Source organism: Paraniabella aurantiaca, assembly GCF_050309965.1.
In the GTDB taxonomy this organism is placed as follows: domain Bacteria; phylum Bacteroidota; class Bacteroidia; order Chitinophagales; family Chitinophagaceae; genus Niabella.
Genome location: NZ_JBLOSY010000001.1, coordinates 692,057 through 807,399, shown reverse-complemented (window position 1 = coordinate 807,399; position 115,343 = coordinate 692,057). Strand labels below are relative to the sequence as shown.

Here is a 115,343-nt window from a genome sequence, read left to right as displayed (position 1 = left end):
GCCAGCAAGAAAGTAAGCGGGCTCTTGGGTCCGATGATAGCGTTAAAACTTACAGAGTTTGGTACAAAGAACTTCGGCACCCTGGCCAATATGCACCTGGTTGCAGAGGCCAATTGGGGAACGAACCGGCAGCAAATGATCGGTGGCGGCCTGGGTTTTGAAATATTATCGCTGGCTCATGTGGGCATTACTGCACAACGGGATTATAAATTGAATAACTGGTGGCTGCAATCTTTTATTGCAATAAGATTAAATAAGCAAAAACAGGATACGGATAAATATGCCCGGTAGTACATTTTACATTTAAAATATACGCAATGAAAAATGCTCTTGTTATTAGTGGTGGCGGCTCAAAGGGTGCTTTTTCGGTGGGAGTGGTTAAAGATCTGATGAATATTTACGAGCTTGATTTTGATATATTAATAGGAACCAGTACAGGTGCCTTAATTGTGCCACTGGTAGCTTTGGGGGAGCTCGAAAAATTGGAGCACCTCTACACTTCAGTTACTGATGAGCAAATACTGGTAAAGTATAATATCGGCAAACGCCTGAATGCACATTCTATTTTTACTGCCGGCCCGTTGGGAGATAAGATCGATGCATTATATACGGACGACTATTTTAAAAGATTGCAACAATCAGGCAAAGAAGTTTATTTAACCACCACCTGCCTGCAAACCGAAGAACTGGTGGTTTTTACCACGGCGCAAAATCCTGTAGAAAGCAGCTATTATAAAATCAGAAAGATCGTAAGCGCGGATCAGTTCAGAAGAGCCGTACTGGCCTCCTCTAGTCAGCCTGTGTTTATGCCGCCTGTTAAAGTGAATAAAACCGTACCGGGAGAAGCATTTCCCGAACATCAGTTTGTAGATGGCGGCGTGCGGGAATATGCGGGGCTTGGTATTGCCACCGATGCGGGAGCTAATGAAATATTTACTATTATCCATTCGGCCAAAAATGTAAAGCAGGATCATGTTGAACAAACCAGCCTGTTTAGCATATTAGAAAAGGCTATTGCTATTTTTATTACCGATGTAGCGGCAAATGATTTATATGGACCTTTGCATTATAACCGTGGACTTTCTTATATCAGCAAAGTGAAGGAGAAGATGAAATCCCTAGGCGTAGCAGATGAGGATATTGAAGCATACTTTAATGTAGACCAGGTGCCGGGCGCTTATCAAAATAAAGAACCTTTAAAAATACACCTCCTACAACCCGAAGATGATCTGGGTGGTGGCCCGGGTGGGCTGGTGTTTAATCCCACCGAAATGAAAAGCATGGTATTAAAAGGACAGTTGGCATTACAGTCTTATGTGGCTCATTTAAATAAGGATGAAATAGACTGGGCCTGAATATAATAAAGGACAACATTTATTATTATTTTCTTTAAGCTACACCTATTTCTTTTGCTTTGTTTTTAAGAAACTCCAAAGCCGCTTCACGATTATTTTCTACGATTCCATCTAATATAGCATCTTTGAGACTGTCTTTTAAAATACCTACAGGCCTCGACGGAGAAAGTTTGAAGATTTGCATAATCTCTGATCCGTCAACCGGCGGCTGCCAGGTCCTGATCTGATCTTTTTCCTCTACCTCTTTGCAGCGTTCCCGAACCAATTTAAAATTTTCAATATAGCGTCTTACTTTCTGGCGGTTCTTGCTGGTGATATCCGCTTCGCAGAGTATCATCAAAGCATCAAAATCTTCCCCGGCATCGAATAATAGCCGGCGGATGGCAGAATCGGTGATATCTTCTTTAGTTAAACTGATAGGGCGCAAATGCAGTTCTACCAGTTTTTTAACGAAACGCATTTTTTCATTGGCGGGTAATTTTAATTCATTGAAGATCTTCGGCACCATGCGCCCGCCTACTACTTCATGCCCGTGAAAAGTCCACCCATGCCCCTCTTCAAATCTTTTGGTAGCCGGTTTGGCTATATCGTGTAATATGGCGGCCCATCTCAGCCAGAGGTCATCTGACTGTTTGGCTACATTATCAAGTACCTGTAATGTATGGTAGAAATTATCCTTATGCCCATGACCATCCACAATTTCTGCTCCGGCCAAAGCTACCATTTTGGGAAAGATGAGCTTTAAAAGTCCTGTTTTGTAAAGCAGGTCGAAGCCAATAGATGGCCTGGCGGCTTTAATAATTTTATTCAGTTCATCAGTAATGCGTTCCTGTGAAATGATCTTGATTCTATCTGCTTGCTCCGATATAGCCAGCAATGTTTCGCTGGCGATATTGAAATTAAGCTGCGTAGCAAACCGAATGGCGCGCATCATCCGCAGCGGATCATCACTGAAGGTTTGTTCGGGCTCTAAAGGCGTAACAATGGTTTTTTGTTCCAGATCTTTTATTCCTTCAAAAGGATCCACCAGTTTGCCATAATCAGCTTTGTTCAACGAAATTGCCAGGGCGTTGATAGTAAAATCCCTCCTTTTCTGATCATCGGCCAAAGTGCCGGGCTCCACCTGTGGTTTACGGCTATCGCGCCGGTAGCTTTCTTTACGGGCGCCTACAAATTCGATGTCGAAAGGCTCCCGGGTGTGTGGCAGGAGGATATTGATATGCGCTGTTCCAAAGTTTTTGAAAAAGCTCACGCGCGGAACAGGTTGAAATCTGGCCGCCACGGCATTAGCGAGTTCAATACCATCTCCTACACAAACAATATCCGCATCCTTCGTGGGACGACCTAAAAGTTTGTCGCGTACAAATCCACCCACCAGATAACTTTCGAGCTTCAATTCCTGGGCTGCTGCGGCAATCCGGGCAATAACTAACTGTTCCTGTTCGTTTAATTCAATATCCATGCGGCGACAAAGATAAATGAGTTTGCAGTTGTGGATATTGTTGTTTATCGTGTCTTATATAGAAGTACTTATGAAATATATAATTCTACCTTTTCTGCTGGTTTTACTGTTGGGCAGTGTCAGAGCGCAAAGTGATGTTTGGACCGCTTACTGGAATGCGGATACTACATTGTACGGATTTAAAAATAACAGTGGGCAAGTGACAATAGAGCCCCGTTTTTCTGGTGCAGGTGTTGCCCGCAAATTCGAGCACATTATGTCTGTAATAGAAGAATCTCCTGCAACGGGAAAATGGTCTACTTATTTTCTTACACGGGCCGGCAAAAAAACAGGTTTCGACAGTCTTTATTTTTTTGATAATGCGCCCGATTGTGAAAGTGAGGGGTTTATCCGGTTCAAAGATCGTAAGCTGGATAAGGTAGGACTGTTAAACCGAAATGGAGAAGTGGTTGTTCCTGCTATATATAACTACCTGGACAGGGTACAGAACGGCCTGTTGGCCGGCTTAACCGGCGCTCAAAAGAAACCGGATGGTGAGCATTATCGTTGGGAAGGTGGCGAAACTATGTTGCTGGATACAACCGGTAAAATACTGATCAGGTCTTTTGCCGCACCTTATGGTATCGATCTTTATTCTGTAAAAAGATCGGACCGGCTTGTTGACGATCCGGTTCGAATTAGTTATAAAGCTATTGATGGCCGTTATTATTCATTTATCGATTATGAGAAAGAGTTTGCCTACTGGTTAAAAAAGCTTGTAAGTACATTGGACGCTGATATTTTGAAGCAGCATGTTTTTAATAAAGTGTCTTATTACACGAAACACGATGGCTGGGTTTCCAAAGACGGAGCATCATTTATTGATGAAAATTATACTGTGCTAAAAGAAACCTTACAACAGTTGCAACAAGCCTCATGCGACTCTTTTATCACCCGTGGCGGTCTTAACCCTTTTATTTATGAGTCGGAGGAATATGAAAAGTATTTCGATAACTGCAACCAGGCAAAAGAGTGGAAATATCCACAGATGAGTATCTACATTAATCACTCTGGCAGCGGCAAAATAGATTACCAGGAGGGTCTCGATTTTCTACGAACCGACGAAGGGTACCGACTCATCAATGTAAATATAAAGAAGGCATCCTTCCAATAGCCGCTGATTAACGGATGATCTCTACATTACCATCTTTCCAGCGAATAATAGACGAAGGCTGTGTAGGCTCATTATCATCCTGCCGGTATTGAACGATATAATCGACCCCGGTTTTGATAGCATCGCTGATGGATGCAAAAAAAGGCGCTGCTGGCTCTCCTGAAATATTGGCTGAAGTAGATACAATGGGTTTGCCAAAACGTTTAATCAGCGCTTTGCAAAATGCTTCATCGCAAATACGTATTGCAATGCTGCCATCGGCAGCTACCAGGTTTTCTGCAAAACCTAGTCCATGTTCGTAAATTACCGTAGTGGGTCTCGTAGTGCTATCAAGGTAATCGAACAAGCTAAGATCAACAGCGGCTGTGTATTGCATCACGTCGCGTTCACCGGCTACCAATACGATCAGGGCTTTGCTATCATCCCTTTTCTTTAGCTCATACACTTTCTTTACCGCATCAGCGTTGGTAGCGTCGCAGCCAATACCCCACACCGTATCAGTAGGATAGAGAATGGTGCCGCCAGCCTGCAGTACTTCGATACATTTTTTGATGTCTTCTTCGAAATTCATGGTTTATAAAGCTGAATTATAAATATTCATAACTGACTGAACATATTTTTCAGGAGAAAAACGTTCTGCATTTTGAAACCCACGGGTTATTGCAGCCTCCCGGTAAGAGGCATCCCCATAAAATTTTCTAAAACCTTCCGCCATTTCTTCAGGTCTCTCAGGATCGGCCAGGAAAGCCGCGTCTCCGGCAATCTCCGGCATACAGGAAGTGGTGGAAGTAATTACCGGCACGCCGCCCGACATAGCTTCAATAATCGGCATACCAAAACCCTCGTAAAAAGAAGGATAGATCATGGCGGTTGATAGCTGGTATAATGCAGGGAAATCTTCTGTAGCAATAAATGGCTTTTTGCCCTGGGCTGCCAGCTCATCTGACAGAAAAATTACTTTTTCTTCCAGCTTGTGTTCAGCAAGATACTCTTTCACCTTCTCCTTGTAACCGGCTCCTTTTCCTACTACCACCAGCGGAATTTCAATATCCTTTTGAACCAGTTTCAATGCTTTACAAATGTTCAACAGGTTCTTTCGTTCTATGATAGTGCCCACATGTAAAAAAAACTGTTGAGGCAGACTATATTTTTCACGGATGGCTTCTTTTTTATTTTCGGGTTCTACTTTATTGAAAATGGGGTCGCAGCTTTGATAGGCGACATCGATCCGCGCAGGATCTGTACCATATTTCTCAACAATATGCCCTTTGGTTTCTTCGCTGATCGCCATGATCTTGTTGGCGTAGTTACAGGCATATCTTAGCTTGGCCCGGTATATTTTTACGTCGATGGGTTTAAAATCCTGGGGGTAGAGCTCAGGGAAAAGATCGTGAATGGTTACTACCGATGCGATGCCCGTTTGAGGGATTCCCCTGGGTATCTCCTGGCTTGGACCGTGGTAGAGATCAATCTTTAATTTTTGAAGATCTTTAGTGACCCATTTGCTACGCCAGGCGCTGCTGAATAGTTTGTGCAGGGATTGAGCAGGCAAAATCTCCTGAATATTAGCGGTCTCGGGTTGAAAAAGTGATCCCGGTTTGGGATTGAACAAATAATAGTTGTGTTGCGGATAATGGGTAGACATTAACTTAATCAGTACCCTGCTAAAAAAACCAAGTCCTGTCCCATTATGGTAAGCCCTTTTGGCATCAAAACCAATATTCATGCGGCAAATATAACTATAGACTATGGACCATTGTCTATTGGCGTTCCAAACTTATCTTTGCCGACACAAAATTTTATCATGCAAGATCTAATCATAGAAGCCTGGGGTAACAGGGACTTACTAAAAGACAAAAAGTACAGCGATGCCATACGTGAAGTAATTGAGGCATTGGACAAAGGACAATTGCGCGTTGCGGAAAAAAAGGAAACCAAATGGGAAGTGAATGAGTGGGTAAAACAAGCCATCCTGATGTATTTTGCTATTCAGCCAATGCAAACCTGGGATGTTGCTCCTTTTGAGTTCTATGATAAAATGTTGCTGAAGAGAGATTACGAAAAGCAAGGCGTTCGTGCGGTACCGCATGCCGTGGCACGTTATGGCGCATTCTTAGGTAGAAATGTTGTATTAATGCCTTCTTATACCAATATTGGTGCTTATGTTGACGAAGGTACTATGGTGGATACCTGGGCTACGGTGGGCAGCTGTGCGCAAATTGGTAAAGGCGTTCACCTGAGCGGTGGTGTGGGTATTGGTGGGGTATTAGAACCCCTACAAGCCAACCCGGTTATTATAGAAGATGGATGTTTCTTAGGAAGCCGTTCCATTGTGGTAGAAGGTGTAGTTGTTGAGAAGGAAGCGGTATTAGGAGCAAACGTGGTATTAACCAAAAGCACCCGTATTATAGATGTAAGTAAAGAAGTAGCGATCGAGACCAAAGGCCGCATCCCTGCACGCAGTGTTGTGATTCCTGGCACTTATACTAAAAAATTCCCTGCAGGCGAGTACCAGGTGCCCTGCGCGCTTATCATTGGCAAACGTAAAGCCAGCACTGATCTGAAGACCAGTTTAAATGATGCTTTGCGCGACTTTAATGTGGCGGTGTAGTTTTCGGGATAAAAGTGGTACATTCAATTTACTGTATACAATTAGTGTTGTAGTACAGCACAAAACTTTTAGTCCATGGTCGATAGTCCATCGGCCATGGACTTTTTTTAATTAAGAACAGGCAAAACGTCTAAATGATCAAAGCACTTGTATACAGGTCAACCGGTAGTTGGTATTCGGTAAAAGATGAACAGGGGAATTTTCATAATGCCCGCATGAAGGGTGTTTTTAAAATCGATGATATTACCAGTACCAATCCTATTGCAGTGGGAGATGAAGTGACAATAGAAGTAGAAAATGAGCTGGAAACCACTGCTATGATCATTCAAATCCTTCCGCGAAGAAACTATATCAACCGGCAGTCGCCACGGATGAAGCATCAACAGCATATCATTGCTGCCAATCTCGATCAGTCGTTGCTTGTAGCCACTTTGAAGGATCCCAAAACTTCCCAGGGCTTTATAGATCGCTTCCTGGTGGTTTGCGAAATGTACCATGTACCCGCTGTTATTGTCTTCAACAAAACAGATATTTATCGCGATAAAGAGTTCAGGAAGCTGGAAGAATTAAGTGCTATGTACCGTTCTTTAAACTACCAGGTGCATGCAGTGAGCGTGGAAGCCAACCAGGGCCTGGAAGCTTTACAGCACTTGTTACAGGATAAAACTACCCTGGTAAGCGGTCATAGTGGTGTGGGTAAATCGACTTTTGTTAATTACCTCCTGCCTGGCAAAGAAATAAAAACGCAGGATGTAAGCGGCTGGAGTGGGAAGGGAATGCATACCACTACTTTTGCCAATATGTACGATTTGCCTGCCGGAGGCAGGATTATCGACACCCCCGGTATCAGGGAGCTGGCTGTAACCGGACTAGAAAAGGAGGAACTTTCCCATTATTTTCCTGAAATGCGCGACCGGTTAAATAATTGCCGGTATAATAACTGTATGCATATCAACGAACCCGATTGTGCTATTAAACAGGCGGTAATCGATAAAGAGATACATGAAGATCGCTATGTAAGCTACGTAAATATTTTAGATAGTATGGAACAAATTAAATATTAATAAAGCATTGCGACCTAAGTTTTAAAACCAGTTTTACTTAGGCTATTTCTTGTTTTCGTTGACGAAATCTGGTAGTTGGGATGGCTTTTTTTGCAGTTGATGGGTTTTTTTGTTAAATGTAAAATATTATATTCGTAGCTAACCGGCATACTAGCTATGATGACTCTTGACCAAAAAAGGGCTTTTGATACTGTTTATTACGAGTACCACTCCGAAGTGTATGACTACGTCCAAAGAAAAATTCAATGTAGTTATACTGCCGAAGAAGTTGTGCAACTTACTTTTATTAAGTTTTGGAATAACAGGGAAACAATGCCTGAAAACATTGATACCCGCGTGCAGATCTTTCAAATAGCTAAAACTGTATTGATTGATCAGTTACGTAAAAAATACAGTAAGAAAAATTCAACACACCTGGCTATACCTGTAATGGCGACAATCGCAGAGCCTGTTAATCACGATGTAACTAATAGTGTTAATTATAAGGATACCCGTGCCAGAATTGAGAAGCTGCTTCAAATGCTTCCACCGGTCAGGAAAAAGGTTTTCGAGTTAAGTCGCTTCGATGAATGCTCTCATAAAGAGATCTCTCAAATATTAAATATTAGTACCAAAACAGTTGAAAATCATATTACACAGGCACTTAAATATATTAAGCTTTATTGGTGTGTAATTTTGTTATTAAGTTTGCCCGTGTATTATTTATAGAAGCTTTGTCGAATAAATGAAGATTGCGAATCATATAGTTGCAGATTTTTTTGCGGGGAAATGTTCTGCGGAGCAACAGGAGGAAGTATTACAATATTTTGAAAGTAACCCACGGGCGCTCGATGATTATCTGAAATACGATATATACGGATCTTCTTACAATATCCACGAAGCAGTACCAATTTCTGACGAAACTTCAAAAAGATTATTAAGCCAGATACATAGTCGTATCGAAAAAAGTTCCGGTCGTAAAACAATAGTCGGTCGAATAACAGCAGCAGCACTTTTTTTAGGGGTAATCATCAGCAGCCTGTATTTTTTTCAGAACAGGCAGGATGACAGCACAGTCAAACAGCTAGCTGTTGTTGCAGAGCCCAGGGTTATCCAGCGGGTTAACCATACGGGTAAAATTGAGAAAATCCAATTACCCGACCAATCAATAGTAACGCTCTACAACAATAGCTGTATTAGCTACGTAGAAAATTTTGAAGGTATTGAACGGAGAATCAGTATTGATGGGGAGGCAGACTTTAAAGTTGCTAAAGATGCTTCCAAACCTTTTATTGTTACGGCCAATAATATTGCTACCAAAGCTTTGGGCACCAGCTTCAAAGTAAGCGTAAAAAGCAAGGATATCACCGTTCAGCTATATGAAGGTAAAGTGGTGGTATGGAATAAAAATAATGATGAGCATAAATATTATTTAACCCCTAATCACCAGGTTGTTTATACCGTAGCAGGCAACAGCTTTGTTGCATCCTCATTTGGAATGAACAAACCTGCGCGATACATGGCTGTTAAATCCGCCAAAAATCCCGTTCGGAAATCCGATGTATTTTCCTTTGAAAATGTACCGCTTAAAGATGCTTTTGATAAATTGGCTAACGTATTTGATGTACAAATTGAATATTCAACGGCAGATCTTCAGGGTATCTTTTTAATTGCCAGCTACTCCAAAGATGAACCCGTAGAACGCTTATTACAACATATTGCAGAGATCAATAACCTTAAGCTGGTAAAAAACAGCGAAAAATACTATTCCATCTCTCACTAGACCAGCCTCTTCTATATGTCCCCGTCGGGTGACTTTTTCTGCATGAAAAAAATTGCTTTTTTAAGAAAATGTCAATTTTTTGTAAAAAAAATGTTAACTGGAGTAGGGGGTGCACCTATTTGAATGCGTATATACCTAATAGAGAGACGTAATTGTATTTAAAACTATTTTGTTTAATGAGAAGTAAATTGATCAAAATCTGCTTATCAGGTATTCTATTTTGTTTATTGATTCCGTTTGTTGGATTCAGTCAGACCCCAATATCTGTAAATGGTATGGTAACCGACTCAGAGGGAGAACCTCTGGACAGGGTAACCATCAGCGCGCGAAACACTGTGCATACCAAACTCGTTTATAATACGGTGACGGATAGTACCGGCGCTTTTTCATTTGCTAATGTCAATCCCGAGGGAAAGTACAGTTTTACTTTCACCCGTATTGGCTTTAAAGAGCATGCTATTACCGGTTATACGCTGAACGAGCAAGGCGTAACTTCCATCATTGTAAAGTTGATGCGTGATTCAACTTCTTTACAGGATGTGGTAGTTACCGGGTTTCAAAAAATTGATAAGTCTAAGTTTACCGGGTCGGTAGTTTCAGTAGATAAAGGGCTGATTAACCGGTCGGGTTATATGGATGTTTCCAAAATGCTGCAGGGAGCCGCAGCGGGGGTGAGCGTGCAAAGTCCTTCGGGTACTTTTGGAGCAACTCCCAAGATCCGTATCAGGGGAAACGCTTCCATTAGTGCCAACCAGGAACCATTGTATGTATTGAATGGTGTTCCCATTAACGCCCCGGCTAATCTAACAGTAAGTCAACTCTACTCAGGCGACCCTGCCAGCCTTTTAAGTTCTGTTATAGCAGGGTTGAATGCCAATGATATTGAAGATATCTCAGTCTTAAAAGATGGCTCCGCTACTGCATTGTATGGTACAAAGGCGGCCAATGGTATTATATCCATTACCACTAAAAAAGGTAAGAAAGGCGGCCTGGCTATAAATTTAAGCTCAGGACTCACCTTGGGCTTAAAACCAGATATCACCCGGTTTAACTTAATGAACTCAGCACAGCAGGTCGATTTGGCTAAAAGTCTTTTTGATTACGGGTATTTGTCTGTTCTGAATTATCCTTCCTCAACAGGAGCCTTTACAGATGCTTATTTCCGTTATGCAGAAAATAAAATAAACAGTACTCAATTTAACCGGGAAATCAATGATGCCCGTTTTGTAAATACTAACTGGTTTGATGTATTGTTCAGAAATAACCTGATGCAGGAGCATTCCTTGTCATTTTCCGGGGGTGGAGAAAAAGCTACTTATTACCTTTCGGGCAGCTACGCCGGTGATGACGGAGCTGCAGTAGGTTACAATACGAAGCGTTACACCATAGATATGCGTACGACTCTGAATTTAACCAGCCGGTTAGATCTGGATGTAGATATTAATGCCAATTTCAGAAACCAGCTCACACCGGGAACGTTTAACAGCACGATTTCTAATACTAACTCTGAAATAACCCGTCCATTTGAAAATAACCCAACCGTTTATGCAATAAGTACGAGCAGGGCTATGACCCCTTATAGTGCTGATGGGGGTTATAAATACTACAGGAGAAATTTTGCACCATTTAATATACTGGAAGAATTAAATGAAAATTTTTCAACCCTGAAGTCTCAAAGTATTGGAATTACTGTAAAGCCCTCTTACAAGTTTACCAAAGAACTTACTTTGGAAGTATTGTTATCAGCAAGAAAAAACAACTCCAATCTGGATCACGTAATGACAGAGTATTCCAACGTTGCAGCAGCATACCGTGCAGATTACCCGGATCCTGTGCGTAGTGCAAACCCTTATTTGTTTAAAGATCCCACAGACCCGTACTCCATTCCGGAAACAATTTTACCCAAAGGTGGTATGCTGGATAACTATCGTAGCGACGGAAGCGAACTATATGGCCGGGCAACACTGAATTATAAAAAAGAATTTAACAGAAATAATGTAATGACCCTGTTTGGCGGTTTTGACGTAAGGTCAAATAGTTATCTTACCAACACTACAAGGGCTTACGGCTATTTATATTATGGTGGAAAGATTATTTCCCCAAGCCTGCTGGCGATGAAGCGTTCTATTCTTAATGATGACAGGTATTACCGTGAGGGCGCTATCAACGAAAGGGCTATTGGCGGGTTTTTAAACGCACAGTACACTTTTATGAATCGTTATAACCTGGAGTTGATGGGCCGTTCAGATGGGAGTAATGTATTCGGAACCGGTGCCAGATCCCGCTTTTTACCGAATTATAATATAGGGGTGTCCTGGAACGTAGAGAGAGAGGGATTCTTCCAGCAAATCGATAAAAACAACAATATCGATTACCTGAAGCTAAGGGCCAGCTATGCCTTAAGAGGAAATGCGTTTCAAACCTCACCCATGTTAAACGGGCAGTTTTATAACGCTGTAAGAATTGATGATGTGAATAGCCAGATTGGCATCCGTATCACTTCTCCTGAATTGTACAACCTTGCATGGGAAAAGGATTACATAACCAATGTTGGTGTGGACTTTGCTTTTCTGAAAAGATTTACTGTAGTTGCAGAGTACTATACGCGTAAAAACAAAAACCTTATTGCGGCAAGTACCATGCCTTATGAAGAAGGATTTGCAAGCAAAACCATCAACTGGGCGTCTATGTCCAATAAAGGCTTTGACCTTACATTGAGTGCCAGCAACTGGCTGAATTCTAAAAAAATCCGTTGGGGAACCAGCTTTATCTACGGGTATGTAAAAAATACTATGATTGACGGAGTATTGCAGTCACCGCTGTTAACCAATGTTACCAATCCTTTAGGCTTTGGCAAAATCGGAAAACCGTTATATGGATTATATGCGTATAATTTTGGCGGATTGGATGCAAACGGGCAACCAACTTTTGAGATCGGCAATACCGGAAGAACGGTTAATGCTATCGTAAACTCATTAACTAACGACTCACTGGTTTCCTATATGGGGCCGAGAGACCCGACAACCACGGGTTCTCTTACTAATACCTTTGGATATGGCCCTTTTGAGTTAAGAATATTCTTTACTTATAGTTATGGTAATAAAGTGTTCAGGAATGCAATGGTGCAGCGTACTTACGCAGATAACCTTGCAGTAAACCAGGATATTGATGCCCGCTGGCGTACTTCGGGAGATGAGTTGATCACCAACATCCCCGGATTAGTATCCAGTATACAATCGGCCTACCTGACTTCAGGAGGTATTCAAAATGAGTTTGCATATAACAGGAGTACCGCTAATGTAGCCAAAGCAGATGTTTTAAGGCTTAGTGAAGTGATGTTGTCTTATGATTTCAGTCCCAGGTTACTACAGCGTTCAGGGTTTATTAAAAGCTTAAGGGTAATGGCTTCTGCAAACAATATCTACTATTGGGCAGATAAGCGGCTCCGGGGCGTAGATCCCGAAACCCTGTTAACGGGTGTCGCGCTTCCTAATCCTAAAAGTTATTCATTAAGATTTTTAGCCCAGTTCTAAAAATAACCAATCAAGAAATTATGAAACTTAAATATTGTCTTTCTATACTCGTATTGATTTTCGTTTCTTTAAGCTGTAAGCGGTTTCTCGACAAACCCTATGATAACCGGGTTACGCCTACGCTGACAGAGCAATTTGCGCAGGTATTAACGGATGCCTATCCATTGCGGCACGAAATGTTTACAGATATTCTTACAGATGATTACCAGTACTATGCTACCTTGGCGCAGGCTACCATTAATCAGCGCTTTCTGCCTATGTACCTGTACTCTGACGAGTATCCTCCTAATAATCCTTCCACCGGCCCGGAAAACGCCTATGGCGAATTCTATGCAAAAATTTACCGCGCCAATCTGGTGATTGAAGGGGTAATGAATTCAGAGCGCGGGTCGAACGAATATAAGAACGCAGTAATGGGAGAAGCCTTATTATTAAGAGCCTACTGCCATTTTATGCTGGTGAATTTGTTTGGGCAACATTATGATCCTGCAACCGCTGCCCAGGATCTTGGGGTTGGAATTGTTACGAAAGTGAGCCAGGAAAATAAAAGACTTGTGACCCGAAACACCGTGAAGGAAGTATATGACCAGATTGAAAAAGATGCTATAGAAGGAATTGACTATTTAAAAAAAGGAGTTGATTTTATTGCAAAAAATCCATACCATTTCACTTTAGCCAGCGCGAATGCCTTTATGTGCCGGGTAAAATTGTACAAAGGTGAGTGGGATCAGTCGGTAAAATATGCAGATGATGTGATTGCAGAAAAGGGACGAATTACGCGTAACCTGGCGGCAGACCTGGCGCTGGTAAGACAATATACCCGTGAATATCTTGCAACGATGTACATGGACGCGCCTTCGCATCCCAATATCCTTATGAGTTGCTATTCTTCTTCCTTAAGTTTTTTAACGCCCACCGGCTATACACTTTGTGGTTTTTTTGTTTCAGATTCTTTAAGGAGTAAATACAAAACAACAACAACAACCAAAGACCGGCGTGATAGTTTGCTGGTTTCGGTAGGAACGGTAATTGATAACCAGGTTGTTTGTGTAAAATACAATACCCAGCCCAACAACCCTAACAGCTTTGTGCGGGCGGCATATTTTACTACAGATGAAGTATTACTGAATCGGGCAGAAGCTGTATTAAGAAGTGGAGGCGGAACTGTTGATAATGCTTTGGTGGATATCAATGCCCTCAGAGCCGCGCGTTACAGTAATTACACACCGCTTATTGCATCCGATTTCACCAAAACAAGTCTTTTGGAATTAGTTCTGGAGGAGCGTAGAAAAGAGTTCTTGAATGAAGGGTTCCGTTGGTTTGATGTGAAGCGGTTAAAAGTTCCGGTAAGCCATGTGTTAGGAAGAGGGCTGCCGGTTGCAGCAAGTATAGCGGCAACAGACCTGCGTAAAGCCTTACAGATCCCGTTAAACGAGCAATTAGGTAACCCAGGAATACAGTTAAATCCTAGATAGACAGGCCAGTTATTTTAAGAGATTTTAATTTCATTAATATGAAAAAAACTAATTATTTATTTTCACTTGCAGCAGTAATCGTTGCCATAGTAGTCCTTTTCAGTTGTCAGAAAGAAGATAAGTTGATCAGGGAGGCAGATGCCGATTATTTGCAACCCATACAAAATGCCACAAAAAATCGTTTGGATTCTGTTATAGATACGGTACACCGCGATTATGGCGTTCAGGTATATTACCAGTTTAACCCAAGGGTGTTGGACCCCACCACATTCTTCACCCCAACCACCTATGACCGGGCCAACAGCTATACCGATCTGATTGTGCGCAAACTATGGCTGGGTCCCTTAAAGCAGCGTTTTCCAAAATTTTGGGCTAACGAAAAACCTGTAGAGTTTCTGATCGTAGGTAGCGCAATCAAGTTCAACAGTATTTCTTCCGGTGGTGCGGCAGGTGCGGGCCTGAATGGCCAGTTTTACCGTTTGGGTATGGGGGCTGTAGATAACATGAATTTCGCCAACAGGAATTCATTAAGAGAGCATATGTGCATTCTTTTTCATGAGCATGCGCACCAGATGGATCATAAGTATGGTCGTGGTTACGATTATGATCGTGTTTCCCGTGGAGATTATTATGGAACGCCCGGATACGCCTCAAGACATGATACAACTGCTCAAAAGGATGGTTTCTTCCGTAACTACGGAGGGTATGCTCCAGAGGAAGATTTCGCTACAACAGTAGAAGCCTGTTTAAGATTTTCAAAAGATTCGATCATGAAAATTGTTGCAAAAAGTGCAAAGTTGAAAACCAAGTATGAAATGGTTTACAATAAATATTTAAACCTGGGCATGGATCTGCACCAAATGAAGATCTACCTGGATTCAGCGGCAACCGCACTTTAACTCATTTATTAATCTATACTAATGCGAAAAAATATATATAATTACCTTTTATTGGTTGTTGTTGCGACTATGATATTAGGGTCATGCCAAAAGAATGACCTGCCTTTGGACGGGGCGCAGTCCAAGCAAAGAGCAACAGCATTACAAAAAGATATCCTGAGTGCTCTTCATGACACAAACGATGGTTGGGTATTGATGCTTCAGGGTTTAAATGCAAATATCAGGACAGCAATGCCTGTTCTTTTAAAATTTGATACTTTAACGGGTGATGTTAGAACGAGGACCTTGTTTTCTAAAGACGTCACCAGTTCTAAATTTTTGCTTTCAGCAAGTACAGGTGTACCATTATTATCATTTTCAACATTTTCTTTTATATCTCAGACCTATACTGCCGCGAATACCGCCATTACTGATTTTTTCTTTAAGGTGTTAGAGGTATCCAAAGACTCTATAACTATTCAGCCATTAAGGAAGGGAAATATTTACCAATCGGAAGGTGGGGCGTTGATCAAGTTGTATAAAGCCAGTTCTGCACGTATGAAATGGGCTTCAGATCTGCTCAATTCCACAGCTACTGGTCCAAATGTTTTTACTCAGGCTTCACTTTTTGGAAAAGACCTTGAAATTCGATTAAAGTCAACATTTGCAGCAGATTCCATTAGGAGCAGAACCTATTTTGATAGTTGGGGAACTTCTATAACTGTTGTAAAAAATAACCAGCCCATAACAAGAACCTATCCTGTGCTAAATCCCATTGTAATTGAATACTATGGAGCTTATCCTATTGCACCGACAGCTACACCTCTTAATGTAAATACCATAGTGGGTGAAGGGTTGATCTATTGGCAGCCAACAACGGCTTTGACTCCGGCAGAATATTTTATAACAGGACCTAATGCAATTATTAATTTTCTTAAAACAGACTACTTACTTGTTAAGTCTGTAACAGCTAATTCTGTTGAGGTTTATGCAGTAGATGCGAATGGTAATATTTGCATAAGCGGTACCATAGGGCTTTAGTCAGCAGAGACTGTGTCGGAAATAAATACTAAGTCAGATTATATTCCTTCGGAGGGAGTGGATTGAAATCTGACAATTAATACATACCTAAATGGAGTTTGGGCTTTGAAGATCAAACTCCATTTATAATTGTCTTACGAACGTAATAACATAGAACCTTATGAGTAACACGAAAACCTAATGATTTGTAATACTAAAAGCTAACAAATGCTAACGGTGGAATATTTCTGACACAGCACCTATTCTGAAGGTAGGAGTAATTTTAAAAAGCAAATTATGAGATCTTCAAAGAAAAAGGATTCTAATGTAAATTATTTAAACAAGGAGTTTCAGCACTTGTTTTCTTTTATTAGCGTTATTTAAACCATCCCGCATACTTCACATAATTATTAGCAATCCGGTTGATCTGTCCATTCACCAGCTCTTCAGAAATGTCCTTTACTTTTTTGGCAGGAACGCCGGCATAAATGCTGCCCGCTTCGCAGATGGTGTTTTCTAATACTACGGCGCCTGCGGCGATAATCGTATTGCTATGCACTACCGCATTGTCCATTACAATGGCGCCCATACCTATTAATACATTATCGTGTAAAGTGCAACCGTGCACAATGGCATGATGCCCTATGGAAACATTATTACCAATGGTGGTGCTGGCCCCCTCGTAGGTGCAATGAATGCAGGCCCCATCCTGCACATTTACCTTATTGCCCATTTTTATATAGTTTACATCTCCCCTCAATACCGCGTTAAACCAAACACTGCATTGGTCGCCCATTACCACATCACCCACAATGGTAGCATTGGGCGCAATAAAGCAGTCATTTCCAAATTGAGGCTCTTTTCCTTCTACGGGTAATATTACAGGCATATAGTATTGTTTGGGCTAAGATAGCAAAATCGCTCTTTGTGTATATAGGTTTCGAAGGGATTAATGCAGGATCGGGCTTTATAATAAGCCGGTCTGTACTTTCAAAAAAAGGGTAAAGAAATCTGTAAATCCTGTTTACATTTGCCCGATGCAGGAAAAAATTGAAGCCATACAGGATCTTTATAAAAGCTGGAGCGGGAATGAACCCGCTTCTATCGATGTATTACAACAGGCAGGTAGCGAGCGACGCTACTTTCGTATCTGGGACAAAGAGGGTGGTTCGGTGATCGGGACCTATGGCGCTAATGTGCCGGAGAACAATTCTTTTTTATATTTCTCAGAAAATTTTTCTCAGAAAAACTTACCGATCGCGAATATTTATGCCATAAGCGAAGACCGCCAGTTTTATTTACAGGAGGACTTTGGAGATGTTTCCCTGATCAATCGCCTGGAAAGCGAAGGCTACACACCGGCGATTTATGATCTTTTTAAAGAAAGCCTGCAACAGTTAGCCCGCTTGCAGGTAGAAGGCGATAAAGACCTGGATTATAGCAAATGTTTGACCAATAGCGAATTTGGCAAACAGGCTATTATGGCTGATTTGCTTTATTTTAAATATTATTTTCTGGATGCCTTGCGCAAGCCTTACGACAAGCAAAAGCTGATCGACGACTTTGAGGCGTTGAGTAATTACCTGACGCATACCGACCATAAGTTTTTTATGTTCCGCGATTTTCAAAGCCGGAATATCCAGGTAATGAAAGATAATTCAGTTCATTTCATCGATTACCAGGGAGGCATGAAGGGCGCTCCCCAGTACGATGTGGCATCCCTGCTTTGGCAGGCACGTGCTGCTCTACCCGATGACTGGAAGCGCAACCTGCTGCAGGACTATATGAATGCATTGGAACCTTTACTCGACAAGCCGCTGAATACATTGAATTTTATAAGCCAATATAATGGTTATGTATTGATAAGACTGTTACAGGTTTTAGGCGCTTATGGATTCAGGGGGCTGTTTGAAAGAAAAGCGCACTTCCTCACCAGTATTCCGTTAGCGCTTAGAAATTTAAAGTCTTTCCTCCAAACCCACCCCATGGGTATTGCTTTACCTGAGTTTGAAAAAGTATTGCAGCTATGCGTGGATGAAAGCATTATTCAACAGTTTACACCTGTTCAGGCTACTGATGATACACCCCTGGTAGTGAAAGTATGCAGCTTCTCTTTTAAAAAAGGATTGCCCATAGATGACGAAGAGAATGGTGGTGGTTTTGTTTTTGACTGCCGGGGCATTTTAAACCCGGGCCGCGTAGAAAGTATGAAATGCCAGACAGGGCGCGATAAAGAAGTAATTCAATACCTGGAACAGCAAACAAAAATGCCCGAATTTTTACACAGCGTTTTTGATGTAGTAGATATAAGTGTGGAAGATTATATTAAACGTGGATTTGACAGCCTTTACGTGAGTTTCGGATGTACCGGTGGCCAGCATCGAAGTGTATACGCAGCCGATGCGTTGGTAAGACATTTGAAGAATAAGTTCAAGGTGAAAATTGAACTATGCCATTATGTGCAGGATGCGAAGAATTGGATAAATGAGCCAGCGCAAGCCCCCAACCCCTAAGAGGGGAGATCCGCGCTGCTAAAACACTAAATCTATGAAACGAAAAATGCATGCCGGTGCCGGAAGGTTTTTATTTCAGCGGGCAAGGGAGCTACGCAATCAGTGCACTCATGCAGAAGAGATTTTGTGGGGTATTCAAAAAACAAAACCGTTTGGTATAAAGTTTAGAAGGCAACATCCCTACTCAATCTACATTCTTGATTTTTATTGCCATGCATTAAAACTAGCTATAGAAGTGGATGGTAGTATACATTTGAAAGAAGATGTGAGGGCCAATGATATCATTCGGCAAGAGTTATTAGAGGCAGACGGTCTACGGGTATTGAGGTTTACAAACAGCGAAGTTGAAAAGCATTTAGAAAGCGTAATTAAAAAAATCGAAGATTTTATTGTAATGAGTATAAGTACGAATAATCAATTACAGTCGGAAATTGCAGCTGAGCCCTCCCCTTCAGGGGCTGGGGGCGCGCGCGGAATGATCTTCTGCGCCGGCCTCGGCACCCGTTTTAAACCCTGGACGGACAACCACCCCAAGGCTTTGGCACCCGTTAATGGCAAACCCTTGCTGCAACGCAATATTGAGTATCTACAGCAGTATGGTATTAAAGATGTTGTTGTGAACGTGCATCACTTTGCTGATCAGATAGAAGAGGCCGTGCATGTAAATAATGGGTGGGGTTCCAATATTATTATTAGTGATGAACGCGATTATGTGTTGGAAACGGGTGGTGGATTACTCCATGCTAAAAAGCTCTTCAAACCCGGTGAGCGTTTTATTACCTGTAATGCGGACATCTTAACCGATCTTGATATTAACGAACTCTTGCGTTTTCACGAGCAGGAAAAGCCGTTAATTTCATTTGCAGTCAGTAATCGAAAAACATCACGTAACCTGCTTTTTGATGAACATAATGTTCTTTGCGGTTGGAGAAATAATGCAACGGGAGAAGAACGTATATCGGTGCCTAAAGACAATTTGGTGGCGAAAGCCTATGACTGTGTAGTGATATTTGAGTATGAAGTATTTGATCACATTCAATTCAACGGGAAGTTCTCTTTAATTGATCTATACCTGGATTTGGCAAAGACACATAAAATTGCCGGATTTGAACATAGCGGCGATCGCTGGGTAGATGTAGGTAAGCCGGAAAGTGTGGCCATTGCGGAAGCGATGTTTGGCTGATTTTTCGTATATTAGTGGAATAGCTATGATCACCTATTCTACAACACATAAATTTATTTTAGGAGTAGCCGCGCTAACCATCGCAAGTTTGGTTGCCGCCAAGTGTGCGAAAGATATGGATCAGCTGAGAATCGCGCTCATCATCATTGCAGCCGCCGGTATAGTATTCATGTTTATTTATGCTGTATGTTTCCCAACCAGTCTGGGTTATTTTATTAGAGTAACTGAAACAGATGCCGGGTTCAATTTGGAACGCCTGAATAAATACAACGAGGTTCGACGGACAGAGAAAATCGATCTGAAAGATCTTATTAGCTTCTCTTGCTTCGATCACTCCAGCCAGATTTTAACAAAAACCAGGTTTATTTTCAGATCATCTGGATCCGTGACTAAACTGACGCTGGTGCACAAAAAGAGGGTAAAGGGTGTTGAATTACAAACTACTGAAATTATTGATGGAGTACTGGGAAAAATAGCTGCTTTTAATCAACAGGGCCACTACAAATTCATCGAAAGAACCCCCAGCTTCTTCTCTAGTAAGCCGGGGTTTTACACCAGTATAGCATTCGCAACGTTGCTAGGATTTGCGGTTGTGTCTTCTCCGGCAAAGAAGGAAAAAGTTATACTTCTTCTGTTTTCTTTAGTGGCTATGATTTCTGTTCTGATGCTGCGTAGATGGAATGAATTACAACAGATAGCCAAAAGCAATAAAAGACCGTTGGATATTGCTTAGGCCAGCGTCATAATAAAAAAGGCTGATAAGCAAATAACTTATCAACCTTGCCTGCCGCCAGGCAGGCTTTAAACTTTTCATAACAAACCGGCATGAATTTATTGAAATGCATCCGACTGGTTTGTGAAACACAAACCTCAGCATAGCCCTGGCTAATGTCTCCACTGGCAGGAAGGGGAAGGTAAACTATATGGAATAATAATTTTTATACCTGTTTATTATCAACCCTGCCAATAGGCAACCAGTCAACTAAAAACCTACATCGCTGCCTGCATCGGGTTCTTGCCTACACTCTGGCCGCGGCGCGGACCTCCATCTGTCTTTTGCGAAAATGCTTTAAACCTGGTAGGGGCCGGCATGGTACCCCATACATTATTGGTTACATCAATATCAGCGGTTTCCTTGAGTGGGTCTAACTGTATTGATGCTACTTCTTTATTCTTTACAAAGAATTTTTTTACGCTCTGTTCATTGTAGCGCCATATCTGGGCCGGAATACGATCGATCTCTTTGCTGCCATCTTTATAAGTCCATTCAATAATAATGGGCATAACCAACCCACCCTTGTTGGAGAAACTCAATTCATAAAAATAACTGTTGGCAAATTTTTCTTTGGCTTGCGGCGTTAATGCGGTTACTGTCATCGGCATTTCTACTGTAAAGGTTTGTGCTGTATCTACTTTTACCTGTCCTCTTGCATATTGCCAGTAAAAATCTCTTGCTTCCGGATTCAGATCAGTATAGAACTTAATATTTTTATCTTCCCGGTTGCGGATCTTCGAAATGTCATCATAAGGGTTTTTATCGGGTGCTGCTACTTTGCGTTGGTCTGATCTCGCCCTTGGCAATTCGCTGTTTAAATCTGCTTTCGCATATTTTACCGTATCCAGTGAAATGTCTACGGGCTGAATACCATAAAACCACCCACGCCAGAACCAGTCGAGGTCCTCGCCACTCGCGTCTTCCATCGTTCGGAACAAATCGGCAGGAGTAGGATGCTTAAATGCCCAGCGGCGCGCGTATTCTTTAAAAGCAAAATCAAACAGTTCGCGTCCCATCACGGTTTCACGAAGAATGTTTAAGGCTGTAGCCGGTTTGGTATAAGCATTAGGACCAAAACCTATAATATTTTCTGAATTACTCATAACTGGCTCCAGCTGATCCTTAGGCAGCTTCATATAGTCCACAATGGCTCCGGCCCAGCCTTTCTTGGTAGGAAATTTATTGTCCCATAGTTCTTCCGTAAGGTATTCAACAAAGCTATTCAGTCCTTCATCCATCCATGTCCACTGGCGCTCATCACTGTTAACGATCATCGGGAAAAAGTTATGACCTACCTCGTGTATGACCACGCCCAACATGCCATTTTTCACACTCTCGCTGTAGGTGCCGTCTTTTTCTGTACGCCCGTAGTTAAAGCAGATCATTGGATATTCCATACCGTTTGCAGCCTCTACACTTTGTGCTACCGGGTAAGGATAAGGGAAGGTGAAATCAGAATATGTTTTGATGGTGTGTGCTACAGCACGGGTGGAGAATTTTCTATAAAGCGGATAAGCCTCCTTGCCGTAGAAGCTCATGCACATTATTTTTTTTCCGTTGATCAGTTGCGGCATGGCGTCCCATACAAATTTCCTGGATGCGGTCCAGGCAAAATCTCTCACATTATCGGCCTTGAAAGACCAGGTCTTTTTTTGAGCACTCTTGCTTTTTTCTGCTGCAGTGGCTTCGGCAAGGGTCACAATTTCTACAGGTTCTTTTGCATTGCGGGCCTGGTTATAACGCCCCAGCTGCGCGGCAGTCAGCACCTGTGCATAGTTCTGGCACTCACCGGTAGCGCCTACTATATGATCGGCAGGAACTGTAATTTGCACATCATAATTTCCAAAAGTCAGGGCAAATTCTCCACGTCCCGTAAATTGATGATTTTGCCAGCCCTGGAAGTCGCTGTACACACAAACCCTGGGAAACCATTGCGCCATGGTATACAGGTTATTACCATCTTCTGCAAAATGCTCATAGCCACCTCGACCGCCGTATTTCATCCGGTCACTAATTTTGTAAGACCAGTCAATTTTGATGATATATTTTTGACCTGGCTTTAGAGGAGTAGGCAGGTCTACCCGCATCATGGTTTTATTAATGGTATATTTTAGTGCCGCGCCATTCAGGTCGGTGAGCTTTTTTATTTTTACGCCGTAGCCATTATCTGTTTTTGCTGCATCTTCCTCCTGTGTTGCCAGCATCTTATCAGTCATCACCTGCGGCATACGAGAGGATGTTTGATAATTGGCATTGTTGATATTGCTATGCTCATTCTCGTCTAACTGGAACCAGATATAAGTGAGCTGATCAGGAGAGTTATTGAAATAATTCAGGGTTTCACTACCTGTCAGGATATTATTAGCCTCATCCAGCTCGCATTTTATGGTATAGTCGCAACGTTGCTGCCAGTATTTTGGACCTGGGGCGCCGCTTGCCGTTCGGTATTCGTTGGGAGTGGGTAAAATGGTGCCCAACTGCTCAAATTTATTGCCGTGATTACTGGTTGGATTGTTTTGAATATCCTGCGCAGCTGCGGTTATACAAAACGCGAGACCAGCGATGATACATGATAGCTTTGACATACTTTTTTATTACAGATCTTTTAAACCAACTTATGCGTCACAAGTTAATATGAGGTGCAGAAAATAGTTGCACGATATATTTTGATACAAAATCAAAAAGGAACTCTTTCTATAGCCATTTTGGCTGCAAATAATAAAACAGCCAGTGATACTACGAATATATAAATTCTTTGAGGAACTTTTACCAGCTCCAGTAAAACTTTGCCCAATAAAAGGATGATGAGCACTACCACCACCTGGCCCGCTTCCAGTCCAACATTAAAACCAAACAGACCCATGCCCAAAGACTGGTCGCTGGCCAACATCATACGTATGGAATTGGCAAATCCCAGCCCGTGTATCAAACCAAAACCCAGGGCCAGAAAATAATTGGTATTCACATTTTTAACCGGTTTGCCATTGAAAATGTTCCATGCAGCGGTTAATACAATGGTTACAGGAATTAAAAACTCTACCCAGGGCGATGAAACCCTGATCAGATCTAACACGCTTAGCGCCAAAGTTAATGAATGACCTATCGTAAATGCGGTTACCAGGATCAACACTTTCTTCCAGTCGCTGAAGGTATACACAACAGCTAATGCAAGAATAAATAGTTGATGGTCCAGCGCATCAGTACTAATGATATGCTTCCATCCCTCAATAAAATAAAAACTAAAATCGTTCATAAACCGTCCTTTCTCATGTGCCTGTACAACTTCTAAAGCTAAAGTTTTGTCTTAATACTATTTTCGCAAAATATGTCGGTGGTATTATTACTCAATAAATGGTTGTTGGGCTTTTTTTTGTTCAATGCAAATGTACATCCCTATCATGTAAGTGCTACTGAAATGGAGTACGATGTAAAAAGCAAAAGGGTGGAGATCAGCACAAAAATTTTTACTGACGATTTCGAGACTGTATTGGCGAAGGTATACAAACAAAAGACGGATCTTTCCAATCCTAAACTGAAAACACAGATGACGGTGTTGGTAAATAAGTATATTACTACGCACCTTACATTAAAGACGGGTGATAAGATATTGCCTCTCCAACTCTATGACTGGGAAATCGACCATGAGGCAGTGTATGTATATGCCATTGCTGAAGCCCCGGCGTTTAATATAAAAAGCATTATGGTAGAGAACAAAGTACTGTATGATCTGTTTGACGACCAGGTGAATATTGTGCATTTTATTTATAAAGGAAATCGTAAAAGCACCAAGCTGGTTTATCCTGAAACCAAACTGTCCCTGGCGTTTTAGGCAGTTGGCTAATCGCTGATCTTGATAATCTAAACTACCGTTTATCACATTTTACTTCTGTTAACGATCTGCACGCAAAAATTGTATTAAATTCAGCGTTTAAAATTTTTGCATGAGACATAAATTCCTTTATTCTTTTGTGTTGGCTTTGCTGGTTACCCCGGCTTTCTCTCAAACAACATCGGTATACAATGCTAAAGAAGCATTTAACCCACAGTTTTACCCTTATCCTGGAAATGAATACCGTAGCGCATCCGGCGAGCCGGGTGTGAAGTACTGGCAGAACAGGGCAGATTATAAAATCAATTGCTCTATTGACACCGCGAACCATACTGTTACAGGATCGCAGGAGTTGGTGTATACAAACAACAGTCCGGATAACCTTAAATTTTTATGGTTACAATTAGACCAGAATATTTACCGTAAAGATTCCCGTGGGTCGGCAACTACCACTGCTTCCGGCGGGAGATGGGCTAATACCGGGTTTACACAGGGCCAGGTGATTAAGTCAGTTGCCATTGAGGTAAACGGGAAGAAATACACCCCGAAGTTTACGATTACAGATACCCGTATGCAGGTATGGCTACAGGAATCGCTAAAAAATGCGGGCAAGGTTAAGCTGGTTATAGACTGGTCTTTTGAAGTTCCCATATATGGAACGGATCGCATGGGGCGCCTGCAAACAAAAAACGGCTGGGTATATGAAATAGCGCAATGGTTTCCACGTATGTGTGTATACGATGACCTTCAGGGATGGAATGTACTACCTTATGTAGGGCAGGGTGAGTTTTACCTGGAGTATGGGGATATCGACTTTGCAGTAACTGCTCCTACCGACATGATTATTGTTGGATCTGGCGAATTATTAAATCCGGCCGAATGTCTTTCTCCTGCTGAAGCTACCCGGTATGCGAACGCCAAAACCAGTGAAAAAACTGTAACGATACGGAGTGCTGATGAAGTGAATGCGGGTATCAAAACGGCTAAGAAAACGAATACCTGGAAATTTAAAATTCAGAATACAAGAGATGCAGCCTGGGCGGCTTCCAAAGCTTTTGTTTTTGACGGAGCCAAAATAAATTTACCCAGCGGCAAAAAATGTGTAGCATTAAGCGCTTATCCCGTAGAGTCGATCGGTACCAACGGGTGGCAGCGCAGTACCGAATTTACCAAAGCCTCTATAGAACATTACTCTCATAAGTGGTTTGAGTTTCCCTATCCGGCCGCAACCAACGTGGCGGGCATTGTGGGTGGCATGGAGTATCCGGGCATTGTATTTTGTGGATACCGGGCAAAAGGTGCCGGGCTTTGGGGTGTAACAGATCACGAATTCGGTCATAGCTGGTTTCCTATGATTGTAGGCAGCAATGAAAGAAAATACGCCTGGATGGATGAGGGATTCAATACTTTTATTAATGATTTCTCTACAGAGGCTTTTAATAAAGGAGAGTTTCATACGCCATCGAACGGTGATGAAGGCAGGGGCTCGTTTAGCGAAAACGTAGATGGATTATATACCATACCCGATGCGGTGCAACAGAGAAGCCTGGGTGTAACGGCTTACTACAAACCTTCGCAAATGCTGCATGCACTACGGGACAATGTTTTAGGTGCAGAGCGGTTTGATATAGCTTTTAAAGAATATATCAATCGCTGGGCGTTTAAACATCCGTCTCCCTGGGACTTTTTTCATACTATGGAAAATGTGGCAGGTGAAGATCTTTCCTGGTTTTGGAGAGGTTGGGTATTCAATACCTGGAAGATTGACCAGGCCGTTAAGGGTGTAACCTACCGGGATAATTTACCGGCTAATGGCGCTGCCATTACCATCGAAAACCTGGAGCAAATGCCTATGCCGGTTAAAATACTGGTTACAGAAACAAATGGCAAGCAACAAACAATAAAACTACCGGTTGAGATCTGGCAGCGCGGAAGTTCGTACACATTTACTGTACCTACTACCAGTGAATTGAAGGAAGTGAAAATAGACCCGGATAACCAGCTTCCCGATTGGAACCGCGTTAATAATACCTGGTTGAAAAAGTAGTTCTTTAGTATATAAAGGAGCTGATTCTAGCAATGATAGTGTACCTCGCAGGCAAAGCCTGCGAGGTTTTTTATTTGCCGGCTAACATCATTGAACTAAAAATGTTTATGGAAAAAATTACGATCTGTATCTTATTAACAAAAGCACAACTATGGCAAACATAGAAACAAACCAAAGCCAAAGCCGTGTACAGCGTGGCTTTGCCAGGAAACAAAAAAGACTATCATTAAGAATAGACATGACACCTATGGTGGACCTGGGATTTTTGCTCATTACCTTTTTCATCTTCACCTCATCGATGAATGAGCCCAAAGCCATGGACCTGTTTATGCCTGAAGATGGTCCTGAAACAACAACTGCTGAGTCGGGTGCATTTACTATACTCCTGGATAAGGATGCTGGTATTTATTATTACGAAGGCCAGCCAGACAACAGTAACGTAGAGATAAAAAAAAGCTCGCTTTCGGGAATACGCAAAGAGCTGATCCGTAAAAAGCAGGAAGTGATCAAAAACTATAAGCCGGATAAGGCTTGCGAAGAAAAGGCCGTTGCTAACCAAACTCCTATCGACGACTGCCGGCAAAAAGCGCTGACCGTTATGATCAAACCTACCAAAGACGCCAGCTACAGTGCAATTGTTGCCATGCTGGATGAGATGACGATTAACAAAATTGCCCGCTATGTTTTAACAGAACCTGACGTAAGAGATCTTACGCTACTTCAATCTACAAAGTAATTCAGGCGCTAAACTTTCTTAAAAAAGTAAACCCGGTCGGGTAATGGGAGAGGTATGCAAATAACGGCGCATGGACACGTTTCAAAACATTTTCAAATCACAATTTTAAATAAACAATTATGGAAACAGCAGCTATTTTACGGGCAGATATGCTCGACATCGTTTTTGATGGAAGAAACAAAAATTACGGAGCCTATGAGCTTCGCAGAAATTATCACCAGCGCATGACAAAGGCACTCTTAGTAACGGCCGGTATTTGTATTGCCATTGGGGGAGGAGCATGGCTGACCAATACATTTGCCAAAACTGTAGATGAGGGTATGGTAAAAATAAGTTCCGAACTTACGATATCAGCAATTGAGCCAATCGAAGAGGATATTCCGGAACCACCACCGCCGCCACCTGCACCTAAAGTAGAAGTGCCTAAAATACAGACGATTGCTTTTACTACACCGGTTATTACAGATAAAGATATTGTGGAACCTCCGCCAACACAGGAATCCCTGGCGGATACACGTATTAGTAATATATCCCAGGAAGGAGTGAAGGATTTGGGAATTATTGTAACTCCGCCGTCTGAAGGGGACGACAAAGGGCTAGTTATAAATACCGCAAAAATGGAGGAAACTAATCTTCCGTTTACCAAGGTAGAAATTCAGGCTTCTTATATGGGTAATTGGAAAAGCTTTTTGGAGCGAAATCTTGTGGGTGAAGTGCCGGTAGATAATGGTGCCGCTCCGGGTATCTATACCGTCATTATCCAGTTCGTGGTAGATATTGATGGCTCGCTAAGCGATATTAAGCCTCTTACAAGCATCGGCTTTGGCATGGAGCAGGAAGCAATAAGGGTAATTAAAAAATCAGGTAAATGGAAACCCGCCTTTCAAAACAGGCAGGAGGTAAAAGCTTATCGCAAACAACCCATCACTTTCCAGGTACTAGAGCAATAAAAAAATTACAACTTTTTCTTCTTCTTTCTAAAGGCTGCGGGTGTGCAATACTTTAATTTGTGCGCCTGTAGCCATCTTTTTAGGCAATAAGCTGTAATTTCGCAGCACAAAAAACAATCGTACATGACGCTTCATCGTGAGGGAAAAGGCTCTATTGCCATTGCAGTTATTTTATTTCTATTAATCAATTTTATTAGTTACAAATATCTTTTTCTTGCTTACCCGGCTATTTTCTACTTATTGTTATTGGTGACTTTTGTACTGCTGGTATTGGTGGTATCTTTTTTCAGGATACCCAACAGAAACTATACTTTAGGTACAGACACTGTTTTGGCGCCCTGCGATGGCAAGGTAGTAGTAATTGAAGAAGTAGAAGCTGATGAGTATTTTAAAGATAGAAGGATACAGGTGTCTATATTCATGAGCCCTTTAAATGTACACGTAAACCGTAATCCCGTAAGTGGTGAAGTGGTATATAATCAGTATCATAAAGGAAAGTACCTGGTGGCCTGGCATCCCAAATCTTCTACAGAGAATGAGCGACATTCTAATGTGTTTAGGGCTGCAAACGGAAAAGAAGTATTAACTAAGCAAATAGCGGGTGCATTAGCCAAACGTATTGTAAACTATCTGTCGGTGGGGAACAAGGTAGAACAGGCGGGAGAAATGGGATTCATTAAATTTGGTTCCCGGGTAGATTTATTGCTCCCCCTTGATGCAGATATAAAAGTAAAGATTGGCGATATTGCCGTAGGTGGTATCACGGAAGTTGCCCGTTGGTAACAGGGCACTGATTGAATCATTAAAATGAACAAAATGAAGCATATCTTTTTAGTAGCCGCATTGGCTTTTTGTATAACTGCCCAGGCACAGCGCAGCTACGAGGAACAGGTTCAGAAAACCGTAACCCAGTTTGTTAAAGCATTAGAAGATAGCGATCTTAAAACTCTTAGCAATCTCACCGTGCCCAAATTAACTTATGGGCACTCCAGCGGAAAAATAGAAACTAAAGAGCAGTTCCTTCAAACCTTTAAAACCGGCGCATCAGATTTTGTAAAGATCAATATTACAGATCAAACAATAGATATTGCCGGAACAACAGCAATTGTAAGACATATCTTTGATGCAGATACTAATGATAACAACAAACCTGGGCATGTTACTTTAAAAGTAATGACCGTTTGGCAAAAGCAGGGAACTAAATGGGTATTACTGGCCCGGCAGGCGGTTAAACCTCCCGTACAATAAGAGATTATTTTATATGAAGTAAAAAGAGTGCCTGCAAGCACTCTTTTTTGTTACCAGTCCTTTCCCACACTGCCTCCAAATTGTGTTTTTTTATTGGAGACCTTATTCTGTGTATTTTTTTCTTTTTGTTCCAGCCTGTCTAATTGTTGCTGCGCCTGGCTTTTGTTAAGTTTGGATGGGGACTGCTGGGGCTTTGGGTCGCTACCGCCGCCACCACCGCTTTTCTTCAATTCTGATAAAGCTTTTTGTAAATTTTCCCTGGCATTGTTGTCCTGGCTGTTTAAACGAAGCGCTTTTTTATAGGCTTCAATACTTTCTTCCACCTTATTTTGATTACTGTAAACTACTCCGGCATTATAGTGTGCGCCCGACTTTAATAAATTGGTGGCGTTGGGCGATACACTAACCTGGTTGTAAGCTTTTAATGCCTCATCCATCTTTTTCTGTTTATACAACGCAGTGCCTTTATTTAAAAGTGCAGTGTATTTGTACGGCTCTTCGGTTACTTTGTTGTAACTGGCTACAGCTTCTGCAAGCTGCCCTTTTTTAAAGAAATCGTTCCCCTTCTTAATAAAGCTTTGCTGGTTTTGAGCTTTGCACGACAAAACAACAATAAAAAATGATATAGATAAAATAGCTCTTCGCATGTTTATTTCTATTAATGCACCGGGCTGCAGCACTTACCTGGCCGCAGGCTTTCTTCCTTCCGGCAATAATTGTTCCCCAATCAACAATACAATCATCACAGCTACAAATACCCAGAAATAATAGGAGAAGCTCATAAGACTGGTGTCGCCGGTTACTTTTTTGTCTATCTGTGCAAGGTTCGCCGAAATCTGCTTAACAGCAGCATCGCTATTTTCCAAATGAACATACACGCCACTGGTATTTGCCGCAATCTGTTTTAACTCCTGTTCATTGAGCTTAGATACAATTTCAACGCCCGTTTCTTCATCAATTTTATGACCTTTGGTAGAGTCGTCAGGAATAAAACTACCCGTAGGGGAACCAATACCTACTGTATTAACCATTAAGCCGCGTTTGGATAGCTCTTTTGACAGATCAATGGCTTTTTCATCGTGATCTTCCCCATCAGAAATTAAAACAACAGCCCGGTATTTAGCATCTCTGTCGCCAAAGGCTTTCAGGCTTTCCTGCAAAGCATCGCTGATTACAGTGCCTTTCATGGGTACCGCATCAGGCGAGGCTTCGTTTACAAACATTTGAGCAGCTCCATGATCTGCACTAAGTGGCATTTGTACATAAGCCTTTCCTGCAAATAAAATCAGGCCTACCCGGCTGTCAGGCATCGCATCCATCATTTTGCTGATAAATTGCTTGGCACGTTCGAGCCTGTTGGGCTCAATGTCTTCAGCAAGCATGCTACGGCTTACATCCAGGGCAAAAACCACATCAATGCCTTTTCGGGTAACGCCATCGTTACCCCCTGGTTTGCGCAGGTTCATTACCGCCAGCACACCCATGGCAAAAGCCATGCAAACCAACAAGAATTTTAATGTAAAACGTTTCGGGCTGTACCGGTGTATTAACGACTTCACCAGCGATGGATTGCCTATATTTTTTATGATGCGTTTCTTCCACTTTTTTACACCCCAGAAAAGAAGCGCAAAAATGAGCAACACTGCAAACAGCCAAACAAAAATGGTATATTGAAATTGAAAGCCCAATATATTTGAGTTTATCCCAATGATTCAACTTTCCTGCCAATAACACAGGGTTCTACAAAATTAAGAAACAGGCTTTTACATCGCACCTTGAAAAAAGCCGTATTCTTTTAAAATATCCTTAAGAATTTTAAGCCGCACATCCTTCATATCATAGTTAGGGTCAGCAGATTCTACGTTTAATACAAAGAAGTAGGGATGTTTATTCTCCTCAATCCAGCCTACAATCCAGCCTAAGGCATGTCCTTTGTCAGTTGTGCCCCAACCGGTTTTATACCCCAGTCTGTAATTAGAGTTGTCTTCAAATAACATGGCATGCTTTACTTTTTGCTGGTATACCTTAAAAAAGGGCAGCTCATCAAAATATAGTTTTTTTACGATTCCCAAATTTTGATCGGGCGTTATCTTAACGGTATTATCAAGCCAGAAGCTATCTATTTTTGAAATTTTGTAAGTTTTCTTGTCCTTACCGGCACCATATTTCAAAGAATCCAGCCAGAATTGCATGGTGTCCTTTCCAATCCGGCGGGCTACCTCCTGGTAATAAGGCACTGCCGAAACTCTAAACGCCTGGTACATATTCAAATCTTTGTTCCAATCAGGTATATTGCGTGTAATGCCGTCCCACGGAATCACCATGCTATCGCTCGAGATCTTACCTGTTTGCAGGCCTATTAAAGAATTGATGATCTTAAAAGTAGAAGCGGGTAAATAAGTACTGTCCCGGTAGCGTTTCAGGTTGTAAACCGTAAATAGCCCCGTACCATTATTATATAGGGCAAAACAGCCGTTGAGCTGATGCGCATCAAAATACTTCTTAGGGGTATTGTCTTCCTTCACATTATTCTGGGTGCATGAAGCCTGCATCATTACCAGCGCTAACCCTATGAATAAGAATGAGAAGTGATTTCTCTTTAGACTACCTGTTTTATCCCGACCGTTGTAATTATTCATAATTGCTGCAAAAATAGGTTTAGCAACGGTTTGGCTTATGATTTTAGTATTTTTTTAATTGGCAGATGGCATAAGTATTGTTATATTACTATGTATAAATGATTATGCAGGAATTGATAACCACATATAATCCGTTAAATGATTACCGGTTAATTATTGATCCCAAGCCAGCAGTCAAGAAGAAAATTGCAGAGGCAAAGACACTGTTTGATGAACAGTATAAGGGAATGGTGATTGCAGGCGGACAGCCGTTTATTTATCTGGCTGAGTTTAGTGATTACGAATCCAACGAACAGGCCACCATTGATCAGGTGGACCGGATTGCTTTAGGATCAATGCCCTTTAAATTGCATCTTAAAAATTTTGGTGAACACGAGCAAAGGGAAATTTACATAGGAATCGAAAACCTAATACCGCTCCGGCTTTTATCAGATCAGATCGGGGCAGTGCTCTCTCAGGTACCCCAGGTTCGGATTAATAAAATACCTCGTCTGACTTTGGCTAAAGGCCTTCAGGCTTTTCAATTTATTAAAAGCTGGGAGGAGTATGAGAAAAAGAGCTTTTCCGCTACTTTCATAGCCAACGAAATGTTGCTGCTTAAACGCATGGAAGGGTTTACTAGCTGGCAGATATTAAAGAGAATGATATTTCAGAATCTTGTTATGACCTATTAGACTTTTATATAGATCTTCTTTTTATCCAGCCACCAGCAAATTGCCCACATAAAAAGAATAACTGTTAATGCATACATCAATGACCCAAATTTAGGATCACCCGGGATATTGATATAAATCTTCTTGTAAAGAAAATTCCAGAAATTAACGCCCTCATCCGAAGTAAAAAGACCAGCAGTTTTGGGTAAAAAGGCGCTCAGGGAAAAAATAAACAAGGCATTTTTGCCAAATACTTCAAAAAAACGGGTAGGAAAGCCTTTGTAGTTTTTCACTTCGATCAAATAGATCATAGTGCTTAAGGTAATAATTGCCAACCCAACCGTATACACGGTATAGGAACTGGTCCATATCTTTTTATTAATAGGAAAAACCATATCCCAGCAAAACCCGGTAAGCAACAATGCTACTCCTGCAACAAATAACCCGGTCAGCATTTTATAAATAGACGAAGGCTCTGTTGAACTCGCGGTATTCTTAATATACGACCCCACAAAAAAGCCAAAAATAACCTCGACAATAGCGGGTATGGTGCTTAATAACCCTTCGGGATCAAAGGGCACACCTTCTCCTTTATACATGTGCGAAATACCAAGAATAGCTTTGTCTATATTGGTGCCAAACCAACCTTCTAAGCTATAGGGATCTGTTGAATTGCCCAGCAGGCAAAAAGCCCAATATGCCAATAAAAGAATTATTGAGAAAAACCAGGCAGCTTTGGGTTTCAGATAAAAAGCGATAATTGATGCAAAAAGGTAACATACGGCAATACGTTGCAAAACGCCGAAAATGCGCACGCCTTTCTCACTGTTGTGTTGATTTACCCAGCCAATAAATTCCAGGCTACCCTCATGCCATCTTACAAATGGGTACCAGTTCAAAAAAAGACCTATAGCAAAAATGAGGATGGAACGTTTCATTACTTTTCGCCAGAATACACCGGGGCCTTGCTCTTTTAACCGGGGTAATACAAATGCCATAGCGTTGCCAACTGCAAAAAGAAAAAAGGGGAAAACCAGGTCGGTAGGTGTAAGACCATGCCAGGGTGCGTGTTTTAGCGGAGCAAAAATCTGTGACCAGCTGCCAGGGTTATTTACCAGAATCATGAGGCATACAGTGGCACCTCTGAAAATATCTAAAGAACGGTAGCGTGTCTTCATTATTTAATATGATAAGAGCTATAAATATACTATTTAAAGGGAGGAAATAGGATAAAACTACCAATCAACAGCGGAGAAACATGAATTTCATGGTAAACGACCATACTGTTATATTTGCACACTATTCGGTTTATATAAAAAAATATTAGAAATCTATGGCTAAAAAGACCATTGTTATTACTGGTGGAGCTGGTTTTATTGGCTCACATGTGGTGAGATTATTTGTAAATAAGTACCCTGACTATAAAATAGTGAACCTTGATGCCCTTACTTATGCGGGTAACCTTGAAAATCTGCAAGATATTCAGGACGAGCCAAACTATATTTTTGAAAAAGCCAATATTGTAGACGCTGAAGCAGTGAAAGCGGTTTTTCAAAAGCATAATCCCGATGGGGTTATTCACCTTGCTGCTGAAAGTCATGTAGACAGGTCAATCACCTCTCCATTAGATTTTGTATATACAAATGTAATCGGTACAGTAAACCTGCTGAACGCAGCCAAAGAGCTGTGGAAGGATAATTACGAGGGTAAAAGATTTCATCATGTATCAACCGATGAGGTGTACGGCGCTTTAGGAGATACCGGTTTTTTCGCCGAAGAAACTTCCTATGACCCTCATTCTCCTTATTCTGCATCTAAAGCTTCTTCAGATCATTTTGTGTATGCCTACGCTGATACTTACGGTCTGCCCGTGGTTTTAACCAACTGTTCCAATAACTATGGGCCCAATCATTTCCCTGAGAAGTTAATTCCGCTGATGATCCACAATATCATCAATAATAAGCCGCTTCCGGTTTATGGAGATGGTAAGTATACCCGCGACTGGTTGTATGTAATTGACCATGCAAGAGCAATTGATTTAGTTTTTCATGAAGGGAAAGACAGCGAAAAATACAACGTAGGTGGATTTAATGAATGGAAGAATATTGATTTGGTAAAGCTGCTTTGCAAGCAAATGGATGAGAAATTGGGTCGTGAATCTGGCACCAGTGAACAACTGATTACCTTCGTAAAAGATCGTCCCGGTCATGATTTACGATATGCGATCGACGCTACTAAAATCAATAAAGAATTGGGCTGGTCTCCTTCCGTAACTTTTGAAGAAGGTTTGTCCAAAACCATCGACTGGTTTTTAAGCAATAAAGAATGGCTTGAAAATGTAACCAGTGGTGATTACCAGAAATATTATGATAAACAGTATGCGGAATAAAATAAACATCAGTATTGTACTAGTGTTTTATTTGCTATGCGGATTGAATCTCCCCGCGCAAACCGTTGTTTATGGTATTCCAACCAGTAAGGCACAAGAGAAATTAATTGACGAGTTTATTGAAGTTAGTCAGTTTAAAAAAGCATTGTTGCAAGCTGCCAGTATTAAAGTATCTGTACTTGCGATGACTGCTAACCAAACGCGTAAGGACAGTATAACGCAAGAGGATGTTACTGGCATTTTGAAAGAAATTTATAATGATTATAATTATAAGGAAAAATATTACACTGAGTTTGCAACCGTGACAGAAAAACAACTGGCATCTTTAATAAAGTTTTATAAAGAAAACGCATCCCTCTCCAAAGAAGGCCAGTACATTTTTTGCCCGGTTAATCTTTTTCATAATCTGGATAACGATATTCAACACGCAACAAAAAGCGTATTGGAAAATAAAAACAAAAAATGAAAGGAATTATTCTCGCCGGCGGATCCGGCACCCGGTTGTACCCCATTACGAAGGCGATCAGCAAACAATTAATGCCTATTTACGATAAGCCGATGATCTATTATCCTTTGTCTGTATTAATGATGGCGGGTATCAACGAGGTATTGATTATCACCACACCGGAGGATAATGCAGGTTTTCAAAGACTATTGGGAGATGGGTCGCGCGTTGGCTGTAGATTTGAGTATGCAGTGCAGGAAGTACCCAACGGCCTGGCGCAAGCCTTTGTTATTGGTGCCGAATTTATTGGGAACGATAAAGTAGCGCTTGTTTTAGGTGATAATATTTTTTACGGCTCTGGTTTGGGAACCCAGTTGAAAAAATTAACGGATGTAGATGGAGGATATGTTTTTGCCTACCAGGTAAGTGATCCGGAGAGATACGGCGTAGTTGAGTTTGATGAAAATAGCAAAGCCATTTCCATAGAAGAAAAACCTCAACAGCCTAAATCTAATTTTGCAGTTCCGGGGCTTTATTTTTATGATAATTCTGTTGTAGATATCGCGCGGCAGTTAGAACCTTCAGCCCGTGGTGAGTATGAAATTACAGATGTCAACAAAATTTATTTGAAGGACGAAAAACTGCATGTAGCGGTTTTAGACAGGGGCACTGCCTGGCTGGATACGGGAACTTTCGACTCACTGACAGATGCTGCTGAATTTGTACGGGTGATTGAAAAGAGGCAGGGAACCAAAATAGGGTGTATCGAGGAAATCGCCTGGCGTAACGGGTTTATCAACAAAGAGCAGCTACATGTACTAGGTGATGAGTTGATTAAAAGTGGGTATGGAGAGTATCTGAAAAGGCTATAGCTATAAAGATTTGCCTGATTTAAGCACCCAAAGGTTATAAGTTCTTACTTTTAAGAATACATTTGCTGGTAACAAACCAAATTAATAAAAGCCTTCTAAAATGTCGATATAACAATAGCGGCAATATTTATCAATAAAATTTTAATATGAAAATAGCTGTAGTCGGAACAGGTTACGTCGGATTAGTAACAGGGACCTGTTTTGCCGAAACCGGAAACGTTGTAAACTGCGTAGATGTAAACAAAGCAAAAATAGAACAGTTAAAAAAGGGGAAATGCCCTATATATGAACCCGGTTTAGATGTACTGCTTCAACGAAATATTAAAGAGAAACGAATTCTGTTTACTACAGATCTGAAAGCTGCAGTAGATAAATCGGATATTATCTTTTTAGCACTTCCTACTCCTCCGGGGGAAGACGGTTCTGCTGATTTGAAATACATTTTGAATGTAGCTGAAGATCTGTCAAAGATCATAAAGGAATATAAAGTAATTGTTAATAAAAGCACGGTTCCTGTTGGTACTGCCGAAAAGGTAGCAGAAGTACTGGGAAGAAAGCTTTCACCTGAGCTTTTTGATGTGGTGTCTAACCCGGAGTTTTTACGGGAAGGTATTGCTGTTGACGACTTTTTAAAACCTGACAGAGTTGTAATAGGTACTTCTTCTGATCGTGCGCGGGACGTAATGAATGAGCTATACCAGCCATTTGTACGCCAGGGCAATCCTATTTACTTTATGGATGAACGCAGCTCCGAAATGACCAAATATGTAGCCAATTCTTACCTGGCTATGCGTATTTCTTATATGAATGAAGTCGCCAATCTATGCGAGTTAACGGGTGCCAATGTTGACCTGGTTCGTATTGGTATCGGAAGTGACAGCCGCATTGGTAAACGTTTCCTTTTCCCGGGTATCGGTTACGGTGGAAGCTGCTTCCCCAAAGATGTACTGGCATTGCACCATACTTCAAAACAGAATAAATACGAATTTAAACTGCTGGACACCGTAATGAAGGTGAATAAAAACCAGAAAAAAGTATTGTTTGGAAAAATAAAAAGGTTTTACAAAAATAGCCTGAAGGGCAAGAAGTTCGCCATGTGGGGCTTAGCCTTTAAGCCGGAAACGGATGATATCAGAGATGCTCCCGCTTTGGAACTAATTAATGAGCTTTTAAATGCCGGCGCTGAAGTTACTGTTTTCGATCCGGAAGCGATGGCAAATGTGAAAGCCTTGTTCGGTAATAAAATCAAGTATGCGAAAGATCAGTATGTTGGATTGAAAGAGGCAGACGCTTTGTTGATTGTTACAGAATGGAGTGAGTTCAGGAATCCTGATTTTGAGCGTATGGTAAAAAACCTGAAGTCTAAAGTTGTATTCGATGGAAGAAACGTGTACAGCCTGGAAAAAATGGAGGAGTTAGGATTTTATTACAATAGCATCGGGCGTAAAATTGTCAACGGTAAAAACTAAAACATGAAGAAGAGAGTATTAATTACAGGGGCAGCCGGTTTTTTGGGTTCTCACCTCTGTGATCGTTTTATTAAAGAAGGCTATCACGTAATAGCCATGGACAACCTGATCACCGGTGATTTGAAAAACCTGGAGCATCTTTTTCCCAATCCGGATTTTGAATTTTATCATCACGATGTTACCAAGTATATTCATGTTCCCGGTAGCCTGGATTATATTCTTCATTTTGCGTCTCCGGCCAGCCCTATAGACTATCTTAAAATCCCCATCCAAACCTTGAAAGTGGGTGCAATGGGTACACACAATTGCCTGGGCCTGGCTAAAGCAAAAGGTGCGCGTATACTGGTGGCCTCTACAAGCGAAGTTTATGGCGATCCGCTCATCCATCCTCAAACTGAGGAGTATTGGGGAAATGTAAACCCGGTTGGTCCAAGGGGTGTGTATGATGAGGCCAAGAGATATATGGAGTCGATTACCATGGCTTATCACACATTTCATAAGGTAGAAACACGCATCATTCGGATTTTTAACACGTATGGCCCCCGCATGAGGCTTAACGATGGTCGAGCACTTCCGGCATTCATTGGTCAGGCATTAAGAGGTGAAAATATTACTGTTTTTGGCGATGGATCGCAAACCCGCAGCTTTTGTTATGTAAGCGACCTGGTTGAAGGTATATATCGTTTGTTATTAAGTGATTATGTAAATCCTGTTAATATCGGTAATCCTGACGAGATCTCTCTTAAAGATTTTGCAGAAGAAGTATTGTCTTTAACGGGCAACACAGTGAAAATTATTTACAAGCCACTACCAGTAGATGATCCGAAGCAAAGAAAGCCGGATATAACCAAGGCAAAAGCTATTCTCAATTGGGAGCCTAAGGTAAACCGGGCGGAAGGACTGAAGGATACTTACAATTACTTCAAGTCGTTACCACCCGAAGAATGGTTTAAGCAGCCCAAAGAATTTGCATCAACCAAGTAACTTATCTGTTCATAATAAATATTTTACGAACGGGCGAACCTTTACAAAAGTCAAAGCGTCTACATTCCGACAGCCTTAATTTAACGGCTTGATGGCAGTTTAACAGTTTGGGACTGCCATTTGCGGAAGATTCTGAAAAGCTAAACTGTAGTATTGTCACGCAATCGTGTTCGGTAAAGTTTTTGTAATATTTTCCTCAAGCCAAAAAGGATTAATGTTTAAGCGTTAATTTTGGTCACATTTCTTCACAAGAATAAACCCCGGGCAGTATGGAAAAGGAAAAAGAGTTCAGCGATTTATTGGTTGACAATGCAGGGTTTTTAAAACCTTTCGCAGTTAACCTTACAAAAAATAACGAAACAGCAAATGACCTTTATCAGGAGACCCTGTATAAGGCGCTGGCAAATAAGGAAAAGTACAATTCGGGTACTAATATAAAGGCATGGTTATTTACGATCATGCGCAATATATTTATCAATGATTACCGTCGAAATGCAAAACGCAGAACGGTTTTCGATAATACACCCGAAGATTACCTGATCAACCTGAGGCAGGTATCTGTATCTAATTCTGCAGAAAGCAGTTTAAGGCAAAAAGAGATTGAAGCAGCGGTTGACGGGCTTCCTGAAACTTTTAAAGTGCCTTTTAAATTGTATTTCGAAGGATATAAATACCAGGAAATTTCTGAATACCTGGATGAACCACTGGGTACGATTAAGAGCCGTATTCACTTTGCACGTAAGTTATTAAAAGAGCAGATCAACAGATATTAAATAGAAAGTCCCGCCTGATGCGGGATTTTTTGTATTTGTTTTAGTTAGGAATATCCAGATAATGCTTCTCATTGTTAAATGAGTGATTGCCGTTTTCTAACCGATACCAAAATGCTACGTGCTGAATCAGACGCAATCAGTAAACCCGCAGCAAGCATAATAACATCCTTTAATACTAATCTTCCCGCCCCGCTTAAATAGGGAAATCCATATTGCGGGGTAGGGAAATCTCCTCCCAGGTTAGGTACATACACTTCGGGAGTAGTGATTAAAAAGGATAAGGTCACTACCGACATCCCGGCGGTTAAAATGCCACCCCAAAAACCAGCCCTGGCAAACCAGATTCCTGATAAAACCAAAACCCCTATTGCTACAATAGCAGCTCCTAATCCATAAGAGAATACATAAGTGCCGTTATCCTGGTGCCAGTTGATATTTTTACGCACGGTTTGACCCTCAGCGTTTTTGTGAAGTGTGTAAGCGGCAACCTGTTGGCCTTCGCTGTTGGTGACCATTTCTTTAGCATTTTTATAAAAGAAGCTCATAAAAGGGCTGTTGATAACAAAGGGTACAATCCCATCGGCTTCATATTGAAAAGCTTTAAGGCCACCAATCCATGCCATTACTATAAATACAGCCATTCTTAAACAATGAACGAACCGGTATTGCTGTGCTGCAAAAAACCTGAATACATATTGCATATACATGTGTTTTAAATCAGGTCGAAATTAGTTCGGGCTGTTGAAGAGAAAAATGGATGAATGCGGATAATGTATAGATTATTTTGCCGCAATGGATATGCCTACTTTTTCCCGGAAGGTTTTAGGCGGTACACCCGTTTCCTTTTTAAAAAAACGGCTGAAATAAAATCCGTCTTCAAATCCTAACTCCGTGGCGATCTCTTTAATGCTTTTAAAAGTTAAGTGAAGCAGTCTTTTTGATTCTAATATCAGGCGCTCCTGGATCAGTTGCGAAGGTGTTTTACTAAACTGCTTTTTAATTTGTTTGCTGAACGCGTTTACCGAAAGACCATAGTGAGCTGCATAAAAAGAAACAGACCGGCTGCTGATAAAGTGCTGCTCCAGCAAATTCTGGAAAGAAGCAAGACTGTTTTTCCCGTGACCGGCCACGCGATTTTCAGCCATGATGATTTGTTTTTCTTTGCTGCTTAATGCCAGGATCAGTTGCAGGTACGATCTCATGATAGAGAGATCCGCATGCTGTGATGAATTTTCCATAGCTTTTATTTTATAAAAGGCAGCCGTTATTTCTTGGAAAATCACCTCCGGCACCGAAATAAAAGGACGCTCATAGATGTTGTTGAAGAGAATGCCGTTACAGGCGACCTCCTCTTTATGGTACTCAATGCAGTAAAAATCTCCGTGAAAACGGAGCAGGTCTACAACAGGCGGGTTGTGAGCGTTCCATTGAAGTAATTGGTAAGGTGACAGAAAAAGCAGGCTTTTCCCGTTACAGGTATGCTCGATGAAATCTATAGAAAAACTGGCGGTCCCATCAAACAACAATATAAGATAGTAGGCCTCATTAAGTTCTTTCAGACTTTTGGGGTTGGTAATGTGCTCTGTTTTTATTACGTCATTCAAGCAGTTACTCCTTCGTTTTTTGTTGACTTAAAAATCAAAAATAAGTATAATGTTACGATACATCGGTTGGGTCCATTGCGGATACTTAATCTGCCGTTTTACATTGTTGTTATCGCAGAATCATTTACAAAGGCAGAACCGCTTTGCGCTTTTTATCAGGCATACCATTTAAATTCGCGGTCACAACTTTTTATATATCACGCCGCATTCGCAAATATTATCCAGTCCCATTGCTTACCTGAAAGGAGTAGGTCCTCAGCGTGCCGAATTGTTGCAGAAGGAGTTGGGCATATTCACCTTCAATGACCTGTTACAACATTTCCCGTTTAGGCATGTTGATAAAACAAAGTTCACCCCTATTGGCGATGCTACACCAGCAGATGAATACCTGCAGTTTGTAGGAATACTGGAACCCTTTCAGGTAATCGGGCAAAACAGGGCGCGCCGTCTGGTTTCCCAGATAAGAGATAAAACCGGGACCGTTGAAGTAGTATGGTTCAGCGCTATTAACCAGATTCAGAAAATGCTGCAACCTGGAAAAGCTTATATAGTTTATGGTAAGCTATCCTGGTTTATGAGCAAGCCTCAGTTAGTGCATCCTGAAATTGAAGCATGGACCCCCGAAAAACTGGAGGGCAAGGCTTTTTTGGAGCCGATCTATCCTTCCACCGAAAAGCTCAAGGCTAAAAACCTAGGCGGACGACAATTGGGTAAGCTCACGCAGTTGCTACTACCACATATAAAGCCGCAGGATATTCCCGAGAACTTTCCTCAAAAAATGATGGAAGAGTTGAAGCTCATGCCACGGTTTGATGCTTACCAGCAGATCCATTTTCCCCAAACACAAAAGCACTATGAAGCCGCGTTACGAAGGTTGAAATTCGAAGAGATTTTCCTGGCACAAATGCGTATGAACCTGCTGCGTTCCCAACGGCACCGGTTTTCAAAAGGTGTTGTTTTTGATGCGGTGGGCGATCATTTCAATACCTTTTATAACCGGTATCTGCCTTTTGAACTAACGGGGGCACAAAAAAGGGTACTCAAAGAAATAAGAAACGACACGGCCCGAGGAAAACAAATGAACCGTTTGCTGCAGGGAGATGTGGGCAGCGGAAAAACTATAGTGGCCCTGCTTTGTATGTTGCTGGCGGCAGACAATGGCTATCAGTCGGTATTGATGGCACCTACAGAAATCCTCGCCCGGCAGCATTTTCAGGGTATTTCATCGCTCTTAAAAGATATGAATATTGGTGTGGACTTGCTCACTGGTTCGGTAAAAGGCAAGGAGCGAAAACCAATCCTTAAGGGTGTGGCCGATGGGAGTATTCATTTATTAATAGGCACGCATGCGGTTATTGAAGACACGGTTCAGTTTCAAAACCTGGGACTCGTAATTGTAGATGAACAGCATCGTTTTGGCGTAGCGCAGAGGGCCCGGCTTTGGGAGAAAAACCATACTCCTCCGCATGTATTGGTGATGACAGCAACGCCTATACCGCGTACCCTGGCCATGACTGCCTATGGGGATTTGGATTATAGTGTTATTGACGAATTGCCGCCGGGCAGGCAGCCTATACAGACAGTACATAGGCTTGATAATGATAGAAGCAATGTAATGGACTTTTTAAAAGCAGAGATTGCTTTGGGAAGACAGGTATATGTGATCTTCCCGTTGATAGAAGAAAGTGATAAGCTTGATTATGAAAACCTGATGCGTGGCTATGATGAGATCAAGACTTATTTCCCTGAGCCGCAGTATTGGATCAGTATGGTGCATGGCAAACAGCCTGCTATTCAGAAAGAAGAGAACATGCGGCGCTTTGTAGAACATGACACGCAGATCATGGTATCTACCACGGTGATTGAAGTGGGGGTAAACGTCCCCAATGCATCCGTAATGGTGATTGAGAGTGCAGAAAAATTTGGCCTGTCACAATTGCATCAGCTACGCGGCAGGGTAGGGCGAGGCGCTGAGAAGAGTTACTGTATTTTGCTAACCGGCAAAAAATTGGGCAATGTGGCGCGTGAACGTATGAAGATCATGACTTCCACCAATAACGGTTTTGTAATAGCCGAAAAAGACCTGGAGTTACGTGGTCCTGGTGATATTGAAGGTACCCGCCAAAGCGGTGTGGTAGACTTTAAGCTGGCGAATATTGTAAATGACAGGGCGATGGTAGATGCCGCCAAAAAAGTAACCGAAGAAATATTAACGGATGATCCTGATCTGTCCAAGCCGGAAAACATCGCCTTAAAAGAGTTCCTGCAGTCGCAAAAAGGAAAGACGATCTGGAGTAAAATCTCCTAGTAGTAAATATGGAATGATATTGCTATTTGACCTTCCTAGAGTGATTACTATTTTCAGAGGAAATGTCCTCAACATTTTATTCACTGGTATGTTCCGTAGGAACAATTTATTGGTAACCTGATACCAATCATATACATAGCGTGTCGTAGGTACGCAACCTTTAATCAGCAATTTTCTTTTCTAATTCGGATAGCCTGTTCTTAATGGAGTCCAATTCTTCAAAAATACCTCCGCTTCCCTCCTGGCTTAAGGGCTGGTACCAGCCCAGGATCGTCTTTACAAAAGTAATATCACTCAAAGCAATTGCATGGTTACTTATGAGGAGCTTATCATTAGCGATCTTTTTAACCGAAACAACGAAAGTTGCATTGCCCGTATAAATGATTTGAGGCTGAAAAATGCTGATTTCATCCTCTTTTGCTAATATTATTTGATCTATGGTGAATCTATTGTCAATAATAGTAGCATTTTTTATGCTAACCCAATTGGCATTGCTGGGGAAAAGAGCTTCGCCTGGGTTGGTGGGGGTTGTTTTAGGAGCTATTTCAGGCACCTTAAAGTGGGTTACCTCGTTAACCGTTAGTTTCTTATTGATAAAATCATCTACACTGACGCCAAATATCTGGGATGCCCTTGTAAGTGTTTCTATTTTCGGTTCTGCTCTTCCTTCTTCATAAGAACTTACCGCAGCACGGGTTAGCCCTAAAATATCTGCCAGGTGCTGCTGCGTGTAATTCTTTAAGCTTCGTATCTTTTTAATATTAGAACCGAAATTCGACATGATTTATTCTGTTTTAGCAAATATAAGTAACATTGTTGCAAATTAAAATAACATTATCTAAAAATATTGCTAATAATATTTGCATATTTAAAAATTTCTTGGTAGATTTGATCTCAGGTTGCGCAATCTATTTGTAAAAAACTTAAAACGCATTGAATGGAGAGTTTTTTTGGTAAAGTAAAAAACTATGTTACCGAGCTTGACTATGAAGTTTTATATGAAAATGAAAACGATGGCATCATCGTCATAGACAAGCAGGAATATGGGATTAGGAATATGGTACTGGGCGTTGCTAACCCTATTTTAATTGTTGAGCAGTACCTGTTCAATTGTAACAGCGATTCGGTTTATCGTGAGCTGTTGATCAAGAACAGGGACATTGTACACGGAGCTTTTGTACTGGATGAAACCGGTGAAAAAGTGATCTTCCGTAATACGTTGCAGGTTGAATCGCTTGACAAGCTCGAACTGGAAACCACCATTAACTCGTTATCGCTGTTACTTTCAGAATATTCTAATGAAATAATGAAGTTCAGCAAATAATTAATCATCATTAAAAAAGAATGCCATGAATATTTTTCAGAGACTTTTTAAAATAGGACAGGCTGAAACCCATTCGGCCATTGATAAGCTGGAAGACCCCATCAAAATGATCGAACAGGGGCTGCGGGATCTGCATACCGAACTGGACCAGGCTAACAGGGCTTTGGCTGAGGTGAAAGCTATGCATATTCGCCGGGGAAATGAGTTGAGACAATATCGTGAAGAGCAGGAAACTATACACAACAAATCAGTATTATTGCTGAAGAAAGCACAGGAAGGGGCATTGCAAAATGAAAAGGCTGACCAGCTGGTAAAAGAAAACCTAAGGAAGAAAGCGGATATCACCCGTAGAATAACAGAGGCTGATCAACAGGTGGCATCCTTACAACTACAGGTAACTGCGTTGGAAGGCAATGTTACCAAGATTAAATTAAGCATTGCCCAATGGGAAAGCGAATTGAAGACACTGAAAGCCAGGGTTAAAGTAAGTAATGCTACGCAGCAGATCAACAAGCAGCTGATGAAAATGGACTCTAACAGTGTTGCTTCTATGCTGGAGCGTATGAAGGATAAAGTATTAGATGAAGAAGCGCTGGCGCAGGCTTATGGAGAAATGAATCAGAAAGAAGAAAGCAATGATGAAAAAGTAAACAAGATCATTGAAGAGATTTCTGTGGAAGATGAATTAGCTCAATTGAAAAGCCAATTGGGCATTGATAATGACAAAGGGCAAGAAGGTGCATCATCCTGATTACTGTTTCCTCAAAAGTTTAAACAATGAGACTACTTAACAATAAACCGGTTCAGACCTTTCTGGCTACAGGGCCGGTGATACTGTTTGCTCTTTGCTTTGTGGTTTATCTTTCATTTTTTATTTCGGCATTCAGCGGTACTTATAAATCGGAGGTTTTACAACCGTTATTGGCTGATCTGTTTAATGATGTCAGTGTACTTTTGGTTTTGTGCCTGGGGGCATCGGTATTTTTTATAGTAAGTACCATCTATTTTGTCTTGCACGCCGCTCAAAACCCACTGTTGCAAAATGGGAATATGCGGGTAGTGTGGATTTTGATCATCATCCTCATAAGCGGAGTTGGCAACTTTATTTATTGGCTACTTGAAATACGAAATAAAAGGCTCCAGCCAGTTATAGGCGATTCATTAGCTTATGCAGGAAAGAACGACTGGTCGCGTGGCTTGTATACGAAGAGCTAACCAACTATAATACTTACATCAAATCCAAACCAACATGCAGGAATTTTTTCATATCGCTTTCTCCAAGGTAAACTTTATTGCAACACTATTTGCCATATTATTTGCTATTTACTGGGTCATTACCATTTTTACAGGTCTTGATTTGGATGTGACTGATGCGGACGCTGATATAGATCATGATCACCCCGAAACTCAGCATAGCGGGGACAGCGCCTGGGACAGCGTGCTGAAATTCTTTTATATTGGAGAACTGCCAATTCTATTCATCCTGTCATTGGTAAGCATTTTTATGTGGCTGGTCATGGTAAATATTACGCCATTGTTGGGCTGGGAGGATAAGTGGATCGGCTTTGTTTTATACCTGCCGGCATTTATAGTAGGCCTTTTGCTGACCAAAGTAGTAGCCATGCCTTTCCTGAAACTGTATCGCATGTTCAATCATAAGGGAGAACAAAGTATTGACTTTATTGGCAAAGTGGGAACGGTAGTGGCTGGTATCCGTCAAAATAAGATCGGGCAAATTGAAATAAAACATGAAGGCGATGTGATCAGGGTATATGCTAAATCGATGACCGATGAAGAATATAAAACGGGAGAACAGGTGATTATCCTGGAAGCTTCCTCCGATGAAAAATTTTATTTAGTACAATCTTACAACCTATAACTATTAAACAACTCAATTTATGAATTACTCGTTCTACATTACTGCTGCTTTTTTAGTGCTCGTCGTTATCGGGCTCATTTTCTGGCTCATCTCGATGTATAAAAAAGTTAGCCAGGGAAAAATATTGATCCGTACCGGGCAAGGCGGCGTAAAAGTATTTTTCAATGCCGGCCTGGTTATTCCCATACTGCATAAGCAGGAGGTTATGGATATCTCTGTAAAAAAGCTGGATATTGAACGTATGGGCAGGGAAGGACTTATTTGCAAAGACAATATGCGCGCAGATATCAAAGTGGCCTTTTTCGTTCGCGTAAATAAATCAGTAGATGATATCATCAACGTAGCACAAACCATTGGTACGGACAGAGCATCTTCTCATGAAACGCTAACGGATTTGTTTGAGTCTAAATTCTCCGAAGCCTTAAAAACAGTTGGTAAGAAATTTGATTTCATTGAACTGTATGAAGCGCGTCGTGAGTTCAGGGAAGAGATCATCAATATTATTGGCACCGATTTGAACGGATATGTACTGGATGATTGTGCCATAGATTACCTCGAACAAACCCGTGTGGAGTTATTGGATAGAGAGAATATCCTGGATGCTGAGGGTATCAAAAAAATTACCGAGTTAACCGCGGTGCAAAACATAAAATCGAACCAGATCCGCAGAGATGAAGAGCGTACGATAAAGAAACAGGATGTTGAAACCAGGGAAGCAATATTGGAGCTGGAGCGCCAGCTGAAAGAAAAAGAAGAATCGCAGCGCAGGGAAATTGAAAATATAAAGTCACGTGAGCAGGCAGAAATTGATTCGGTGAAAGAAACCGAGCGGTTGCGTTCTGAAAGGATCAGGATACAAACGGAAGAACAGTTGTTGATCCAGGAAGAAAATAAATTAAGACAGGTGATTATTGCTGCTAAGAACAAAGAGCGTGCAGAAGCCGTAGAGACAGAACGTGTATTGAAAGATAAATACCTGGAGTTAACGGAGCGTGAGCGTGTAGTAGCATTGGCGGGTATCGAAAAAGATAAGGCCCTGGAGATCGAAAAGAAAAACATCCAGGATGCGATTCGCGAAAGGGTGGCCCTGGAAAAAACAGTTGTAGAAGAACAGGAAAAAATAAAGGATGTGCAGGTGTTAAAGGAAGCTAATCGTTTGAAAGATGCGGCAGTGATTAGAGCCAGTCAGGATGCTGAATCTAAGATGATTGAGGAAGTGAAGAGAGCGGAGTCGCAAGAAAAAGCAGCCACTCACGAGGCGCAGAAAGTATTGATTGAGGCCAATGCCCGCAAAGAAGCTGCCGGCAAAGAAGCGGAAGCACGCAAAGTAATAGCGGATGCTAAGGCAAAAGAAGAAGCCACAATAGGTTTGTCTGAAGCGCAGGTGATGCATGCTAAAGCTGAAGCAATGGAAAGACAGGGGTTGGTAGATGCGGCGGTGATTGAAAAGACGGCTATTGCGGAAGCTGCGGGTATAGAAGCCAGGGCGGAAGCCAAACGTAAAGAAGGGCTGGCAGAAGCTGAAGTGATACGTGAGAAAATTGTAGCGGAAGCAAAGGGTATGGACGAGAAATCTCTGGCTATTAAAAAACTGAATGATGCCGGTAAGGAGCATGAGGAGTTTCGCCTTACGTTACAGAAGGATAAGGAAATTGCATTGGCTGAAATCAGCATTCAGAAAGATATTGCAGAAGCGCAGGCCAGCGTGTTGGGTGATGCCTTCAGGAATGCGAAGATTGATATCGTAGGCGGTGACAATACATTCTTTGATAATGTAGTGCGCCAGGTGTCGAATGGTAAAGGGCTGGATAAGCTGATCGATAACTCTTATCATTTATCACAACTATCCGATAATCTGTTAGGCCAGGGTGACGGCGAAGAAAATATTATCAGTAAAATCCGTAACCTGGCTGATAAGTACGATGTAAGCAGCGAGGATATCAAGAATCTTTCTATAGCAGCATTGGTAGCCCGTATTCAAACATCAGCAACGGGATCTGACAAAGGCTTTTTAAACAACCTGCTCAGTTTTGCGAAAGGATTGGGTATTGAAAATAAAAAGATACAGCAGTTGAAGGGATAGATGTGAAATATAACGGATGTCATGGTTGGGCCTGGTGAACCATTGTTGAAATAATAAACCCTTCGTCAGGCTCAGGGTGACATCTGTTTAGGAATATTAACTCATGCAGGTGCTAATTGTAATCATCGGTTTAAGCTGTTCTTAAATAAGATTATAATTGTGAAATTACAATTGCGTTATCTCATCGTTTTCGAAGCAGAATATTATGTCAGAAAATACTACTGAAATACAAATGGATTCCGGCGCCTATGAAGTGATTCTTCAACGGCTGCAGGTTCAGAAAAATAAAATACTGGATAATGTTGCGTTGCTGAATAAGGAGCGTAAGGAAGTGTTCGGCGCAACGGCATTTGAGTTACTGGCAAATTTGCGTATCAACACCGCTAATAACTGCATAGCCAAAGATATAATGGCTATGGGTGGATTGTGCATTTTAGGATACAATGTACAATTTGGATTAAAGCAGGATATTAGCATTGCAGATGTGTTCAGCATTTACCGGTTTGATGGAAAAGAGTTTATTGCGCAAAATACTTCGATGTTAGAACAGGAGGAGTTTGTGACGGAGTTTAAGAACCTGTACAAATACTATCGCAATGCCTCTTTCTCTCGTTTTCATATAAAGGGCAATTTGCTGTATATGGTGTTTCAGCAAACAGCCAATGTGCAGGATATTAAAGCCTTTAAATGGCTGGTAGATGGAGAGCGCCTGCAGTTTATAGACGGTCGTAGTGCACATGAAGTTAAGTATCCTGCACAACACGATTTTGCCTGGGAGAAAGCCACACGCGATATGCAGCGCACGGGTAAAAACCCACATGTTTCTATACTCGATCGCGTTTTTGTGGAGACGATTAACGGTGACCTGTCTATTAAAATAGAAGATAATACGGATACCGGTAAAGGCATCTATCATGAAGACGTAGAGCAGAAAGATCAAACCCTGGACGACGGGGAGATCTGGTTTGCTGACCTGGGTAATATCATTCTGCTCAGAATAAAGCCCTATCTCGAAGACGATCGTTATTTTATTTTTAATGACAGGCTGAAGACGGTGATGCGTGTAGATACATTGGCAGATGCAGGGCTGCTGTTGCCGGAAGGGCAGGGCATACTTCTGTCGAATGGTTATTATCTTCAAAATGGAGAGCATAAAATCTTCGACCGGAAGCTGGAGCAGGTTAAATTTAGTGGCCGTATTGATGCGCCGAATGGAGAGGACTTTCTATACTTATTTTACCAGGAAAGTAGTCATAGCTATATCCTGCTTTCTTATAATGTAATTGAGCAGCAGGTTCAAACGCCTATTCTCTGCAATGGCTTTACCATTTTTGAGAATGGACAGTTATTGTATTTTATTTCCGAGAAAGATCCTACACGTCATCATTTGATACAGGTTTGGCAAACACCTTTTACCAAAGAAATGATGTTGAATGAAGCAGTAAGCCAGCATCATTTATACAAGATCGGTAACAAACCTATTGTGCAGGCGATGGCAGAAGTGCGGGAACTGCTGGTATTGCTGGATCAGCCGGATAACTATGAAGGCTTATACGATGATATATTGGATAAGAGCCGCGAGATCTACGACTCTTATTTCTGGATGCAGGATAGTACGCATTACCAGTTTGCCGCCGCGCTTACCGATCTGAAACAAATTGCCACCAACGCTATTGATGAGTTTCAAAAGGTAGTAGAAATGCGTGCCAATGCTGCCAAGCTCATGGCAGATGCTGAAGAAAAGGTTTCGAAGCTGGTATTCGATGTGCGCACTTCGAAAAAAGAAACCTTGCAGGATTATGTAAAGCTCTTGTCAGCGCTGCGATTATTGAAAGGCGAGCTGATCACGCTGAAAAAAGTAGCTTATACCAATGAAACGGTATTGGCCGCGCATGAGAAAGTGTTAACAGAGAAATCGGATGAACTATCTAAAGCCTGTGTAGAATTTCTGCTACGTGACGATGCCCTTCAGCCCTATCAGCTGCAGATACAGCAATTACAGGAAGCCTTACCAGAGGCCGCAAAAGTGGTGGAAGTAAAAGCACTGGAACAGCAAAGTACGGAGATTGCCGGTGCATTGGAAATGTTGATCGATATCATAAATCAACTAAAAATTGATGATGCTTCCCAGTCCGCAAAAATTATCGAAAATATATCGCAGCTATTTTCCAGTTTAAATCAGTTACGTACCCAAATACAAAACCGGCGTAATGAACTAAATAAAAAAGAATCGCAGGCCGAGTTCCAGGCGCAAATGACTTTGCTGGATCAGTCTATCATCAACTTTCTGGATATGGCTGATAGCCCTGAGAAAGTGAATGAATATTTGTCGAAGCTTACCATACAATTAGAAGAAATAGAAATGCGCTTTGCCGACTGGGATGAAGTACAGGTGCACACTTCGGAGAAGCGGCAGGTGTTATATGACAGTTTTGAAGCGAGAAAAGTGCAATTACTCGAACAAAAAAACAAAAGAGCAGGCCAGTTACAGCAGGCAGCAGAACGAATTATCACCGGTGTAAAAAATAAAGCTAAAAACTTTGAAACTGAATCGGAGATCAATGCCTTCTTTTCATCAGATCTGATGGTAGACCGGGCACGCCAGATGGCACAGGAGCTGATGGCTATGGAGGATGCTGCCAAAAGTGAAGAGATTCAGCAGCAATTGCTGGTGGTGCAGCAGGAAGCGATCCGCAACCTGAAGGATCGGAAAGAATTGTATGTAGATGGTGCGCAGATATTGGCCATGGGTAAATACCGATTTGCCATTCAATCGCAAAATGTAGCGTTAACGCTTACCAACAGGGAAGGCGTTTATAATTATCATATAACAGGCACTTCTTATTTTGAGCCCGTTCATCATCCGGAGATGGAGTCTCTGAAGGCTGTGATAGAGCAGGAATATGTATCTGAGAGCAAGGTTGTTCCAAGGGCTGTGTACCTGGCCTGGCGCATGATGCAGCAATATGCAGCAGATGATCATCCTGCTGCCGCCGAACTGGAGCAGCGGGTTAATGCTTATCTTACGGCTCATCCATCTGAGGGTTATGTAAAAGGGGTGCATGATAAAGATGCCCTGTTACTGGCAACGAATTGGCTGCAGTTAAGGACTGACCTCGGTGTACTGAGTTACCTGCCCGAAGAGCGCGCACTGGCACATATCTTCTGGCATTACCTGCCAGCTGCGGAGAAGGAAGATTTTACCCGCAAGATCACAGCGGTGAAATTCTTAAAAACACATTATAGTCAGCAAAAAGAGATTGAGCTTTTCATAAAAGAGGCTGCAAAAAAAATTAAGATATTTATACAGGAAGAGTTTCCTTATATCGAATTGGATACACAGGCTGCAGCGGCTTATTTATATGGCAGTCCGGCGGGTGTTACTATGGTTTCGCATGCCGATAATGATATATTCACTGCTTTTAAAAAGCACCTGAAAGCTGATTTTATAGACAAGAAGTACCAGGAGTACATGCAGGAGTTGAAAGATAAACCTGCCATGCTTTGGGCGCTGGTGGAAAGCTGGTTGTACCGTTTCTCTGTAAAAGAGCAGATTGAAATTCCAGGTGACCTGATGATGGAGCTCACTGCCATGCTGATCACGGAAGGCAGTACTCGGATTGAAACAGATGATGATCACCATGTCATAGAAGTAGCTGGTCTCCAATCGGTGCAACAGGATGGCAATGCATTTGTGCTGGATCATTATTATTGGGTGAGGTTATTGAAAGATCATGATACGCATATTGTTCCCCAGTTTTTGCGTTTGCAGCAATTAAAGAGAGAGCTGTTGTTGCAGAAGGGCAGGCAATTGAACCTGGAAAACTTCAAAACAGAAGTGCTGACTTCCTTTGTAAGAAACCAGTTAATTAACCAGGTGTATTTCCCGTTGATCGGCGCTAACTTTTCTAAGCAAATAGGAGAGTCGGGTGATGCCAAGCGAAGTGATAGAAGTGGCTTGTTACTGTTGGTATCGCCACCCGGTTATGGAAAAACAACGTTGATGGAGTATGTAGCCGACCGGCTGGGACTGGTATTTATTAAGATCAACGGTCCTTCCCTGGGGCATAGTATTACATCAGTAGATCCCAGTGAAGCGAAAGATGCAGCCGCCAAAAGCGAGCTGCGCAAGCTGAACCTGGCGTTGGAGATGGGCGACAACGTAATGTTGTATATCGATGATATCCAGCATTGTAATACCGAGTTCCTGCAGAAATTTATTTCGCTGGCAGATGGACAAAGAAGGATGGATGGAGTGTTTAATAGCGAGCCTAAAACCTACGATCTGCGGGGCAAACGTTTCGCATTGGTAATGGCAGGTAATCCCTACACCGAGTCTGGTGAAATATTTAAGATACCTGACATGCTCTCCAACAGGGCTGATATATACAACCTGGGTGATATGACTTCGGTAAGTAAAGCCCAGTTTGAAATGAGTATGCTGGAGAATGCTTTGATGGCCAACACGCATTTAAGAAAGCTATCACAAAATGGTATGGAGAACCTGTATAAATTGGTAGCCTATGTACAAGATCCTGAACGCAATCTTCCCAATTTGGATGGTAATTTTACAGCTTCTGAAATACAGGACTTTATACAGGTGGTGAAGCATGCATTGCAGGTAAGAGCTACGGTTTTGAAAGTAAACGAAACCTATATTCAATCGGCAGGCATTATGGATACCTTTAGAGAAGAACCGCCGTTTAAGTTGCAGGGATCTTATCGCAATATGAATAAGATGTTGTCTGCTATTATTCCTATTATGACAGCGGCAGAGGTAACAGAACTGGTGTCCAACCATTATAAAAATGAATCTCAAACGCTTACTAAAGATGCAGAAGCCAACCTTTTAAAACTAAAAGAGATTATGGGCTTACTTACGCCTGAAGAAGTCAGCAGATGGGAGGATATTAAGAAAGAGTTTAAAAAATATCGCATGTTGAAAGGCCTGGGCGATCAGGATAAGTTTTCGCAGATCATTGCACAGATGAACCAGTTTGTAGATGGACTGGAGGGAATTAAAGAAGTGCTGCGGGGAAGTAGTAAGAACTGAATTAGATTTCCCGGCCTTACATTGTAGGCATAGTATATATTTCGCATATTGATTAAATAGTTACGCTCGCGTACTGAAAACATGTGGAAGATGCTAAAATTTCAATTTGATTCGTTTCCCTATTGGGAAACCTGTATCTTTGTTATAAATTGCAATGAAGCCAACCTTTAATATTGAGTTATTACCCGAAGCGGTAGAATTCCTGGAAAACATTGATGACAAAGCCAGGGAAAAAATTTACTACAATATCAGGAAGGCGCAATTTGTAAATGATAATGAACTCTTTAAGAAACTTAATGATTTCATCTGGGAATTTCGAACTTTATACAACAGCAAAGCATACCGTCTTTTTGCATTTTGGGACAGAATAGAAGACAAAGAAGCGTTAGTTATCGCTACACATGGAATTTTGAAAAAGACACAAAAAACTCCAACGAGGGAAATAAAAAAAGCTGAAGAAATAAGGAAACAATATTTTCACAACAAAGCCAATAGGAGATAATTATGACTACAAATAAATTGAAAACTGTTTCGCTTGACACTATGATAGACAAGCATATTGGCAAGCGAGGTACTGACAAGAGAGAGGCATTTGAAAATGAGTTGAGAATAGACTTGTTAGGGCAGGCCATCAAACAGGCGAGGCAGGAGCGCAACTTAACGCAGGAGCAGCTGGGTAATCTTGTTGGGGTACAGAAGGCTCAAATTTCTAAAATTGAGAATAGTGTGAAAAATGCCAGGTTTGAAACTGTTTTGAAAGTGTTTGACGCATTGGGTGCGAAAGTGAATTTTAACGTGGAATTGAACAACAAGAAAATGGCCTATTAATTATTTATGTATAAATAATGAAATATTTACTATTCTTTTCCCTTTTTCTTTCTTTTAAAATAGGTCATTGCCAGGAGACAAAAAAGACGAGACTATACATCATTGGAACCGTTCACGAATCTTCTGCTATTCTAAATCCACAAATGCTATTTGAAATATTGGATCATATAAAACCCGATATTTTGTTGCAGGAGAATGACAGCGAACAAATTTCAAGCTACTTTAAAGATATCAGCCCTCAATCGAATGAACAGAACGCTTCTTTGATGTACTTAAAAAAGTATCCTGAAACATTAAATCTGCCCTTTGAATTTGAACGAAGAAATCAATATAGAAGAGATAACGGAATGGTTCCTACTGATAATCTCACAATAAATCTTATAGATAGCTTGTATAAAAAGAACTTACTTAGTCCGGCAAATACCAAAATTTTCGAGAAGTATAAAGAAGCAAATAGCGCATTGGTTGATTTTTCAAAAAAAGGTATCCAGGCATTGAATTCAAATGAGTTTGAAGCGGCTAACAGGAACAGGCAATTTATACAACATCATGAATTGCCTACAATAACCGGTTCAGAAGAAATCTTTTCCCAAAGGTTTGTGCTGAAGCCTGACGGAGAAAAGATTTCCTATAAAGAGGGCTACCAGCTTTGGTGTAATTTCTGGGATTTAAGAAATAATACTATGGCTATAAACATTATTAAAAAAGCAAATGAGCACAAGGGCAAAAAAATTGCCATTCTTACAGGCGTACAGCATAAATATTATCTAAAAGAATTACTTCATAAATATTATGACGGCAACTATGAAATGGTGGAGTACTTTAAATAAATTGCTTATAACAGGTACGCTTTGTGCGGCCTGGCAGTGAAGAGGTGATTCCCGCGGTTTTTTAAATTTTCAGCTAAACGTAATCCAAACCATTAATAGAAATTTTAAGACAAACCAACTCAACTATAACGATAAACGACATTTTTAAATGAGTCAAAAAGAACTGGCTGAATTAACAGATGAGAAATTACTACAGGCAGCTAAAAAAATGAAATCTGAGGCTATGATGAATGCCGGGTTCATTGGTTTCTTAATAGGCATTGTGTTTTACAGCTTGGTGAAAAACGGTTTTGGATTCTTTCTGCTGATCCCATTGTTTCTTATTTACAAGCTGGTCAATAGAAAGCCGAAATACAACAAACAAGAGCTAGAGCGTATTTTAAAAGAGCGGAATTTGAAATAAGGCAAGTCCCGTAGAGATAATAATCCGTTAAAGGCCTGCTGCTATGGGTACACACCAAAGCGGATATTTTCAGTCCCATAGGGACGACCTGTTGGTAGCCGATAATAGGATAAATGTTCTGCGTGCCGTAGGTACGCAACCTTACAATGTAGGTGTTGTGTTATTCAAGAAAACTTTGAAATGAATTGTGAGCATATACTGATTAGAAAAGCAACCGTAAATGATGTGCCTCTCATACATAAATTGTATGTAGCGGTTAGCAAAACTAAAGGCGGACTGGCTCGGACTGAAGATGAAGTAACAGAAGCCTATGTAAAATATTTTGTACAAAAGTCAGCACAAAACGGGGTACAATATGTTGCAGTTGATGAGCTTCGAAGCAATCAGGTTATTGCTGAAGTACATTGCTATAAACCGGAGCCTAAAGTATTTGAACATGTTTTGAGCGAGCTTACAATCGTTGTTGACCCGGAGTATCAGGGGCGAGGTATTGGGAAGGAACTTTTTCAAACATTGCTGAACCAGGTTGAAGAAAACAGGGAAGATATATGTAGGGTAGAACTGATAGCTAGAGAATCTAATATAAAAGCCATACAATTATATAAGAGCCTCGGCTTTGAAGTGGAAGGCAGGTTACAGGGTAGAATTAAAAATGAAGAAAACCACCTGGAGGCCGACATTCCAATGGCCTGGTTTAATCCCCGTTTCAAATCTTTTTGATATTATAGGGTTCTTCACAAAAGCATAATAGAATATTATCATAATGGTCATTTAGCATTCTGAGGGCTATAGCCCGGTTGACCCGTTATAGTCTGAGATAAAACCATATTGAGGCATGCAGCGGAGAAAGAAGTTGTATTTCCACTACTGCTAAGAATGGGGTTATTTATAGGTCTGTCGCGGTTATAAACCCCTCGCGCGCGGTTCTGAACTACTCCGTTGGGGTTAGTGAACCTGTAATTTGAGGTTGTATAACCCCAAAATCGGGGTTCGGAACCTTAAAAGCGCGGTTTTAGACCCCAAAATTGAGGTTGTATAACCTCGAGAGACCAGTAAAAGACCGGTCCGGACATATATTTTATAGATCGGAAGGTATAATAAACCCATTCAGACAGGTGTTGAATTCCATAGTCGCGGTTGTTTACCCGAAATAATTGGTGGTACAACTTTAACGATCTGGTGTTTTACCTCAGGGGAGCAGTTCTGCATAAACCCGCAGGTGTATTTTGTAGCTCCCGTTCTATAGCTAACTTCTGCGGATATTTACTTCATTGCTTTACCAGCTCACATAATAAGAAAGACTAGGTTCGAGCCTTGAAAGTGCGTTTGCATTACCTCAAAAAGTCTATAAAACATCTGTCAGAATATCAACAGCGGCTAATTGATAAGGATAACTTGGTAAGGAGATGAGTGGAATTTAAGATCGGAAGATTGTTGAAGAAACCTCGAATCGACAGCGCTACTTTTAAGTCCCGTTAGGGACGATTCTTTGGCAGCCGATATTGGCAAGGATATATATTGGTGCCGTAGGTACGCAACTCCCAGACTCAGGTAAAGGGCTGGTAAGCTAATTTCGCAATTAAAGGATACAGGCTAAATGTACTACTATGAAAGTTGCATGTAACAAATGTTTGTCAAAGGAAGAAATTGAAATTCCTGATTTTACTAAAGCTGAAAAGAACAGGCTATTGAAATTGATAGCTCAGTCCGCCCTGCTTTCGATAAAATACATCACAGGTAATTATGGCATTAGCTATCGTGACGCTAAATTTATGGTAACCCATATTAACAAAATCTATGACCATTGCAACTGTTGTAATTTTGAAAAACTTGAGGGCGAGTATATCGCATGCCCGAAATGCGGAGCATTGAATTTTAATTGGAAAAGAACATAGTCTGTATGAAATTTTTTTTAATATTGATAGTATTATCGCTATCCACTTTTAAAGTATTTGGACAAATCCCGATGCGTACAATTGAACAACTTATTGATATAACCGATCCCGGATGGCCATTGGTGAAGCAATGGATCGAAGCTGCAAAAAATAAGGTAGAAGTATTGCCCATGGACACAACAAGGGGCAAAGATGCTTTGTTCAAAACACAGGTAACAACCCGCTCTCCAATGGGTGCTATAATTTTTATGACAGGGGGATTGCTAATTGATAATGGATGGATAAGGATACTTGGGGCGGGAAGCAAAAGGTTGAGCAGGTCTTTACCGGAGTGGAATAAAGGGAAGACATTTAGAGAGTATCGAACGCAACCTCAATTTTTATTGATTGCTGATGATGTATTGGGCGGATTCTTCATACTCAACGGAGGTGCTTTTGGCAACGATCTCGGTAAAGTTTATTATTGGTCTCCCGATAATTTAGAATATGAACCGCTTGATATAACTTATACCGGATTTTTATATTTTTGTTTTAATAACGATCTGGATAAATTCTACGAAGGCTATCGATGGCGCAACTGGAGAACCGATGTTTCAAAACTTACCGGAGACCAGGTGTTCAATTTCTTTCCTTATTTGTGGACCAAAGAAGGAAAAGACCTTAATAAGGTTTCAAGAAAAGCTATTCCGGTAGAAGAGCAGTACAATTTAAATCTCGACTTTAGAAAACAACTGGGGCTTGAAAAAAATTAAAAGTTAGTTCCTAAATATAACCTCATGGATCAATACAAAGAAACATTCGAAACATGGAACAACGTAGCATCTGTTTACCAGGAGAAGTTTATGAACCTTGACCTGTATAATGAAACCTATGATTATATCTTCAATGCAGTAACCAGGCCTAAAGCAAAATTGTTAGAGATCGGATGCGGGCCGGGAAACATCACGAAGTATCTTTTATCTAAAAGGCCCGACTTTGATATTTTAGGAATCGACATCGCACCCAATATGATCGAGCTGGCAAAAGCCAATAATCCCACCGCCAGCTTTGCTGTTATGGACACCCGTGGTATTAAATCGCTTGACACAAAATACGATGCTATTATTGGTGGCTTTTGTTTACCCTATTTATCAAAAAGTGAAAGCGATGAATTGATATCGCAGTCTTATGAAATGTTGAACGCGGAGGGCTTGATCTACCTGAGTTTTGTGGAAGGCGAACCGGCTCAGTCTGGTTTTAAAACAGGCGGCTATGGCAGGGTGTACTTCCACTATCATAATTTGAATGACTTAAAAGCACAATTGACGAAAACAGGATTTGGAGCAATTGAAATATTTAAAGTGCCGTATAAAACATCGCAAACGGGTTTTGATATACATACTATTGTGATCGCAATAAAAAAGTAAAAAATGGGAACATCGAAATTTGATATAGCAGACTATTTGGAAAGCAGCGAAATGATTGCGGAGTATCTGAATACTGCTTTGGAAGAAGGAAATGATACTGAAATTGTAAGGGCGATCGGCAATGTGGCTAAGGCAATTGGTATGATTAAAATGGAAATTGCTGATACAGTTATTTCTGAGTCTTCAACTTAATACCTTCACATACGAACTCAAAAAGCTTACAAGGTTCTACATCAATAGCAAGCGCAATCAGGTATAGTTCATCAACTCGTAATTTGGCCGTTGGGTTAATGGTTAACTCACTTAACCGAGGTTTACTAAGTCCGGTTTTCCTTGAAACTTCGGATTTATTTACTGATTTAACCTGCAAATATTCACCCAACTTAGTCATAGCATTTTCGTCTTTCTGGATTTATATAATGATTCAATGTAAATAATTACAGAAAATCGAAAAAATATTTGGAAATAATATCCGACTTACTGTAAATCTGTACAGAAAGTCTTTAATTGTTTCTTTAAACTATCATGCATTATGAATAAATAAAAATCATTTCATTATCTATAAAAATACTTAGCGTATTTACTTTTCCTCGTGCTAAAAACTACGACCTTTTACGACAACGAGTAAGTAAGGTAAATCGCTCACGTTTTCTTATTATATTTAAGATTCAGCGTGGGCGTTCTTATTTCGTTGTCGGGGTGTCGTAGCCCTTTAGCACGGTAAGGACTAACCCACGCTTCTTTTATGGCGGGGTTCCAATTACTTTTTAAAACCACCTGTTATGAACGCCGTTACTACACCTACCACCCACCACCCGTTTAACGAAGCCCAATGGCTGCGTATTTTATTTCTCATCGCCGATACCGAACAATGGTTACAGCAATTGCATAAAGATATCTTTTACCAGCTCCCACTCAAGCAGCATAAAAAGCTATTGCGTAATAACTGGTACCTCAGCGCATCGGTATTGGCGCATATACTGGAGCGTCATTATGCGCCCATGTCCCGCCACCCCGGCGCTGGTAAGTTTACCATTGGCGTGGAGCGCATTGTTTTCATCATCAAAGAGGCTTTTGCAGCCACCCCACAGCCGGTGCCGCAAAGCTGCAACTACCAAAGGGTTTGGGATGCCAACAGCATCGTTGGTTATGATGTTTGTGGGAGTGTTACGCAGGTTGTTACCGTAATAGCCGATGCCGCAGGGCGGATTGTCACTGCGTTTCCGGGCATTATTGTTAATGTGATGCATGACGGTTCGGGCTCACCGTGACAGTGCCGGAGTGGCCACAAGGCTTTTGTAGAAGTTACGATAGCAGCTGCTGTCATCATAATCTGGCATTCATGATTAATTATTCTTTCTTCCACTTTTGTCTTGAAACAAAAGTGGAGCAAAAATTCAAGCCCGCCCGGATGACCAGTCGGACGGGGCTGTGATGCCTTCGCTAAAAATGACCTTCGTTTCGCTAAAATGCCTGAACTCGCTTCTTAGCGTGAAACAGTTATAAAGTTCGCGCGGGCTCGGACAGCAGGCATTTTTTAACGCTCCACTTCTGTCGTTTTCTTAACGCTCATGCATCAAGGCCGCTTGGCATCCGTTTGGCTTAAATGAGTTTTAGTTGCAAGTGCTGGTAGGGGCAAGCGTGCGTAAGCAAAATATTTGGAGATCATTTGCCAAGCACACCGCTTAATAGATATTCCCCGCCAATCGTCCGGGCAACCCCTGCCCGTTCGGTCAGGCGGGGATTGGCGGTGCCCTTTTTTACTCCACTTTTTTGGGTAAGCAAAAAACGTGGAAAAAAGATTTAAACTCTGTGTTCTTTGACGGAATATGGATATAGTTGATGTCTCTTACATCTTATAGTTAATAAAAACATTTTCCTATGAGCAAACACCAACACCTCGGTTGCTACCTCAACCGCATCGCCATCACCTATAAAGGCAATCCTTTAAAAGTATCATCGCTACAAGTACTAAAGGATTTCTTTACCTATGCCCAACCTGCCGAGCATTTAAAAGCCTTTGATGAATTTTGCCTGGCCGCCCTCCATGATCAATATCGATGGCGCAGAGGTAGTCCGGGCAACGCACTATACTATAGCGAACAGCTGGAGCTATTGATAGAAGCCGCTTACCTGTTGTACCGGCAACCTTCACCCAAAAAAGAGCATGATGAGTTGCTGATGAAAACACTGAATGACTTTTTCCTCCATGCATCCCTGCGCCAATGGAAAAATCGGCATCTTGCTTTTACGCATGCAGCGCTTTCTAAAAGTTCGGTAGCCGATGAGTTGCCCGCTACCGTTGTATATCGACATACAGCATATATCAAACAGCTCCTCATGTCAGCAGCTATTGTAGTGTCTGCTATCGGCAAATGAGCCGTTAATGAAAGAGGCCACCAGCAATGTACAGCGAAATTTGGCTTTGCTATTTTAAACATTCGATTTATTTTAACAGCAACCGCATTTAAACTTGCTAAAAACAATATTAAATTGGAATATGAAAAAACCATCCACCAGTCTACTGCTTTTGCTGGGCTTGCTTTTTTGTAAGCCCGGCAACACCCAAAATCAGGATTCGGCTATTGTATTAATTCTTGACAGCATTCCAACTCTGGTAAGAAGCATTTCTCCTTTCCCGAAGTTTACAATGGAGACCAAAAAATACCAGTTGACAATTTTCGACAACTTTAACGAGCATCGATTTAATCCCAGGCCCGGAGTATTAGACACAATTATTTTTTTACCTCAGAGCGATCATACTATTCTTTCATTTTATTATGAAATAACACGGCAACCTTTAGACTATGTAGTAAGGCGGGGAGATACGCTTGGGTTTCGCTTTGTGAATGGAATGCCTTACGTTACCGTTCACGATAAAAAAAAAGAAGCCGCTTTAAATTATGAGTATAACAAGATAGCAAAGCATGGATTTAGACACACGCCATTCGAATTGTATAAAGAACCTGTAACAGTTTCTAAAAGTGTGAATGAGCTATTGAGTTATAAGAGCGGATTGGAAAATCAATTTTATCTTCCGGCCCGGGGACTGCTTACCGGCGAGTTGTCCGTTCTTAACAGTTGGAAAGAGTTTAAGCAGGAATTTTTACACATGTATGAGTTTTACCATGACAAATTAACAAATCAAATTTACTCAATGGACCGGGCTCAGGCCCAACTTACTGCAGATACTATAAAAAATATACTTTACGCCAACAAAGCGAAGCCTGTCAGTTTATCTTACTCCTATTTTCTTCCTTTGCTTGAAACGATTGCGGATAGTGCCATTTTAAAAAAGGCTACTCTTTTAAGATATTCAAATGGCAGCGAATTAGATTATAGAGAGGTTTACGATAAAACCAATGAATGGGCTGATGTGAACGACTTTTACAAAAAGCAATTGCTGTTTAAGTACCTGCAAAAAATCGGAGACAAATTCTCTCTGTCAGATCTGGAAAAATACCTATCAAAGTTTGCCGAATTTTCAAAGGACACTCTGTTAGTGAAAAACATTAAGAGCAAATTTCTGGTTGCTGATAATAAAATGGCATTAAGCAAAGATTCTTTGTATATGTTGGACGCGCAAAACAGGCAGCTATCGCTTCAGCAGGTTTTAAATGCAAATAAGGGGAAGGTGGTTTATATAGATTTTTGGGCGAGCTGGTGCTTTCCTTGCCGACAACAAATGCCTCACGCCAAAGAACTTTGGAAGCAATTTGAGGATGTTGTTTTTGTATACCTTTCTGTTGATAAGAACAAAGAGGAATGGGCTGGGGCCGCTGCGGCGGAGGGCTTAAGTTCACGTGTACACAATTATGTTGTTCTCAACGCAGAGCAGTCCGCATTTTTGAAAAGCATTGATTTTGGCCCTATTCCCCGTTATTTATTGTATGATAAAGACGGTAAGCTGGTGCACAAAAATGCCCCCGGACCGGGTTCGGAAGAAATAAAAAAGGTAATTGAAACTTATTTGAAGAAGTAAATTTATGCGCTACTAAAAATTCTTAGAAACACCTATACTGGCAGTTTTTCCAAAAGAAAGGCCAAAAGAACTGGGCTTTTTATCGCTATCTTTTTGCCCATATTTTTGGTACTCTACACCACCAATGGATAAGTTTAAACCAAAGTTCTTTTTGATATTAACAAATACCGCGGGAAACAATCTAAACTGTACACCGTTAAAAGAGGTTTCTTCTCTTGTTAGTTGGGTAGCGCCTTCCGGGAAATTTTCGGGGTAGATGGTTTGTGTACCAAGATTTCTCTTCCCGCTCATATAAAGACCCTCCAGCTGACCGAATACGGAAAAAATATCTGATAGTTTTTCAGTGTATCTTAAAAAAGGTCCCATAACCCAATCTTTCCCTTTGGAGGTTGTTTCAAAAGTTATATATCCAACTCCCGGGTAGTAAACATCCCTTACATTTTCGTACTTGCTTGATATAACTGAAAGTGTAGCGCCCGCTGTTAGCTTTTCGCTAAACTGGTAACCGATGTATGGCGCTAATTCGCTTGAACGACTGGTGCCATTAGTTTCGGAAGTTAAAGCTAGTATCAATAGGTTGTCTGTTTTCTTAAACTCAACATTACCTCCTACTAAAACGGTTCCTTTTTGGGCAAAGCCAGTGCAGCTAATAATGATTCCAACGGTCAGTAGTAATTTTTTTTCATAATTTGTTAGTTTGATTTTGCTGCGCAAGATAAATAAATTGTCTTCTTTTTCAATCAACAACAGTATTCGTAAAAAATGTTTGCTGAAATTGCCGGTTTGGCATAAATTTAAATAGGAATACTATTGTTAAGCCATTTAAATTCAACTAAAAGCGAACACTATCGTTTCCTTATCTGGCAATTGAAAAACTATAAAAAATATATCGCATGAAATTATCTGAACTGAAAACCGGCGACTGGATATTACTAAACGACAATGGCGTTGAAAGGGAAGGCACTGTTTTACGTGTAAGCCACGAAGACAATAAAGTGTGTGTAGATAATGGCATACAGGAATTTTGGTATGAACTCGAATTTATCAAACCCCTTCCGCTCAACGAGCAGCAATTGATCAACCTGGGTTTTGAGAAGCTGGAAGTGGGAAATGGCGTAAAATATGGCAAAGGCGCCTTCAGAGTACACGTGCCCTCAGAGACTGATTTTTCGAAAGTAGAAGCCTGGTACCGCGAAGACAGGCGATTTTTTGATCATCCTATGTATGTGCATCAACTACAAAACATTCACCTGGATATGACCAAAGTGCAATTAGAAGCTTGATTATCAATAATTAATAATAGATTGGAGGAAGTGGAAAAGTAAATTTATTTCCTACTTGATCAACCTATCAACTTTTTTGCTACTTTGCGGTAGCAGATTGCCTGTTCTGAAATTTATCGGAACAGGTTTTTTTTATTAACAGAATCTCCGTATCTTTGCACCCCTAAAATTTTTATGGCTAAACAACCCTTAATAAAGCAAGACGGAGTCATTTTGGAAGCCTTGTCCAACGCAATGTTCAGGGTAAAACTGGACAATGGACATGAAATTTTAGCGACCATTTCAGGAAAGATGAGGATGCACTACATCCGCATTTTACCTGGTGACAAAGTAGGATTAGAAATGTCGCCTTACGATTTAACCCGCGGGCGTATCAATTTTAGGTATAAAAATTAAGCTTCAGATCTTAAAAACAAACAAGATGAGAGTAAGAGCATCAATAAAAAAACGCAGCGCGGATTGCAAAATTGTACGCCGTAAAGGAAAGCTGTACATCATTAACAAAAAGAATCCTCGTTACAAACAACGTCAGGGTTAATTTTTGATATTAGTATTTAAACTTAAGAATTTAATATTTATTTATGGCACGTATTGCCGGTGTTGATTTACCAAAAAATAAAAGGGGCGAAATAGGTTTGACCTATATCTACGGAATTGGCCCTTCTACGGCTAAATATATTCTGGATAAGAATAGCATTGACCGTAACAAAAAAGTAAATGATTGGAATGATGACGATTTGAACGCCATCCGTACCACCATTACTGAAGAGCTGAAAGTAGAAGGACAACTGCGTAGCGAAACTCAAATGAACATCAAACGTTTATTGGATATCGCTTGCTACCGTGGTCTTCGTCACAGAAAAGGTTTACCAGTTCGTGGTCAGCGCACAAAAACTAATAGCCGTACTCGTAAAGGTAAACGTAAGACAGTTGCCGGTAAGAAGAAAGCTGCTAAGAAATAATTAGTTAACAGGTTAATGAGTTGTCAGGTTGATGAGGTGGTTATACTTCCTTATCAACATATCAACTTGTTAACTTTTTTTACTATACAGGGCTTCTTATTACTCAACTTCTCCGGATAGCAATGAGGCCTGCAGGAGGGTAGGTTGGGGGTTCTGTTTCGAAGCTTCGGAACGGAATTTTATTATTTAATTTAAAGATTACCTCAGTTCTCATGGCAAAAGCACAATTAAGCGCGAAAGCCGCCGCAAAGAAAAGGATCGTAAAAGTAGATGCCTTCGGCGATGCACACATTTCCGCAACATTCAACAACATCATCATCAGCCTTACCAACAAAACAGGCCAGGTTATTTCTTGGAGCAGTGCTGGTAAAATGGGTTTCCGTGGTTCTAAAAAGAACACTCCATACGCGGCTCAGATGGCTGCTGCAGACGCTGCGAAAGTAGCGCTGGATGCAGGTTTGAAAAGAGTAGACGTTTTCGTTAAAGGTCCGGGTTCTGGTAGAGAAGGTGCTATCCGTTCTTTATCTCAGTCTGGAATCGAGATTGTTACTATTAAAGACGTAACGCCGCTTCCACACAACGGATGCCGTCCTCCTAAAAAGAGAAGAGTTTAATTTTATGTACGGTGTGAGATGTACGGTGTACGGTCCGTATATCCAACATCTCACATTGTACACCTTACATATTTTTGAGCCATTTCGGTTTCATTTTTAAAAAGGGTACGCAATTAATTTTTTACAAAGCTTTTTATCGATTGTAGTACCGGTTTCTAAAAAAGCTTAAATGAAAGTATATTATGGCACGTTACAATGGTCCTAAGACCAAAATCTCCCGTATTTTCGGAGAGCCTATTTTAGGTAATGGTAAATGGTTGGGAAAAAACAGTAACCCTCCCGGTCAGCACGGTGAAAAACGCAAACGTAAAACTTTGGGTGAATACGCTTTGCAGTTGCGCGAAAAACAAAAAGCTAAGTACACTTACGGTGTTTTAGAGAAACAATTCCGCAAAACTTACGAAGAAGCAAACCGTCGTAAAGGTGTTACCGGTGAAAACCTTATCAAATTACTTGAATCTCGTTTAGACAACACTGTATTCCGCATGGGTATTGCGCCTAGCCGCCCTGCAGCACGCCAGCTGGTGAGCCACAAGCACATCGAAGTAAACGGCGAAGTAGTGAACATCCCTAGCTATTTATTGAAAGCTGGTGATATCATCACTATTAAAGAAGGAAGCAGAAGCCGCACTTCTATTACAAGCGTGGTTACTCCTAAAAATCCTAAATACAGCTGGATAGATTTTAACGAGACTACTCTTACCGGTACTTTCATCACTTATCCTGAAAGGGAAAGCGTTCCTGAGAACATTAAGGAACAACTGATTGTTGAATTGTATAACAAGTAATTTGTGTGAATGGTCAATAGTGAATGGTCAATAACTAGTTTCACTATTCATTACTCACTACTCACTTTTAAAATCTAAAATAGGTATGGCAATTTTGAATTTTCAGCAGCCGGATAAAATCATCCTGCAAAAAGCTTCTGATTTTGAAGCCCAGTTTGAGTTTGCACCTTTGGAGCCTGGTTATGGCGTAACCATCGGTAATGCACTTCGCAGGGTTTTATTGAGCTCTTTGGAAGGATATGCTATCTCTGCTATTAAAATAGAAGGTGTTGACCACGAATTTGCTACCATCAAAGGTATCAGCGAAGACCTGGTTGAGATCATCCTTAACTTAAAACAAGTTCGTTTTAAGAAACTGGTTGATCATGAAGTAGCTAACGAGAAGATTTCATTGTCAGTTAAAAATCAGGCACAGTTTACTGCCGGTATGATCGCAGATGGCACTCAGTCATTCCAGATCATGAACCCCGAACTGTTGATCTGTACTTTAGATTCTTCTGCTAAACTGGACATCGAATTAACGATCGGTAAAGGTCGTGGTTATGTTCCTGCTGAAGAAAATGCAGTTAAAGATGCACCAGTTGGTTTAATTCCTATCGACTCTATTTACACTCCTATTAAGAATGTAAAATATAGTATCGAAAATACCCGTGTGGAGCAGCGTACTGACTATGAAAAATTAGTTATGGAAGTTGCTACAGATGGTACCATCCATCCTGAAGATGCGGTAAAGCAAGCAAGCCGTATTTTAATTCAGCACCTGATGATCATCACTGATGAGAACATCACTTTCGATAATAAAGAAGAGAAGAAAGAAGATTTAGTGGATGAGAATACATTGCAATTACGCAAAGTATTGAAAACTCCATTAGAAGACCTTGATCTTTCTGTACGTGCATTTAACTGCCTGAAAGCTGCTAAGATCAATTCTTTAAGCGAGCTGGTACAGTATGAGCAGGAAGACCTGATGAAGTTCAGAAACTTCGGTCAGAAATCTCTTTCTGAGATAGAGCAGGTATTAAACGAAAGAGGTCTTGGTTTTGGAATGGACCTTCAGAAGTTAGGTATCGATAAAGACGATTATTAACAATTGGCCAATGTGCTGATGAGCCAATTAGCTAATTAGCACATTATCACATTGGCATATTAAATAGTAGGCTATAATTCCTGACACGGTATAGCTGAATTCATTAACCGGTTTGGATTTGAAATCTTAAACTTCAAATCTCAAATCTTAAATTAAATGTCATGCGTCACGGAGACAAAATCAAAAATTTAAGCCGCACTAAAGCGCACAGAGAAGCATTATTAGCTAATCTTTCTAACCAGTTAATCGAGCATAAACGTATTGTAACTACTTTGGCTAAAGCTAAAGCATTACGTGTGTTTGTTGAGCCTTTGATCACTAAAAGTAAAGAGAACACTACACACCAACGTCGTATTGTTTTCGGTCACTTACAGGACAAAGAAACTGTAAAAGAATTGTTTGACAATATTGCTCCAAAAGTAGGCGGTCGTCCTGGTGGTTACACTCGTATCATTAAATTAGGCATTCGTCCTGGTGATGCTGCTGAAAAAGCAATGATAGAGTTAGTAGATTTCAACGAAATTTACGGAAACAACGTAGGCGAAGAAAAAGCTGCTGCTAAGAAAACACGTCGTCGTGGTGGTAGCGGTAAAAAAGCTACAGCAACTCCAGCTGAAAATGCTGAAGTAGTTGCAGAAGCTCCAGTAGCTGAAGAAACAAAAGCTGAAGAAGTGGTAGCTGCTGCACCTGCAGTAGAAGAAGCTCCGGCTCAGGAAACAAAAGAAGAAGGTAGCGAAGAAGCGAAAGCTTAATTGTAACCAGATTTATAAAGTTTAGTGCCCCGTTCTGATAACTATCGGAACGGGGCATTTTTTATTGCCGGAAGATAGGAGTCCTGAGATTGCTGCTAACAGCAATTATTGATCAAGATGTCAGCTAAGCTTTTGTAAGCTATATTGGTTAGGTAGAGTAACTTAGTGATAACATGATCAGATACTGGCTTGAGTTTGATTTTAATGATTACATGGGCTCTATCCCGGCAGGACTACATTTAGGTTGTGGTATAACTGCATTTAGTAGTGAGCATGCGTTAGCATTACTGAAAAGTAAAGTGTTTAAAGATGAAGTTTTACCAAGAATTTCTAAGTGTATAAGCAATGTCAATATAAAAACCCTGAACCAGGGGCATATTGTCTCCAATATGAAACCTCCTGTTTATATAGGCATTTGGTTCCCTCTTGGATATGATTAGAACCTAAACCGAAAGTGAACCGTACCGGCAGAATGGATAATATGAATATAAGGAAATTGAAGGCAGTATTGGAGTCTATGGCAGTACCCCATCGGTGGTACTCTATAAATGATGGGCTAAAAGTAGATGCATTAGTGCTCTATGAAAATTATAGGTATTGGGAATTTTTTTATTACAGCGAAAAAGGGGATAGGCTAGATCATAAGATATTTGAAACGGAACATGAAGCCTGTTTGTATTTTTTGGATAAGATTAGATTTCAGCTAGATCTTTTAAAAAGATAAAGATACGGCACATCACTATAAAAAAAGAGGAGTCTTGAGACCCCTCTTTTTTTATAGTGATTAATGGTTAAGATTACTAGAACCAGCTTCCAACAAAGGCTTCGTTAACCGTTGAATAATTTTTCAGCCTTTGTCTTCTTCTTCTTACCACCTTTTTATGAATATATGCTTCTCGGATCATTAATATCATAAACAAGAAAATCAATGGAGGTATGGACAGGAAGGAAATCCATTTGCCACCATACCTTTTCCTCATCGGGCGCCTTAACCTTTGATACATGAGGTACATACTAGGTACAATGATCAGGGTCATGAAAAATGCAAAGATCAAACCGAATATGATCGTCCATGAAAGCGGTTTCCAGAAGGTTACGTTATCGCCTCCAAAGAAAATTCTTGGATTCAATTCTGAGAATAGTGTAACAAAGTTGATATTAAATCCTATAGCCAAAGGAATCAAGGCCAGAATCGCAGCCATTGCAGTAAGTAATACCGGTATGATACGGGTTTTACCAGCCTCAACTACTGCATCATGAAGCTTGTAGCCCCTGCCATGCAATTCATCGGCAAATTCTATTACTAAAATTCCATTTTTAATTACAATGCCTGCTAAGCCTAAAATACCTACACCCGTCATTACTACAGATACATCCATTCCCGTAAAAACAAACCCTATTATTACCCCTATAATACTAAACACAATTTCTGTAAGGATAATTACAGATTTTCCAATTGAAAGGAACTGCCATACAAGGATCGTAAGAATTAGTAACAACGCAATTACCAGGGCTTTACCCAGGAACGCTCCAGTTTCAGCCTGTTGCTCGCCTTCTCCGGTTTGTTTGATCGTAACATCATCGGGGACCGCTTTGAATGCAGTAATGTAGTTTTTAAGTTTTGCATTTACCTCATTTGCGTTAGCGTCACTCAGTACATTGCTTATTAAAGAAATGGTGCGCTTTTGATTTTTACGTTTTACGCTTCCCAATGTATTGGTATAGTCTACGTTTACCAGGGAAATAATGGGTACACTTTTAACCTGACCGGTAGCCATATCCCTAAACGTAACGTTCATATTTAAGAGATCTCCCAGTTTTTTGCGTTGCACCTCATTGCTACGTACCTGGATTTTATACTCGTCTTCACCGTCTTTAATTTTGCTGGCTTCAAAACCAAATAGTGCTGTCCTTATCTGTTGGCCAATCTGGGCTGATGAAACACCTTCTATTAAAGCTCGTTCGCGATTTACTGTAAGTGCAATTTCAGGGCTTTTCAGGTCAACATCCATTTTGAGTTCTTCAACACCTTCAACATGTATACTGTCCAGGTAGTTTTTTAATGCTACCGCAGTAGGAATGAGGTTGTCAAAATTTTCACTGGCCACCTCAATATTAACAGGCGGATCGGTAGGTGGACCATTTTTTTCTTGTTCTACAGATATCTCGGCTCCGGGAATACCCTTGATATTTTTACGAATGCTATCTAGGTATGGCGCTGTACTTTTGCCGTGTCGTTTTTCATACTCCACAAATGAAACCTGTATACGACCTAGTTCACTTCTTGTGCTCCTGTCACCACTTGACGGATCTGCAGCACCTACGGCTACGTTTGAAATGACGCTCTCTACAATTGGATTGGTTTTCTTTTGTGCATGATCAATGCCTAAAGAGCTGTTTACTTTTGACTCCAGGTTACGGACAATTGAATCAGTGTATTCAACATCAGTTCCGGTAGGTAGTTTCAAATACACGTAAATGAAATTGGGCTCAGAGTTTGGAAAGAAAACTATTTTAGTATGGCCCGTACCCGCAGATATGCCAAATAAGAATATAGAAACTACAAACAAACCAACTGCTCCGAGTACCAACCATACTGGTCTCCATCCTTTTACCGCCCACTTCAAAAGATTCTCATAGTGGCTCATAATCCAGGGTAGTGCTCGGTTTTGAAAGCCGTGTATCCAGCCGTCCAATAAATATGCATTGAATATCATTAACAACGCCATAAAAAGGGACAGATTACCGAAGAAAAAGGCCATGTTTCCCTTGGGTAGGAAAAAGCCCCACAAGTCTAATAATACTCCGGCGATAACAAGTATTTTGAAAGTTGTTGTTCTAAATACGGCTGATTTTTTTGCCTTAAACTCGCCCTCTGTATGATTCATAAAGTCCACAGCAAATACAGGGTTCATTACAAAAGCAACAATCAATGAAGCTGACAAAGTAAAAATTAGCATCAGAGGCAGATAAACCATGAATTTACCGATAATGCCCGGCCAAAACAGCAATGGTATAAACGGTGCTAAAGTCGTCAAGGTTCCAGCCAATACTGGCACAAATACTTCTCCGGCAGCTTCTATAGCAGCATTTTCCGAGCTGATTTTACCTCCGCCTTCAACAAAAATCCGGTGCGTATTTTCAATTACCACAATTGCATCATCCACAATAATACCTAATCCGAATAGTAGGGCAAAAAGCACCATGAAGTTAAGTGTTATGCTTCCTCCAATAACAATTTCGCCTAATGGAAGAAATATAAACGCCACGAACATACTCAATGGTACACTTAGGGCCACGAAGAAGGCATTCGTAATACCCATAAAAAACATCAGGATAATTAGTACCAGTACAAAGCCGATAACAATAGAATTAATCAAATCGTTAAAGGACGTTTTGGTATTAATACTCTGATCACCCGTTATTACTACATTCAAGTCTTTTGGAAATTCGCTTGCTTTAAGTTCTTCGCTGATGGCTCTTACGGCATCGCTGGTTTCAATAAGATTTTCACCGCTACGCTTCACTATATTTAAGGTAATTACATTTTTACCATCTAAACGTGCATAACTATCAGTTTCCTTAACAGTGTCTTTGATTTGAGCAATATCCTTTAAATAAATAGGATGGCCTGACGTGTTCCTAAGAACAATGCGTTCGATATCCGCCACTGTTTTCAATTGACCCTTTAACTGCAGGTTCCGGCGCATATTTCCTACTTCCAGCTGACCACCACTAATATCCATATTCTCATAAGCAATAGCATTAGATATATCATTAAATGTAATGCCAGCAGCCTGGGCCAGATTGTTGTCAACATTTACCTGGAACTCTCTTTCAGGTGCCCCCACCAAATCAACACGGCTTATCTGTGAGAGTTCTTCAATCTTATCCTGTAGCCGATCGGCATAAGTTTTTAATCTTACCTTGTCGTAGTCGCCACTAAGATTCAAATACATAATCGGTTGCTCCGATAAGCTTACCTCCAACGCTGTAGGTTCCTGCGTCAAATCATTAGGCAAATCCTGCTTGGCCTTATCAATCGCATCCTTGACCTTTTGGAGGGCAACGTCAACTTTTACATCCGTTGCAAATTCAATCGAAATAGCTGAATAATCCTGGAAGGAGCTACTCGAAACTTTGGTGATCTTGGCCCCTGTAATGCCCTTTATTTGCTTTTCTATAGGTTGCGTAACCAGGTTCTCCATATCCTTGGGAGAGTTGCCCACATAAATGGTTGATATGTAGATCTGCGGAAATACAACATCAGGAAAGCTTTCTTTTGGAGTTGTAACAAATATCTGTACCCCCATTATAGAAACAACAAGTATTAACAAGTACACAAAGGTCTTGTTTTTTACAGCCCAGGTTGTAACAGGAAACCCCTGCATGTAACCCTTCAAATTTTTTATTAAGCTCATATAATTTTTTTATAGAGGAATTCATTGGTTTTTTGCTATCGTGTCGTGATCACCTGTCCATCATACAGGTTTTGGAAACCGTCGGTGATAATTTGATCACCGGCCGATAAGCCAGATTTTACTTCAAGTCTGTCCCCATATAATTCCCCTACGATTACAGTTTTTTTGCGTGCTACCAGTTTGTTACCTTCTTTTGTTGCCACTAAAACATATTTCCCGGTTTGGTCAGTTTGAAGCGTATTAACCGGCACCGTGATTGCGTCAGGACGACTATAGTCCTGAATTTGAACCTTGGCTATTTGGTTGGCCCGAATAGAAGGATCAGAAGGTACATTAGCCTCTACGTAAAAGCTCCGGGAGGCGGGGTCAATTAACTTACTAACAACTGAAGCTGTTGTTTTAATTGTTTTGTTTCCTGCATCAGGTAACGTAATAACTAATGGGCTTCCGGTTTTAACCCGATCGATATATGTTTCAGGAACATTTACATGAAGCTTTAATACCCCTGTGTTTACAATTGAGAGCTGTGGAGTAGAACCCATCATACCAATAAATGCCTCTCCAACTCTTATATTTACCTGGTCTAATGTTCCATTAATATCCGCAATAACATTTGTAAAACCCACTTGCTCTCTTGCGGCTCCTGCCTGAGCTTCAGCTGCACGTAATTGCGCGTTCAATTGGTCAACATTTGCTTTGGCCTGAATAACCTGCATTTCAGCTCCGATATTATTATCCCACAAATTCTTTTGGCGTTGATAAGTAGTTTTTGCAAGCTCCAATTGTGCTTTTACAGTTGAAACTTGTTGTAAAGCCGCTTCGAGTTGTTGACGGGGTATTGCATCATCTAGTTTAAGCAGCGTTTGTCCCTTTCTAACATTATCTCCTTGTTTCACATAGATGGCACGAACAATACCGCCTTGTCCGTTTCGGGGAGCTACATAGGCAGTATTTTTTGCATCAATTTTTCCTTGCAAGTCTATGAAGTGATTAAAATCGCTGCCATCTATCGACTCAACAGTAACCAGTTTAGCGGTAACTGCTGCGTTAGGATCTAGTTTGAGAATTTCTCCTTCAAGTGCTGCAACCTGATCGTTGATCTTTTTTTGCTCGCCTTTCAGTTTTTCCAGCTCCACTTTTTTATCGTTCAGGGCGCTGTTTTTCTCTTTTTTACCACCACCGCAGGATGCTAAGATGGCCGTAAAGGCTACTATCGATGTTAGTTTTAATATATACTGCATATAAATTGATTTATAGTTTGGGGTTTATGGTTTATAGTTTGCCGGATGCTTTCAGGAAATCGATTTTTGCACTAACTGCATTGTAGAGCGAGTTGAAGTAATTAGTCTGGGCGCTTTGCAATTGAACCCTAGCGTTCTCAATCTCCAACTGACTGCCTGTACCTACTTCAAATTTTTTCTTGGTTTGCTGGTAAACGCGCTCTGCTAAAGACATGTTCTGCTTTTGATAGTCCATATCTGTTATAGCGGTCCTGAACGTGTTTATTGAAGAATCCCTTTGTTGATCAATCTGCAACTTTAAAGCTTCCACCTGGTTTTCGGTTTGGCGCAGTTTAATTCTTGCCTGCTGTATACGGGAGTTAGTTGCAAAACCATTGAATATGGGGATGTTTAATTTAAGAGTCAACGCACTTACAGGAAACCAATAAGAACCCGAACCGAACATATTACCAAATTGATTGGCCTGGGTCATTTGGTTCCAGTAGCCGTTCAGGGTAAGGGTGGGCATCTTACTTCTTTTGTAGCGCTGCACATCATATTCGTTAAGCTTTAAGCCTAAAGAAGCTGCCTGGAAATCCCTGCGCTGAGCATAATCAAAATTTGCTGATTCCTCTAGTACTCCTTCTCTGATATTTTCATCTGTAAGGTCATCAGTTAAAACCAACTGATCCTTCAGCGGCATTCCCATTAATACTTTTAAGCCCAGGTAGCCATTATTAACGGCATTCAGTGCCTGAATTTTTTGCGATTTTACATTGGCTATCTGCACTTCCAGTTTGTCTATTTCCAGCTTTTCCACAAAACCATTATCATACATGATCTTAGTATCATGCTGGTTCTTTTGCAGCAGAGCTATATTAGAATCCAGTAAAGCTAATTGCACTTTACTTAATACGAGTTGATAATATATTTTAGCTACTACCGCCCGTATTTGTTCAGCTGTTACTTCAGCTGCCTTTTCTTTATAGTCAATAAGAGTGCGTCTGGCCTGCAAACCGGTAAATACCTGGCCGTCAAATAATATCTGGCTTAAAGAAACGCCGCCCATGCTGCTCCATTTAACTCCAAAGGCCAGCCGGGTGTCTTCAGTAGTGGGAGGTGTTCCCGGCATAAAAACGGTTCCGGCAGGAATAATGGAAATAGGCAGTTTGAAATTATCGGTGATATCACCGCTGGCGTTTATTTGAGGGAACGCACTGCCAGTTACTTCGCGGTTTACCTGCTGCTGAAGTTCAATGTCAAGCAAGGCATTTTTAACCTGCACATTGTTTTTTTGTGCATACGCTAAAGCCTGTTGAAGGGTAAATTGATGGGTTTGCTGGGAAAAGGTGGTTTGTGTAAAAGCGAAAAGCAGCAGGGCTACCGTCGCTATTTTAGTTCGTATCATCAGTAAGTGGTTTTATTGGTTCGGTTCTGTATTTATTGATCATCCGCGTTCCCTTTGGAGTTGCAATTCCATAAAGGAAAAGGATGAATATTTCTTTTTGTAACGTACCCAGGTCTGTCTTCATTGCATCGTAAAAATTGCGTTGAAAAGGCAAATTAATACTTTCAATTCGCAGGCGGCTCACCAGCGCCACATCCACATCTGCTCTGAATAATCCATCTTTAATACCCCATTCAATACTGTGGTAGATGAACTTATACAAGAAATCTTCCTTGAATTTTAAGAACTTCCGGTATGCTGCCGGGTAATACTTCTGCATATCAAACAGCAATATGGGATTTAACCGCCGCATCATTTCCGATACCGAAGCCGTAGCTAAAAAACCTTCATGAATTGCATTTTTAGCTTTCTCTCTACAGCTTTCGCAGTTAGCGTGATTCGTCTCCAGTATCACTCCAATAGTATCTGCAACCAGGGTTTCTTTATCGGTATAATACTGGTAAAGCGTTTTTTTACTCATCCCGGTTTCAGCCGCAATATCATCCATGCTCACCCGTCGCATGCCCAACTGCATAAACAGTTCTTTCGCTTTTTCTCTTATCCTTGTTTTATTGTCAACCACCATTGCCATTGCGTCGCGAAACTAAGGAAACTTTTCCGGGGTCTAAAGTTTCCAAACAGAATTATTTTTAAATGCACTGGTTTTGAAAACGGACTCAAAAGTAAAATACCTTAAAAGACGGGAAATATTTTTTAGGCGAATAGCAATAAAAAAGGGATGGACGGCGGAATAAGGTCAATCCGATATGAATGAAAGATATAGTATCTTGCGTCTCAAATGCCTAAATATCTTCCACATACTCCCAAAGACACAGTGCTGAAAACCCTGTTTCGTTATTTTGTTCAGGGGGTGATTATATTAGCTCCCGTAACCATTACAGCCTATATATTGTACGTAGTGTTTGATTGGATTGATAGCCTGTTAAGACCGATCTTTACCACGCCTGGGGTAGGGTTTGTACTTATTATCGCATTTATCATTTTTATAGGGTGGCTAAGTAGCTACTTTATCATGGAAAGCATGATTAATTTTTTTGACCACTGGCTGGAGCGAACGCCTGGCATTAAATTAATTTATAAATCAATAAAAGACTTTTTCCAGGCTTTTGCGGGCGATAAGAAAAAATTTACCAAGGCCGTATTGGCTAATGTGTTTAATAATGATGTGTGGATTGTGGGTTTTTTGACCGATGATGAAATGGAGAAGTTTAACATGGGGCATGAGATGGTAGGCGTTTATGTGCCCCAGGCTTATAATTTCGCCGGACAATTGTATATTTTACCCAAAGAGCGGGTGAAACCAATAGAAAACCTTACCGCTGGTGATGCCATGAAATATACGGTAACAGGCGGCGTTGTAGAAAGTTAGTTTGTAATTGTATGGGAAGAAAAATACTGATAGCAATAACAGGAGCAAGCGGATCTATATACCCTGCTCAAATGATTGATAAACTTTTGCAACTAAAAGATCAATGGGAGGCGCTTGCAGTAGTGGCTACAGATAATGCTATGGATGTATGGCAGGTTGAAATGCAGGAAGCCTTTAAAGAAAGAGAGGGAGTACACTACTTTGGCAAGAATGATTTCTCGGCACCCTTTGCATCAGGTAGTGGCCAGTATGATACCATGATCATTGCTCCCTGCTCTATGGGTACTTTAGGGCGTATTGCTAACGGTATTTCCAATGATCTTATTACACGTGCAGCCGATGTAATTTTAAAAGAACGGCGGAAATTAATATGTGTGGCAAGGGAAACACCTTATAATTTGATCCATATTCAAAATATGGAGAAGATCACTTTGGCCGGCGGTATTATTTGTCCGGCTACGCCTTCGTTCTATAGTTTACCTCAAACAATTGATGAACTCGCAGCAACAGTAACCGACCGGGTACTGGATCTGGCAGGATTTGATATTCAGAGTTTCAGATGGGGACAATAAAAAGCCGGTTCCATTCATGAACCGGTATAAAGATCTTTTATAACTTTTAGCTTAACCCAGATCTACTTTGAATGGAACCTTTTTAGGAGGCAAGCATTGTTTGTCATCGCATGTCTGGTAAGTAACAGTCCCCGAAATGTTGGTTTTAGCAGCAGCCTTTAACGTGATTTTTTGCACGAAATTTACTGTTTTAGAATACTGATTGGCACTGGCTCCTAAGGCTGCGTCGTGAAATTTTTCCATTTTACCTACTTCTTTAACAGCTCCTTCCAGTTTTACCAGGGGATTGCCTGTAAATGAAAACTTAGTTGGAATGCTAATCGCATCAGCCGGTTGTGTTTGAGAGTATAAATGCCATCCGTTATCCATTACAGCAGTCATATGTATTTCATAAACCTTTGCAGATATTTTTTTACTGGTAAATTTCCAGCTTACCGGATTTAACTGAGCCTGTGCTGCAGCAACTACTAATACGGCTGCCAAAAGGAAAACTAACTTTTTCATTTATTCTTTACGTTTTTATAAATCAATTAAAAATGCAATAATAGTTGTAGATGCATTTTCTACGTCACAGGTTGTGCGACACAGACATTAACAATTTCTACAGGTTTTTGTTTTTCAGATCTATTATAAGGTACCTGCCGAATTTATGTGTAAAGATAAGAGCCTGTTTCATATCAACAATACGCGAGTCTGAATATGCACTTACATAATTGTTGCTACCATACATTGCCGTATAATTGATTGGCAATTATAAAAGCAATAGTTAGCCAGAATGAGACCTTGGGGTACAGCTTTAGCTCCGCATTTAAATAGCCGTAGCCGTGAAAAGCGGCCACAGGCACCAGGACCGGCACGAGGTTTTCGGAGGTTTTTTCAATATCGAAAAGTGCCGCTATTATTGTTATCGCAAGATAGCCGAGAAACAGGTACCATCCTTTACGTATATGAACCAACATTTTGGCCGAATTGGCCTGCACATAATATATGCCTGCCAGCAAAGGGGCCAGTAAAAAAAATAAAGCGCCGGCATGCCAGAGCGAATACCGGATGTCAGAGCTTAGAAAAGAAAGGTGATAAAAATAGGAGGGAACTTCCAGTTTGTCATTTAAAAATAAATAAGTGCCATAAAAATAATAAGGGCTACCCAGTCCTAACAAAAGGAGAATCCAGTCAGACAGCCTGAAGGGTCTTAACACCAGTAAGGCTAAAAAAGCCCATGCTATAAAGAAAAGCGCCGGGAAAAAGAATAAGGAAGCAAGGCCAATAAGCAGCGACGCATTGAAAATGTGATTCTTAATATGGTGCGATTGGTAAAATAGTTTAAATGCCGTTAATAATAATACAGATGCCACCAGGTTGGACGACAGCAAATTAAAAGAAGGAAGAAAAGAGGTAATGAGTATATAAGCCATTCCTGCCAGGAAATTGGGCTTATTCATGAACCGGTCTGTATTGATAAAACTATTGAGTATAAATGCAATCAAAAGATTCAACGCAAAAGCGATTACAGCGAAAACAAAACTACTTCCGTTGGTGAACCGATCCAAAAAGGCGGTTAGATTGGTATAAAATATGCCATCGCTCTGTTTTACAATAAATCCTTTGGCATGAAAAAATGCAGGCAGTTTCATAAAAATGCCTAAAAGGATCAGTAAGATAATATTGCCCGGCGTTTTTTGTTTGAATATGCCCGTCATGAGCAGTTTTGTATTTCAAATACAAAGAAAGCCAATAAATCGGATTATGTGACAAACCATTTTAAATACTATGAATCCTGGTATATGCAGATCTATGCACCAGGCTTTGACTGCGCATCAAAAACTCCGACTGATTAGCCGGAGTTCCAATAACTTCATACAATATGTTTATTTTTTTACAGCTCTACTTTGGCAAAAGAGATATTTCTTTTGTAAGTGTATGGAACAATCAATTCTCCCGGACCTGTTTGCTTACCATATTTGGGCATGAAATCCAAACGTTTTTCGGGCGCTTTTATAGGCTGCCCTTTACGGATAGTTCCATCATTAGTGATCATTATATTTTCCAGATCAGATATTTTTCCTGAATTGTTCATCAGGAAAACAGTACCATTCGAGCCCGGAATCACCTGGTAAGAGATACTACCGTCGGTGTTGTTTTCACTTTGTGATTTTATAATAACATTATCCCAGGTTTTGTTGCCTTGTGCGTCAAATGAGAAAACAGCAATATTACCTGCATTGAACTGCTGCGAATTGCCCCATCCGGCTCCGCCACCCCAACCAGGTCCCCATCCGCCCCACCAGTAACTGCGGTAAAAGAAGGGGGAATAATAGGAGTAAGGCCACCAGCCACCCCAACGGCCCCATCCCCAGCCCCAGCCGGGTCCCCAACCGCCCCACATCCCCATGCCGCCGCCCCATCCCCAACCAGGTCCCCATCCGCCCCAGCGATCCCAATCGTTGGTGTTATACAAGGCTTCCGATGCTACTGTAAAGCTGCCGTCGCCATTTACAATAATATTGTTGATAAAAAAGTTATTAAAAGCATTTTTGCCTGACCTGCCTCTTGCTCTTTTTTTCAGATCTTCGTCAAATAAGGTCGTTTTTTCAAAAACCACTTTGCCCGTGCTTTTCTCCAGCCCAAAAACATAAAGACCTTCGATATCTCCACGTTTTTTAGTGCTGTAGAAAGAAGATAATAAGTAGCGGCCGCTGGCGTCATCTACCATCAGTTTGATATCGTCCAGGAAAAGATCGTTGACATTCAGACTGTGCTCTTCAAGCGCATCTTTATCTGCTGGTTTTTCAATTAAGGTAGCATCTACAATATTGCCATTGGTTTGCCGGTGATATTTAATAAAAGAATAGCTCCCGTCATTAGCTATACTATGCCCCGTTAAATAGTCGCCTTTATATTCCATTGGTAGTGAAAAGCGGCTCTCGCTTATCGGCTGTAATGCGGCGTTAAAAAGTTTTGTGGTGAAACGAAAAAGACTTTTATCTTTTTTATTGATTTTAAAAGCCATGAGTTTGCTGCCATCGTTGCTCGTTACGATACTGTATATTTTATTATCTGTTTTATAACTGATCATAGTAGTATCTAAAACGACAGGCTCGCTTAAGATACGGCCGTTGGCTTCGATAGCAACAGATTTCAGATATACCACATCACCTTCCTGGTGTTGAAAAAGCAGGTAACGATGGTTATCTACATTATAAAATGAAATATCCAGTATCTCATCCCTTTTAGGCAGAACGGTTAAAGGAACTTCCTCTCTGAGTTGCATATTGTGATCGTATACCGAAATACGATGATTGCCTTTCACTTCTTTATAAACCAGATAATTATCTGCTGCCTTGCCTAAAATCTCGAAATTCATACGTTCTACATCTTCTTTATTCACTGGTGCGTAACGTATAGATTGCGCATAAGTGTAGAGGGACAGAAGTGTAAATGCAAATACGGATAAAAATATGCGTTTCATTCCTAAACATTTTATGCCCTCCTGGCTGAATACCGTTCAGGCGGGTCTTTAACGGTTAAATCGTATCCTGGATGGTAAAGTTTTCACCACGTCGGTTTTTATTGTCTTTTTTTATTTTCGTTTGGCTGCATGTATATGCTATTTGATGTCATTTACGGCCAATACTTTCTCCGGAATATGCCTGATTAACCGGTTTTATACCATAAAGTTACGAATACCCTGAGTATCAATTTCCAGTAAAGCCGGCCATTGCAAATTATAACTTTTCTTTTCAAAATATAAGGGTAACAAATTAAAAATAAAGTTTTTTTCATTTGACACCTTTTATATAAACTTTGTATACTATTATTAAAAAATTAAGAGATCTTATCTGGTGAAAGCTCACACTAATAAAGCAACTGCGGCCGGCCTGCTCATTGCTTTAGGTATCATTTACGGTGATATCGGAACATCTCCACTATACGTATTTAACGCTATTATCGGTAACCGGCAAATCACCGAACAACTGATAGTGGGCACACTATCCTGTATTATCTGGACCCTGACACTTCAGACAACTATCAAATATGTTATTTTGATTTTGAGGGCAGATAATAAAGGTGAAGGCGGCACTTTTGCCCTCTATGCGCTGGTGAGGCGACGACGAAAATGGCTCGTAATTCCGGCTATGATAGGAGGTGCTGCACTAATAGCCGACGGCATTATCACTCCCCCCATGACCATTACTTCGGCAATTGAGGGTTTGAAGATTCTTCCTGCTCTGAAGGAGATGCCGACAACGACGATTGTATGGATAGTGTTAGGCATTTTAGCTGCTTTCTTTTTTTTACAACAGTTTGGAACTGCGTCTATTGGCAAAATTTTCGGACCCATTATGTTTATTTGGTTCACCATGCTTGCCGTGTTTGGCGCTTTACATATAGCTGATGACCTGACTATTTTTAAAGCCTTAAGTCCCTATTACGCCATTGAGTTTCTAATCAATTATCCCCATGGATTTTGGCTTTTAGGGGCGGTTTTCTTATGTACTACCGGTGCCGAAGCACTTTACAGCGACCTGGGGCATTGCGGCAGGGACAATATCCGTTATTCCTGGATTTATGTAAAAGCCTGTTTGCTGATCAATTATTTTGGACAGGGGGCGTTCTTGCTTGCGCACTATAATAAACTTACCGTAACAGATGATATCAGGCAGTCCGTTGGTATCAATGCCTTTTTTAATCTCATGCCCGAGTGGTTTATTCTTCCGGGGGTGGTTATAGCTACCACGGCAGCCATTATAGCGAGCCAGGCAATGCTTTCGGGGGCTTACACCCTTATCAGTGAAGCGATTCGTTTGAATCTATGGCCTAAGTTGAGGATTCGATATCCGTCGGAGGCTAAAGGCCAATTATTTATCCCTGCTGTAAATACCATTTTATTTAGTGGTTGCGTTTTTGTAGTACTTTATTTCCAAAAATCTTCTAAAATGGAAGCAGCCTATGGGTTGGCCATTATTGTGACGATGATCACCACAACCATTCTTTTTGCTAACTACATGGTATTAAGGAGGGTAAATAAGGTATACATATATATATTTTTAATAGGCTTTTTTATTGTAGAAACGGCTTATACCGTGGCCTTACTGGAGAAGTTCTCTCACGGAGGATACATTACACTTATGATTGGGGGACTTATGTTTATCGTAATGTATGTGTGGTTCAGGGCAAGAAAAATTAAAAACAGGTATGTGGAATTTGTACGGATGGAACATTATATATCGAAGATCCAGGAACTAAGCAACGATAAAGGCGTGGCAAAGTATGCCACCCATCTTATTTACCTCACCAGTGCCGATAATCCAAAGGAGATTGAGCATAAGATCATCTATTCGATATTAAATAAAAAACCCAAAAGGGCTGATATTTATTGGTTTGTACACGTGGATACGGTTGATGATCCCTATACATCGGAATATAAGGTTGAACATATCATACCTAATGATATCATTCGTGTCGATTTCAGGCTGGGATTTAGAATACAGCCACGAATCAATCTGCTGTTTAAAAAAGTGGTAGAAGACCTGGTGCAGAATAAGGAGGTGAATATTATGAGCCGTTACGAAAGTTTGGCCAGTAGCAACACTGTGGGCGATTTTCAGTTTATGGTGATGGAAAAATACCTGAGCCTAGATAATGATCTTCCATTTATTGAGAAAGTGATTATGAAACTTCACTTTTGGATTAAACATATCAGCTTGTCTGAAGAGAAGAATTTCGGGCTCGATTTGTCTAATGTTACGGTAGAGAAATTTCCATTAGTAGTATCTCCTGTAACTAATGTAAAACTGACCAGGGTAGAGTGACGGGTTAAGTTTCGGAGGCCCTGATATCTTCTATACGCAGTTGTAGTGTTTTTTGACCGTTCCATTCGTTTTCGTCAATTTTAAATACTACGTCAAAAGGCTGGCGGTCTTTAACCAGGTCGAACTTATCGGCCATGTTAAAACCGATGCCGGTGAAAGTCAGGCGGTCTTGTTTCACTACCAGGCGGAGATGATTTTCTTTTACAATTTTGCTGAAGCCGGTATCAACTACGCTACGGGCAATAAAAACCGGTGTCATATTTTCAGGTCCGAATGGTTCCATCTGGCGCAGTATATTGTAGAAGCTTGTAGTTATTTCTTTAAATGAAATCTCTGAATTTATAATGATTTCGGGAATCAGATGTTCTTCTTTGATGGTGGCTGATACTACTTCTTCAAATTTAGCTCTGAAAAGTTCAATGTTGTGCTTTTCAAGCGTGAGCCCCGCTGCGGCGAAATGCCCTCCATACGCGAGCAGGTGCTCCCTGCACGCATGAATGGCCTCATACAGGTTGAAGCCCGGAACACTTCTAGCGCTCCCGGCTGCGTAATCACCACTCTCGGTTAATACTACTGTAGGTTTGTAATGGTGTTCAATTAACCTGGAAGCTACGATGCCTACAACTCCTTTATGCCAATGAGGTTGGTAAACAACGGTAGATCTTCTTTCAACCCAAAGTTGATTTTCCGAAATAAGGGTTAATGCCTCCGCAGTAATATCTGTATCTGCTTCTTTCCTGTCCGTATTGTCACTGTGCAATTGCTCTGCATAGTATAAGGCATCCTCTTGTGTAGGGGCTATAAAGAGTCTTACTGCTTTGCTGGCATCATCCATCCGCCCGGCGGCATTAACCCTCGGCGCTATCATGAATACCAGGTCATTAATGTGAAGTGCTTGCTTTGCGCCGCCTAATGTTGCCAGGGCCTTTATACCCGGATTAGGATTTTCGTTAGCCTTTATTAACCCATAAAATGCCAGTACCCGGTTTTCTCCATTCATCGGCACAATGTCGGCGGCTATAGCGGTGGCTACCAGGTCGAGGTATTCAAATGCATTTTCTAACGGAATACCCATTTGCTCGCACAAGGCACACATCAGTTTAAATCCAACACCACAGCCACAAAGTTCTTTAAAGGGATAATCGCAGTCTTTTTGTTTAGGGTTTAATATGGCAACTGCATCAGGGACTACCTCGTCGGGAAGGTGATGATCACAGACAATAAAATCGATGCCGAGGGTATTGGCATAACTGATCAGGTCTACCGATTTTATGCCGCAATCCAGTGTAATGATAAGCGAAAAATTATGCTCTTTGGCGAAATCTATCCCTGCTTTGCTAACTCCATAGCCTTCTTTATACCGATGTGGGATATAAAAATCTACCTCGTTATGTAATTTCTTAATGAAGCTATACATGCTTGCGACCGAGGTGGTACCATCTACATCATAATCTCCAAACACCAGTATTTTTTCATTTCGGTCAAAGGCTTGCAGAATCCGGTTGACTGCCTTTGCCATATCTTTCATTTTCCACGGATTATGCAAGTGAGAAAGCTGTGGACGGAAATAATCTTTAGCTTTCCCGAAATTCTGTATACCGCGCTGCACCAGGATGCGGCAAAGGGTAGCATTTATTTTAAGCTCACCCTGTAAAAGTGATACATTATTTTTATCGGCTTCCAGTATATTCCAGCGTTTGGTCACAAATAGTTTGTATTGAAGTGGTTAACAAATTATATGGTGCCCATAGGTTTATAAAATACAGCTAAAAATGACTGTATCTGACACAAAGTTCTTATTTCTATCCAATATAGCAATGAGAAGCGTTTTATGACGCTAGTATTTTCTTTCTGTCACATAATCTACAAGGTCTTTTAAGCCCTGACGATATTCGTTATCAGGAAATTGCATTAAGATATCGAGCGCTTCCTTTTTATATTCATACATTTTTTCGGTGGCGTACTGTATACCGCCCGTGTTTTTCACCACTTCTAATACCCAAGCCACTTTTTGCTTGTCGTTATTATTGTTTTTTACAATGCTGATCACTTTCTGGCGGGTAGACTTATCCGTATTATTGAGGGTATAAATCAGCGGGAGGGTCATTTTCTTTTCTTTAATGTCATTACCGGTAGGCTTACCTACGTCTTCACTGGCATAGTCGAAAAGATCGTCTTTAATCTGGAATGCAATGCCGGTTTTTTCTCCAAATAGCCTCATATTTTCAGCATCCTGGTCGTTTTGAGTAGCAGACCAGGCGCCCGCGCTGCATGCCGAAGCCAGTAAAGAAGCTGTTTTATTTCTAATGATCTCATAGTAAATATCTTCTCTCAGGTTCAGGTTACGCGCTTTTTCCAGCTGAAGTAACTCTCCCTCGCTCATTTTTTTGACTGCATCAGTTAAAATATGAAGAATTCGATAGTCATGATTTTCAAGCGAAAGAATAAGCCCTTTCGCCAGAAGGTAATCTCCTACCAGCACGGATGCTTTATTCTTCCAAAGTGCATACACAGAGAAAAAACCTCTTCTTTCCAGCGAATCGTCTACCACATCGTCATGTACCAGTGTGGCTGTATGCAATATTTCGACGAGCGATGCTGCACGGTAAGTAGCCTCTGTGGGAGTTCCGAGCAATTTAGCGGACAAAAAAACAAACATAGGGCGCATTTGTTTTCCTTTTCTCTTTACAATATAACGTAGTATACTATTAAGGAGTGGAGTGGAGCTTTTAACAGCTGTTTTGAAACGCTCTTCAAAACTTTCCAATTCATTTTTTATTAAAGAAATGGGTAAATTCATAATAATAATTGAGCAAAATAAGGAATTTAAAGGGGCATTTTTGAATTTTTTGCATAGTATTTGCTGAGGTCAGGAGATAGCAGATTTAATTATTTTTTACGTTAAAATTTGTTTATTTAACAAATGGCTCTAAATTTGCTAAACTTATTAAGAAAAATCATTTTAAATCTTAATCCTTAGTTATGACAAGCAAAAAGTACCAATTACTAGCAGGCCTTAGTTGCCTGGTTGCGTCAACAGGCTTCGCCCAGGTGAGCCCGTCGCACCCTTATACCGCCCCACACCCGGTATATGGCACTTTCTCTGTGACAGATTCTAATTATTACAACAGCAAACAACTGGCTCAGCACAATGAGTTTATGGTTGGAAACTACGATTATCCTGCAAAACCCAAAGACATGTGGGAAATAGGTATCAAAGGTGGTTCCTTCTCTATTCCTGTAGCTGACGTTGACGCAAGATATTTAAACTCTTTCGGCTTCGGCGGTCATATCCGTAAATCTTTAGGACATGTAATGTCATTAAGATTGGAGTATGTTTATGGTGTTGCTCAGGGTTTAAACTGGAGACCATCTACGCAAAGCTACCTGGCTGAAGGAGCAAACACTCCCTGGGCTGGTTATGCAGGTAAGGAAGTTTACCATAACTACAAAACAAAAAGCCAGGACCTTTCATTACAGGCTTTATTTAATTTAGGAAACATCCGCTTCTATAAAAATCAAACAGGTGCAACTGTTTATGCTTTAGCTGGTGTAGGTGTTAATACCTTCAAAACAAGCGTTAATGCCTTAAATGGTAGCAGCCAGTATAACTTCCCAACTCAAGGACAAGTGTACGACAACCGTAAAGACCAGTTAGATGCGATCAAAGATCTTTTAGATGATTCTTATGAAAGCTCAGCTACTTTAGATCCTTCTAAAAAGTGGAGCAAAACTTTCGCTGGTTACATTACTCCTTCTGCAACAGTTGGTGCTGGTGTAGCTTTCCGTCTTTCTTCTCGCGTAAACTTAGCTCTTGAAGATCGCCTGATCTTTAACGGTTCTGATATGTTAGATGGTGTTCGTCGTGATGAGAGCGGAACATTAAGCCCTGATAAAGATTGGTTCAACTATCTTTCTTTAGGTCTTAACTTTAACCTGGGTAGCAAAGCAAAAAGAGTTGAGCCTCTTTACTGGTTAAACCCATTAAACTATGCTTACGGCGAGTTACGCAGAGTACCAGAAATCGTTCTTCCAGATGCTGATGGTGATGGTGTAACTGATCAGTTCGATCAAGAACAAACTCCTGCTGGTTGCCCAGTTGATACTCATGGTGTTAGCCGCGATACAGATGGTGATGGTGTACCTGATTGTAAAGATAAAGAACTGGTTACTCCAACTTATTGCCAGCCAGTTGATGCTGATGGTGTAGGTAAATGTCCTTGCCCAGAAGGCTGTGCTCCTGCTCAAAGTGATTGCGCTACTTCTTTAGGTGCTTTACCAAGCATTCACTTCGCAGCAAATTCTAACAAACTTTCTGATGATGCAGCTGGTACTTTAGCAACTGTAGCTTCTAAACTGAAAGCTAATCCAAACTGTAAAGTAGTAGTAGTAGGTTACTGCGCAGCTACTAAACGTCAGCAGCAATTAAGCTGGGATCACGTAAATAAAGTGATTTCTCACTTAGTTGAAAAAGAAGGCGTAAGCAGCGACAGATTTATCTTCAGCTCAGGCCAGGAAGGTGGTGATTGCGATGCAGTTGACATCCGTGCAGCTGCTCCTGGAGAAGATGGTCCAAACACTATCGCTCCTCCGCATCCAAACTTGCGTAAAAACTAATAAGTTTTTAGTTAAATAATAGAAAGGCCCTTCTCATTTGAGAAGGGCCTTTCTATTATTCTGATATATTAAGATTACGTGGGTCTTATAATTCCTTAAAGAAATAAAGCCCTATCCCAATTGGGAATAGGAGAATTGGGGCATCGCATAGGCTTAAATGTGATAAACCTTAATAAACCTTAGTTCAATCTATTGGTGAAAATCCTTTGAGAAAAGCCACCTATTTGTTCTAAATGGGGCCCAGGGGAAAGAAAAGAATGTTCAAATAGATTGTATAGAAGCAGTATATACTTATTATTAAGTGAATGATTCCATCTGCTAGTAAAGAAAAGTTGCATTGCAGCTACTACTAGCGTCCGTATTATTACTTTTTACACTGCTTGTTTCTGAGTTATGCTCAACGGCCATTTACTAAAAATGATTAGTTATAACTAGATTTTAAGTCAAACTTCTTTTGCAACACATAAAAAAACACCAGGCTTAAAATAACCTGATGTTCCTGATATTATTGATATAGAGATTGATGGATTAGTCTTCCATATCTTCTCTTATTTCTTCGCTAATCTTTACCAACACTTTATCGATCCTATGCCCATCCATATCCATTATTTCAAAGTCAAAACCATTCCAGTCCAGTTTGTCTGAAGCAATGGGAATACGTTTTAGTTTATGTAAAATAAAGCCTGCAATAGTGTCAAACTCCTGCTCTCCTTCGTTCATCCAATCAGTTTTGTCGAAGTAAGAGAGAAAATCGTAAAATGGAAGCTGACCATCTACTAAAAATGTACCATCATCTCTTTTGATTACTTCATATTCATCATCATCATGTTGTGGCATATCGCCGATAATAGCTTCCAGGATGTCTTTGAGTGTAATCATTCCCAATACGCTACCATACTCGTCAACTATAAAGCAGGAATGTAATTGCGACTCTTTGAACTTTTCCATCACCTTGAACGCCGTATTGTTGTCTGGTACAAAAAGCGCTGGCCGCATAAGGTTTTTGAAAGGTATATTATCGTTATTGGTATACAAATCTTTTAAAGAAATAACACCCTTTATGTTGTCTATTTCTCCTTCACAAATCGGATAAATTGAATGTGGCTCTTTTAATATTTTTTCCCTGATCGTTTCTTCCGTATCAGTTGTATTAAACCATACAATATCACTTCTGTGTGTCATCAAAGATGTAATATTCCGGTCACTCAAGTGAAATACCCGTTCGATGATCTCCTGCTCGGTCTCCTCTAAAGTACCCTGCTCAGTTCCTTCATTAATGATTGCTTTTATTTCCTCCTCCGTAACCTGAGAGTCGTCCGATTTAACATTAAATATCTTGGTAATTAACCGGGTAGATTGAGTGAGCAACCATATAAAAGGGAAGGTGATCCAGCTTACAACACGCATGGGGCCGGCTACAAATTTTGCAATCTTTTCAGGTGCTGACAGGCCGATCCTTTTAGGGATCAATTCTCCAAAAACTAGTGAGAAATAGGTAATCAAAATAACCACAACGGTGGTTGCAATTCCTTTACTGTAAGGCGCTAATGAAGGAAATTGCGCAACAAATACTTCAATATCCCCTGTTATTTTGTCGCCCGAGTAAATACCGGTTAAAATACCAATAAGTGTAATCCCTATTTGCACCGTGGAAAGAAAATGATCGGGATGATTGGCCAATGCCAGTGCGTCTTTGGCTTTTTTGTCGCCTTTGTTTGCTTGCGCTTCCAGCCTGGCCTTTCGGGCTGATACAAGAGCTATTTCAGCCATAGAAAAAACCCCGTTTAATAAAATAAGTAGGGCAATTATGAGTATTTCCATTAATTTAAAATTGATTGCTTATCGAATATGGGAAATCCGAATTTTTTGTTGAATAAATTACCAGATAGAGAGCCAATAAGAAGCCCCAGCAGCGCGCCGCATAATACATCGAAGGGATAGTGAACTCCAACATATATCTGAGCGAATCCAATAACACCTGCCCAAACAAAAAGGACCCAGGCATAACGGAAAAAGCTCTTGAAAGTTACAAAAAAGAAGGCAGCAATGCCAAAATGGTTAATTGCATGATTAGAAACAAAACTAAAGCCACCGCTGCACCTGCCTAGTAATGTACGTACATGGCCAATCATCTCAGGATCTGAACATGGCCTTAAACGCTCAAAACCCTCCTTGAATATTCGGGCACCCACAATATCAGTACAGGCGGCAGTAGCTAATGCCAGTGCCAGCCACCACCAACCGGTTCTTTTAAAATTAATTACTGTAAAAGCTACAATGAAAAGATAGAGGGGCCCCCAGGTAAATGCATTACGCATAACAGGCATGAAGCTATCGAAGAGGGAATTTGCCAATTTTATATTGATCCATTCAAATAACCAGCGGTCAGCACTTACAAACCAATCCGGTAAGGGAATATAACCAGGTATATCCATAAGATGCAAAAATAACGATACTGGTTAAATCTGGTGTTAAGTCTCCTAAATATATAATGCAATATCGAATAATTGTCTGATCAGAATTAACAACTTCCTATCTTAGCGTTTATGAAACGTAAAAAATTTATTGCCTCAGCTGCTGCAATGGCTACGGCACCTTTTTTACAGCTTAATGCCAGTACTGCCACCAGTAATAAGAGTACAATTCCTCCCTATCTGAAGCCGGGTGACATGATTGGTATTACTTCTCCTGCAGGGTATACCACACGCGAGGCAATTATCCCCGCGGCAACATTGCTTCAACAATGGGGGTACAAAATAAGAGTGGGGTTTACTATTGGCAAAAAGGATCACACTTTTGGCGGAACGGATGCAGAGCGGTTATCAGATATGCAGGCTTTGTTAGATGATCCGCAGATAAAAGCTATTATGTGTGCCAGAGGGGGGTATGGAAGTGTAAGGATTGTGGACGGATTGAATTGGGAGAAATTTAAGGCCAATCCAAAATGGATTATCGGGTTTAGTGATATTACGGTCTTACATTCTCATCTTCAAAGAAACATGGGGATAGCCTCTATTCATTCAAAAATGTGTAATAGCTTTCCTGATATATGGGATAATGCAGATGCCCTGCAGAAAGATACCATTGAATCGATAAAGCGTGCGTTAGCAGGCGACCGCATGGAGTATACCGCGCCGGTCAGTAACTATAATAGAAACGGGAAGGCTAAAGGACCGCTGGTAGGGGGAAATCTGAAAACGCTGGAAAGCCTGGCAGGGTCGACATCAGATATTGAAACAGAAGGGAAAATACTTTTTGTGGAAGATACAGGAGAGTATTTATATAGTGTGGACCGTATGTTCTGGAATTTAAAACGGACGGGAAAATTGTCGAGGCTGGCCGGATTGATAGTAGGCGGCATTAAAGTAAAGCAGGATGACCCCTCGGAATACTTTGGGCAAACTATTTATGATATCATTACGGACAAAGTAAAAGGTTATAACTATCCGGTTTGTTTCGATTTTCCCGTTGGGCATCAAATAGATAATTTCGCTTTAAAATGCGGGGTGATGCACGAGCTATCGGTTCAATCCGCCGGAAGCAACTTAAAAGAGATCTAAAAACATAAATTGATTTTTTGTCGATGATAATAAAGACACCTCCCTATCTACAACCGGGAGATACTATAGGCATTGTATGTCCTGCAGGTTACATGGCTTTTGAGAAGGCAGCAGAGTGTGTGAGAGTATTGCAGGACGAGTGGGGGTATAAGGTAAAAGTGGGCAGCACTTTGGGTAGTAAGTCCGAAAACTATTTTGCCGGTCCGGATGAGGAGCGGTTAAACGATTTTCAGGCGATGCTGGATGATGATACTGTGCAGGCAGTGCTTTGTGGAAGAGGCGGTTATGGGATGGGGCGAATTATTGATCAGATTAACTTTAAGAAGTTCAGAAAGAAGCCCAAATGGATAATAGGTTTTAGCGATATTACTATTTTGCATTCTCATTTATATTCGAACTATCATATAGCCTCCCTGCATGCGCCTATGGCGGCTGCATTTAACGATGAAGGGTACTTAAATAAGTATGTTGTTTCTTTGAAGGAAGCGCTTGAAGGGAAATGGGCAAAGTATGCCTGTGAGCCTCATGAATTAAACAGGCAGGGAGAGGCTGTAGGGGAATTAGTGGGTGGAAATCTCGCTTTGTTGGTGAATGGAATTGGTACGCCTTCTGAAATTAAAACCAAAGGCCGGATACTTTTTATAGAGGATATCGGTGAGCAGAAATATGCGATCGACAGAATGATGCAGCAGCTAAAAAGAAGCGGCAAGCTTAAAAAACTTGCCGGCCTCATAGTAGGCTGTTTTGCGGATACAAAAGATACGGATCGTCCTTTTGGCGCCACCCTGCATGAAATTATTCTAGACGCCGTTAGGGAGTTCGATTACCCCGTTTGTTTTGAGTTTCCTGTTAGTCACAATAAAGAAAATCTTGCATTGAAAATTGGCGTTGGGTATAAACTTCGTGTTAATTCAAAGAAGGTTACACTCGATGAATAGTTGATATTGCAGCTATTGCTCCCTGATAACTTTTACCACTCGGGAATAAGTAGGTGAACCGTTATCTATGTCGTGTTGGATAATTCTCAGAAAAATAGTTGGATTATCATATTGCGGACTATTAGACTCTTTCGCACAGGAGTAAATAACCATTCCTGCCAGTAGAGTGACATAGATGCGTGTCATGCGTTTTCTGAAAACGGAAAGTAGCAGTATTGCAAATGATATACCTCCTAAAACGGCGGATTTGCCCGAAAAGCTATAATTTAAAGGTGTGTCTGAATTGCCACCAAGTGCAATTGATGAAACGCTCCCAATCGTGTGCCATTCCGTTGCGTTCGGCGATACCTGGATCTCATAGTCTTTACAATTAGTCTCCCTAAGACTTTGCCAGTTTATCTGTAACGTGCCATTTTTTATATTGGCATTGATCTCTCCAAACTGAACAGGCAAGACAGAACAACTGTTATTAATTTCCCTTACAAAAGCATCACTGAAAGTGGTTGTAGTACCATCATTGTTGATAATTACTATGTTTTTAATAACCAGAAACAGATTCCTGTTTTTAAGTGCAGGGTTTGCCGATATCGACGCAGGATAGTAAAGCGTGTTATTGTTAATGGTTAATGGGGAGTTGGAGCTGGTCAGGTGGTAGTTGACGTCGCCATCTGTATCGATGGCTGGGGCGTCATCTGCAACATTAAAAAGGCCGTCCCCGTTGCGATCTACATATACATCAACGTTTAGATCAGCAGTTGTACTGTTCGCATCTTTTGCAATTGTAAAGGACAGCGAATTAGCAATGCTTGAACAGGAAATAGTGCCATTGGCTGTTGGACCTTCTGGGGTAAACGTAAAGCCCGGCATTGCACATTGAACCTGGTTAGCACTCGCTCCATTGGTCGACCATGCATCGCCGGTAAATGTCGGAAGTGAGCCTGTACAGGGCCCTGGCAACACTATTTTTAAGTTTTCTATCACATACCTGCTGGTAGTGCTATTAAGGGGCGTTTCAGTTACGGTGATGCCTGGCATAGTCGCAGGGTTGGCCATGGGAACAGTTGCATCGGGAGGGTAGCTGGTATAAAATGTTGCCGGGTTGGCGAAACTGTTAATACCGATATTTACCAATGAACTGTAAAGTATACCCGATGCTGATCCGGCATCGTCTATAGGCTGAGTGGCATAGTTAAAGGGTAGTGCAGTGCCGCCGGAGCCAAAATGATACTTATTTTGTTCCCATAAATGAACAAAGATGTATTTATTACCACCATTAACCTGCACGTCAAATTCAAGATTAACGAGATATTCGCATTGTCCTGTGGATGCATTGGAAGTAATGCTGACGAATTGTACTGTAGGACTCACAAAGGTGCAGGACTGCGCATATAAATGATTTGGGAGCAGAAACATAAAAAATGCTACGGCTGTGGTAAGCAAATTTTTAGTAATAGTAAGCTTCATAGTTCAGGCATTTTGGGATTAATAATTGGGAGGCTATAAGCGATCCCATTTGCCTGATGAAGTTATACGAGGAGATTACGTATTATATAAAAATTCTATGAATTGGCTTTGAAAGACGTTCAAAGTCCTGATTTCGTCCACGGCTCTCTGAAGGCGTGAGAAAAGTGAAGCAGGTAGCACAAAAAAATCCCCAACATTAGAGATGTTGGGGACTTCATCAAAAACCATTAACCATTAAACCTTATCCTATGAAAATTCAATACGAAATTACGAAATAAATTATATCATGCAAACGATTGTTATTTATTTTTATAAATTTTCACATTTTTTTATGATTTAATTATCGCATTATCAGTTGTTTCCCCCTTGTCAGGGAAACGAAGATTGAAAAACGCCTGAATTGGGGAATAAAAAGCGGGACAAAACAATAAATTAGTGTTTAAACAGGGATGTGTGTGTCGAAATTTTCCTGTCTTTTAAATACAACTGTTGTAGGGTGCTGTTGCGGGATAGAAAACTAATTTGCCTCGCGTGCTAAGATTTTCGTGCTGCGTAAATGGCCTTTTGGGTGGCTTGGGGCGGTGTGGCCTGCGCGGTGGTGCGCAGGCTGAAACTAAAACGATTAACACAATAAAGAACGCACAAAATAAGCGGTTATAAAGGGTATTCATACTTCTTTTTGTATCAGGGCGGGCAATAAACAGGCCAATTAAATCAGTTATAGTGCGAAGTATCTTTAAAAAAAATCGCCTTCAAGCGAAGGCGATTTTAATAAAATTGAAGGTAACCTGCTAGAACGTATATCTTGCAGATACGCCTACATTTGGATAAAAATTATTATAGCCATTATAATCAAACGGCTCAACAATATTAAATGTTGGACGAACATCAGCTGATACAGCTAGCGGAATCTTTTTAAACTTGTAGTCTGCGCCACCTGTTGGAAATAAACCAACACCAAATCCTTTATAGTATTTGTTATTTGAGAATGTGTTAGAAACTACTACTCCTCCTCCAACAAACCATTTTAAACCGTCAACAGGTTTAATGTCAAAGTGATGTTGATAGGCTCCGGAAGCTGATACATTTGTCCATCTGGTACCTCCGAACTTTTCAGGGCGTATACCCAGATTAAATTCGAGTGCAGACGCATCATTCAAAAAAGTTTTATAGGCTGCGGAAGCGATGTCATAATAGCCACTTCCAAGGCGAAGGCCTATAGATTGTTTGTAGTTACTTTGTGCAAAAAGAGCCGAGCTTAAAGAAAGTAGAACCAGTCCAAGTGTCAATTTAATTTTCATAAATATTTGATTTGTTTAAAGGCCGCAAATCTAAACTATTTCTTTATTAATTATATACCAAGATCTGGTGATTTCGGCAAACGGTTATTATCGGGGTACCAACAGCTTTAAGCCGGGCATAAACGACAAAAGTTTGCATAGTACTATGCAAACTTTTGAATAATCTGATATTAATAAACCTTATTAATAGTCTTTGTTGTAGTCGCTGCTACGGTCGCGATATCCGCCGCCGCCGCCATAACCGCCGCCGCTTTTTCTGTAGCCACCGCCGCCGCTGTTACCGCCGCCGCCGAAGCTTCTTTTTTTGTAGCCACCGCCATTGCTGCTACCGCCTTCTTTAGGACGGCTTTCGTTTACTACGATATTTCTACCGTCAACTTCTGTTCCGTTTAAAGCGCTGATTGCAGCTTGTGCTTCGTCATCATTAGCCATTTCTACGAAACCAAAGCCTTTGCTACGGTTAGTGAATTTGTCTAAAACGATTTTAGCAGAAGTTACTTCTCCGTGCGAGCTGAATAAATTCTGTAAGTCCTGGTCTTTCAAGTTCCAGCTTAAGTTACCAACGTAAATGTTCATTTTTTTTGTTTTAAGAAATTTAAAGAAAGTGAGAAACAGTAACCAAGATCAATGAACATTTATTGTACCATGGAACTTTAATACTGAATATACACCATAATAATATTACAAATATACTGCTAAATACATCGTATCTCCAATAAATTTATTTTACCAAATAATTACTAAAACGCCCGACCTAAAGGCCGGGCGCTGTAAATGACTTTGAAAAAGGAATAATTATTCAGCAATCACTTCAAAATCAAGTTCGGTGGAATGACCATTTCCGAAATCGATAGTAGCTTTATGCGTACCTAATTCTTTTACTTCTTCATTGATATGAATTTTTTTACGGTCGATTTCATAACCTTTTTGCTCGCGGATAGCTCTGCTGATCTGCAGGTTAGTTACACTACCGAAAATTTTGCCAGATGTACCTGTTTTAGCTCCGATTTTAAGAGGCGACGCGCTTAGCTTGCTGATAACATCGTTAATAGCTGCTAACATCGCTGCTTCTTTTTTCTTAGCTTGCTTCAGTCTTTCTTCCAGCTGCTTTTTGTTGCCAGCGCTGTATTCAACTGCTAATTTGCGAGGTAATAAAAAGTTACGTGCGTAACCATTCTTTACGGTTACCACTTCGTTAACACCACCCAAATTATCTACATCCTGTATTAAAATTACTTCCATTATAATGGTTATTTAGTTCCCTTTTGCCCAATCGATGAATTGTGACTGTCTCCACCGGTGTGGATTAGGGAAGGTTACTAATAGCGAGTAGAAAGCAGTAGAATAGTTAATAGGGTTCAACCTACTTGCAACTCCCTATTTTCTACTTGCTTATTCTATTTCAAAAGATCTGTTACGTAAGGTAAAAGAGCCATCTGGCGTGCCTTCTTTACAGCATCAGATACCCTGCGCTGGAATTTCAGGCTGTTACCAGTTAAACGGCGTGGTAACAACTTACCCTGCTCGTTCAGGAACTTTTTCAGGAATTCTATGTCTTTGTAATCAACATAGCGGATGCCATATTTTTTAAAGCGGCAGAATTTCTTTACGCGTTTGTCGGTTTTAATGGCCGTCAGGTATTTTATTTCATTCTTTGCCATAATATTAAGCCTCCACTGCTTTTTCGGTTCCTGTTTTCACGCCTTTAGCCTTTTTAGCATTATACTCAACGGCGTATTTGTCGAGTTTAGTGCATAGGTGACGAAGTACTGATTCGTCGCGAAGAAGCTGTATTTTCAGCTTCTCATTGAAGTCGGATGGCGCAGTGTATTCCATAACCCAGTATAAACCAGTGGTTTTTTTCTGGATCGGATACGCCAGTGATTTCAATCCCCATGGATTTTCGTGAACGATAGAGCCACCTGCTTCAGTTACCATACCGGCAAACTTTTTCTGAGCAGCTTTAAACTCTTCTTCACTTAAAACAGGGGTAAAAATCACCATCAATTCATAATTGTTCATTACCCTGAAATTTGGTTAAAAAATAAAAATATCCCCCAGCTTTTGCTAAGGGGCTGCAAAGATACTAATTTTAAGCGAATCGGGTAACTTGTAGGTTATTTACACAAAGTTTCAACTTAATCTGTTGATTTATAATTTAATATTCAATCACAAGTTTTCCAATAGTACTGCCGCTTTCCAATTTGCGGTGAGCATTCTTAAAATTATCAGCCAAAAGTCCACTTAAGGTAGTCGTTAAGGTCGGTTGCAGTGTTCCATTGTCGAAGAGCTCAGCAGCTTTATTAAGAATATAATGCTGCTCTATTATGTCCTCCGTTTGAAACATGGACCGGGTAAACATCAACTCCCAGTGAAAACTCACACTTTTTGATTTAAGCTGGCGCAGATTAACGGGCTGTACCGGATCGCTGATAGAACCAATGGCACCTTGCGGGCGAATCAGCTCTGCAAAAGCATCCCAATATTGGTTAACGTCTACAAAATCCAAAATAAAATCTATCTGCTGAAACCCTGCTGCCTGCACCTCATTTACCAGGTCGCGGTGATTCACCACATAGTCAGCACCCAGTCGTTTACACCATTCAACCGACTCAGCTCTTGATGCGGTGGCCAACACAGTTAGTCCTGCCACTTTTTTAGCTATTTGAATGGCGATGGAACCAACACCCCCGGCGCCACCAATGATCAATATGCTTTTTCCTTTATCTTTTTCATTAATGCGCATCCGGTCAAATAGAATTTCCCATGCTGTTAATGTGGTAAGTGGCATTGCAGCGGCTTCAACATAAGTAAGGTTGACTGGCTTTTTTCCAACAATACGCTCATCTACCAGCTGAAATTCGGCATTAGAACCGTTTTTGGTGATATCGCCCGCATAATACACTTCATCTCCTGCTTTAAAAAGTGTTACATCGCTTCCTACTGCCTCAACAATACCCGCAGCATCCCAGCCTATTATTTTAGGTGTATCCAACATTTTTTCTTTTGCGCTGTTCTGTCTTACTTTAAAATCTACCGGGTTTACGCCTGCCGCTTTTACTTTTACCAATATTTCATGACCAGTTGGTTGCGGCGTTGTTATTTCAAAGTCAATAAAGCTTTCTGCTTCTTCTATAGGGAGGGAGGTTTTAAATCCTACGGCTTTCATGATTGTTTGTTTTAGATGAATTATATAACAAACAGGGCTGCCATTGAAATTGTTTAAGATGCGACATTGCCACACAAAAAAAGTTCTTCCCCGGAAGAACTTTAATATTAATAAGATGTAGGATCTACTGATTGTCACCGAGGCTGTACTCGTTGTTTTCTTCGTCTTCTTCGCCAATATCTTCGTTATCATCATCTGCCTCCTGACCGGGCACATCCAGGTCCTTTCCATCCTGCGGCGTTCGCTCATTCAACTTTTCTCCTTCGAAGTCCCTGTCATCCAGCCTGGCTCTTTTTAAGTCCTCATCATCAACATTGTCCAGCGATTCTGTGTCCTTCAATAATTCGCGTTCCTGCCGCGAAACATTGGTATCATCATTGGCATCAATGTCTTCTTCATCAGTTTCTTCTTCGAAAATACCTACTCCTTCTTCATCGTCGGACGCAATGGTTAAATCCGCCTCCTGGTTGGTTTCAGGTGGCTTTACATTGGCCTGGCCGGGTATATCTTCTACATCGGGTAAATCAATAACCACTTCTTCCGGCTTTAATTTTTCCCTGTCTTTTTCCGAATCGTGTATGTCGGATCCATTTAAGTTTGTCATAGATAAAAGGTTTAGTACAACCTTAGGTTGACAAATACAATGCCACGCAATACGAACGGCAACTTAAAATAAAAGCCCCGGCTTTATGGGCCGGGGCTAACTATCTGCTTTAATATTTATTTGATCTCTTCCTTAATGTCTTCCATTAATTTGTGAGCGATATGGTTGGCCTTACTTTCAAAATCACTTTCAGAATAGATCCGGATAATGGGTTCTGTATTGGAAGTGCGTAAATGTACCCAGTCGTTATCAAATTCTATTTTTAATCCATCTTCGTCGTTGATCGGATTTTTAGCATACTTCTCTTTGATGCTTTTAAAGATAGCGGCTACATTAATACTGCTGTCCAGCTCAATTTTGTTTTTGCTAATAAAATAGTCGGGATACTGGCGGCGTAAAGACCCGATACTTCCTTTTTGGTTCGCCAGGTGGGATAAAAACAATGCGATACCAATTAAAGCGTCACGGCCATAATGGAAATCAGGTACAATAATACCTCCATTGCCTTCTCCGCCGATTACCGCGTCGGTTTCCTTCATCTTTTTCACCACATTTACTTCACCAACAGCCGAAGGGGTATAAGAGCCACCCCTTTTCAGGGTAACCTCTTTCAAAGCTTTGGTGCTGCTCATATTACTTACCGTATTGCCGGGGCGCAGCGATAGTATATAATCGGCAACCGCAACCAGCGTGTATTCTTCTCCAAACATGCTGCCATCTTCACAAACAAAGCAAAGGCGGTCAACGTCCGGGTCAACAGCAATACCCAAATCTGCTTTTTCTTTAACAACTGTGCTGCTTAGCTCGGTTAAATGATTCGGTAATGGCTCGGGGTTATGAGCGAAATTGCCTGTTACTTCTTTATTTAATACAATAATATTCTCAATGCCTAATGCATTTAATAATGCCGGAACAAAGGTGGCGCCGGTAGAGTTAATCGCATCTACTACTACTTTAAAATTTTTAGCCGCAATAGCTTCTTTATTTACCAAGGGGTAGTTGAGGATCGCATCGATATGCTTCTGCATATAAGAATCATCTTTCTTGATTTTACCCAGTTTATCTACCGGTACAAAATTAAAATCCTCAGCTTCTGCAATGCGTAGTAATTCCAGGCCAGTTTCGGCAGAAATAAATTCCCCTTTTTCATTCAACAGTTTTAAGGCGTTCCACTCTTTAGGGTTGTGGCTGGCTGTCAAAATAATACCTCCGTCCGCACCTTCGAGCGGAACTGCAATCTCAACTGTAGGCGTAGTGCTTAAATCCAGATCTACCACATCGATACCCATGGCAGACAGGGTAGATTGTACCAGGTTGCTGACCATCGCCCCGCTGATGCGCCCGTCGCGGCCTATTACCACTTTTACATTTTTATCCTTTCCTGCATTCTTTTTTAAGATGGCTCCATAGGCAGCTGTGAATTTTACCACGTCAACCGGTGATAAAGTGTCTCCGGTTTTGCCACCGATGGTACCACGGATACCAGATATACTTTTGATAAGAGGCATATACTTATGTGATTTTTTTATATTATCAGGGGTGCAAATTTACGAGCCATGCCTCTATTAATGGGAATTTGTGGATAATATTAATGTTAGGAAAGACAGAAAGTTGGGTTTAAAACTGCTCTGCGCGCAAAAAATGACCAGGTTAGGCAAGTGGACTAACGGCCGTTGGTCTCTGAAAAGCAGGCAGGTGCCATTACCTATGCCTAATAATAATTACTTTTGCAGGTTAATTATAAGTATTAAAGAAGGTTATGAGTGAATTTAAAAGAGTGCTGGTTACTGCCGCGTTGCCTTATGCAAATGGTCCCATACATATCGGGCATTTAGCCGGCTGTTATGTTCCTGCTGATATTTACGTAAGATTTCTGCGTGCACAAAATAAAGATGTAAAGTTTATAGGCGGTAGTGATGAACACGGCGTGCCTATTACGATCAGGGCCATGAAAGAAGGGGTATCTCCTCAGCAGATTGTAGACCGTTACCACGAGCAGATCAAACATAGCTTTGAGCAAATGGGTATTTCATTCGATATCTATTCGCGAACATCAAGCCCTGTGCATCATGAAACAGCAGCTGCTTTCTTTAAAAAGTTGTATGATGATGGTTTGTTTGAAGAAAAAGAAAGCGAGCAATATTATGACGAGAAAACAAATACTTTTTTAGCCGATCGTTATATAGTAGGTACCTGCCCTGTTTGTGGTAATGATAATGCTTATGGGGATCAATGCGAAAAATGTGGCAGCTCTTTGTCTCCCGAACAACTGATCAACCCGCGTAGTGCATTAAGCGATGCAATACCGGTTAAGAAAAAAACAAAGCACTGGTATTTTCCCTTACAGAATTATGAAGAGTTCCTGAAAAAGTGGATACTGGAAGGACATACCGAGTGGAAGAATAATGTATTTGGACAATGTAAAAGCTGGCTGGATAGCGGGCTCCAGAGCCGTGCTATGACCCGTGATAGCAACTGGGGTATTAAAGTGCCTTTGCCTGATGCAGAAGGGAAGGTGCTATATGTTTGGTTTGATGCACCTATCGGCTATATTTCTGCAACAAAAGAGTTAACGGAGAACTGGGCAGATTACTGGTGTAAAGAAGATACAAAACTGGTTCATTTTATCGGGAAGGATAATATTGTGTTCCATTGTATCATTTTCCCGGCGATGCTAAAGGCGCATGGTAATTTTGTATTGCCTGATAATGTACCGGCAAACGAGTTTTTGAATATTGAAGGGGATAAAGTATCTACCAGCCGCAACTGGGCCGTTTGGGTACATGAATATATTAAAGACTTCCCCGGCTGTGAAGATGTATTGCGCTATGTGCTTTGTGCCAATGCCCCTGAAAATAAAGACAATGATTTTACCTGGAAGGATTTCCAGGACAGGAACAATAATGAGCTGGCTTCCATCTTCGGGAACTTCGTTAACCGTACGTTTGTATTAATGCACAAACTATGCGGCGGTAAAGTGCCGAAACTGCATACCGAGGTGCTGGATGAAAAAGACAAATCGATCATTGCTGATATTGAAGCTGCGAAGGCTAAAGTACAAACTGCGCTGGAAAATTATCGTTTCAGAGATGCATTGTACGAAGCTATTGACCTGAGCCGTAAGGGTAATAAATACATGCAGGAAAAAGAACCCTGGATTGTTGCTAAAAAGCTGGCTGAAGATCCTGAAGGGCAGAAAAGCATTGATAACTGTTTGCATTTGTGTTTACAGTTAACAGCTAATTTGGCTATTCTCATTAACCCGTTTTTACCGGCTACCGCCAAAAAAATGCTACATATGATGAAAGTGGTAGATAAAATGCTGGATTGGGATAATGCCGGAAAGATCAACCTGCTGAGTGCAGGTTATTCCTTAAGGGCGCCTGAAATTTTGTTCAGGAAAATTGAAGACGCCGAAATTGAAGCACAAATTGAGAAGCTAAAAGCCGGAAGCCAGCAAAAGCCTGCGGCCCCGGCCAAAGAGGTAGCAGCTAAGGTTGAAAAAGAGGCAATTGTATCCGACTTAAAGCCCGAGATTGTTTTTGATGATTTCGCTAAAATTGATTTGAGATCAGGTACTATATTATCAGCGGAAAAAGTAGAAAAGGCCGATAAGCTTTTAAAGCTGCAGGTGGATCTTGGTTTTGAAAAAAGAACCATTGTGTCGGGTATCGCCCAGCATTTTGATGCAGATACGATAGTAGGTAAAAGGGTAGTGGTAGTAGCTAACCTGGCTCCCCGTAAAATGAGGGGTATTGAAAGTAACGGAATGATCTTAATGGCTGAAGATGCAGAAGGCAAACTGATATTTGTAAACGGAGAAGAGGGCGCTGTTAATGGAAGTAAGGTAAGTTAGGCATCGCACAAATTATAAACCGTAAAGGGCTTCTCATTTGTTGGGAAGCCCTTTTTTATTCTGCTGTTCACTCCAAAAAAGTGCGATTTCTTAATTTTTTCTATCCATTTATAAATAATAAAAGACGACAAAGGTTTTTTGTAGACGTTTCATCTGTTAGTCGACAATGTACCATTATCCGTCTCCCTGTTTTGTCTATTAATCTACTATCGGTTTTTAGGGGTTCCCGGTGAAATAGTTTTACAGCAGCAATAATTTTTAACTTCTAAAATATCTGCAATGAAAGCTGTAAAAATAATTATACTGGTTTGCTTCCTTAGTTTGGGCTTGAGTGTAACCGGCCAAAATAAACAGGCCAAATTAAAGCCCTGGGTATGTACCAGCGGGTTTTGGGTAGTGGAGACCAATGTAAAAACTCCACTATTAAATAAGGTAAGGTTTTATACGAACAACGGCCTGCTGATGGAAGAAAAAGAAATGAATGGTACCCGGTTGAACGTTAAAAGAAGAAAAGTAAAAATAGAATTGAAGCAAATGCTGGAAACAGTAACAGTAGCCTGGGAGCAACAACATAAAAGCGAGTGGGTAAAAAGAAATTAATGTTTTTCTTTAGCACAATTGGCCCCGTGTCTTTCCAGGCATGGGGCATTTTCAATCAAATACGTTTGTCGACGAAAATTGTAGTTTGGTCAACTATTCGGGCAAATACTTTTTTCAGCCGGGCTTCCATTGTAATTTTAATGTAGTTAATGGAAAAGTATCCTTTTATATTTTCTGAAGAAAGAAAGTACCGCATCAGGAGGCATGTAGCGTTTTGGACTTTCTGGTGGATATTCCAGGCTTTTTTATACTCTTTTATAGCGTGGAACAGCAGCGGGCGGTATAATGAGCGGTTAATTATTGCTTTTATTGAGTCTTTTATTTTTACATGGAGCCATATGTTCCTGGCTTACACATTGATGTATTTCGTCATTCCGCGTTTCCTGCTTCAACAACGCTATTGGGCTACAGCTGTTTTAACGGTTGCCTTATTCCTGGCCACAGCCTGGATATCCGTATTGTTGGGGAATTATATTATTAACCCTATCATCAATATATTGGCTGACAAAGGTTATGTTTTTCGCGATGAGATGAAGCCGATCGTTATCCACCGGTCAATGATGGGGGGCTTGCGTGGCGGCCTTACCACTGCGGGCATTGCCGCAGCCATCAAATTGATGAAGCACTGGTATGTAAAAGAGCAGCGTAACCTGCAACTTCAAAAAGAAAATGTGGAGTCTCAACTGCAGCTATTGAAAGCCCAGGTGCATCCCCACTTTTTGTTCAATACCTTAAACAATATTTATTCTCATACGCAGGATACTGCACCTGTGGCAGCTAAATTAATTACAGGTTTGTCAGATATACTCCGGTTTATACTATACGAGGGCAGTAATTCTGTAGTTCCTTTGAGCAAAGAATTACAAATGATACGAGACTATATCGGCCTTGAGAAAGTACGGTATGGAAACCGGTTGGAGTTACACCTCGATCTGCCTGATCATGCGGATGAGTTGTATATAACGCCATTGCTCTTGTTGCCTTTGGTGGAGAATTCGTTTAAGCATGGGGCCAGCAGTATGTTAGAACAGCCCTGGATCAATATGAGGGTAAGTTTAAAAGACAATCGTATGCACATGAAGCTGGTGAATGGCAAAGCACGTATGTCACAGCCGGCAAAATCTTCAGGTATCGGCATACAAAATGTAAAAACGCGGTTGGCTTTGTTATACCCGGGTAAACATGAGTTTAATATTACCAATGAGGAAGAAGTGTTTATTTTGAATATGAAAGTTGAGCTGGAGCGCAAATCAAAAACAGCTTTAGTTAAAACGGTTCCACCAATAATTGAACATATGCAAAAACAAGTATGATACGCTGTCTGATAGTTGATGATGAGCCCCTGGCAAGAGATGTGATCCGGCGATACATCTCAGAAATATCTACGCTGCAATTGGTGGGAGAATGTGCCAATGCCATTCAGGCATTTACGTCCTTACAGCAGCAACCGGTTGATTTACTTTTTCTGGATATACGTATGCCTCAGTTAAATGGTAATGATTTTTTAAAGACATTAAAAAATCCACCTAAAGTTATTTTTACAACAGCCTTTTCGGAGTATGCATTGGAAGGTTATGAGCTGGATGTGGTGGATTACCTGGTGAAGCCCATTCCTTTTGAACGTTTTTTGAAAGCCGTTAATAAGGCCTATCATTTTACCGACATCAAGCCGGTTGCAAAGCCTGTTGTTGAAGAAAAGCGATCGGAATCGTTCGTATACTTCCGGGTTGACCGCAAAATGATGAAAGTAATGCTTAGCGATATTTTATATATCGAAAGTATGAAGGACTATGTAAAAGTATTCACGCCAGGCGCTAAGATTGTTACCAAACAATCCATCAGTTCAGTTGAGGAAATGCTGCCTGAACAGGACTTTATCAGAACGCACCGATCCTTTATTGTATCAGTACAAAAAATCACCTCCTATACACAGGAGCTGCTGGAGGTTGATAAAATAGAAATTCCCATTGGAAAGTTATACCGGAACGAGGTAATGAAAGTGTTAGACTACCGGACCGATAATTTAAAGCTACGTAAATAACCTCTGGCCAATAACCTTAGACCATCGGAAAACATTGCTAATTACTTCTTAAAACCATCAATCAACAGCTTATTTACTACTGATCTTGATAAAGATATTCGGTCTTTTATGTATATTTAGTGATATGCGGTGCCTTCGGCATATAAATTGACTATCAAGTAAGGCCAAATAGCAACACTTGAAAAAGAAAATTAATTTAAGAGAACTAAAGCTGAGAAAACTACGGTTTAAAAGGCTGCGGTATCGTACTATGCTTATTTTATTAGGCATTGTTGCTACTGTCGTTCTTGCGTTTAATTTTTGGTTTATTGATCATGCCGAAGAGGCGCTGGAACAAATAGTATATTCACAATCAAAGGGGAAGCTTAAGCTCAAAGTAGCTAAGTTCAAATTTAACTGGATCAAAAATAAAATTGAACTCCAGGAAGCATCTATTTTTAGTACGGATACTACCGCTGCTACCAGTTATGCAGTTAATTCAAAAAATATCAGTATTAAGGCCCGCGGTTTTTTGCCCTTGCTTTTTAACAGGGAAATTTTAATTGATTCTATAAGGCTGGTGTCTCCAAGTGTTGTTTTTACGCGCAATAAGCCCAGAACCAAGGTAAAAGACACTACCAGCGATAATACATTTTCGGTAGCTGAGGAAATGGGGCGTATTTCGAAGTCTATAACCGATGCGATCAATGTACTACAGATAGACAAATTCAGGTTGGATGACGGCAGTTTTTCTCTGATCGATAAAACAAGAGCCGGGGAGCAACCATTTGCTGTAGATAATATCTTTATTCAGCTCGATAACCTGCAGGTAGATACTACTACCGGGAAGAAGGGGCAACAAAAGATATCCTTTACGGACAATATAGCAGTCAGAACGTTTAACCAGAATATTGCTTTTCCCGGGGGAAGACATTTTATTGCATTTAAGGATTTCAGGGTGAACCTGCAAAACCAGCGCGTAGAATTTGACAGCTGTACTTTGCGGGCAGTGAAGGGGGATAGTTCACGAACTGCATTCAAAATATTTTTTGATAAGCTACAGTTAACCAATATAGATTTTGACTCTTTATATAGTTCTGAAACTATCATTGCAGATTCTGTGTATTGTAGTCGGCCGCAAATATATCTGGATATAGACAGTGACCGGAAAGAGACTGGCAAAAAGAAGGAAAAGAAAGTGGGCGTGGAAAGAGTGGATGCCGTAATACAGCAATTATTAGGGGATATGCGCCTGGGATACGTAGGTGTGAAGAATGCTGACATTGATGTTAATACGATTAAGAAGGGGAGAATCAGTACTTTTTCGTCAAGGAATAATAGCTTTGAAATATATAAGCTAACCGTTCGGCAAAATGAAATCAGGCCTATTTCGCTGGATAAGTTTGTAATGTCGCTGCATAACTATGAAAATGTAATAAGAGATGGCCGTTATGCTATTGCCTTTGACAGTGTACGTTTTGAAGATGATATCATTAATTTGAGCCAGTTTAGTTTTAAAGAACTGGACAAGGGTAAAACGGTAAAAAGCCTTTTAATGCCGAGTTTCCAGGTAAGGGGCCTTTCATGGGAATCGCTTTTGTATGAAAATGTATTTGCTGCGCAGAGTGCAACATTCTATGATCCCAAAGTAAATTATACATTGAATGGCGATAAAAAGAAAGCCAGGTCTAAAAACCTGTTTGAAACTTTAAATAGCGTAGATGATGTAATGGATCTTAAGAACCTGGGTATCTACCGTGGAGATATTCAGTTGAACTTTAGTAAGGGAGGTTTCTTACACCTCACCAATACCAACCTCGATTTGCGGGCCAACGATTTTACCAGCGCCAATAAGATAAAGAATGTGCAACGGTCAGTAAACATTCTGAGCTTTGATAAAGGGGTTTTTCAAAAAGGCGACCTGACAGCAAATCTGCACCAGGTACATCTCTCCGAGAATAAAAGCGGTTTGCGTGCCTCCAGCATGGATATAAAAGGAAATAACTTAAAGGCCAGTGCGCACAACATCTTTATCGGATCGGTTATTTTAGACAGTGCCAATCAGAGCATTTTAGTGGACGGAGTAAAATGGAATAAAGCCACCGTACATATGATGCCGTCTGCCCAAAAAAATGCAACAACAAAGGTTGGAAAAAATAAGACGCCTTTAGTACTTCGCGGCATACAGGGTGCTAATACCTCAGTAGATCTTACATTGAATCAGAATCACATTACAGGTAGCTTCAACACTATTCTTTTAAATGAATTTATAAAGAACGCAGGGGGCAAACCGGCTATAAAAGGGTTGAGCCTCGATGGACAGAACGTGTTGTTAACGGGTCCTGATCTCCGCGTTTCGGTTGATAAGCTGGACATCAAAGACCAAACCCATAGTGTAATTGAGGGTATTGAACTACAACAGCAAAACCAGTTTGATACCATTATGGCGGTTATACCCAGGCTTACCATCATTCCTAATATAACAGAAATTATAAGCGGTAACCTTACGTTGCAAGGGTTGGTGTTGCAGGAGCCCAAATTGACGGCCACCATCGGAAATAAAGATAGTGCTGCTAAAAAGGAAAAGAAAGCCACTACAATTGAAGTAGGAAGTGCACTGCTGCAAAAACCGGATATTGATCTAACGCTGATTAATAAGCAGGATTCTGCCAGCTATCTGAGATGGGATGGAACAAAGCAGAACAGTTACTTAAAAATCACCAACCTGAAATCCACGCCGGCGATTCCGCTGAAGGCCGACCAGATCAAAATGTTTCTTACCAATTTTGAATTCATTACTGCCAAAGCAAGGAAGTATGCGACGAATGATAACAAGCTTAATATTGAGTTAAACGATGTTGTATTAGCTAAGAACAGCGATGGTAAAATGGATTGGCGCACCAACCTCAATATTCTGTCGTTAGACAAACTGGCTTTTGATAGCCTCGGTAAAAATAATGCAGTACTTGAGCTGGATAAAGGCGATGTAAGAAATGTATCGTTAAATTCTAAGTACATGGGTAGCGTTGGTGATATTATCACCAACAGTTCACATCTGAGCATCAATGGTACTAATGGTAAATTTGCAACAGGAAAAAATACGCTGAAATGGTATGGTTTTACAGTTAAAGACCGGCTGCTGGGTGTAGATTCATTCAGCCTCGTACCCAAACAATCGGTTGAAGAATACCGTACCGCGAAAGCTTATAATGAAGACTACCTGCGCATTAACACAGGAAAGATCATTGGCGGCCCTATTGATCTTGAAAAATATAATCATGATAGTATTTTAAGTATCGGTAGTATCGAATTGAACGACGTAGATCTTTTTACGTTTAAGGATAAACTACAACCTGATACCGCCAAGCGTTACAAACCATTGCCGGTAGAAATGTTACTGGGTTTGAAAAGCAGTTTGAATATTGATAGTGTGAAGCTGAACAATATGCATGTAACTTATTGGGAGGTTAATCCTGTCACAGATACCTTAGGCATTATACCGGTGTCTAATCTTAACGTGTTGATACGGAATATCAAAAACTATGATATCATGCCAGACGACAGTATTTACATACTGGCATCTGCCGATGTATTGGATCAGTTGCATACTACCCTGGATGTAAGCCAGTCTTACAGTGATACCACAGGATACATGCGGATGAACCTTACAACGGGGCCTATGGATCTGGCACAATTTAATGTAGTACTGGTGCCCCTGGTAGGTGCCAAAGTTTTTGATGGGCAGCTTCAAAGTTTGCAGGTAAACGCCATAGGAACCAATGACGCAGCCATCGGCTCCGCATACATGCATTATAAAGGATTGAGGATTGGGCTACTCAATAAAAACGATCTGCCTAACCAGACGTTCATGAATAAAGTAGTAAGCAGAATAGCGATGGCTTTGGTGGTAAGAAAGAATAATCGGGGAAAAGAGTCGCTGGTATTTTTCGAACGGTGGCAGGATAAGTCGCCTATTAACTATATTATTAAAACTACGCTGGAAGGTATTAAGTCGAGCATCGGTTTGCCAGGTGCCAAAAAGAAGCTCAGGAAGTACAATAAAAAAGTAGCAGCAAGCAGGAAATAATAAAGATGAATATGAAAACGATCTCCATGCCGGGTGACTTTTATTTTGAAGGATACCGGTTCTCTTTTGATAAACAGGTAATTCCTAAAGACGCTGTGTATGAGTATCTTTCGGGCGAGAGTTACTGGGCTAAAGGCATTTCTATGGAACTGGTAGAACGATCTGTTGAAAACTCAATCTGCCTGGGTATTTATAATGTTGAAGGACAGTTGGTGGGTTTCGGCCGGATGATTACCGACCAGGCTGTATTTGCCTACCTGGCTGATATTTTTATATTGGAAGCCTATCGTGGAAAAGGGCTATCGAAAATAATGGTTCAGGCATTCTGCGATCTGGCAGAGCAATTCCAGGTGAGGCGCACGATGCTGGCTACACTGGATGCGCACGGATTATATGCTCAATTTGATTTTGAACAACTCACTAATCCTGAACGATTCATGACCCGCAGCGGAGTGACCTATTAGGTCCATTCGGTTTATATGTTTATTTGCGGTAACTTTGCAGGCTTTAATCGCCCGGCTTTGTTATGGAACGAATTTATTTAGATAATGCTGCAACTACCACTTTGGACAAGGAAGTGCTGGATGCTATGTTGCCTTATATGACTACTCATTTTGGTAATCCTTCTTCTATTTATTCTTACGGAAGGGAAACCCGTTTAGCAGTAGAGAATGCACGCAAAACCGTAGCAAGGTTACTGGGCGCGCATCCGGGAGAAGTTTTCTTTACCAGCGGTGGCACAGAAGCCAATAATACAGCCATACTTGCGTCTTTAAGAGACCTGGGTTGTAAACATATCATCACATCGCCTATTGAGCATCATGCGGTACTCCATACTGTTTCTCATTATACTAACGACGGCATTTCGCATAGCTACGTAAAATTGTTACCAGACGGGCATGTCGACTTAAAAAACCTCGAGGAGCAACTCGCCAATGCAGAAGTGAAGTGTTTGGTAAGCCTTATGCATGCCAATAATGAAATGGGTAATCTTTTAAGCATGAATGCGGTAAGTGCACTTTGCAAAAAGTACAATGCTTTATTTCATTCAGATTGTGTGCAAACGGTTGGGCATTACCCAATAGATTTAAGTCGTATACAGGTTGATTTTATTTCTGCTGCTGGTCATAAATTTCATGGCCCGAAAGGAACAGGCATTTTATATGTAAGCCGTGAACTGCAGGTAAAACCTATGATACATGGCGGCGGACAGGAGCGTAACATGCGGGCAGGTACTGAAAATATTTACGGCATAGTTGGGTTTGCCAAAGCGCTGGAGCTGGCCATGTCGAATTACGAAAAAGATTCGGCGTATATCAAATCACTTAAGACATATATGATAGAGCAGCTGCTGGAGAAAATACCTGCAGTAAGTTTTAATGGTGATTATGCCGGTAGCTCGTTGTACACGGTTTTAAATGCTGCATTTCCTTTAACCGAAAGATCGGAGATGTTATTGTTCAACCTCGATATCAATAATATCTGTGTTTCTGGTGGCAGCGCCTGTAGCAGTGGCGCCAACCAGGGTTCGCATGTTATTAATATTATTAGCGGTGATCCCAACAAAGTTGCAATACGCTTTTCTTTTTGTAAGCATAATACAAAAGAGGAAATTGATACAGTAATTGATAAATTGAAAGAACTATTATAATTTTATTTATAACCTTTTTTTACTACTAATGATTACAAGACCGCCTTTGGGTGGTTTTTATTTTTCTGTCACCCGGTACTCAGGGTCATCCATAATATCTACCTCAATTACCCCCGCCGCATTAGATAACAAACGCCTGCAGTCTGCACTGAGATGCTTTAATCTCACCGTCTTGCCAAGTTCGGCATAACGCCTGCTTAATTTATGAACGGCGTCAATGGCACTCATGTCGCTGATACGGCTATCTTTAAAATCGATAATAACAAATTCAGGGTCATTGGCTACATCGAATTTCTCAGCGAATGTGACGGTAGAGCCAAAAAACAATGGCCCATAAATTTCGTAATGCTTAATACCTTCTTCATCAATGTACTTTTTAGCCCTGATGCGTTTGGCGCTCTCCCAGGCAAAAACCAGTGCAGCAATAATGACACCTATTAATACTGCCAGCGCCAGGTTGTGCAGCCATACGGTAATAGCGGCTACCAGTATACCCACAATAATATCTGCCTTTGGCATTTTATTTATGATACGAAAGCTGGCCCATTCAAATGTGCCGATCGCTACCATCATCATTACACCTACCAGGGCGGCCATGGGTACCCGGCCAATTAAGGGTGCGCCAAATAATATAATGGCTAAAATCGTTAATGCGGCGATGATGCCTGATAAACGAGCCCTTGCACCGGCTGATAGGTTTACAAATGTTTGGGCAATCATGGGGCAACCACCCATACCAGAAAAAAAACCATTGAGCAGGTTGGCTGTGCCCTGCGCCAAACACTCCCGGTTACTGTTGCCTTTGGTGGCGGTTATTTCATCTACCAGATTTAAAGTAAGTAATCCTTCTGTTAAGCCTACACAGGCCATCACCAGCGCATAGGGGAAAATGATCTGCAACGTTTCCAGGTTGAAGGGAACGGAGGGTATATGAAACGGAGGAAATCCGCCGGCAACCGAAGCAATATCTGATACCGTTTTGGTGGAAATTCCAAAGAGCTCCACTACAGCAAAAACCACTGCAATTGCCACTAAAGATGAGGGAATTGCTTTAGTGATCTTCGGAAAAAAAATAACTATGGCAATGGTTAACGCTACCAGGCCCATCATCACGTATAATGGCATGCCCCCTAACCATGCATCGCCGGCAGCTGTTTTAAATTGGTTCAGCTGCGACATGAAAATAATGACGGCCAATCCGTTTACAAAACCATACATCACGGGCTGCGGTACCAGGCGGATGAATTTCCCAAGCTTCAAAACGCCTATGAGTAACTGAATAATACCAGCCAGTGCTACTGCAGCAAAGACATAGTCGACCCCGTTCGATTTCATCAATGCGATCAGGGTAACAACAGTGGCGCCCGCTCCGCCCGAGACCAGCCCCGGGCGACCCCCGAGAATCGCGGTAACCAATCCCATAATAAAAGCAGCGTATAAACCTGTAAGCGGGTTAAAGCCGGCCAGGATCGCAAAAGATAAGGACTCAGGGATCATAGTCATGGCAACCGTAAGACCTGCCAGTATTTCGGTGCGGTAATTTACCTTTTGGGAAAAATCGAATAAACGTAGGATAGGGGTCATATTTTAAAAAGTTTCAAAGGTAGCAAAAGGTAATTAGTGCATAAACTGGCTTATTTTTAGAATAACAGATCAATCACCTTTTACAGGCTTTAATACTTACCGTTTATGAAACGTTTTATTCTTTTTGCTATCATAGCTTTAGTTGCCGGCTCTTTTACAAACGAAGCCCGAAGCCAGGACGCAAAGCGCAATTTTCGTGTTATTGCCTATTATGCATCTAATGCTTCTAATATCGACAGCTTCGCAACGGATCAGCTAACGCATATTATTTACAGCTTTTGCCACCTGAAAGGCAATCGTTTGGAAGTAGATAATAAAGCAGATTCCCTCACCATTCAAAAGCTGGTATCCCTGAAAAGAAAGCATGCTCATCTCAAAGTATTATTATCTCTGGGCGGCTGGGGCGGTTGTAAAACCTGCTCAGATGTTTTTGATACAGAGGAAGGCCGGAACGAGTTTGCCGTGTCTGTAAAAGAGCTGGCTGATTATTTTAAAACAGATGGTATCGACCTGGACTGGGAGTACCCGGCCATAGAAGGTTATCCGGGGCATCCGTTTAAACCGGGGGATAAAGACAACTTTACAGCACTTGTAAAGGCCCTAAGAGCTGCGTTGGGCAATAAGCAGGAAATCAGTTTTGCAGCTGGTGGTTTTCCCAAATTCCTGCGGGAGTCGGTTGATTGGGCTAAAGTTATGCCGGTAGTGGATTATGTTAACCTGATGAACTATGATATGGTACATGGCAATACGCCGCATACGGGCCATCACACACCTCTATACAGCACTGATGGACAGAAGGAGTCGGTGCATGCCTGTGTTACTTACCTGGAGTCGATTGGTGTGCCCAGGCATCAAATGGTGATAGGCGCGGCCTTTTATGGAAGGAGCTGGGGACAGGTAGCAAATATCAATAACGGCTTACACCAGCCTGGAGTATTTAAAAACTTTTTGTCGCATAAGATTTTTGATAATGTGGTTAATGAAGCAAATGGTTTTTCTTTTTATTATGATGATAAGGCCCAGGCAAGCTACGCCTATAATAAAGAGACAAATGTGTTTGTAACCTTTGACGATGAGACTTCCATCCGGAAAAAGACAGAATACGCGCTGGATAAAGGATTGGGCGGCATTATGTTTTGGGAGCTGAGTATTGACAAGAAGGAGATGGGGTACCTGGGGGTGATCGATGCGGCGGTGAAAGGTGAGCTGGTTGATTAGTTGATTGGTTGGCTGGTTGCTGGTGTAAAAAAGGCTAATGTTAAGCGTTGATAAGTTAATCAGGAGATCATTGTATCCATTAGTCAAATACCAAAATATAAAATGCCCGGAGTATATATCCAGGCATTTCGCTAATATATTCTTTAGGATGCTTCCTTGTCAACTATTCAATTTGCCAACTGACGCCTTCCTTCTAAGTAGCCCATCCTTTATCACCTTTCTGGTAAGGCATACAGCCATCATACTTACCGGGAACAGCAGAATAACGTAAAGCCTTGGTAGCGCCCGGCTCTGATGTAAAGAAGCCCAGTAAAGTCAGTTCTTTCATCATGCTGAAATAATGTTTCGACATGCGCGCCTTGCCGTAACCGAAATTGCCTTTTGATCTTTCGATAGAATCCTTGGCGTTTTCTTCTTTATCAAGCGCTGCCTGCTTCGCCTTATAATCCTCTGTGCCTGTGTAATCCTTCGCCTCTTTATCCAGTGCTGTCAGCAATTCAGTTCTTTGCTGGGGCTGCATCTGCATAAAGCCATTCTGGTACTTCTCCTTGCTTAATTTTTCAATAGCGCTCAGCCCTTCCTTAAATACCTGCTGGTCTTGTGGCGTATAACAGTCGCGCACCATCACATTCATGAATTCGCCCACTTTTGCATCTTTGGCTCCGGGCGTTGTTGTTTTAGGTAAAATGGTTTCAGCTATTTCATCCAGATATGATATCTCATCTTTGGTGAAAAAATCAGGGAGTACTTCGGCTCCTGCTTCGGCAGCTTCTTTTTTAGGGGTGGTTTTACAACCGGTTTGAATGAACAACTCTGCCCCCAAAACAGTGCCACCCATTAAGAGTGCAACTTTTTGTACTGCTTGTCTTCTGTTCATGTTGTATAATTAGTTTGACAGTTGATAATTTTTTT

The 115,343-nt window shown here is 41.0% G+C and carries 105 protein-coding genes and 2 pseudogenes (1 of these 107 cut by a window edge); 69 read left to right on the top strand and 38 right to left on the bottom strand.

What is annotated here, in order from left to right:
* Positions 1 to 291, top strand: partial view of a hypothetical protein gene (locus ACLOAU_RS03635; RefSeq protein WP_427860471.1) — the 3' portion only. Its footprint begins 243 nt before the window's first position; the window shows 291 of its 534 coding nt (coding positions 244-534); the start codon falls outside the window, past its left edge; the stop codon is at positions 289 to 291.
* A 26-nt stretch (positions 292 to 317) separates the two neighbouring features.
* Positions 318 to 1,355: a patatin-like phospholipase family protein gene (locus ACLOAU_RS03630; protein ID WP_427860470.1), complete on the top strand. Its 1,038-nt coding sequence runs from the start codon at positions 318 to 320 to the stop codon at positions 1,353 to 1,355.
* A 34-nt stretch (positions 1,356 to 1,389) separates the two neighbouring features.
* On the opposite strand, the gene ACLOAU_RS03625 is transcribed toward ACLOAU_RS03630, so the two are convergent.
* Entirely contained in the window at positions 1,390 to 2,817 is a 1,428-nt protein-coding gene (locus tag ACLOAU_RS03625) for a CCA tRNA nucleotidyltransferase (RefSeq protein WP_427860469.1), read from the bottom strand.
* 70 nt (positions 2,818 to 2,887) lie between these two features.
* Here ACLOAU_RS03625 and ACLOAU_RS03620 point away from each other — a divergent pair, with 70 nt between their 5' ends.
* Entirely contained in the window at positions 2,888 to 3,970 is a 1,083-nt protein-coding gene (locus ACLOAU_RS03620; protein ID WP_427860468.1) for a WG repeat-containing protein, read from the top strand.
* Between the two features lie 7 nt (positions 3,971 to 3,977).
* On the opposite strand, the gene ACLOAU_RS03615 is transcribed toward ACLOAU_RS03620, so the two are convergent.
* Positions 3,978 to 4,541, bottom strand: coding sequence for an L-threonylcarbamoyladenylate synthase (locus ACLOAU_RS03615; RefSeq protein ID WP_427860467.1), 564 nt, complete (start codon positions 4,539 to 4,541; stop codon positions 3,978 to 3,980).
* A 3-nt stretch (positions 4,542 to 4,544) separates the two neighbouring features.
* Positions 4,545 to 5,696: a glycosyltransferase family 4 protein gene (locus ACLOAU_RS03610; RefSeq protein ID WP_427860466.1), complete on the bottom strand. Its 1,152-nt coding sequence runs from the start codon at positions 5,694 to 5,696 to the stop codon at positions 4,545 to 4,547.
* A gap of 78 nt (positions 5,697 to 5,774) precedes the next feature.
* Between ACLOAU_RS03610 and ACLOAU_RS03605 the strand changes: the two genes are divergently transcribed.
* From ACLOAU_RS03605 to ACLOAU_RS03570, 8 genes are all read left to right on the top strand, one after another.
* Positions 5,775 to 6,581 carry a 2,3,4,5-tetrahydropyridine-2,6-dicarboxylate N-succinyltransferase gene (locus ACLOAU_RS03605; protein WP_427860464.1) on the top strand — a complete coding sequence of 269 codons (807 nt, stop codon included), beginning with the start codon at positions 5,775 to 5,777 and terminating at the stop codon, positions 6,579 to 6,581.
* A 134-nt stretch (positions 6,582 to 6,715) separates the two neighbouring features.
* Positions 6,716 to 7,645 (top strand): ribosome small subunit-dependent GTPase A, encoded by a 930-nt coding sequence (gene rsgA, locus ACLOAU_RS03600; RefSeq protein ID WP_427860463.1) that lies wholly within the window; start codon positions 6,716 to 6,718, stop codon positions 7,643 to 7,645.
* Between the two features lie 156 nt (positions 7,646 to 7,801).
* Complete coding sequence (locus ACLOAU_RS03595; RefSeq protein WP_427860462.1) at positions 7,802 to 8,353, top strand: RNA polymerase sigma factor; 552 nt, start codon at positions 7,802 to 7,804, stop codon at positions 8,351 to 8,353.
* 16 nt (positions 8,354 to 8,369) lie between these two features.
* On the top strand, positions 8,370 to 9,407 hold the full coding sequence (locus ACLOAU_RS03590; RefSeq protein ID WP_427860461.1) for a FecR family protein: 1,038 nt from the start codon (positions 8,370 to 8,372) through the stop codon (positions 9,405 to 9,407).
* Positions 9,408 to 9,682: 275 nt separating this feature from the next.
* Positions 9,683 to 12,940 (top strand): SusC/RagA family TonB-linked outer membrane protein, encoded by a 3,258-nt coding sequence (locus ACLOAU_RS03585; RefSeq protein ID WP_427860460.1) that lies wholly within the window; start codon positions 9,683 to 9,685, stop codon positions 12,938 to 12,940.
* A gap of 20 nt (positions 12,941 to 12,960) precedes the next feature.
* Positions 12,961 to 14,415 (top strand): RagB/SusD family nutrient uptake outer membrane protein, encoded by a 1,455-nt coding sequence (locus tag ACLOAU_RS03580; protein ID WP_427860459.1) that lies wholly within the window; start codon positions 12,961 to 12,963, stop codon positions 14,413 to 14,415.
* 38 nt (positions 14,416 to 14,453) lie between these two features.
* The gene (locus ACLOAU_RS03575; protein ID WP_427860457.1) at positions 14,454 to 15,314 is read left to right on the top strand and encodes a substrate import-associated zinc metallohydrolase lipoprotein; all 861 of its coding nucleotides are present in this window, start codon (positions 14,454 to 14,456) and stop codon (positions 15,312 to 15,314) included.
* A 21-nt stretch (positions 15,315 to 15,335) separates the two neighbouring features.
* On the top strand, positions 15,336 to 16,334 hold the full coding sequence (locus tag ACLOAU_RS03570; protein WP_427860456.1) for a DUF4302 domain-containing protein: 999 nt from the start codon (positions 15,336 to 15,338) through the stop codon (positions 16,332 to 16,334).
* A gap of 355 nt (positions 16,335 to 16,689) precedes the next feature.
* On the opposite strand, the gene ACLOAU_RS03565 is transcribed toward ACLOAU_RS03570, so the two are convergent.
* The gene (locus ACLOAU_RS03565; protein ID WP_427860455.1) at positions 16,690 to 17,202 is read right to left on the bottom strand and encodes a gamma carbonic anhydrase family protein; all 513 of its coding nucleotides are present in this window, start codon (positions 17,200 to 17,202) and stop codon (positions 16,690 to 16,692) included.
* 148 nt (positions 17,203 to 17,350) lie between these two features.
* Between ACLOAU_RS03565 and ACLOAU_RS03560 the strand changes: the two genes are divergently transcribed.
* The 3 genes from ACLOAU_RS03560 to ACLOAU_RS03550 are packed head-to-tail and all read left to right on the top strand — an operon-like array spanning position 17,351 to position 20,742.
* Complete coding sequence (locus ACLOAU_RS03560; RefSeq protein ID WP_427860454.1) at positions 17,351 to 18,826, top strand: RapZ C-terminal domain-containing protein; 1,476 nt, start codon at positions 17,351 to 17,353, stop codon at positions 18,824 to 18,826.
* A gap of 34 nt (positions 18,827 to 18,860) precedes the next feature.
* Positions 18,861 to 20,009, top strand: coding sequence for a DUF559 domain-containing protein (locus ACLOAU_RS03555; protein WP_427860453.1), 1,149 nt, complete (start codon positions 18,861 to 18,863; stop codon positions 20,007 to 20,009).
* 25 nt (positions 20,010 to 20,034) lie between these two features.
* Positions 20,035 to 20,742, top strand: a complete 708-nt coding sequence (locus tag ACLOAU_RS03550) for a hypothetical protein (RefSeq protein WP_427860452.1) — start codon at positions 20,035 to 20,037, stop codon at positions 20,740 to 20,742.
* A 257-nt stretch (positions 20,743 to 20,999) separates the two neighbouring features.
* Here ACLOAU_RS03550 and ACLOAU_RS03545 read toward each other — a convergent pair whose 3' ends face one another.
* Positions 21,000 to 23,369 (bottom strand): M1 family metallopeptidase, encoded by a 2,370-nt coding sequence (locus ACLOAU_RS03545; protein ID WP_427860450.1) that lies wholly within the window; start codon positions 23,367 to 23,369, stop codon positions 21,000 to 21,002.
* A gap of 92 nt (positions 23,370 to 23,461) precedes the next feature.
* Complete coding sequence (locus tag ACLOAU_RS03540; protein ID WP_427860449.1) at positions 23,462 to 24,037, bottom strand: HupE/UreJ family protein; 576 nt, start codon at positions 24,035 to 24,037, stop codon at positions 23,462 to 23,464.
* A gap of 72 nt (positions 24,038 to 24,109) precedes the next feature.
* On the opposite strand from ACLOAU_RS03540, the gene ACLOAU_RS03535 reads away from it, so the two are divergent.
* The 6 genes from ACLOAU_RS03535 to ACLOAU_RS03510 all read left to right on the top strand — a co-directional run bounded on the left by ACLOAU_RS03535 (position 24,110) and on the right by ACLOAU_RS03510 (position 29,594).
* The gene (locus tag ACLOAU_RS03535; protein ID WP_427860448.1) at positions 24,110 to 24,613 is read left to right on the top strand and encodes a DUF6702 family protein; all 504 of its coding nucleotides are present in this window, start codon (positions 24,110 to 24,112) and stop codon (positions 24,611 to 24,613) included.
* 112 nt (positions 24,614 to 24,725) lie between these two features.
* Positions 24,726 to 26,660 carry a M1 family metallopeptidase gene (locus tag ACLOAU_RS03530; RefSeq protein WP_427860447.1) on the top strand — a complete coding sequence of 645 codons (1,935 nt, stop codon included), beginning with the start codon at positions 24,726 to 24,728 and terminating at the stop codon, positions 26,658 to 26,660.
* Positions 26,661 to 26,811: 151 nt separating this feature from the next.
* Positions 26,812 to 27,396: an ExbD/TolR family protein gene (locus tag ACLOAU_RS03525; RefSeq protein WP_427860446.1), complete on the top strand. Its 585-nt coding sequence runs from the start codon at positions 26,812 to 26,814 to the stop codon at positions 27,394 to 27,396.
* Positions 27,397 to 27,515: 119 nt separating this feature from the next.
* Complete coding sequence (locus ACLOAU_RS03520) at positions 27,516 to 28,346, top strand: energy transducer TonB (protein ID WP_427860445.1); 831 nt, start codon at positions 27,516 to 27,518, stop codon at positions 28,344 to 28,346.
* Positions 28,347 to 28,469: 123 nt separating this feature from the next.
* Positions 28,470 to 29,129 (top strand): phosphatidylserine decarboxylase family protein, encoded by a 660-nt coding sequence (locus tag ACLOAU_RS03515; RefSeq protein ID WP_427860444.1) that lies wholly within the window; start codon positions 28,470 to 28,472, stop codon positions 29,127 to 29,129.
* A gap of 33 nt (positions 29,130 to 29,162) precedes the next feature.
* Complete coding sequence (locus ACLOAU_RS03510) at positions 29,163 to 29,594, top strand: nuclear transport factor 2 family protein (RefSeq protein ID WP_427860443.1); 432 nt, start codon at positions 29,163 to 29,165, stop codon at positions 29,592 to 29,594.
* A gap of 50 nt (positions 29,595 to 29,644) precedes the next feature.
* On the opposite strand, the gene ACLOAU_RS03505 is transcribed toward ACLOAU_RS03510, so the two are convergent.
* The 3 genes from ACLOAU_RS03505 to ACLOAU_RS03495 all read right to left on the bottom strand — a co-directional run bounded on the left by ACLOAU_RS03505 (position 29,645) and on the right by ACLOAU_RS03495 (position 32,233).
* Positions 29,645 to 30,241 carry a tetratricopeptide repeat protein gene (locus ACLOAU_RS03505; RefSeq protein WP_427860442.1) on the bottom strand — a complete coding sequence of 199 codons (597 nt, stop codon included), beginning with the start codon at positions 30,239 to 30,241 and terminating at the stop codon, positions 29,645 to 29,647.
* Between the two features lie 33 nt (positions 30,242 to 30,274).
* Positions 30,275 to 31,282, bottom strand: a complete 1,008-nt coding sequence (locus ACLOAU_RS03500) for a VWA domain-containing protein (RefSeq protein WP_427860441.1) — start codon at positions 31,280 to 31,282, stop codon at positions 30,275 to 30,277.
* Positions 31,283 to 31,357: 75 nt separating this feature from the next.
* Positions 31,358 to 32,233 (bottom strand): penicillin-binding transpeptidase domain-containing protein, encoded by an 876-nt coding sequence (locus ACLOAU_RS03495; protein WP_427860440.1) that lies wholly within the window; start codon positions 32,231 to 32,233, stop codon positions 31,358 to 31,360.
* Between the two features lie 104 nt (positions 32,234 to 32,337).
* Here ACLOAU_RS03495 and ACLOAU_RS03490 point away from each other — a divergent pair, with 104 nt between their 5' ends.
* Positions 32,338 to 32,907, top strand: coding sequence for a 2'-5' RNA ligase family protein (locus tag ACLOAU_RS03490; RefSeq protein ID WP_427860439.1), 570 nt, complete (start codon positions 32,338 to 32,340; stop codon positions 32,905 to 32,907).
* Here the strand turns inward: ACLOAU_RS03490 and ACLOAU_RS03485 are convergent.
* Positions 32,904 to 34,064, bottom strand: a complete 1,161-nt coding sequence (locus ACLOAU_RS03485; RefSeq protein WP_427860438.1) for an acyltransferase family protein — start codon at positions 34,062 to 34,064, stop codon at positions 32,904 to 32,906. The genes ACLOAU_RS03490 and ACLOAU_RS03485 overlap by 4 nt on opposite strands.
* 155 nt (positions 34,065 to 34,219) lie before the next feature.
* Here ACLOAU_RS03485 and rfbB point away from each other — a divergent pair, with 155 nt between their 5' ends.
* The 6 genes from rfbB to ACLOAU_RS03455 all read left to right on the top strand — a co-directional run bounded on the left by rfbB (position 34,220) and on the right by ACLOAU_RS03455 (position 39,818).
* Positions 34,220 to 35,275 carry a dTDP-glucose 4,6-dehydratase gene (rfbB, locus tag ACLOAU_RS03480; protein ID WP_427860437.1) on the top strand — a complete coding sequence of 352 codons (1,056 nt, stop codon included), beginning with the start codon at positions 34,220 to 34,222 and terminating at the stop codon, positions 35,273 to 35,275.
* 22 nt (positions 35,276 to 35,297) lie between these two features.
* Complete coding sequence (locus tag ACLOAU_RS03475) at positions 35,298 to 35,741, top strand: hypothetical protein (RefSeq protein WP_427860436.1); 444 nt, start codon at positions 35,298 to 35,300, stop codon at positions 35,739 to 35,741.
* Positions 35,738 to 36,592, top strand: a complete 855-nt coding sequence (gene rfbA / locus ACLOAU_RS03470; protein ID WP_427860435.1) for a glucose-1-phosphate thymidylyltransferase RfbA — start codon at positions 35,738 to 35,740, stop codon at positions 36,590 to 36,592. The genes ACLOAU_RS03475 and rfbA overlap by 4 nt, the downstream gene beginning before the upstream one ends.
* Before the next feature lie 146 nt (positions 36,593 to 36,738).
* A complete protein-coding gene (locus ACLOAU_RS03465) occupies positions 36,739 to 38,061 on the top strand; it encodes a UDP-glucose dehydrogenase family protein (RefSeq protein ID WP_427860434.1) in 1,323 nt (440 codons plus the stop codon).
* A gap of 3 nt (positions 38,062 to 38,064) precedes the next feature.
* On the top strand, positions 38,065 to 39,045 hold the full coding sequence (locus ACLOAU_RS03460) for a UDP-glucuronic acid decarboxylase family protein (RefSeq protein WP_427860433.1): 981 nt from the start codon (positions 38,065 to 38,067) through the stop codon (positions 39,043 to 39,045).
* Positions 39,046 to 39,314: 269 nt separating this feature from the next.
* The gene (locus tag ACLOAU_RS03455; RefSeq protein WP_240847408.1) at positions 39,315 to 39,818 is read left to right on the top strand and encodes an RNA polymerase sigma factor; all 504 of its coding nucleotides are present in this window, start codon (positions 39,315 to 39,317) and stop codon (positions 39,816 to 39,818) included.
* Positions 39,819 to 39,892: 74 nt separating this feature from the next.
* Here the strand turns inward: ACLOAU_RS03455 and ACLOAU_RS03450 are convergent, their stop codons facing one another.
* Together ACLOAU_RS03450 and ACLOAU_RS03445 are read right to left on the bottom strand one after the other, a co-directional pair.
* The gene (locus ACLOAU_RS03450; protein ID WP_427860432.1) at positions 39,893 to 40,519 is read right to left on the bottom strand and encodes a DUF417 family protein; all 627 of its coding nucleotides are present in this window, start codon (positions 40,517 to 40,519) and stop codon (positions 39,893 to 39,895) included.
* A 78-nt stretch (positions 40,520 to 40,597) separates the two neighbouring features.
* The gene (locus ACLOAU_RS03445; protein ID WP_427860431.1) at positions 40,598 to 41,422 is read right to left on the bottom strand and encodes a helix-turn-helix domain-containing protein; all 825 of its coding nucleotides are present in this window, start codon (positions 41,420 to 41,422) and stop codon (positions 40,598 to 40,600) included.
* Positions 41,423 to 41,594: 172 nt separating this feature from the next.
* Between ACLOAU_RS03445 and recG the strand changes: the two genes are divergently transcribed.
* A complete protein-coding gene (gene recG, locus ACLOAU_RS03440) occupies positions 41,595 to 43,730 on the top strand; it encodes an ATP-dependent DNA helicase RecG (RefSeq protein WP_427862677.1) in 2,136 nt (711 codons plus the stop codon).
* A 160-nt stretch (positions 43,731 to 43,890) separates the two neighbouring features.
* On the opposite strand, the gene ACLOAU_RS03435 is transcribed toward recG, so the two are convergent.
* Positions 43,891 to 44,511: a helix-turn-helix domain-containing protein gene (locus tag ACLOAU_RS03435; protein WP_427860429.1), complete on the bottom strand. Its 621-nt coding sequence runs from the start codon at positions 44,509 to 44,511 to the stop codon at positions 43,891 to 43,893.
* Between the two features lie 156 nt (positions 44,512 to 44,667).
* On the opposite strand from ACLOAU_RS03435, the gene ACLOAU_RS03430 reads away from it, so the two are divergent.
* From ACLOAU_RS03430 to ACLOAU_RS03360, 15 genes are all read left to right on the top strand, one after another.
* Positions 44,668 to 45,054: a YbjN domain-containing protein gene (locus ACLOAU_RS03430; protein WP_427860428.1), complete on the top strand. Its 387-nt coding sequence runs from the start codon at positions 44,668 to 44,670 to the stop codon at positions 45,052 to 45,054.
* Between the two features lie 25 nt (positions 45,055 to 45,079).
* Positions 45,080 to 45,805 carry a PspA/IM30 family protein gene (locus ACLOAU_RS03425; RefSeq protein WP_427860427.1) on the top strand — a complete coding sequence of 242 codons (726 nt, stop codon included), beginning with the start codon at positions 45,080 to 45,082 and terminating at the stop codon, positions 45,803 to 45,805.
* A gap of 26 nt (positions 45,806 to 45,831) precedes the next feature.
* Positions 45,832 to 46,269: a hypothetical protein gene (locus tag ACLOAU_RS03420; protein WP_427860426.1), complete on the top strand. Its 438-nt coding sequence runs from the start codon at positions 45,832 to 45,834 to the stop codon at positions 46,267 to 46,269.
* 34 nt (positions 46,270 to 46,303) lie between these two features.
* Positions 46,304 to 46,933 carry a hypothetical protein gene (locus ACLOAU_RS03415; protein WP_427860425.1) on the top strand — a complete coding sequence of 210 codons (630 nt, stop codon included), beginning with the start codon at positions 46,304 to 46,306 and terminating at the stop codon, positions 46,931 to 46,933.
* Between the two features lie 19 nt (positions 46,934 to 46,952).
* Entirely contained in the window at positions 46,953 to 49,016 is a 2,064-nt protein-coding gene (locus ACLOAU_RS03410) for a flotillin family protein (protein WP_427860423.1), read from the top strand.
* 205 nt (positions 49,017 to 49,221) lie between these two features.
* Positions 49,222 to 54,069 carry a DNA repair ATPase gene (locus ACLOAU_RS03405; RefSeq protein ID WP_427860422.1) on the top strand — a complete coding sequence of 1,616 codons (4,848 nt, stop codon included), beginning with the start codon at positions 49,222 to 49,224 and terminating at the stop codon, positions 54,067 to 54,069.
* Positions 54,070 to 54,223: 154 nt separating this feature from the next.
* Complete coding sequence (locus ACLOAU_RS03400; protein WP_427860421.1) at positions 54,224 to 54,571, top strand: type II toxin-antitoxin system RelE/ParE family toxin; 348 nt, start codon at positions 54,224 to 54,226, stop codon at positions 54,569 to 54,571.
* Positions 54,572 to 54,573: 2 nt separating this feature from the next.
* The gene (locus ACLOAU_RS03395) at positions 54,574 to 54,897 is read left to right on the top strand and encodes a helix-turn-helix domain-containing protein (RefSeq protein ID WP_427860420.1); all 324 of its coding nucleotides are present in this window, start codon (positions 54,574 to 54,576) and stop codon (positions 54,895 to 54,897) included.
* 17 nt (positions 54,898 to 54,914) lie between these two features.
* Positions 54,915 to 55,727, top strand: a complete 813-nt coding sequence (locus tag ACLOAU_RS03390) for a hypothetical protein (protein ID WP_427860419.1) — start codon at positions 54,915 to 54,917, stop codon at positions 55,725 to 55,727.
* A gap of 148 nt (positions 55,728 to 55,875) precedes the next feature.
* Positions 55,876 to 56,130: a hypothetical protein gene (locus tag ACLOAU_RS03385; protein ID WP_427860418.1), complete on the top strand. Its 255-nt coding sequence runs from the start codon at positions 55,876 to 55,878 to the stop codon at positions 56,128 to 56,130.
* Between the two features lie 180 nt (positions 56,131 to 56,310).
* Positions 56,311 to 56,850 carry a GNAT family N-acetyltransferase gene (locus ACLOAU_RS03380; protein ID WP_427860417.1) on the top strand — a complete coding sequence of 180 codons (540 nt, stop codon included), beginning with the start codon at positions 56,311 to 56,313 and terminating at the stop codon, positions 56,848 to 56,850.
* An 887-nt stretch (positions 56,851 to 57,737) separates the two neighbouring features.
* Positions 57,738 to 58,025, top strand: a complete 288-nt coding sequence (locus ACLOAU_RS03375; RefSeq protein ID WP_427860416.1) for a hypothetical protein — start codon at positions 57,738 to 57,740, stop codon at positions 58,023 to 58,025.
* Between the two features lie 5 nt (positions 58,026 to 58,030).
* Positions 58,031 to 58,777: a DUF2625 domain-containing protein gene (locus ACLOAU_RS03370; protein ID WP_427860415.1), complete on the top strand. Its 747-nt coding sequence runs from the start codon at positions 58,031 to 58,033 to the stop codon at positions 58,775 to 58,777.
* Positions 58,778 to 58,801: 24 nt separating this feature from the next.
* Positions 58,802 to 59,431: a class I SAM-dependent methyltransferase gene (locus ACLOAU_RS03365; protein ID WP_427860414.1), complete on the top strand. Its 630-nt coding sequence runs from the start codon at positions 58,802 to 58,804 to the stop codon at positions 59,429 to 59,431.
* A gap of 3 nt (positions 59,432 to 59,434) precedes the next feature.
* Entirely contained in the window at positions 59,435 to 59,623 is a 189-nt protein-coding gene (locus ACLOAU_RS03360) for a helix-turn-helix domain-containing transcriptional regulator (protein WP_427860413.1), read from the top strand.
* Here ACLOAU_RS03360 and ACLOAU_RS03355 read toward each other — a convergent pair.
* A complete protein-coding gene (locus ACLOAU_RS03355; protein ID WP_427860412.1) occupies positions 59,601 to 59,822 on the bottom strand; it encodes a helix-turn-helix domain-containing protein in 222 nt (73 codons plus the stop codon). The two genes, ACLOAU_RS03360 and ACLOAU_RS03355, sit on opposite strands and share 23 nt — an antisense overlap.
* 391 nt (positions 59,823 to 60,213) lie before the next feature.
* Between ACLOAU_RS03355 and ACLOAU_RS03350 the strand changes: the two genes are divergently transcribed.
* From ACLOAU_RS03350 to ACLOAU_RS03340, 3 genes are all read left to right on the top strand, one after another.
* Positions 60,214 to 60,702: a hypothetical protein gene (locus ACLOAU_RS03350; RefSeq protein WP_427860410.1), complete on the top strand. Its 489-nt coding sequence runs from the start codon at positions 60,214 to 60,216 to the stop codon at positions 60,700 to 60,702.
* Positions 60,703 to 61,312: 610 nt separating this feature from the next.
* Positions 61,313 to 61,810 (top strand): hypothetical protein, encoded by a 498-nt coding sequence (locus ACLOAU_RS03345; RefSeq protein ID WP_427860408.1) that lies wholly within the window; start codon positions 61,313 to 61,315, stop codon positions 61,808 to 61,810.
* A gap of 121 nt (positions 61,811 to 61,931) precedes the next feature.
* Positions 61,932 to 63,413, top strand: coding sequence for a TlpA family protein disulfide reductase (locus ACLOAU_RS03340; protein WP_427860407.1), 1,482 nt, complete (start codon positions 61,932 to 61,934; stop codon positions 63,411 to 63,413).
* Positions 63,414 to 63,425: 12 nt separating this feature from the next.
* On the opposite strand, the gene ACLOAU_RS03335 is transcribed toward ACLOAU_RS03340, so the two are convergent.
* Positions 63,426 to 64,127, bottom strand: a complete 702-nt coding sequence (locus ACLOAU_RS03335) for a hypothetical protein (RefSeq protein WP_427860406.1) — start codon at positions 64,125 to 64,127, stop codon at positions 63,426 to 63,428.
* 179 nt (positions 64,128 to 64,306) lie between these two features.
* Between ACLOAU_RS03335 and ACLOAU_RS03330 the strand changes: the two genes are divergently transcribed.
* The 9 genes from ACLOAU_RS03330 (at position 64,307) to ACLOAU_RS03290 (ending at position 69,339) form a co-directional block, all read left to right on the top strand.
* Positions 64,307 to 64,696: a hypothetical protein gene (locus ACLOAU_RS03330; protein ID WP_427860405.1), complete on the top strand. Its 390-nt coding sequence runs from the start codon at positions 64,307 to 64,309 to the stop codon at positions 64,694 to 64,696.
* Between the two features lie 174 nt (positions 64,697 to 64,870).
* Positions 64,871 to 65,092, top strand: coding sequence for a translation initiation factor IF-1 (gene infA, locus ACLOAU_RS03325; RefSeq protein ID WP_240847439.1), 222 nt, complete (start codon positions 64,871 to 64,873; stop codon positions 65,090 to 65,092).
* 25 nt (positions 65,093 to 65,117) lie between these two features.
* Positions 65,118 to 65,234 carry a 50S ribosomal protein L36 gene (gene rpmJ / locus ACLOAU_RS03320; RefSeq protein ID WP_240847440.1) on the top strand — a complete coding sequence of 39 codons (117 nt, stop codon included), beginning with the start codon at positions 65,118 to 65,120 and terminating at the stop codon, positions 65,232 to 65,234.
* A 43-nt stretch (positions 65,235 to 65,277) separates the two neighbouring features.
* The gene (gene rpsM, locus ACLOAU_RS03315; RefSeq protein ID WP_240847441.1) at positions 65,278 to 65,658 is read left to right on the top strand and encodes a 30S ribosomal protein S13; all 381 of its coding nucleotides are present in this window, start codon (positions 65,278 to 65,280) and stop codon (positions 65,656 to 65,658) included.
* Between the two features lie 212 nt (positions 65,659 to 65,870).
* On the top strand, positions 65,871 to 66,272 hold the full coding sequence (gene rpsK, locus ACLOAU_RS03310) for a 30S ribosomal protein S11 (RefSeq protein WP_240847442.1): 402 nt from the start codon (positions 65,871 to 65,873) through the stop codon (positions 66,270 to 66,272).
* Positions 66,273 to 66,454: 182 nt separating this feature from the next.
* Complete coding sequence (gene rpsD, locus ACLOAU_RS03305; RefSeq protein ID WP_427860404.1) at positions 66,455 to 67,060, top strand: 30S ribosomal protein S4; 606 nt, start codon at positions 66,455 to 66,457, stop codon at positions 67,058 to 67,060.
* An 85-nt stretch (positions 67,061 to 67,145) separates the two neighbouring features.
* Positions 67,146 to 68,147 carry a DNA-directed RNA polymerase subunit alpha gene (locus tag ACLOAU_RS03300; protein ID WP_427860403.1) on the top strand — a complete coding sequence of 334 codons (1,002 nt, stop codon included), beginning with the start codon at positions 67,146 to 67,148 and terminating at the stop codon, positions 68,145 to 68,147.
* Between the two features lie 161 nt (positions 68,148 to 68,308).
* Positions 68,309 to 68,899, top strand: a complete 591-nt coding sequence (gene rplQ, locus ACLOAU_RS03295) for a 50S ribosomal protein L17 (RefSeq protein WP_427860401.1) — start codon at positions 68,309 to 68,311, stop codon at positions 68,897 to 68,899.
* A 173-nt stretch (positions 68,900 to 69,072) separates the two neighbouring features.
* A complete protein-coding gene (locus ACLOAU_RS03290) occupies positions 69,073 to 69,339 on the top strand; it encodes a hypothetical protein (RefSeq protein WP_427860400.1) in 267 nt (88 codons plus the stop codon).
* 360 nt (positions 69,340 to 69,699) lie between these two features.
* Here ACLOAU_RS03290 and ACLOAU_RS03285 read toward each other — a convergent pair.
* The 5 genes and pseudogenes from ACLOAU_RS03285 to ACLOAU_RS03265 form a co-directional block, all read right to left on the bottom strand.
* Positions 69,700 to 71,568, bottom strand: a pseudogene (locus ACLOAU_RS03285) (efflux RND transporter permease subunit); the annotation flags it as partial.
* Between the two features lie 201 nt (positions 71,569 to 71,769).
* Positions 71,770 to 73,290 (bottom strand): annotated as a pseudogene (locus ACLOAU_RS03280) (efflux RND transporter permease subunit); the annotation flags it as partial.
* A gap of 65 nt (positions 73,291 to 73,355) precedes the next feature.
* Positions 73,356 to 74,561, bottom strand: a complete 1,206-nt coding sequence (locus tag ACLOAU_RS03275) for an efflux RND transporter periplasmic adaptor subunit (RefSeq protein WP_427860399.1) — start codon at positions 74,559 to 74,561, stop codon at positions 73,356 to 73,358.
* Positions 74,562 to 74,592: 31 nt separating this feature from the next.
* Positions 74,593 to 75,948 carry a TolC family protein gene (locus ACLOAU_RS03270; protein WP_427860398.1) on the bottom strand — a complete coding sequence of 452 codons (1,356 nt, stop codon included), beginning with the start codon at positions 75,946 to 75,948 and terminating at the stop codon, positions 74,593 to 74,595.
* Positions 75,935 to 76,579 carry a TetR/AcrR family transcriptional regulator gene (locus ACLOAU_RS03265; RefSeq protein WP_427860397.1) on the bottom strand — a complete coding sequence of 215 codons (645 nt, stop codon included), beginning with the start codon at positions 76,577 to 76,579 and terminating at the stop codon, positions 75,935 to 75,937. Before ACLOAU_RS03265 ends, ACLOAU_RS03270 begins: the two co-directional genes overlap by 14 nt.
* A gap of 207 nt (positions 76,580 to 76,786) precedes the next feature.
* Between ACLOAU_RS03265 and ACLOAU_RS03260 the strand changes: the two genes are divergently transcribed.
* Together ACLOAU_RS03260 and ACLOAU_RS03255 are read left to right on the top strand one after the other, a co-directional pair.
* On the top strand, positions 76,787 to 77,377 hold the full coding sequence (locus ACLOAU_RS03260; RefSeq protein ID WP_427860396.1) for a DUF502 domain-containing protein: 591 nt from the start codon (positions 76,787 to 76,789) through the stop codon (positions 77,375 to 77,377).
* A gap of 11 nt (positions 77,378 to 77,388) precedes the next feature.
* Positions 77,389 to 77,949 carry a UbiX family flavin prenyltransferase gene (locus tag ACLOAU_RS03255; protein ID WP_427860395.1) on the top strand — a complete coding sequence of 187 codons (561 nt, stop codon included), beginning with the start codon at positions 77,389 to 77,391 and terminating at the stop codon, positions 77,947 to 77,949.
* Positions 77,950 to 78,000: 51 nt separating this feature from the next.
* Here the strand turns inward: ACLOAU_RS03255 and ACLOAU_RS03250 are convergent, their stop codons facing one another.
* From ACLOAU_RS03250 to ACLOAU_RS03240, 3 genes are all read right to left on the bottom strand, one after another.
* The gene (locus ACLOAU_RS03250) at positions 78,001 to 78,453 is read right to left on the bottom strand and encodes a protein-disulfide reductase DsbD domain-containing protein (RefSeq protein ID WP_427860394.1); all 453 of its coding nucleotides are present in this window, start codon (positions 78,451 to 78,453) and stop codon (positions 78,001 to 78,003) included.
* Positions 78,454 to 78,668: 215 nt separating this feature from the next.
* Entirely contained in the window at positions 78,669 to 79,649 is a 981-nt protein-coding gene (locus ACLOAU_RS03245; RefSeq protein ID WP_427860393.1) for a hypothetical protein, read from the bottom strand.
* A 176-nt stretch (positions 79,650 to 79,825) separates the two neighbouring features.
* Positions 79,826 to 81,418 (bottom strand): hypothetical protein, encoded by a 1,593-nt coding sequence (locus ACLOAU_RS03240; RefSeq protein WP_427860392.1) that lies wholly within the window; start codon positions 81,416 to 81,418, stop codon positions 79,826 to 79,828.
* A gap of 373 nt (positions 81,419 to 81,791) precedes the next feature.
* On the opposite strand from ACLOAU_RS03240, the gene ACLOAU_RS03235 reads away from it, so the two are divergent.
* Positions 81,792 to 83,762, top strand: coding sequence for a KUP/HAK/KT family potassium transporter (locus ACLOAU_RS03235; protein WP_427860391.1), 1,971 nt, complete (start codon positions 81,792 to 81,794; stop codon positions 83,760 to 83,762).
* A gap of 4 nt (positions 83,763 to 83,766) precedes the next feature.
* Here the strand turns inward: ACLOAU_RS03235 and recJ are convergent, their stop codons facing one another.
* Entirely contained in the window at positions 83,767 to 85,467 is a 1,701-nt protein-coding gene (gene recJ / locus ACLOAU_RS03230; RefSeq protein ID WP_427860390.1) for a single-stranded-DNA-specific exonuclease RecJ, read from the bottom strand.
* Positions 85,468 to 85,599: 132 nt separating this feature from the next.
* Positions 85,600 to 86,562 carry a polyprenyl synthetase family protein gene (locus ACLOAU_RS03225; protein ID WP_427860389.1) on the bottom strand — a complete coding sequence of 321 codons (963 nt, stop codon included), beginning with the start codon at positions 86,560 to 86,562 and terminating at the stop codon, positions 85,600 to 85,602.
* 182 nt (positions 86,563 to 86,744) lie between these two features.
* On the opposite strand from ACLOAU_RS03225, the gene ACLOAU_RS03220 reads away from it, so the two are divergent.
* Positions 86,745 to 88,379 (top strand): OmpA family protein, encoded by a 1,635-nt coding sequence (locus ACLOAU_RS03220; RefSeq protein ID WP_427860388.1) that lies wholly within the window; start codon positions 86,745 to 86,747, stop codon positions 88,377 to 88,379.
* Positions 88,380 to 88,907: 528 nt separating this feature from the next.
* Here the strand turns inward: ACLOAU_RS03220 and ACLOAU_RS03215 are convergent.
* Positions 88,908 to 90,200 (bottom strand): hemolysin family protein, encoded by a 1,293-nt coding sequence (locus tag ACLOAU_RS03215; protein WP_427860387.1) that lies wholly within the window; start codon positions 90,198 to 90,200, stop codon positions 88,908 to 88,910.
* The gene (locus ACLOAU_RS03210) at positions 90,200 to 90,814 is read right to left on the bottom strand and encodes a phosphatase PAP2 family protein (RefSeq protein ID WP_427860386.1); all 615 of its coding nucleotides are present in this window, start codon (positions 90,812 to 90,814) and stop codon (positions 90,200 to 90,202) included. The genes ACLOAU_RS03215 and ACLOAU_RS03210 overlap by 1 nt, the downstream gene beginning before the upstream one ends.
* A gap of 111 nt (positions 90,815 to 90,925) precedes the next feature.
* Here ACLOAU_RS03210 and ACLOAU_RS03205 point away from each other — a divergent pair, with 111 nt between their 5' ends.
* Together ACLOAU_RS03205 and ACLOAU_RS03200 are read left to right on the top strand one after the other, a co-directional pair.
* Complete coding sequence (locus ACLOAU_RS03205; protein ID WP_427860385.1) at positions 90,926 to 91,939, top strand: S66 peptidase family protein; 1,014 nt, start codon at positions 90,926 to 90,928, stop codon at positions 91,937 to 91,939.
* A 23-nt stretch (positions 91,940 to 91,962) separates the two neighbouring features.
* Positions 91,963 to 92,877 carry a S66 peptidase family protein gene (locus ACLOAU_RS03200; RefSeq protein ID WP_427862676.1) on the top strand — a complete coding sequence of 305 codons (915 nt, stop codon included), beginning with the start codon at positions 91,963 to 91,965 and terminating at the stop codon, positions 92,875 to 92,877.
* Positions 92,878 to 92,889: 12 nt separating this feature from the next.
* On the opposite strand, the gene ACLOAU_RS03195 is transcribed toward ACLOAU_RS03200, so the two are convergent.
* The 9 genes from ACLOAU_RS03195 to glmM all read right to left on the bottom strand — a co-directional run bounded on the left by ACLOAU_RS03195 (position 92,890) and on the right by glmM (position 100,923).
* Positions 92,890 to 94,341: a hypothetical protein gene (locus ACLOAU_RS03195; RefSeq protein ID WP_427860384.1), complete on the bottom strand. Its 1,452-nt coding sequence runs from the start codon at positions 94,339 to 94,341 to the stop codon at positions 92,890 to 92,892.
* A gap of 791 nt (positions 94,342 to 95,132) precedes the next feature.
* Positions 95,133 to 95,642: a hypothetical protein gene (locus ACLOAU_RS03190; protein ID WP_427860383.1), complete on the bottom strand. Its 510-nt coding sequence runs from the start codon at positions 95,640 to 95,642 to the stop codon at positions 95,133 to 95,135.
* 183 nt (positions 95,643 to 95,825) lie between these two features.
* On the bottom strand, positions 95,826 to 96,218 hold the full coding sequence (gene rbp / locus ACLOAU_RS03185; RefSeq protein ID WP_427860382.1) for an RNA-binding regulator: 393 nt from the start codon (positions 96,216 to 96,218) through the stop codon (positions 95,826 to 95,828).
* A 219-nt stretch (positions 96,219 to 96,437) separates the two neighbouring features.
* On the bottom strand, positions 96,438 to 96,884 hold the full coding sequence (rplI, locus tag ACLOAU_RS03180; RefSeq protein WP_427860381.1) for a 50S ribosomal protein L9: 447 nt from the start codon (positions 96,882 to 96,884) through the stop codon (positions 96,438 to 96,440).
* Between the two features lie 155 nt (positions 96,885 to 97,039).
* Complete coding sequence (gene rpsR / locus ACLOAU_RS03175; RefSeq protein WP_114792984.1) at positions 97,040 to 97,303, bottom strand: 30S ribosomal protein S18; 264 nt, start codon at positions 97,301 to 97,303, stop codon at positions 97,040 to 97,042.
* A 4-nt stretch (positions 97,304 to 97,307) separates the two neighbouring features.
* Positions 97,308 to 97,664: a 30S ribosomal protein S6 gene (gene rpsF, locus ACLOAU_RS03170; RefSeq protein WP_427860380.1), complete on the bottom strand. Its 357-nt coding sequence runs from the start codon at positions 97,662 to 97,664 to the stop codon at positions 97,308 to 97,310.
* A 136-nt stretch (positions 97,665 to 97,800) separates the two neighbouring features.
* Positions 97,801 to 98,811 (bottom strand): zinc-binding alcohol dehydrogenase family protein, encoded by a 1,011-nt coding sequence (locus tag ACLOAU_RS03165; RefSeq protein WP_427860379.1) that lies wholly within the window; start codon positions 98,809 to 98,811, stop codon positions 97,801 to 97,803.
* Positions 98,812 to 98,935: 124 nt separating this feature from the next.
* Positions 98,936 to 99,415 carry a hypothetical protein gene (locus tag ACLOAU_RS03160; RefSeq protein WP_427860378.1) on the bottom strand — a complete coding sequence of 160 codons (480 nt, stop codon included), beginning with the start codon at positions 99,413 to 99,415 and terminating at the stop codon, positions 98,936 to 98,938.
* A 116-nt stretch (positions 99,416 to 99,531) separates the two neighbouring features.
* Positions 99,532 to 100,923: a phosphoglucosamine mutase gene (gene glmM, locus ACLOAU_RS03155; protein WP_427860377.1), complete on the bottom strand. Its 1,392-nt coding sequence runs from the start codon at positions 100,921 to 100,923 to the stop codon at positions 99,532 to 99,534.
* A 251-nt stretch (positions 100,924 to 101,174) separates the two neighbouring features.
* Between glmM and metG the strand changes: the two genes are divergently transcribed.
* From metG to ACLOAU_RS03120, 7 genes are all read left to right on the top strand, one after another.
* The gene (gene metG / locus ACLOAU_RS03150; RefSeq protein WP_427860375.1) at positions 101,175 to 103,271 is read left to right on the top strand and encodes a methionine--tRNA ligase; all 2,097 of its coding nucleotides are present in this window, start codon (positions 101,175 to 101,177) and stop codon (positions 103,269 to 103,271) included.
* Positions 103,272 to 103,550: 279 nt separating this feature from the next.
* Positions 103,551 to 103,871, top strand: a complete 321-nt coding sequence (locus ACLOAU_RS03145; RefSeq protein ID WP_427860374.1) for a hypothetical protein — start codon at positions 103,551 to 103,553, stop codon at positions 103,869 to 103,871.
* A gap of 149 nt (positions 103,872 to 104,020) precedes the next feature.
* Positions 104,021 to 105,184: a sensor histidine kinase gene (locus ACLOAU_RS03140; protein ID WP_427860373.1), complete on the top strand. Its 1,164-nt coding sequence runs from the start codon at positions 104,021 to 104,023 to the stop codon at positions 105,182 to 105,184.
* Positions 105,181 to 105,912: a LytR/AlgR family response regulator transcription factor gene (locus tag ACLOAU_RS03135; RefSeq protein ID WP_427860372.1), complete on the top strand. Its 732-nt coding sequence runs from the start codon at positions 105,181 to 105,183 to the stop codon at positions 105,910 to 105,912. The genes ACLOAU_RS03140 and ACLOAU_RS03135 overlap by 4 nt, the downstream gene beginning before the upstream one ends.
* Positions 105,913 to 106,090: 178 nt before the next feature.
* Positions 106,091 to 109,978, top strand: coding sequence for an AsmA family protein (locus ACLOAU_RS03130; protein ID WP_427860371.1), 3,888 nt, complete (start codon positions 106,091 to 106,093; stop codon positions 109,976 to 109,978).
* Between the two features lie 11 nt (positions 109,979 to 109,989).
* Positions 109,990 to 110,442, top strand: a complete 453-nt coding sequence (locus ACLOAU_RS03125; protein ID WP_427860370.1) for a GNAT family N-acetyltransferase — start codon at positions 109,990 to 109,992, stop codon at positions 110,440 to 110,442.
* A gap of 62 nt (positions 110,443 to 110,504) precedes the next feature.
* On the top strand, positions 110,505 to 111,629 hold the full coding sequence (locus ACLOAU_RS03120; RefSeq protein WP_427860368.1) for a cysteine desulfurase family protein: 1,125 nt from the start codon (positions 110,505 to 110,507) through the stop codon (positions 111,627 to 111,629).
* Between the two features lie 57 nt (positions 111,630 to 111,686).
* Here ACLOAU_RS03120 and ACLOAU_RS03115 read toward each other — a convergent pair whose 3' ends face one another.
* On the bottom strand, positions 111,687 to 113,213 hold the full coding sequence (locus ACLOAU_RS03115) for a SulP family inorganic anion transporter (protein ID WP_427860367.1): 1,527 nt from the start codon (positions 113,211 to 113,213) through the stop codon (positions 111,687 to 111,689).
* A gap of 105 nt (positions 113,214 to 113,318) precedes the next feature.
* Here ACLOAU_RS03115 and ACLOAU_RS03110 point away from each other — a divergent pair, with 105 nt between their 5' ends.
* Positions 113,319 to 114,431, top strand: coding sequence for a glycoside hydrolase family 18 protein (locus tag ACLOAU_RS03110; protein ID WP_427860366.1), 1,113 nt, complete (start codon positions 113,319 to 113,321; stop codon positions 114,429 to 114,431).
* Positions 114,432 to 114,624: 193 nt separating this feature from the next.
* Here ACLOAU_RS03110 and ACLOAU_RS03105 read toward each other — a convergent pair whose 3' ends face one another.
* Complete coding sequence (locus ACLOAU_RS03105) at positions 114,625 to 115,308, bottom strand: gluconate 2-dehydrogenase subunit 3 family protein (RefSeq protein ID WP_427860365.1); 684 nt, start codon at positions 115,306 to 115,308, stop codon at positions 114,625 to 114,627.
* Between the last annotated feature and the right edge of the window lie 35 nt (positions 115,309 to 115,343).

Excerpts from the sequence above, each read along its gene's own strand:
- ACLOAU_RS03630 (WP_427860470.1), top strand. The coding sequence starts at position 318 with ATGAAAAATGCTCTTGTTATTAGTGGTGGCGGCTCAAAGGGTGCTTTT.
- ACLOAU_RS03625 (WP_427860469.1), bottom strand. The coding sequence starts at position 2,817 with ATGGATATTGAATTAAACGAACAGGAACAGTTAGTTATTGCCCGGATT.
- ACLOAU_RS03620 (WP_427860468.1), top strand. The coding sequence starts at position 2,888 with ATGAAATATATAATTCTACCTTTTCTGCTGGTTTTACTGTTGGGCAGT.
- ACLOAU_RS03615 (WP_427860467.1), bottom strand. The coding sequence starts at position 4,541 with ATGAATTTCGAAGAAGACATCAAAAAATGTATCGAAGTACTGCAGGCT.
- ACLOAU_RS03610 (WP_427860466.1), bottom strand. The coding sequence starts at position 5,696 with ATGAATATTGGTTTTGATGCCAAAAGGGCTTACCATAATGGGACAGGA.
- ACLOAU_RS03605 (WP_427860464.1), top strand. The coding sequence starts at position 5,775 with ATGCAAGATCTAATCATAGAAGCCTGGGGTAACAGGGACTTACTAAAA.
- rsgA (WP_427860463.1), top strand. The coding sequence starts at position 6,716 with ATGATCAAAGCACTTGTATACAGGTCAACCGGTAGTTGGTATTCGGTA.
- ACLOAU_RS03595 (WP_427860462.1), top strand. The coding sequence starts at position 7,802 with ATGATGACTCTTGACCAAAAAAGGGCTTTTGATACTGTTTATTACGAG.
- ACLOAU_RS03590 (WP_427860461.1), top strand. The coding sequence starts at position 8,370 with ATGAAGATTGCGAATCATATAGTTGCAGATTTTTTTGCGGGGAAATGT.
- ACLOAU_RS03585 (WP_427860460.1), top strand. The coding sequence starts at position 9,683 with ATGGTAACCGACTCAGAGGGAGAACCTCTGGACAGGGTAACCATCAGC.
- ACLOAU_RS03580 (WP_427860459.1), top strand. The coding sequence starts at position 12,961 with ATGAAACTTAAATATTGTCTTTCTATACTCGTATTGATTTTCGTTTCT.
- ACLOAU_RS03575 (WP_427860457.1), top strand. The coding sequence starts at position 14,454 with ATGAAAAAAACTAATTATTTATTTTCACTTGCAGCAGTAATCGTTGCC.
- ACLOAU_RS03570 (WP_427860456.1), top strand. The coding sequence starts at position 15,336 with ATGCGAAAAAATATATATAATTACCTTTTATTGGTTGTTGTTGCGACT.
- ACLOAU_RS03565 (WP_427860455.1), bottom strand. The coding sequence starts at position 17,202 with ATGCCTGTAATATTACCCGTAGAAGGAAAAGAGCCTCAATTTGGAAAT.
- ACLOAU_RS03560 (WP_427860454.1), top strand. The coding sequence starts at position 17,351 with ATGCAGGAAAAAATTGAAGCCATACAGGATCTTTATAAAAGCTGGAGC.
- ACLOAU_RS03555 (WP_427860453.1), top strand. The coding sequence starts at position 18,861 with ATGAAACGAAAAATGCATGCCGGTGCCGGAAGGTTTTTATTTCAGCGG.
- ACLOAU_RS03550 (WP_427860452.1), top strand. The coding sequence starts at position 20,035 with ATGATCACCTATTCTACAACACATAAATTTATTTTAGGAGTAGCCGCG.
- ACLOAU_RS03545 (WP_427860450.1), bottom strand. The coding sequence starts at position 23,369 with ATGTCAAAGCTATCATGTATCATCGCTGGTCTCGCGTTTTGTATAACC.
- ACLOAU_RS03540 (WP_427860449.1), bottom strand. The coding sequence starts at position 24,037 with ATGAACGATTTTAGTTTTTATTTTATTGAGGGATGGAAGCATATCATT.
- ACLOAU_RS03535 (WP_427860448.1), top strand. The coding sequence starts at position 24,110 with ATGTCGGTGGTATTATTACTCAATAAATGGTTGTTGGGCTTTTTTTTG.
- ACLOAU_RS03530 (WP_427860447.1), top strand. The coding sequence starts at position 24,726 with ATGAGACATAAATTCCTTTATTCTTTTGTGTTGGCTTTGCTGGTTACC.
- ACLOAU_RS03525 (WP_427860446.1), top strand. The coding sequence starts at position 26,812 with ATGGCAAACATAGAAACAAACCAAAGCCAAAGCCGTGTACAGCGTGGC.
- ACLOAU_RS03520 (WP_427860445.1), top strand. The coding sequence starts at position 27,516 with ATGGAAACAGCAGCTATTTTACGGGCAGATATGCTCGACATCGTTTTT.
- ACLOAU_RS03515 (WP_427860444.1), top strand. The coding sequence starts at position 28,470 with ATGACGCTTCATCGTGAGGGAAAAGGCTCTATTGCCATTGCAGTTATT.
- ACLOAU_RS03510 (WP_427860443.1), top strand. The coding sequence starts at position 29,163 with ATGAAGCATATCTTTTTAGTAGCCGCATTGGCTTTTTGTATAACTGCC.
- ACLOAU_RS03505 (WP_427860442.1), bottom strand. The coding sequence starts at position 30,241 with ATGCGAAGAGCTATTTTATCTATATCATTTTTTATTGTTGTTTTGTCG.
- ACLOAU_RS03495 (WP_427860440.1), bottom strand. The coding sequence starts at position 32,233 with ATGAATAATTACAACGGTCGGGATAAAACAGGTAGTCTAAAGAGAAAT.
- ACLOAU_RS03490 (WP_427860439.1), top strand. The coding sequence starts at position 32,338 with ATGCAGGAATTGATAACCACATATAATCCGTTAAATGATTACCGGTTA.
- ACLOAU_RS03485 (WP_427860438.1), bottom strand. The coding sequence starts at position 34,064 with ATGAAGACACGCTACCGTTCTTTAGATATTTTCAGAGGTGCCACTGTA.
- rfbB (WP_427860437.1), top strand. The coding sequence starts at position 34,220 with ATGGCTAAAAAGACCATTGTTATTACTGGTGGAGCTGGTTTTATTGGC.
- rfbA (WP_427860435.1), top strand. The coding sequence starts at position 35,738 with ATGAAAGGAATTATTCTCGCCGGCGGATCCGGCACCCGGTTGTACCCC.
- ACLOAU_RS03465 (WP_427860434.1), top strand. The coding sequence starts at position 36,739 with ATGAAAATAGCTGTAGTCGGAACAGGTTACGTCGGATTAGTAACAGGG.
- ACLOAU_RS03460 (WP_427860433.1), top strand. The coding sequence starts at position 38,065 with ATGAAGAAGAGAGTATTAATTACAGGGGCAGCCGGTTTTTTGGGTTCT.
- ACLOAU_RS03455 (WP_240847408.1), top strand. The coding sequence starts at position 39,315 with ATGGAAAAGGAAAAAGAGTTCAGCGATTTATTGGTTGACAATGCAGGG.
- ACLOAU_RS03450 (WP_427860432.1), bottom strand. The coding sequence starts at position 40,519 with ATGCAATATGTATTCAGGTTTTTTGCAGCACAGCAATACCGGTTCGTT.
- ACLOAU_RS03435 (WP_427860429.1), bottom strand. The coding sequence starts at position 44,511 with ATGTCGAATTTCGGTTCTAATATTAAAAAGATACGAAGCTTAAAGAAT.
- ACLOAU_RS03430 (WP_427860428.1), top strand. The coding sequence starts at position 44,668 with ATGGAGAGTTTTTTTGGTAAAGTAAAAAACTATGTTACCGAGCTTGAC.
- ACLOAU_RS03425 (WP_427860427.1), top strand. The coding sequence starts at position 45,080 with ATGAATATTTTTCAGAGACTTTTTAAAATAGGACAGGCTGAAACCCAT.
- ACLOAU_RS03420 (WP_427860426.1), top strand. The coding sequence starts at position 45,832 with ATGAGACTACTTAACAATAAACCGGTTCAGACCTTTCTGGCTACAGGG.
- ACLOAU_RS03415 (WP_427860425.1), top strand. The coding sequence starts at position 46,304 with ATGCAGGAATTTTTTCATATCGCTTTCTCCAAGGTAAACTTTATTGCA.
- ACLOAU_RS03410 (WP_427860423.1), top strand. The coding sequence starts at position 46,953 with ATGAATTACTCGTTCTACATTACTGCTGCTTTTTTAGTGCTCGTCGTT.
- ACLOAU_RS03405 (WP_427860422.1), top strand. The coding sequence starts at position 49,222 with ATGTCAGAAAATACTACTGAAATACAAATGGATTCCGGCGCCTATGAA.
- ACLOAU_RS03400 (WP_427860421.1), top strand. The coding sequence starts at position 54,224 with ATGAAGCCAACCTTTAATATTGAGTTATTACCCGAAGCGGTAGAATTC.
- ACLOAU_RS03395 (WP_427860420.1), top strand. The coding sequence starts at position 54,574 with ATGACTACAAATAAATTGAAAACTGTTTCGCTTGACACTATGATAGAC.
- ACLOAU_RS03390 (WP_427860419.1), top strand. The coding sequence starts at position 54,915 with ATGAAATATTTACTATTCTTTTCCCTTTTTCTTTCTTTTAAAATAGGT.
- ACLOAU_RS03385 (WP_427860418.1), top strand. The coding sequence starts at position 55,876 with ATGAGTCAAAAAGAACTGGCTGAATTAACAGATGAGAAATTACTACAG.
- ACLOAU_RS03380 (WP_427860417.1), top strand. The coding sequence starts at position 56,311 with ATGAATTGTGAGCATATACTGATTAGAAAAGCAACCGTAAATGATGTG.
- ACLOAU_RS03375 (WP_427860416.1), top strand. The coding sequence starts at position 57,738 with ATGAAAGTTGCATGTAACAAATGTTTGTCAAAGGAAGAAATTGAAATT.
- ACLOAU_RS03370 (WP_427860415.1), top strand. The coding sequence starts at position 58,031 with ATGAAATTTTTTTTAATATTGATAGTATTATCGCTATCCACTTTTAAA.
- ACLOAU_RS03365 (WP_427860414.1), top strand. The coding sequence starts at position 58,802 with ATGGATCAATACAAAGAAACATTCGAAACATGGAACAACGTAGCATCT.
- ACLOAU_RS03360 (WP_427860413.1), top strand. The coding sequence starts at position 59,435 with ATGGGAACATCGAAATTTGATATAGCAGACTATTTGGAAAGCAGCGAA.
- ACLOAU_RS03355 (WP_427860412.1), bottom strand. The coding sequence starts at position 59,822 with ATGACTAAGTTGGGTGAATATTTGCAGGTTAAATCAGTAAATAAATCC.
- ACLOAU_RS03350 (WP_427860410.1), top strand. The coding sequence starts at position 60,214 with ATGAACGCCGTTACTACACCTACCACCCACCACCCGTTTAACGAAGCC.
- ACLOAU_RS03345 (WP_427860408.1), top strand. The coding sequence starts at position 61,313 with ATGAGCAAACACCAACACCTCGGTTGCTACCTCAACCGCATCGCCATC.
- ACLOAU_RS03340 (WP_427860407.1), top strand. The coding sequence starts at position 61,932 with ATGAAAAAACCATCCACCAGTCTACTGCTTTTGCTGGGCTTGCTTTTT.
- ACLOAU_RS03330 (WP_427860405.1), top strand. The coding sequence starts at position 64,307 with ATGAAATTATCTGAACTGAAAACCGGCGACTGGATATTACTAAACGAC.
- infA (WP_240847439.1), top strand. The coding sequence starts at position 64,871 with ATGGCTAAACAACCCTTAATAAAGCAAGACGGAGTCATTTTGGAAGCC.
- rpmJ (WP_240847440.1), top strand. The coding sequence starts at position 65,118 with ATGAGAGTAAGAGCATCAATAAAAAAACGCAGCGCGGATTGCAAAATT.
- rpsM (WP_240847441.1), top strand. The coding sequence starts at position 65,278 with ATGGCACGTATTGCCGGTGTTGATTTACCAAAAAATAAAAGGGGCGAA.
- rpsK (WP_240847442.1), top strand. The coding sequence starts at position 65,871 with ATGGCAAAAGCACAATTAAGCGCGAAAGCCGCCGCAAAGAAAAGGATC.
- rpsD (WP_427860404.1), top strand. The coding sequence starts at position 66,455 with ATGGCACGTTACAATGGTCCTAAGACCAAAATCTCCCGTATTTTCGGA.
- ACLOAU_RS03300 (WP_427860403.1), top strand. The coding sequence starts at position 67,146 with ATGGCAATTTTGAATTTTCAGCAGCCGGATAAAATCATCCTGCAAAAA.
- rplQ (WP_427860401.1), top strand. The coding sequence starts at position 68,309 with ATGCGTCACGGAGACAAAATCAAAAATTTAAGCCGCACTAAAGCGCAC.
- ACLOAU_RS03290 (WP_427860400.1), top strand. The coding sequence starts at position 69,073 with ATGATCAGATACTGGCTTGAGTTTGATTTTAATGATTACATGGGCTCT.
- ACLOAU_RS03275 (WP_427860399.1), bottom strand. The coding sequence starts at position 74,561 with ATGCAGTATATATTAAAACTAACATCGATAGTAGCCTTTACGGCCATC.
- ACLOAU_RS03270 (WP_427860398.1), bottom strand. The coding sequence starts at position 75,948 with ATGATACGAACTAAAATAGCGACGGTAGCCCTGCTGCTTTTCGCTTTT.
- ACLOAU_RS03265 (WP_427860397.1), bottom strand. The coding sequence starts at position 76,579 with ATGGCAATGGTGGTTGACAATAAAACAAGGATAAGAGAAAAAGCGAAA.
- ACLOAU_RS03260 (WP_427860396.1), top strand. The coding sequence starts at position 76,787 with ATGCCTAAATATCTTCCACATACTCCCAAAGACACAGTGCTGAAAACC.
- ACLOAU_RS03255 (WP_427860395.1), top strand. The coding sequence starts at position 77,389 with ATGGGAAGAAAAATACTGATAGCAATAACAGGAGCAAGCGGATCTATA.
- ACLOAU_RS03250 (WP_427860394.1), bottom strand. The coding sequence starts at position 78,453 with ATGAAAAAGTTAGTTTTCCTTTTGGCAGCCGTATTAGTAGTTGCTGCA.
- ACLOAU_RS03245 (WP_427860393.1), bottom strand. The coding sequence starts at position 79,649 with ATGACGGGCATATTCAAACAAAAAACGCCGGGCAATATTATCTTACTG.
- ACLOAU_RS03240 (WP_427860392.1), bottom strand. The coding sequence starts at position 81,418 with ATGAAACGCATATTTTTATCCGTATTTGCATTTACACTTCTGTCCCTC.
- ACLOAU_RS03225 (WP_427860389.1), bottom strand. The coding sequence starts at position 86,562 with ATGAATTTACCCATTTCTTTAATAAAAAATGAATTGGAAAGTTTTGAA.
- ACLOAU_RS03220 (WP_427860388.1), top strand. The coding sequence starts at position 86,745 with ATGACAAGCAAAAAGTACCAATTACTAGCAGGCCTTAGTTGCCTGGTT.
- ACLOAU_RS03215 (WP_427860387.1), bottom strand. The coding sequence starts at position 90,200 with ATGGAAATACTCATAATTGCCCTACTTATTTTATTAAACGGGGTTTTT.
- ACLOAU_RS03210 (WP_427860386.1), bottom strand. The coding sequence starts at position 90,814 with ATGGATATACCTGGTTATATTCCCTTACCGGATTGGTTTGTAAGTGCT.
- ACLOAU_RS03205 (WP_427860385.1), top strand. The coding sequence starts at position 90,926 with ATGAAACGTAAAAAATTTATTGCCTCAGCTGCTGCAATGGCTACGGCA.
- ACLOAU_RS03200 (WP_427862676.1), top strand. The coding sequence starts at position 91,963 with ATGATAATAAAGACACCTCCCTATCTACAACCGGGAGATACTATAGGC.
- ACLOAU_RS03195 (WP_427860384.1), bottom strand. The coding sequence starts at position 94,341 with ATGAAGCTTACTATTACTAAAAATTTGCTTACCACAGCCGTAGCATTT.
- ACLOAU_RS03190 (WP_427860383.1), bottom strand. The coding sequence starts at position 95,642 with ATGAAAATTAAATTGACACTTGGACTGGTTCTACTTTCTTTAAGCTCG.
- rbp (WP_427860382.1), bottom strand. The coding sequence starts at position 96,218 with ATGAACATTTACGTTGGTAACTTAAGCTGGAACTTGAAAGACCAGGAC.
- rplI (WP_427860381.1), bottom strand. The coding sequence starts at position 96,884 with ATGGAAGTAATTTTAATACAGGATGTAGATAATTTGGGTGGTGTTAAC.
- rpsR (WP_114792984.1), bottom strand. The coding sequence starts at position 97,303 with ATGGCAAAGAATGAAATAAAATACCTGACGGCCATTAAAACCGACAAA.
- rpsF (WP_427860380.1), bottom strand. The coding sequence starts at position 97,664 with ATGAACAATTATGAATTGATGGTGATTTTTACCCCTGTTTTAAGTGAA.
- ACLOAU_RS03165 (WP_427860379.1), bottom strand. The coding sequence starts at position 98,811 with ATGAAAGCCGTAGGATTTAAAACCTCCCTCCCTATAGAAGAAGCAGAA.
- ACLOAU_RS03160 (WP_427860378.1), bottom strand. The coding sequence starts at position 99,415 with ATGACAAACTTAAATGGATCCGACATACACGATTCGGAAAAAGACAGG.
- glmM (WP_427860377.1), bottom strand. The coding sequence starts at position 100,923 with ATGCCTCTTATCAAAAGTATATCTGGTATCCGTGGTACCATCGGTGGC.
- metG (WP_427860375.1), top strand. The coding sequence starts at position 101,175 with ATGAGTGAATTTAAAAGAGTGCTGGTTACTGCCGCGTTGCCTTATGCA.
- ACLOAU_RS03145 (WP_427860374.1), top strand. The coding sequence starts at position 103,551 with ATGAAAGCTGTAAAAATAATTATACTGGTTTGCTTCCTTAGTTTGGGC.
- ACLOAU_RS03140 (WP_427860373.1), top strand. The coding sequence starts at position 104,021 with ATGGAAAAGTATCCTTTTATATTTTCTGAAGAAAGAAAGTACCGCATC.
- ACLOAU_RS03135 (WP_427860372.1), top strand. The coding sequence starts at position 105,181 with ATGATACGCTGTCTGATAGTTGATGATGAGCCCCTGGCAAGAGATGTG.
- ACLOAU_RS03125 (WP_427860370.1), top strand. The coding sequence starts at position 109,990 with ATGAAAACGATCTCCATGCCGGGTGACTTTTATTTTGAAGGATACCGG.
- ACLOAU_RS03120 (WP_427860368.1), top strand. The coding sequence starts at position 110,505 with ATGGAACGAATTTATTTAGATAATGCTGCAACTACCACTTTGGACAAG.
- ACLOAU_RS03115 (WP_427860367.1), bottom strand. The coding sequence starts at position 113,213 with ATGACCCCTATCCTACGTTTATTCGATTTTTCCCAAAAGGTAAATTAC.
- ACLOAU_RS03110 (WP_427860366.1), top strand. The coding sequence starts at position 113,319 with ATGAAACGTTTTATTCTTTTTGCTATCATAGCTTTAGTTGCCGGCTCT.
- ACLOAU_RS03105 (WP_427860365.1), bottom strand. The coding sequence starts at position 115,308 with ATGAACAGAAGACAAGCAGTACAAAAAGTTGCACTCTTAATGGGTGGC.